Below are 115,343 nucleotides of genomic sequence, written 5' to 3' on the forward strand. Positions count from 1 at the left end.
TGATCCTGACGGAAAAAGTTCGGCTTCACGATCTCATTACGATAGGAGCTGTGGAAAATATGTGTTGTCGCCGGGGATACTGGCGGAATCAGCCACACCCAATCTCCGTTCAGTTCACGCCCAGCCTTCTCTTCCCGCTGTTCAAATAAATCGAACTGCGTTGCCGCCGTGTGGTGATCCACAATGCTCACACCTGCTTTTTTGAACGAATGCAGCACAGCCACATTCAGCTCAACTAACGCACGATCCTTCCACAGCGTCGTTTCACTCGACGTATTCAATCCAAACGCTTCCGCCACCGCAGGCAGCTTGTTATACCGGAACGTATCCGCCAGATTACGGGCGCCGATCTCGGTACCCATATACCAACCATTGAATGGTGCTGCTGGATAAGATATACCGCCAATCTCCAGTCGCATATCAGCAATCATCGGCACACCGTACCAGCGCAAGCCCAGCTCGGCAATTTCCGCTTGCTCCGGATGTTCAATAAGAACTTCCACAATCTCTTCTTCTGGCACAACATACCACTCTGGGGCTTGTCCTTGTGCCTGAATAATGAGCGGTAACACATCATAGGGGCTACCTGCCCCTTGCCAGCCAAGTGACATCGCCGCCTTGGTCAGCTCCACCGAAGCAGGATCTCCGATAATACCTTGCTCTGTCTCATATCCCGCATAACGAATAAGCTGATGATTCCAGAGGCGTACCGGAGTTCCATTCGGCCCATCCGCTGGAAGGATGGTAATCATCGGGATTACTTTGCCAGCGTTGGATGCCACATGGATATGATTCAGCACAGCTTCCGCTGCCGTTCCTGCCGTATCAGCGTGACGGGCGTCCACGATGCGAAGTTTATCCCAGAACAGCCGCCCGATACAGCGGTTGCTGTTCCGCCATGCCATTTTACAACCCTGCTCCAATTCCTCTGTGGTATGCACATAAGTACCAGTTACTTCGATCTCTCCCATAACGGCAACAAGCCGGGCCTCTGCGTCTTCACGCGAATGGCCCAGCTCTTCATAACATGTATATATAAACCGTTCAGCTTCTTCCTGCAATTGTTCCAGGTCTGACCGCATCGTTCATTCCACCATTCTGTACATCTTGAATGCCATCATTATACGGCAAGCGCACCGGATTTGTAAGCGAACGGACACTTTGTTCACGGACTCTACATATCGTTGTCAGGATGTAGGGTGACTTTGCTTATTTGCCCAGAAATGCGTTTAACATCCAGACCTCTTTATCCAGGACAGCGGTGAATCCAATCAGCATATCTTCCGTTGCGTTATCCTCTGCTTCTCCCGCTTCGTGAATGCCTTGATGAATCACTTCCACCATCGTGCGCAGATCAGCAATCACCGACTCTACCATACGCTCAGCAGACAGCTGTCCTTGTGCCTCTTCAATCGGAGACAGACGTAGCTGTTCAGTCATTGTAGCCACCGGACGTCCACCAATAGCAAGCAAACGTTCTGCAACTTCGTCCATATTTGCCGTAGCCAAGTTGTACAGTTCTTCGAATTTGGCGTGCAGTGTGAAGAAATGAGGTCCTTGGACATACCAGTGGAAGTTATGCAGTTTCGTGTACAGTACGGACCAGCCCGCGATCTGACGGTTCAGGACCTCTTGAAGTGCTGTGGCATTGTTAGCAAAAGTGTTGTTTCTAGTTTGGATTGTGCTCATGGAATTTATCCCCTCTCGAATATTAAAATAGAATTTGAATTTTATAATGGATTGCTTTGATTCGCTTCTTTTTTAATTTAGACTTAATCTAAATCTTGTTTTAATTATAACACCGCATATCCTGTTTGGGAAGGCTCTGAACTACTCTTTCAAATGAAGATTTCATGAAGCACAGCTTCATAGAAACATTGGCGCAGGCTAATAAAAAAAGATGATTTTAAGCAAACTCTCCCCAACCTATTGGAGTTATGATAGACTCATCTGATCGGATTATCCATAAATTAGTGAAATAGGATGATACCCATCATAAAGATAGTTACCATTATAGGAAGTTAACTTAGTCACTATTGCGGAGGTAAACATGAGGATATTTCAATTTAAACAAGAGTCAGGGAAAAAGATTACCAAATTCGATTCTAATTTCGTAATGTCACGTATAACGCAGACCAACAAAGCAGCTCATATTGGATGTATGCATTTAGCTGAGGGTGGGGTCATAGGTTATCATCAAGCTGTAGTTCCTCAACTCCTTTTAATAGTAAGTGGAGAGGGTTGGGTTAGAGGGGAAGCAAATGAATACATCAATGTTCGTTGTGGCGAAGCGGTTCTCTGGGATAAACATGAATGGCACGAAACCAAAACAGAAGCTGGACTCATGGCAATTGTAATTGAAAGCGAAGAGTTAGACACCTCATTAATGATGCCTTTATAGAAGGTATAATATAAAAAAGCAGACCTGCACCTAAGACGGTAACAAGACTGCTCCTTTAAACATAAATCTCCTTAAGCTTGAACACACTCAAAAGTCAGAATACGACTGATCTCTTCATAGCTTGATGCTACAAAATGAGGTTGATGATCGGACTCCGGCAGCGCCTCACGATGGTTGAACCAGATGACTGTCCAGCCTGCATCCACTGCACCTACCACATCATTACGCCACGAGTCTCCGATGTAATAGCTGGAACGGGCATCTGTCCCGGACTGCTTACTCACATATTCAAACAACCTGCGATCCGGCTTCGCATAACCAGTCGTTCCGGAGATGAAGACCAGATGCTTGTCCACGAGACTGAGCACATCCAGTGCTTCAAGCTTGCGGCGCTGATGCTCTCCTTCTCCATTGGTGATTAGACCAACGGTATGGCCTTCTGCCTGAAGCCTTCTGATCAGCTCATACGCTCCTTCAAAAGGTACAATCTCAAACTGTCTGCTCAGATACTGTGCTTGTAGTTCTTCAGCCTGTCCCGATTGTAGGGGGAGTCCGAACTCTTCCATCGTCAACTCAAACCTCCGACGGCGCATTCGCTCTACTGCATCCGCTTCTGGTACAGCGGACAGATCTTCTTGTGCAGACAGCCAGTCACTATAATAACGAAAACGATGATAGGCCTCAGCATAAGGGAACTCATCGGGCAGGCCGAGAACGTCCTGCAACGCGCCACGAAGTGGCTGCAAGTGATCATATAACGTATCATCTACGTCGAAAAATATCGTTTTAGCATTATTTATTTCATTCATAATGGTTGTCTATCCTCCTGCTTTTGCGTCCAAACACTCTTTTCTTACTACTATATATGTATTCCTATGCATCGTCCAAAAGGGATTTGTTGCGTGATCATCTCTACTCCAGAACAGTGCCCATAATAACGCTTAGACCAGAATTGATCGGACGGCTTTATATGTTAAAATAAGGATGATTAAATCTGAGGTGATGACGATGTTCAACCCAAAATTCTTCTTCTATTAGTTGTGCTCAAGGCACTGGCTACTCAAGCCAAAATCTAGCCCGGTACAACGGGGATGAAGATGTTCACACAGGAAGAGATTCAATCATGGGAAAATGAAACAGCTTTTGCACAGAGACACAACAAGAAGTTCATTGATCCAAGAAAAGGTAAGCTGAAAGATCACCGTAAAGGAATCAAGAGCACGCATTACAACAAAGAATGTAAACCCAATCGTAAACATGATTATCGTCTGTATAGAACCAAAATGAAGCGTCTCATGCACTATGAGCAATATGATCTTCTGTACAACTATAAACGTACAAGCGGTTGGCTTACCTGGTAGATCAAATATAGAAGAGTAGTTCCTTACATCATCGTGTCCTGCTATTTATGATGAATAGTAGGACACGATGGTGGAGGACTCTTTTCCAATGGATTACATAGCCTTGCTCAAATATTAGCCGTGGACAATCAGTGATTGCCTCATCCCAGTTACTGGAATATAATTTATTAAAGAGCACATCCAAAATGATAAAAAGGTGGAATGAAAATATGAGTACTTCTGTAAAGAAATGCACCGATTGTGGAAGCACGTCTTTCGTACAGGCATCAGACTTCATCAATCTTCGTCCATTGGATAAGAAATTGTCAATTGGTTCGGAAAGAGTATATACCGTTTGTTTGGATTGCGGGGAAGTGGTCTCCATTAAGGTGAAAAATCCAGAGAAATTAAAATAAGCGGGGTTCGGATTATATATAATTACACGAACATGATAATACGAATATGAATCCGTGAAAAAGAAGCCCCGGCTCACCTGAGTGAACTGGGGCTTCTTTTTTTTATAAAACACACAAACGTTATAACAACGAATAATCTAAGGGATCATCGCAAGCAGATCACCAGATGTGTCTATCAAACTTAAACAATTAACGATACAACCTTACCTGCATTCACATCAATCAGGCCATAGTCCGTAATCTTCAGCGCGGGACTTACCGCAAGGGAGTGCGTGCTAATCGACATGATCGGATTGTAATGCACGTACCCAAGAGACAACATCGCTGCTCTCAGTTCCTTCACTTGATGGGATACCACTGCAAGTGGTTCCTCCGTCAAAATTCCACCTACGGGAAGTTCCAGATGGGACAACACCTTGCCGTCTTCCACCACACAGAACCCACCCTGGCTCGAAATCACTGTGTTAGCTGCCAATATCATATCTTCACGATTACGTCCTACAACCAGCAGGTTGTGATTGTCGTGTGAATATGTCGTTGCAATAGCACCACGCTTGATGGTGTCTCCACCGATCAGACCATGTGCATGATTGCCGTTCACACCATAACGTTCAAAGGTCGCGATTTGCGCATATCCGCTTTCTTCCCATAACAATTCGCCATCCGCAGACTGAATCGGTGCAATATGTTCTTCCACAAAAGTAGAACCATCCTTCACCATCATGACACGGCATTGGTATTCACCTTCACCAGCAAGTTCAACACCTGATCCACTGACTTTTGGGTCTGACAACTGAATTGCAAAATCTGTTACGCCCAGCTTCTCCAACTGTACACTCTTATAGAAGTGAGGTGGGAACTGCCCGGTTATGCGTTCCTGCTTATACGGTTCGTAATCGTCATAAGCTTTGCGGCCGTTTTTGTACACCTGATCAATAGCGAGCTCCTCCAGGTTAGATAACAACACATAATCGGCTACTTTGCCCGGGGCCACGCTGCCACGATCGGTCATTTTCATCCGGGAAGCAGGGGTTGATGTTGCTGCATAAATCGCGTCTTCCGGACGCATCCCCATCTGAATAGCTTTACGTACGATATGATCCAGATGACCACGCTCCACCAGTGAATCCGGCATCACATCATCCGTTACAAAGCAGAAATGCTGCGCCACATCATGTTGAATCAGATACTCCATGACTTCCGGGGTCATTGATTTCTCTTGAATTTCAATAAACATACCTGCCGCAATCCGCGCCTGTAATCCCTCAATGCTCTGATGAGTATGATCGGAATCAATACCTGCGTAGATCAGTCGATGCAGATCAAGTCCAAGCAGTTTCGGTGTATGTCCTTCGATCACCAGATCGGGATAGTTTTTGCGAATATGCTGTAAAATCTGGTTTGTCTTGCACTCCGGATCACGGATGACATCGACATAGTTCATGATCTCGCCCAGACAGATGATCTCGCCAGTGGCAAGCAGCACGTCCATATCTTCGATTTCAATCGAACCGCCTGTTGTCTCCATCGGGGTTGCCGGAACGGAACTCGGGATCGCATAGAACATATCTACTGTCGTCTCCCGACTCACAGCCATCATCTCCTGCACACCCTCCAGCCCGAACACATTCGCCATCTCATGCGGTTCTGCGACAATGGACGTTACCCCGCAGCCAATCAGACCATGGGAAAAGGTTTCCGGTGTCACCATCGTACTTTCGATATGCAGATGGATATCGATCAAGCCAGGAATCATGTATCTTCCCCGCGCATCAATGACTTCGTCTGCCTGAATCAACTCAGGTCCACCGGGTCCAACATACAGGAATCTGCCGCCCAACACAGCAACGTTGTTCATTTCAAACCGTTTATAATAACTGTTATACACATGTACATTTACAATTAGTTGATCTGCACGCATGGGGCATAATCTCCTTCTTCACAAGCATTTCACCACGATGCGAACCGGACAATGAACCTGCACTTTAATCTGCTGTACTGCACATGACTGCGCACCGCTGCCATCGTCCGGGAATCATCGCATGAAATGCCTTCTTTGTTGCTCTTATTTCTTAATACTGTTCCTTACATTCACGACTACTCCACCAGTACAAGCTTGTCCTGTGGGAAGATCAGGCTAACACGTTGCCCGCTAAGGTATGGTGTTTCCATCTCCTGATTTGCTGTAAAGTCACCCAGTTCCGTCTCGATTACATACTGATAACTGCGTCCCAGATACGTGCTGACCTTGATAATCCCCGGCAAGGCGTTCACCACATCCGCAGAGGTATCTCCACTGACAATCAAATCATCCGGGCGAATCGCGCCTTTACGTGCACCAGGACGTGCTGTTCCAGGATGTGCGGTTGCTGTAAACGTACGTCCACCTGCGCTCAATGTAATTAATTCACCAGCATCACTACGCTCCGCGAATTCAATGAAATTATGGAACCCGATGAATCGTGCTACAAACTCCGTTGCCGGATATTTGAAAATGGTTTCCGGGCGGTCGAGCTGCTCGACCACGCCTTTGTTCATAATCGCTACCTGATCCGAGATCGAGAAACACTCTTCCTGGTCATGTGAGACATACAGTGTTGTAATGCCCAGCTCTTGCTGAATCCGGCGAATCTCCACCCGCATGTTGAGTCTCAGGTTGGCATCCAGGTTACTTAGTGGTTCGTCGAACAAAAGCAGGTCAGGCTCAATCACCAATGCGCGGGCAATCGCCACACGTTGACGCTGTCCACCGGACAGTTCTTGTGGAAAACGTTTCTCAAATCCATTCAGGTTAACGACTTCCAGGATTCGCATCACACGGGAAGAGATATCCTTGTCTTTCACCTTGCGCATCCGCAGGCCAAAGGCCACGTTGTCATAGACAGATAGATGCGGGAATAACGCATAACTCTGAAATACAAATCCGAAGTTCCGCTTGTTCGCCGGAACCTTCGTATAATCCTTGCCGCCGAACATAAACTTGCCCTGTGATGCTTCCAGAAATCCGGCGATGAGGCGCAGCGTAGTTGTTTTGCCGCAACCGCTCGGTCCGAGCAGGGAGAGCAGTTTACCTTTTTCCAGCTCCAACTGAAAATCCTTCAGGATTGTCTGCTTATCGTATGCCACGGATACGTGGTCTAATGTCAGCAATGCCATAGCGTTCTGCGCCTCCAATTAACGTTTAGTAAAGTATGAAAATCCGCCCATGATCCGTTCGATCACGAACATTAAGAGTCCGGTCAGTACCATCAATAGCACGGAAATCGCTGCAATCGTTGGGTCAAAATAATTCTCCACATACGTCAGCATCTGGATCGGTAATGTGCTTACCCCTGGTCCGGTCATGAACACCGAGATGTCCACGTTGTTGAAGGACTCCAGGAAGGCAATCAGCACGGCAGCGATAATTCCTGAGCGGATGTTAGGAAGCACGATCGTGAAGAACGTTCTTACCCGTCCCGCACCAAGACTCAGCGCAGCTTCTTCCACTGCAAAGTCAAAGCTCGACAAACTCGACGCGATAACCCGAATGATAAATGGAAGCATGATAATCGTATGACCAATCAACAGTCCAAGGTACATCGGCAGATGGTAAATTACGATCAGGTATTTCATCAATGTAAAACCAAGCACGATTCCCGGGATCAGTACCGGGGACAGGAACAGTGCGTTCAGCACGGACTTGCCTTTGAAATCGTAACGACTAAGTGCATACGCAGCCGGTACTCCAAGCACCAGCGCCAACAAGTTTCCCAGTAAGGAAATGATGATGGACGTCTGGAATGTGCGGAGGAATCCGCCTGTGTTGAAAATATTCTCATACCAGCGGAAGGAGAACCCTTCCGGCGGAAATTTGAGTACCGTTCCCGGTTCAAACGAAGTGACCGATATGATCAGAAGCGGGCCCAGCAGAAAGATAAAGACCAGCAGACTGAACAGGCCCAGCCCGATATGTTTCTCCCGCATATGTCTACCCCTTCGGATTTAAAGTTTTGGCCATTTTGTTCATGACACCAACCACGACAAATGTAATCACAATCATAATCGCGGCAACAACCGAGGCCAGATACCAGTCGTTGAGGGTCATGGCGTTTTGATACAGGAACGTAGCAATTACACGTTGCTTGCCTCCAAGGAGGGCAGGTGTGGTATACGCCGTCAGGCTTCCGACAAAGACAAGCACGGCTCCGATCACAAGTCCTGGCACAGCCAGCGGGAACACGACCCGGCGGAATGCCGTAATGCGCGATGCACCCAGACTTTGTGCTGCTTTGAGCAGGTCACCGTCAATGTTCTCCAGCACGCCCACCAGAGAGATAATCATCAGTGGCAGGAACAGATGCGTCAGACCAATCATCATCGCTGCTGGTGTATACAGAATATCCAGCGGCTTGTCCACGATACCCAGACCAACAAGGGTGTTATTGATCAACCCTTTGCGTCCAAGAATGATCATCCAGCTAAACGAACGCACGACCGGGCTCGTCAGCAGTGGGAAGATCGCCAGTGCCAGCAAAATACCTTTGCGGCGCGGCGCTTTCTGCGAGATATAATAAGCTGTCGGGAATCCGAGCACCACACAGACGATGGTAGTGACCACGCTGACTTGCAGCGTCGTAAGCAATATTTTCAAAAAGTATGGGTCTCTGAAAAAATGCATGTATCCTTCAAACGTGAAGGAGTTTTCTTGGAAAAACGTCGACCCGATCGTCAGGACAATCGGAATGATCATAAATGCCGCCAAAAACACGAATCCCGGCAGCAATAGCCAGTAGATTACTGATTTCTTCATCGCGATACTCCTGACTTGTAAAATGGTTTTATTCACACGTTTCACTGGCGCACATTTCAAAAATAAACGTCCATGTTTAGCGCACCAGCCGTTCCGGTTACGAATCGTTCTTACGATCGCTGTTATCCTTGGATTTTCTTGATCTCCTTCTTAATAGAAGGAAAAATCCAAGGATAAAGGCGAACGCTTCGCTTCTTCAGAATCGATTTCGTCCCCTACACTACCAGCTGATTACGTAAGGATTGATTTTAGACTGAACCCCAATGCCGTGAAGATCATAGCTACGCGTTTAACGCGTTGATAAACAGTTCAAGGAAGCTTTCTGCGTCTACGGTTTCGCAGACGAGGGTGTTGGGCTGCTCACCCAAACGGTTTTGGAAGTCACATACCATCTGGCCATCGCACAGGCGGCTGGCGGTTTCGACATCGACGTAATAGGATTTGCGTCCTACCAGTTCAGGGGCAAGAACTACGCCCACGGCTAGTGGATCATGTAAAGCGCAAGCGCGGACCCCGTTCATTTGTTCGTAACGGTTGATGTAAATCTCCGTGCTTTGAGCAACGTATGCGCGCAGTGCAGGATCAGTGAGACGCTCAATCGTTGCTTCATTCAGCAATGTTTGACGCGTCACATCCAATCCGACTTGGGTAAGCTTCTCGATGCCTGCGTGCAGTACGATGCGTGCGGCCTCTGGATCAGCGTATGTGTTGTACTCGGCGGTTGGTGTAATGTTGCCATGTCCACGAACTACGCCACCCATGAAGATGACTTCCTTCAATAAAGAAGGCAATTCAGGACACTTCATCAGCGCGAGTGCCAGGTTAGTTAAGGGTGCGGTCATGATCAGGGTCAGTTCGCCGGGATACAACTTGGCTTGCTCCACGATAAAGTCTGGCGCAAAACCTTCCTCGGCTTTCTTGGACACGGCCGGATCAGGCAGCGCACCGCCCAATCCATCCTGTCCATGTACCCGGTGTTCATAATGAGACTTGCGAGTGAGCGGTCCAGCTGCTCCGGCAAAGACCGGGATCGTTGGTGCACCCGCGAGTTCAAGAATTTTGCACGTATTCTCTGTTGCCTGCTGGAGTGATACGTTCCCACAGACTGTGGTGATGCCGAGAATGTCCAACTTCCGACTTTTGACGGCCAGCAAAATCGCCAGTGCATCGTCAATCCCCGTGTCCACGTCCAGAATGATGCGATTTTGCGCTCCACTCATCCGTTCTCAACTCCTATGCGGTGATATGGTTGCTTGCTGCAAATGATAAGTTGAACATGTTGACCAAAGATAACTATTTAGTCGGTTACTTGTTTATTGTGCAATCTCACGGTTCCAACGATCTGTCCAACCTTTAACTTGTTGATTCACGAATTCCATATCCAGCTTGTTCAGCTTCTCAACAACTTCAGCGCCATATGTTACGCCTTCTGCTTCTTCAGCAGTCAGTTCAACCTTTGTGTTAACAGGGGAATCGACTTTGGCTTTGGCAGATTTTGCTTGTACATCCTGGCTGAGCTGCCAGTTGATGAACTCTTCAGCGAGCTCTTTGTTTTTGCTGCCCTTCACGACATTGATTGTGTTCATCACGGCATATGCACCTTCGCTAGGTGTAACAAACTTTGCATTAGGCACGGCTGCTTTCAGATCTTTGAAATACATTTCCATGATTGGTCCGCCCGCAATTTCTTCTTGGGAGAACATGTTCACAAACTCGGACGTTTGGCTATAGAATTTCACCACATTGCCGCTCAGTTTTTTCAGTTCAGCAAATGCCGCATCTTCATTAAACGTATCGTTACCGGCTACACGGGAAGCTGCATCCACAACCATTGGGCCTGCTGTTGCCGTAATATTCGGGATGGTCAGGTTACCTTCGAACGCCGGGTCCCACAGGTCACTCCATGAAGTCACTTCTTTGGATACGAGATCCGGGTTATAAGCGATACCGAGCTGTCCAACCGTGTAGGCCGGGCCATAATCTTCACCAAGTGGTGCTTTGGCAATATCATAAATGTCATTTACATTTGGAATTTTGGAGCGGTCGATTTTCTCAAACAAACCTTCATCGATACCTTGTTGTGCATAATAATCAGACAGGTAGATAACATCGACATTTGATGTACCTTGACGAATTTTATTCAAACGTTCAGCGTTATTGCCGACTTCGAGCACGATGTCTACATTATGTTCTTTTTCGAATGGACCAAATACTTCTTCATTGAAGAAATCTTCGGAGAAGCCCCAAGTGGAGATAACCAATTTGTTCGCTGCGGTTCCCCCACTGCCTGATCCGCCTGTTGCATCATCCGTGCTGCTGCCACAACCTGCAAGTAATACTGATGTCATTGCCACTGCTGCCAAACCGCTAATCCACTTTTTCATCATGATCCTGATTCCCCCTGATATATGTGTTTTAACAACCCAACCATTAAGTTGAACTAAATTGATAACACATCTTACGTAGAAAACAGAAAGAACCTGGAGAAACGAAGTGTTCGCCTTTATCACAAGATTTCTCCCTTATTTAAAGGAAATAAAAGAAATCTGGGGATAACAGCGATCGAAGGGTCTTCCTGATTTTCGAAGAATATGATGTGTTATACAGGGTTAGTTCGACTTAAAAAACAAAAAGAAAAGTGCTCTTGTATAAACAAGAACACTTTTCTTCGTAAACAAAGGAAAGCGACACCCGCTGCCGGTACATCATCGGTTTCTGCTTCAGAATCAATCCAAAGACAGACGCCATCATATGAAATTTGTACGGAACCTAATCCTGAATCCGGGCCATAACCTCTGCATACATCAACAAGAATCAATCCTGCCGATCCATCCTTAGGCCTGTTCCAGAATCACATTTGTGATTGCCCACTGAGTGGACGCATCATAATCCCGCAATATAGCTTCAATTGGCATACCCATGTGTTGCTCGAGCTTCTCCCGGAATTTCTTCTTATATAAGACAGACATGCGGAAGTCCACTTCCAGCTTTAAGCCGGGGGCCTCCCCTTCCAGGGCGTCAGAGCGCGGTGAACGTCGGTGCTTCGCGTAGAAGGTCACAATATTCTGGTCAATGGTCACTCTCAGGAGAGTGGTGCCAAATCCGAACAGTTCCTTCGAAATTTCGTTATAATACTGGCACATCTTCTTCTTGCTCTCATTGCTGTCCAGTAGTTCCATGAACTCACCCACATCTCTTACTACCGTACATTCGACGTGTTAACACGATTGATTATACATAAATATACGATCATAGGCAACCCAAAAGATATAGTTAACATGATAATAACACATAAAAGCGAACGATGAGACATTAACCGCCAAAAACAATTCGTCTTAAACCACAGTGAATTTACATTAATATGCCTGCATGTCATTCCTATACTATTGTTGCTTCTATACTCCGTTTTCATACACAGGATTCGAGGCCTTTGTTTCAACTTTCCCTAAATGGGTACTAATTCCTGCGAAACATAGACAAACTTCGTCATTAACCGTTAAAATGAGACACAATGTTGACATGTTTTTATTTTCTAGAAATTGGAGGCTCATACCATGAAATGTCCAGTATGTAATCACGAAAATGGAGATGCCCATTTTTGCGAGAGGTGCGGCTCTAATCTAACGCAAACAACCTCATCACCAACTCCTGTACCGAACTCGGAATCTGCTGCTTCCGAACCCGAATATACCCGTTGGTCCAGCACGCAGGCTACCTCTTCCCAGGCATCCGTTCCATCCAACACACCATCCGTCTCCATTCACAAGGAACAGGCGAGAGAATCAACAGGTACCAATGACCATGCTTCTGCAGGAGACAATAGCTCCAATCAGTGGAATAATATTGTGCAGAATGAGAAAGTTCAGCAAGCCAAAGAAGTAAGCAAACAGTATCTATCCTATTTCCTCAGTGTATTGGCCCGTCCTTATCAGACGATGAAAACCGTTGGTGACCAGCATTCCCTAAACGGATGGCTAACGATGGCGCTAATTGCAGTTCTATCTTCTACATACTTCTTAATTACCTTTAGTCGCATAGGCATGGACGGCTTGTTCATTGGTGGATTTTTAAGACCGCTGTTGTTCACCGTCATTATCCTGATTGCCTCTATTGCACTGATGTACGCTATTCTGAAGATTGAAAAAATAACCTTCCGTCCCAAAACACTGGTTGCCCAGTTCGGTACATTGCTTGTTCCTGCTGTCGTATCCCTTGTTCTGGCGAATCTATTTATTATCATCTCGTATTCCATCGCGATCTCATTACTTGCTGTCTCGTATATTATTATCTTTGTTGCGCTGAACGCGGTGCTGTTCCAATATCCACTGAATCGTACCCAAGCAGCCATCGACAGCATGTACAGCGTGCTGATCGCCAATGTGGTCGTATTCTTTATTCTGTATCGATTGTTGGGTGAGATTGTTATTGGGCTGATCCGCTTGATGCTTTCGCCTTTTGGACGTCTGTAAACTATATCAGTTGGAATAAAGCTGTTTACACTCGTTACTTCGATGACAGAACAACCTTCCGATCGCTCTTATCTCATTAGATTTGTATTAAGGCCTTCCTTGCTCATGCCGGGAAGGCCTTTTTTAGGTTTTCTATGGCAGCGTTGCGCCGAGCATGTATCATACACTATAATGTGTAGTGCAACAGGTATGTTCTTATTTACGTAACAAACACAGAACTAGCAACTCCCGTTACGTAATGAGTGGATTCACCACTGCCACCAACACTACATTATGTAGTGTATTAATCACTCATTTTACAAAGAAAGCAGAGGAACTCTCTATGGACATGACTCATATGAATCATATGCAAATGGAGCACGAGGCAGGTACCTCCTACCTGTGGCTCATCGTAGGTGTAATTGTATTGCTGTTCTCCATCGCCACCTATATCTGGGCATCACGCACACAGGGAAAAATCCTGGGCCACATGAAAAAGAAAGAGCGGGCGAACATCCAGAAACAAAGTCGATCCCTTCGGCTGGCTGCACATGTAATGATGGCAGTGTCGATTATTACGTTTGGTCTGTTCTTCATGCAAGGGGCAGGTAAAACATATAATGTAGCCGATCTGAAGTCCAACGCGACAATCGACGTGACGGACGATAAATATTATGGGGCAGACCATACGGAGGACCCCATTCAGTATGAGATGACAATTCCAACATCGGGGCCGCATAATCCGCATGATATCAAGTTTGGATTTTACACCGACTTCCCGGGCTACAATTACCTGGTACACAATCTGGAGCACGGGGATATCATCATCTATTATCGTGAGAACGCAAGCGATGACTTGAAGGAGCATCTGAAATACCTCGCTAAATTCCGCGAAGCCGGAGCAGGTATTCTGGCTGTACCCAACAAGGATATTCCCGAAGGCAGTGAAGTCGTGGTGACCGCATGGACCAAAACGATGAAGCTCGACCAATTCGACGATGCCAAAGTAGGTACTTTTATCAATAAATATATTAATCAGGGACCTGAAAAGATTCCTGCCTCTGTTCGCCAGGGCGGCGGAACGATGTAATGACGTAATCACCCAGTCATGTGAAGCCCCTCTATGTAGTGACAATGAGGTGTGTTCCAATGATGAGCATGGTCAATATAGGATTGAAACAAAACCAGCTCCCGGATCAAATTGACTCGGGAGCTAATTCTTTATGGACCGGATGCCGATATTTCAAGTAGAAAACTGTATATTTGATATACAATACATACGAACCAAAGAAAAACGACAAACACCAAGTAAAGAGACAAAGAGAAGATTGATTCAACAGATCAAGGGGGAACACTTTTACCAATGAACAGTTTGTTTATGAGGATCTTTTTATTTTTTTCCTGTCTGATGCTAGCCGCGGGTGCGGTTCTTGGCATTACCATGTACCGTTCATCGGCCCAACTGGTCGAACAATCCATGGGGATGCAGGCACAGGCTGTGGGTGAACGGGCAGCTGCATTAATTGACACCTCTCTGTATGCACCACTCAGTACCGGACAGGACCAGACAGCGTATTACGGCATATTGCGTGAGCAGCTCAGTCAGCTGCGCGAGGCCAATGGACTCAAGTATCTGTACACCCTTGGTACACGCGAAGAAAATGGAACAAATACATATTTCTACGTTGTGGATGGGGCTGCTGCCGATGTGGCAGAGGATGACTTCTCCCCTTACGGTTCCGCAGAAGAGACCCATTATGAAGGAATGCTGCAAGCTTTTGAACAGAATGAGCCTATTCGGGGCGAACTCACACAGGATGAATATGGCGCTACCATTACAGCATATGTGCCGATCCATGGGGCTGACGGGAAAGTACTAGGATTGGTCGGTGCGGATCTGGATTCCACTGCGGTCTATGAACTGATGTCCCGCAACCGTATGACCATGATCTGGACAGCCTTGGCTATTGTTCTGCTGAGTGTCTTGCTGGTGTATGGATTCGCCCATTACTTGACCCGACCATTGGTGAAGTTGAAGAAGTTAATTACCCAGGTAGGAAAAGGCGATCTGACCGTCAACGTTGAACTTAGTCGCAAGGACGAGGTGGGACAGCTCGCTTCCGAGTTCAAACATCTGGTTACAGGTACCCGTGATGTCATGACGGGCATCCGTCAAAGCTCCGACTCTCTGCTACAAGCTGCAGAAGGAGTATCGAAACATTCACAGTCGACTGCTGAAGCCAGCCAGCGCATTGCCGAGCATACCAATCATACGGCCAGTGGAGCTGCTGAACAGGTGGCTCGTGCTGGCGAAGTTACGGTAGCCATGGAAGAGATCACACGCAGCATGCAGCATATTGCGAATTCTTCTTCTATGGTCGCGGATGTATCACAGGAAACGACCAATAACGCGGTGCAAGGTCAAGCCAACATCAACACGGCAATTGATAGCATGGACAAAATTCATCAAGCAAATGTGCAGATGGTGGCCTCCACCTCTCAGCTGGAGCAGTACTCAGGTAAAATTGAGTCGGTAGCACATCTGATGAAAGGCATCGCTTCACAGACCAATCTGCTCGCACTTAATGCAAGTATTGAAGCAGCTCGTGCAGGAGAGTATGGCAGCGGGTTTGCGGTGGTTGCCTCAGAGGTTCGCAAGCTTGCGGGGGAATCAGAGCAATCGTCCCAGCATGTAACCGAACTGATCGCCGAGATGACACGCCAGACTGCCCTGTTGTCAGAACATATGTCTGCCAGCACATCAGCAGTCCAATCCGGTCTCGCTGTTGTTCAGGAGGCAGGCCGTTCATTCACATCCATTCATACCGGGATTGAGACGATGAATGAACGTCTGCACGAAGTATCCGCAGCATCTGAGCAGCTGTCTGCCAGTGCAGAAGAAGTATCCGCTTCTGTGGAGGATATGGAACATATCTCACGCGAATCCTCTTCGAGCATCCAGAAGGTATCGCACGCTACCGGAAGCCAACTGCAATCCATGGATGAGATGAGTGCATCCGCCGAATCGCTGCGGGTATTGTCCAGTGAGCTGAACGGATTGATTGGTCGATTTAAAATATAGCGGGCAGCTAGATTACTATATAAATCAGCCCAAAACAAAAAGCCGCACGGCAGGGACGGGATCATGGGGTTCAACCCCATACCCAGACCACTGCCTGCGGCTTTATTTTTTGTTGTCCTTTAATGTTGGCAAGCCTTACAGCTGCCTGAATTAGTAGCGCTGCGGAGCAGCTTTTTTACCCAAATCCGTCATATACGTGAAGAACGCTTCCGGATCGGTATCATACACCAGTTGTACTGGACGTCCGTCTGCTTGCTCCACCGTGCGGCCTTGGCTAGGACCATCCGGGATAACAATACAATTTACGGTTTTTTTCTTCACGATGTCCTCGCGTCCAACGGAAGCCGTTGTCAGCACATCCCACAGATAGTATGTGGAATTTGTCTCACTGTACACCAGTGGCGGACAACCTGCGTAACAGTTACCCAGGAAGTCAACGCCTTCGAAGCGACGCTCTGCTGCCCAGCGGTTACGAACGGCTGGAGTCAGAGGTACTTTGTTCGTGCTTTCCAGTGCAACCAGATCGATCTGGATACCGCTCTGCCACACGCGGTAAGCGGCTTCCGGGTCCCAGAATACGTTCCACTCTGCTGTGCCATCATGCTCAGGTTCTTCTACGTTACCACGCTCAAATGTACCGCCCATCCATACCAGCTTGTCGATTTTCTCTTCAATGTCTGGTGCTTCGTCCAGTGCACGCGCAAGGTCTGTCAGTGGGCCTGTGAACAGGAGCAACGTTTTGCCTTCGGTATTGCGCACTTTCTCGATCAGATGCTGGTGTGCCGGAACAGCAGAGAGTGGAGCTTCCATTTTGCCGGACTCGTTCAGTACAGGAAGAGCATCTACATAGAAGGAATGCAGTCTCCACGCCGCAGGAAATGGATTTTTCCCTCTGGAGTTGGATTTGGATACCTCTACGGAATATGTACCGAAACGATCGATAATTTTACGGCTGGCATCTGTTGCTGGCTCCAGATATCCGTCTGCCGGAATAACCGATACGCCGGTTACATGTACATTGTCCATTTGCAGAAGCATGAACAGCGATACGAGGTCATCCACGCCGCCGTCATGGTTAAAATACACATTAAGTTGGTTCGTCATGCTTGCTTTCATCCTTCCCCTGGTTGTCCCATTGATGTTGATCATCCGTCTGCCCAAGGCCGACGCTCTCTCTATTATGTCCCATAAACCTTGGTTACGTAAACCTTCCCCATGCAAAGAAAACAAGGATCACGCCTCATCCTGCGGATATTTTACAGTTCCACCATTCCATCTCAGGAGGACAACTGGTATAGGTCATCAGCGTTCGGAAAACAAAGAAATGGACAGCAGGCTTGAAGCCCCGCCGTCCATCTCACCCATTCCATGCATTACATGGACTGGTTCTGTTTCTCTTCATTCTTCTCTGCAATCGGCACATACTTTCCTGGCCAGAAGGCCCATTTACCCAGCAATGCGGTGATCGCCGGTACCATGAACGGACGAACCAGGAAGGTATCCAACATCACACCAACGGCTGTGATAATACCAAACTGCACCAACACCTGAATTGGTAATGTAGCAAGAACCGCAAACGTTCCTGCCAAGATTAGACCTGCAGATGTAATAACAGAGCTTGTCTCGCCAACACCTTCTCTGATCGCTTGACGAAGTGGCATCGTTTTGCGTTTCTGCCAGATGCTAGAGATCATGAAGATGTTGTAGTCTTCACCCAGTGCCACGAGGAATACGAAGGAATACAGCGGAATCGCTCCCTGAATGGCATCTGCGCCAAGTCCGTAGTGAATGATGATCCAACCCAGACCCAGTGCAGAGAAATACGACAGAACAACCGTTGCAATCAGATACGCTGTAGCTACAACTGAACGCAGGTATAATAGTAATAACAAAGTAATCATGCCGATGACCACGGGAATAATGATCTTGGCATCCCGTTCTCCGGTTACTTCAATGTCATACTGTTCAGCCGTCTGACCATCGATCCAGACCTGACTGTCCACATTAGCTACACCAGCGTCTTGAAGCGCCTGTTCCGCAGTAGCTCGCAGATCTGGAATATGCTGCATTGCCTCCATGGAATATGGATTCAGATTAAATTCCACATCAAAGGCGGTAATGTTGGCATTCTCGGCACCCTGCTGAGCATCGCCTACTTTGCTAATGTAATCCAGCGATTCGAGCCGCTGCTTCAGATCAGTTTCTTTGCCTTCGGCATCAACGATCACTTTGACTGGAGCCAGCTCACCTTGGGAGAATTGTTCACCGATGACGGTGAAACCTTCGCGGGAAGGCACATCCTCCGGGAAGGAAGACAACAGATCATACGTGAATTTAACCTGAGTAGAGAATGCCGCCAGTCCTCCCAGCAATACCAACGTAATTGCAAGAACGGTCCATGGCTTTGTTACTACAACACGGCCAATCCAGCTTTCCTTCACTTTGCGCGGGGCAGGAGCCGGTTTGCCTTTTTTCTTCGCACGATCCACTTCCATCTCATGTGTACGTGGTACGAACGGATAGAATGAACCCCGACCGAAGATCGCCAGAAGCGCCGGAACCAGTGTCAGACTTGCAATAAACATGATAAAGATGGACAGACTGAATGGTACGGCAAAGCGATGATATGCACCGTATTCAGCCAGCAACAGTACCAGTAGTGCTGCAACGACCGTGAATCCACTCATGGCAATGGCGCCAGATGATCCGGTAATTGCCTGGAAAATGGCTTTCTTTTTGTCCGGCTCATGATAGAGAATCTGGCGGTATCTGGAGATCATGAACAGGCAGTAATCCGTTCCTGCTCCAAATAACAACACGGTCATGATCGAAATGGACTGTGCATCCACCGTAATCCAGCCCTGATCCGCCATGAATCCGAGAATGGGGCTTGTCACCATATACGCGAATCCAACGGCAATGATCGGGATAATCGCCAATACCGGCGAGCGGTAGATCAACAGCAACAGTACTAATACCAGTAAAACCGTAGCGATCAGCAAGGATACATCGGCGGAGGAGAATAGCCCGCTCGCATCAATGGATATCCCTACTGGCCCTGTCACACGGGCAATCAGAGTATTGGTATCATCTATGGCTACATCGAACGGATTTGCCCCGAAGATGTCTTGTGTTTTTTGCTCAAGTGCTTCAATAGCTTCCTTCAATTGTTCTGAATCGGCACCTTCATTGAAGAAAAGTGGCATAACCAAAGTACTTCCATCTTCCGAAAGCTGGCCTTTCAATGCCTGTGGTGGCAATTGATAGAGTGGCACAACGGACTGTTGTTGTTCTACCGGATCTTGATCCAGTCGCTCCGTTAATGCCTGAATGTTCTGAATCTGCTCATCCGTCAGACCGCCGGCTTGACGCCATACGATCAGTGCGGGCAATCCCTCACCACCAGGGAATTCCTTCTCAGCAAGTGCAGCTGCCTGAACCGATGGTTTAGATTCACTCAGATCCTGTGCGTTATTGGTTTCACGATCACCTACAGCAGGCCATACCATGCCAAGCACAACGGCGATAATGATCCATACCAACAGCGTAATCCATTTGCTTCGTTTGCCGGCAACCCAGCGGCCGTAACCCGAACCTTCCTGCATTGTCTCTTCATCTCCCTATTCTGTTTCTATGAAGCCCTAATATATATGATGGTGTAGTAATGAACCACGGGTCATAGTATAATCGAGTTAATTATATATACCGGAAGGTTAATTTTGCAATGCCTAATTTTGTGAACACTTCTAACAAGCAATTAAATACGTAAAGAGGTATGTACTTATGAGCAAAAAAACAAACATTCCCCGTTCACCGGGTAGACCCAAAACAGCTGTGGATCAAGCATCTGTTCAAACCAACATATTGATGACCGCGTCACGTCTGTTTATGGAATACGGGTATGAACCCGTCTCTCTCCAGCAGATCGCTTCGTTATGTAATGTGACCAAAGCATCAATCTATTATCATTTCACCAGCAAAGCCGACCTGTTCACCGTTGCCATCACCCGCATGATGGCGATGGGCATGCAGCAGACTTCGCTCCGTCTGGATGAACCTGGTACGTTGCAAGAACGACTGGTTAAGGTTGCCGAAGCCAAGATGCAGCATTCCCATATTGAAACGGAGACCATGATGCGAGAAGCCGAGAAACATCTGGACACGGAGCAGCTCGCTCAGATTCGGGAAGCAGAGCTTCGCATATTTGAAGTACTAGCTACCCATTTTCAGAAGGAGATGGATAATGGTTATTTGCGGGTCGGGAACCCTATGCTGCTTGCCCATGCATTTACGTCACTGCTGATGCTCGCGAACCGCGAAGATGTACGCAACATGAATGGCGGCAGCATCGAGGAACTTGCGCAGGAACTGGTGGCGCTGTTTCTGGATGGAGCGGTTAAACGGAACTGATGCTAGCTCCAGATTCTAGCCAATGCGGCAATACCCGGGTCAATGCGTTCCAGCTCTATTCCGGCAAAACCGATAATGAACTCTCTTTTGCCGTCTGCTGGTCTGCTCCCGTTCGCCCACAAATATTCCGTTGAACTGATCTGTATCCCTGCCTCTATCGCTGCGGTTACCAATTCTGTGGCTGACTGTTTGGTTACCATTCGCAATACCAGATGGAATCCGGAATGTTGACCCCTTATTTCAACCCGATCTCCAAAATGCATCTGAATGGCCTGAACGATCAGGTCATGCTTTCGTTTGTAGACATTACGCATTTTACGGATATGCTTGCCCAGTTCTCCTTCACGCATGAACATCTCCAATGTTCGCTGATGGAGTCGGGAGGCTGATTGCTCGAATAGAACATTCTGATACATTTCGCGAAAATCATCCATTAATTCTCTCGGAAGCACCATGTAATGGATACAAAGAGCAGGTGCGAGCACCTGCGAGAAACCACCCATATAGATTACGCGACTTCTCTCGCGTAGCCCCTGCATTGATGGGATTGGTCTTCCATGATACCGGAACTCTCCATCGTAATCATCCTCGATAATGTATGCCTTTATTCGTTCCGCCCATTCGAGCAACGCCAATCTGCGAGTGATCGGCATGGTCATACCTAGTGGAAATTGGTGAGAGGGTGACACACCCGCCAATTTTACCCCGGACTGTTCCAGCTCCGTTAAGTTTATGCCATCAGGATCCAGAGAGATCGGGACAACCCGATAACCATAATTGTGGAATGTACCAGGTAACAGTCGGTATCCAGGATTCTCTACACCGATGGAATGCGTTGATTCTCCTTTGTGAAGAAGGGTCTGTGCTAATAGAGACATTAGCAGATGCTGTTCAGCACCCACAACAATCTGCTCTGGAGAACAGCTGACTCCCCTGAACTGCGCAAGATAGACAGCAATCTCACATCGTAGTCCCCATTCTCCCTGAGGGTCTCCATAGAACAACAACTCCTTCGCTTCTTCCCGCCAGATTCGATTAACATATTGGTGCCACTTGGCAATTGGAAACAGGCTGAAATCATTGCGTGACATATGAAAATCATATTGAACTGCTCGGGCAGGGCGTATTGCCTGATGGTCTGACCACGTCTTTTGGGCCACGGGAGCTTGTCCGGCTGTCTGTTTATCTGTTTGCCCAATCTGCATGGCATGATCGCTGTCCACCATGGCACGAACATGATAGCCACGACGTGGCTGACTGTATATATATCCTTCGGCGATCAATTGCTGATAGGCCCATTCCACCGGAGTAGTGCTTATTCCAAGCATCTCGGCAAGTTTTCGCACCGAAGGCAATCGGCTATGTTCAGCCCAATCCCCGTGAATGATTTCCCTTTTGATATGATCCGAGAGCTGTACATAGATTGGCGCACTATCGTTCTCGTCTAGCTTCGGTAATGTAATCATCATGATGCACCTCATCTGTCCTGCAAAATTAATTAAAACTGTATATTTGGAAGTATACAGTATTGGGATATACTCATGTCATCATCAATGTGTAACGCCAACTTTAAGAGGCAGGGCCATCTCGATCAGTCCCGCCTTGAACCTATAGGAGGAACAACTAATGTCACATTCAAAACCTTCCCCACGTATCCCACGTCTGCTAGAAACGTCGCGCATATATCTGCGTCCCTTCGAGATTACAGATGTGGATGCATACTTCCCCGGTCTGTTTGACGCCGAGATGCGTAGGCTGACGGGAACACAGAACAGTTTCACACGCGCTCAGGTCGAACGTTATGTTGAGAGCGCTGCACAAGATGACACCAGACTCATGCTACTTATTGCTTTACAGGAAAATGACCAGATCATCGGAGATGTCGTCCTGATGGACATGCATGCCAAGAATCGCAGTGCACATATCCGGGTTGCCATCGATCAGTCGGAACATCAAGGAAAAGGTTACGGTAGCGAGGCGTTGCTACTTATGCTGGACTACGGCTTCGGAATCTGTAACCTGCATCGAATCGAGCTTGAGGTGTACGCCTTCAACGAGCGAGCCATTCGCACGTATGAGAAGCTTGGATTCCAGCGCGAGGGTGTAAAGCGGGATGTCTTGTTCTACAATCATCAATACCATGATGCCATTCAGATGAGTATGCTGGAGGATGAGTTCAGGCAACGTCATATGAGAGATCAGCCAGAGAAAGTTTAAGTTTTCGATCAACTAAAATCAAACTAAAAAACCGGGGGATTTAATAACCCTCCCCGGTTAGAAACTTCAGATGACCCGTCAGCACCGACAGCTCGGCGGGTGTCTTCATATACAATTCGCCGTCCGTGTCAGCTGACATCGGCGCATCCGTCTTCACTTTTAACGTAGATGCCTTGAAGTATGAAATACTCTCACTCTGAGGTTGCCATTCTCCCTCTGGCTTGTGCGACAGAATCTCTCGCAGTAGCGGAATGCCTGTCTCATGAATAATGAGCACGTCCAGTTCGCCATCCTGCAACGCATCCGGTGCAAAGGGCAATGCATTTGTTCCCAGAAAACGGCCATTGGCTGCATAGATCATCACCGCTTCGCCTTCCATCTCTTTCCCATCCGCCTCCAGTTGGTAACGAAACGGCTCTGTATGACTAATTGTCTGTAAAGTGCTGATAAAATAACTGAGCTTCCCCAGCGCGCCTTTCAGATTCTCGTTAATATTCTGCGATGCATCACTGATCAAGCCAATGCCGAAAAAGTTCGTGAACACCCGATCATTAGCTCGTCCAACATCAATAGATACCACCCGACCTGCCAGCATTTCTTGTGCCGCAATCTCTGCATCCGGTGAAATACCGAGCGAACGGGCAAAGTCATTACAGGTGCCTCCAGGCAATATACCAATCAACGGAGGATTTTGCAGATCGGCCAGTCCATTCACGCATTCATGCACCGTGCCATCCCCACCCAGGATAAACACCACATCGAATTGCTCCCCGCGTTCACGACACAGCTTCTCTCCTTCACCAGCTTCATCCGTACGCACAATGACGAGTTCATGGACAGCGGGAGCCAGCACACCAGCCACAAGGCCCACTGTATTCTCACGATTGGCCTTGCCCGAATGATGATGATGAATTAACAACGCTTTGTTAAACTCCATCCCTCTTCCTCCATTCCAATGCTTGTAAACCTTTACCCACAAAGGTTGAAGCCGTAAACAAGCCCTTCGCTACGCACTCATCATGATTCCAAATAGGTTTCCCAATCAGGTATGCATCCTAATCCTCATTCATTCGTAATAGCTAGATGGCCCGTTTATCCATAAACCATTTCCTTGTTTAACCAGATGTATGCATGGAAAAAAGGGTTTCTCCGCACCTTAATGTCATAAGGTTGCAAATTTTGCTGGTGAGAACCCATTCAAATTGAGTCAAAACGGTTATATCTATACCATATACGAATGGAGGGATTCCCTATGATTCCGGCAACGTTGGAACAATTGGAGCAAGTTCGCAAGGAATGCCGTACCATGGTTCGCAAAAGAGCTACCGCTTCTGCCGGTACAACACTCGTTCCGCTGCCCGGTACAGACGTACTGGCTGATGTGGGGATGCTGATGCAGCTGTTGCCTGCCATTAACAATAAATTCGGATTATCACAAAAACAGTTGGACGGCATGGACCCCGAGACCAAATCCATGATCTATGGATTCGTGATGTCCATCGGAAGCAAAGTCATTGGTCGTATGATCACCAAGGAATTGGTTGTCCAGGTTCTGAAAAGAGTCGGTGTACGCGTAGCCACCAAATCGGTCGCCAAATTTGTTCCTTTTGCAGGACAGGGATTGGCTGCCGCACTCAGCTTCACAGCCATGCGCTATGTGGGTAACAAACATGTGGATGACTGTTATGAGGTTGTCAAACGCATGATTGAGCAGCGCGAATTAATCCCGGGTGAACCCGCTCCGTCTGCGCTGGAGGAAGCTAACAGCGACGACGTGAAGGCAGAAGTAAGGTCGGTCTCTAGCAATGACACTGATGAACCTGCGAACGATTCTAAGGATCAGTAAAATGCGGGTCATGCTATGCCCAAACTGAGGCTTACAAAGTATCTCATGACTAATCTGGATGTCCCACTTGGTGAGCTTATGCTCGTATGCTTGTATCTAGATTGATGTACAATGAATTCAGAATATAAATAAACGGGACAAAGCAGTGTAGTTACACCGCTTCGTCCCGTTTTTATTTTTGCACGCATGGCATATGTAAGACAATTATGACTAAGGTTTATTAGAATATTTTAACGAACTCAGCACACTCTAATAGGCACAATTCCACAATACCGGCGTTCTAACGAATCATAGACACTTTATTTCCGCATTCTGCAGTTTATTTTACCGCTTTGTGTTGCTTATCAGAGAAATAACATGTCTCAAGTTCGTTAGAATTGGGAGTGCTTGATAATCCTCCATATAAGGTGTCTACGATTCGTTAGCATGGACGAAGGATGAACCCTCATCCTGTCTGCACCTCACGCAAACAACTGAAAGGCTGACGAGCACCACAACCCAATTACTATGCCAACGTTCCTTCATATCTTATAGATCCATCGTATCCAAACGAACACATGAGAATCGACTCCTCTGGATACACGACAAATAGCCGGGAGCACCCCTAAGAGTGCTCCCGGCTATTCTAGTTAGTTACAGTGTAATCAGATCGCCTGCGGTTGTTGCTCCGCAAACTGACTATTGTACAGATCGGCGTAGAAGCCCTGACTTGCCATCAATTCATCATGATTACCCTGTTCAATCACGTTACCATGATCCATAACCAGGATCAGATCGGCGCCGCGAATGGTTGACAAACGGTGTGCAATGACAAAGCTCGTGCGATCCTTCATCAGATCATTCATTGCTTTCTGGATAAATACTTCGGTCCGTGTATCCACGCTACTCGTCGCTTCATCCAGAATGAGGATGGCCGGGTTCGCCAAAATCGCTCTTGCAATGGTCAGCAACTGTTTCTGCCCTTGAGAGATGTTCGACGCCTCTTCATTCAGCACCGTATCATAACCATCAGGCAGTGTACGGATAAAGTGATCCGCATGTGCCGCAACGGCTGCCTTGATTACATCGTCTTCCGTAGAACCTTCTCGACCATAGGCGATGTTGTCCCGAATCGTTCCGTTGAACAACCAGGTATCCTGAAGCACCATGCCGAACAGACTGCGCAGCTTACCACGCTCCATGTCCTTAATGTCTGAACCGTCAATCGTAATCCGACCATCCTGAATTTCGTAGAAACGCATTAACAGGTTGATCAGGGTGGTTTTACCGGCTCCCGTTGGTCCAACAATGGCTACCGTCTGTCCCGGTTTTACATCAATATTCATGTTATGAATGAGCAGTTCATTTTCTTTATATCCAAAATTAACACCTTGGAATGCAACCGCACCTTTAGGCTGCTGTAGTTGCACGGGTTGTTTGGACTCCGGAACTTCTTCCTCTTCATCCAACAACTCGAATACACGTTCCGCCGAAGCAATCGTCGATTGAATAATATTCGAGATATTTGCAATCTGGTTAATCGGTTGTGTAAATTGACGGGAATATTGTGTAAAGGCCAGAATATCCCCGATGGAGATAGAACCACGTGTAACGAAGATCCCACCGACCACACAGATCAGCACATAACCCAAGTTACCCACAAAACTCATGAGCGGCATAATAATACCGGAGATAAACTGAGCTTTCCAGCCAGATTCATACAGTTCTTCATTGACCTTCTCAAATTGCTGTACGGATTGTTCTTCGCGTCCAAATGCTTTGACGACCTTGTGTCCCGTGTACATCTCTTCGACATGACCATTCAGTTCCCCAAGGGATTTCTGTTGACCCGCAAAGTGTTTTTGCGAACGAGATGCAACCAGCATGACAACAACTACACTGAGTGGCAACGTCAAAATCGTGATCAGCGTCATCCATGGACTAATCGTCAGCATCATGATAATTACGCCGACAATTGTGACGATAGACGTAATGAACTGTGCCAAACTTTGCTGAAGTGTATTACTGATATTGTCCACGTCATTCGTGGCACGGCTAAGTGTCTCCCCAGTTGTGCGGGAGTCAAAATATTTCAAAGGAAGACGTCCAACCTTCGCACTGATCTGCTCACGCATGTCATACACAACACGTTGGGCCACACCGGCCATCAGGTATTGCTGAACATACATAAATGCAGCACTGAATAGATAGAGTCCGCCAAGCAGGTATAACACTTTCATCAATGCAGGAAAATCAATCCCGGCTCCCTGTACACCCTGAAGGATGGCAATGGCGCCTTTACTGAGAATATCCGTTCCTTCGGCCATAACTTTTGGACTGATGATGCTGAATACGGTACTCAAAATGGCTGCAACCAGCACACCTAGCAGACGAGAACTATGGGGCTGGAGATAACGAATCAAGCGACGCAGTGTGCCTTTGAAATCTTTTGCTTTCTCAGCGGGAGGTCGCATGCCCATTCCGGGACCTGGACCCGGTCCACCATGGGGACGAGGCGACTTACGTTCTGTACGTTCACTCATGCGATCTCCTCCTCTGTCAGCTGGGAGGATACAATCTCGCGATACACTTCATTGTGCTCCAGCAGCTCTTTATGTGTTCCTGAACCGACAATTCGGCCCTCATCCATAACTAAAATGCGATCGGCATCCATTACTGTACTTACGCGTTGCGCAACAATCAGCACAGCCGCTTCTGTCGTTTCGGACTTCAGCGCAGCACGAAGTTTAGCATCCGTTTTGAAATCGAGAGCAGAGAAACTGTCATCAAAGATATAAACTTCCGGACGGCGAACAAGTGCGCGAGCGATGGACAGACGTTGCTTTTGTCCACCAGATACGTTGTTACCACCTTGTGCGATAAGGCTGTCATATCCCTCTTTCATCTCAGTAATGAAGTTCTCCGCCTGAGCTGTACGGGCCGCATGAACAACTTCATCCATTGTGGCATCGTCTTTCCCGTGACGGATATTCTCCGTAATCGTACCCGTAAAGAGGACTGCCTTTTGTGGTACAAATCCAATTTTGGCACGCAGATCTTCCTGCCGAATTTCACGCACATCCGTACCATTTACCCGAACACTGCCTTCGGTCACATCATAAAATCGTGGAATAAGACTGAGCAATGTCGATTTCCCAGAACCCGTACCGCCTATGATGGCTGTTGTCTCACCTGAGCGAGCTGTGAAAGATATATTGGACAAAGCTGGATTCTCTGCGCCCGGATAACGGAAAGTTACATTGTCAAACTCAATCATACCCTGCATGGATTTCATACCACGAGGCTGCTCGGGATTGCTAAGATCCGGCTGCATATCAAGCACTTCGTTAATCCGTTCTGCCGATGCTGAAGCTCTTGGAATCATGACAAAGATCATCGAAACCATAATAAGTGAGAACATGATCTGCATTGCATACTGGATGAAGGCAATCAATGCACCGATGTTCATATTACCAGTGTCGATCCGCATTCCACCAAAATAAAGGATGGCAATCATCGAAAAGTTCATAACCAGCATCATCACAGGCATGATGGTCGCCATGAGCACATTAACTTTGATCGATGAATCTCTCAGTTCTGTATTGGCCCCGTTAAAGCGCACTTTCTCATGCTCCCCACGGTTAAAGGAACGAACAACCCGAATCCCTGTTAACTGCTCACGCAGCACCAGATTGAGACGGTCCAGCTTTTTCTGAATGGTTTTGAACAAAGGTAAACCCTTGGCGCCAATCAGCGCAATAGCTCCACCCAGTACCGGAAGCACGACCAGGAAAATCGTAGACAATTTGGCGTCCTGAGATACCGCCATGAAGATACCCCCGATACACATGAGCGGAGCCATAATCATCATTCGCAGCATCATCGTAAGTACATTCTGTACCTGCGTGATGTCATTCGTCGTACGCGTAATCAGTGAAGCAGTCCCCATCTTATCGAACTCCTGGAGCGAGAAATTCTCCACATGGCGAAATACTCTGCTCCGCAGTTGTTTGGCAAATCCACCCGCTGTTCGAGACGAGAGATAACTGGCAATCACCGAACACGCTGTTCCGCCAATCGCGATGACCAACATCCATCCACCAATCTGCCAGATATACGGGATATCCCCTTTAATGATGCCGTCATTCACAATATCTGCCATTAACGTAGGCAGGTACAATTCAGCAAGCGACTGAAACAGTACCAACACCAGAATAAAAATAATCGGAATTTGGTATGGCTTCAGCATGCGAAACAGTTTCATCATGGCTTATCATCTCCTCTTGTCGAATCATCCTTTTGCAAGGAAGTTAATGTATCAAAAAAGGTGTATACCTTTGTCAACAACTCAGCCAGCTGAGTACTGTCTTGCTCACCCAAATGCTCAACTAACTTATTGAATATTTCCATGCGTTCTTGGTGAGCAGCCCGAATAATTTCACGACCTGCTTCAGTAATCGTGATGCGGACAGCACGGCGATCCTCCGGGTCCATCGTCCGTTTGACCAGCCCCTCATCTTCAAGGCCACGAATAACAGGTGTAATGGTCGGTGACTTCACTCGTAGCAATGCGCTGATTTCCGAGACTTTCATCCCGGGATGGTTGGATTCGATCGTGTCATTGAAATCAGGCGGATTGTCCTGCCAGTTCAATTGTTCTCCCGGATGCATCCCGTGGAGTAAACAACCCAGCACCATAATTTCATTGTGATTGCGCCCATGAGGTTTATGTTGCCTCCATTTGCCTTTATTAAACTGCATAATGGAGTACAAAAGCTTCTGAGCGACCGGATCTATACCAGTCATAATGGGTCCCTCCTTCTTTCTTTATCATTCCATAGACATCCAACATCATAGGACATCTATTAAATAGTAATACAATTAAATAGATGCACAATTAATTAGGTTTACTAAGTATATTATCGCAAGAAGCCATTGTCAAACATCTAAAAATAACCAACATAAACCCATAACCAAGAGCATACACGCGCTTGATTATGGGTTTTGTCATATGGCCTCCATTGGAGCCCACTATAGTTAGTATGTACAATTCCATGAATTCAACTTATAAAGAAACTCCCGTTCATAACTCCGGTGGATGATGGCCCGGAGGTAAGGAAGGGGAGCATTTTATTACGATTGAAAAGTAGACACAAAAGAATCTTCTTATTGTATAAATTGCATGATTAGGTGCGTTTGTTACTCATCAGGACTGTGAAGCAGAGACTGTTTTAGGCACTGAGGCAAACGGGAAATACTCTTTTGCATTGTTGTAGGCGATGCCCTGTACGCTCTGACCGAGCAGCTCCATATCCTGCGGTGCCTCCCCTTGTTCGGCCCATTCACCGATGAGGTTGCAGACGAGACGACGGAAATACTCATGCCGGGTGTAGGACAGGAAGCTGCGTGAATCGGTCAGCATGCCAACAAAACGGCTGAGCAGACCAACATTCGCCAGGGCTTTCATCTGAGCGAGCATGCCATCCTTCGTATCATTGAACCACCAGGCGGCACCAAGCTGGATTTTGCCCGGAATACCCCCGCCCTGGAAGCTGCCGATGATCGCCGCGAGCACTTCGTTGTCCCTTGGATTCAGAGAATACAGAATCGTTTTGGGCAGTGCTTGTTGCTGCTCCAACGCGTCGAGCAATCCAATCATCGCTGCGGAAAGCGGCGTATCATTCACGGCATCGTAACCAGTATCCGGCCCAAGTTTGGCAAACATCCGTGTGTTGTTGTTACGGGCTGCATTAATGTGGAACTGCATCACCCAGCCCCGATCTGCATACAGTTTGCCAAGGAACGTCAGCGTTACCGTCTTGTATTTGTCCTCTTCCTCACGAGTTACCTTCTGACCCGCAAGTACCTTTGCAAAGATGGCAGCTGCTTCTTCGCGTGTAGCCACGCCGTAAGGAACATAATCAAGTGCATGGTCAGAGACTCTGCCGCCGACGGAATGGAAAAATTCCACACGTGACTCCAGCGCAGCAAGGAAAGATTCATAATCTGAAATGGCAGTGCCAGATGCCTGCGACAGCTTGCCCACCCATTCCACGAAGGTATCCCGGTTCAATTCCAAGCCTTTATCCGGGCGGAAAGAAGGTAATACCGCCGTATCAAAGCCTTCGATTTCCTGAATTTTCAGATGATACTCCAGAGAATCCGTTGGATCATCGGTTGTGCACACAACAGTGACATTGGATTTGGTAATCAGATCGCGTGCACCGAATCCGTCACTGTTCAGTTTAGCATTTACTTTTTCCCAGATGGCCGGTGCGCTTGTCTCATTCAATACTTCGTAGACGCCGAAATATCGCTGTAATTCCAGATGAGACCAGGCGTACAGTGGATTACCAATCATCATCGGTACCGTTTTGGCATAAGCCATGAAACGATCGTAATCGGTTACTCCCTCGCCGCCGGTCACATATTGCTCTTCAATTCCGTTTGCGCGCATGAGCCGCCACTTATAGTGATCACCGTATAACCAAGCCTCTGTAAGATTGCCAAAGGTTTTGTTCTCGTAGATCTCCTGAGGACTGAGGTGGCAATGATAATCAATAATCGGCATGTCTTTGGCATAATCCTCATATAACTTGATCGCCGTTTCATTGTGCAGCAAAAATTGTTCATCCAGAAAAGATTTCATTCGCCTCGCACGCTCCCTTTAGGTGAGTTTACGTTCATATGGGTTCACTTCCCATCTTTACGCTACACTGTTTATCATCAAAGTTCAATATAAAATGATAGCGTTATCAAAAAAGGTTGATTTAGGCATATATTCGGGAACAAGGTATACTGGATTTAACGCAAGGATGCTGATCTGAAGATCACACAAGGAGATGAAATGAATTGAAAATCACTTTTCTCGGCACTGGAGATATGTTCAGCGTGGAGCAGCACCACAATAGTATGTTGGCTGAATTCGGAGACACGCATCTGGTCATTGATTTTCCAGAATCAAATGCCAAAGCACTTAAGGAATATGGATTCGCCATGACCGATATCCACAACGTGTTCATTACGCATCTACATGAAGATCATATTAATGGTGTACAGATGCTAGGTTATTACGCACAGATCGTAGGCGACCGCAAACCCCGTCTGTTCATCCACGAACAATTGGTAGATCCGCTCTGGAACATTCTATCCCCCGGCATGCGCTACACAACGGATGGTGAACGTACCATGAGCGATTACTACGATGTCGTTCCCCTGCCAGATGGAGGCACATTCGAACTGGGAGGCGTGACGTTTGAGACGTTTCGGACACAGCATGTTCCCGGTATGGTCAGCAATGGGCTACTCGCCAAGCCTTACTTCTATTACAGTGCTGACAGTACACTCGACCAGGAACGGGTGGAGCAAGTTGCCGCTGATGTGCAGCTGATTTTCCATGAATGTCATATGCACGATCTGGTCATCAAGTCACACACTTCACTGAACGATTTGGAACAACTGCCTGCCGAAGTGAGACAGAAAACTGTACTAATGCATTATCATGACGAGTACGCGGATGCGGACAAACGGAAACAATTCAACCGCGAGTATGATCTGCGGATGGTTGGCACGTTGGAATCATTTGAACTGGAGTAGGTAAAACCACAAACCCGAAAAGCCTGGAGCATTTTCAATGGAACGAAGTGAGTTCAATCGAATGTGGGATACGATGAATCAGTATTTTGAAAAGTAATAACCTTACTATCTCAAATAGATAACCGGCAGCGTCTACTCAGATTCCTCATACGGAACTGGTGGATGCTGCCTTTCTATTAATCTAATCTCTCTCCAATGACTTCATATACTCAATCGTCCTTGGAGACGGCTCGGCCTGAGCATGAAAATAATCTTCCGTTCGCTGATCATTTGGGCCATAGGAAATTTTGATATACATATCTGCATAACGCTGGAGGATATTGCTGTCGATCTCCGCCTTTGGTTTCAAGACATAACTTCTGCTCAGACTCAAACCAAGCGGTTCCTTGTCAGACTCTAAACTAATCTCGTGTGTATTGCTCACATTGGAATGAAATAACGCTCCGGCATCTATTCGATTTATCATGTTGGGATCGAGGGTGAAGGACTGAATGACATTAACCATGGGCACCCGAGCCTCATTCACCAAAATCTCATAAGTAATCCGATCAACTCCGGATTCATGACTCACATCCACCGTTGCTGTCAAATTATAATCATCTGGCGAGTTCATCAGAAAAGACTCAAGGTTCTTCGTAACCCGCTCATTCAAATCTCTTCGCTCCGAATTCAACGTATACTCATCGGTTCGCTTCGGTTCACCCGCTGGCCCCTGGTTTGGTCCCAAACTGCAAGCCCCCAGACACACGGCTATTACACATAGGTACATGACTAACGGGAAGAAACGGTTCATCTCTCTTTTGGGACTCATGCCGCCCCTCCTCTTCTCCAATCTTCTGCAAAGAATATCGCTTATTACGTTCTCTCATTTTGTTTTCTAACACTCCATATTTGGATTATTGTACCATGTATTAAGATGTGGGACCGAACTGTTTCTTTCTCATTTCATGTTTTTACTTGTAGCAGTCATTCGTTTGCGTATGGCGGCGACACTTAGCCCACGTTAAGCTAACGAATCTGAGAGACCTTATTCGGCTGAAATCCGAGTTACCAGTATTCTAACGAATCTCAAACGCGTTAATCAGGTGATGTTGCTCCAATTGGCGCTATTTCATTCGTTTTTGAGAGTAATAAGGTTACTGAGATTCGTTAGAATTCCAATAACGCTAATTCAGTGCAAATAAGGTGCCCTCGGTTCGTTAGGATGAAGTCTCACTTGCACCTAGAAAAATGCAAAAAAACCACCTGAACACAGGTATGCCCTCTCTCCTGTTCAGATGGTTTAACGATAACGATCTATCCTATATACTGTTTTCATATCCAATCGGTGTACCTTTTCTTATCCTGCCTGGCACATGCCGTTACTCAGCGTCAGCGCAGTCCTCATTCTGTTCAGGAAGGGCCCATAACGAGACGCCTCCACCGCACACATGGAAGGTGGCCCAGCCGTCTTCCTCAATGGTAATCTGATCATCACAGCTCTTCGTCAGATCCACCCAGACTTCACCAGCACGATGCTCTCCGATGAACATCCTCTTCTCACCGTCATCCCCGTTGGAGATGACCACTGCACAACCGGAACCTTCGATTTCCTCTACGCCACGACGTACCCAGCCAATCGTATTGGCGTGATCGAAGTAATCTTCCTGCTCTCCATACGCTTTGTTGCAACGGGCAGACAGCAGAATGTCCAGAATTTCTTTTTTGCCATCCACAGGTTCAGGACCACCAATGCCATAATAATCCCCGTAAAATACAACCGGATAACCATCGCGACGTAATAGCGTCAACGCATAGGCGCTTGGCTTAAACCAGTCTCCAATCCATGATTCCAACGCTTCATGAGGTTGGGAGTCATGGTTATCTACAAAAGTTACCGCATGGGTAGGATGTGTCTGAACCAAGGTATCATCAAAAATTTTGGAGAGATCAAAGTCTCTGCCTGCAAGCGAAGCCTCATGCAACTTGTAGTGAAGAGACACGTCAAACAGGTCGATCTGATAGTCTACCGTATCGAGGAATTCACGACATGCATCCAGGTTTGAATTCCAGAACTCGCCTACGATGTAGAAATCCTGACCGCGTTTGCGGATCATCTCTGCTGCGAATTCCTTAATGAATTCATGGTTGATATGCTTAATCGCATCCAGCCGGAACCCACCACACTGGAGGGTATCGATCAACCATTTCCCCCAATCGATCATCTCGCGCCGAACATCCGGGTGGTTATAATCTATATTGGCGAACATCAGATAGTCATAGTTACCAAACTCATCATCGACATTCTCATTCCATTTTTTATTCTCTCCTGCGATGCGGAATACACCTGTTCGTTCTCCCTTGGCATCAAAGTCCGTGCCGTTGAAGTGTTCAGAGTTCCATTTAAAAGAGGAGTATTGATCCCCGCGACCCGGGAATGTAAATTTGGTCCAGCCCTCAATCTCAAACGGCTCAGAAATTTCCTTCGTTCGATCATTGGGATCAACCTCGATCACTTTGAACACTTCCGTCTCATCTGCTCCGGCCTTGTGATTCATAACCAGATCCACATAGACGGCAATGCCGTTCTTCTGACACTCAGCAATGGCCTCCACCAGTTCCTGCTTGGTGCCATATTTGGTCCGTACGGTACCCTTTTGATCAAATTCGCCCAGATCGTACAGATCATATACACCATAACCTGTATCTTCTGCTGACACTGCCTTGGTTACGGGTGGCACCCATACCGAGTCAATGCCTTTGGCTTTCAGTTCCGGGGCCATTTCAGCCAGTCGCTTCCAATGATCTCCGTCTGCAGCCAGGTGCCATTCAAAAAACTGCATCATGGTATGATTTCTCTTCATTATAACCGACCTCCTTGATTGCTATCGAAGCGGACCGCGGAACGGATAGGGTAATCGCCGTTGTTCGTTCGTTGCTAACCAAGTTATAACCCTTTCACCCTACCCTTCAATCATATAAAGGAAAGAAAATCAAAAAATATATGCTGTATAAGCTTAACAAAGATTATTTACACTGACACTACGATGACAGAATAACCTTCCAATCGCTGTTATCCCCAGATTTTTTGATTCCCTTTTTCGAAGGGGAAAATCCGAGGATAGCTTAAGCTTCCGATGCAGCTTTCTTTCAGAAAGCTTTTAGGCGAACGCTTCGCTTTTTCAGGTTTTTTCTGTCCTCTCCGTTATCGTGTAAATGATTAGTTCAACTTATATACATGCATCATTTCATTCATAGTTCTTTCATCAAATTCGTTTATAGTCCCGCCACTCCTCGGGCAGCAGGGAACGATACGGTTCTTGGATAAAACGATCATCGACCAGCACCAGCACACCCCTGTCTTCTTCTGTCCGAATCAGCCGTCCACCCGCCTGCAGCACCTTATTCATACCGGGGAAAATATAGGCATAATTGAATCCGTTGCGTCCTGTCCGATCATAGTAATCACGTAATACGTTGTTCTCCAGACCAATCTGCGGCAGCCCCGCACCTACCACAACCACGCCATTCAAGCGGTCTCCCGGCAGATCGACACCCTCCGAGAATACGCCACCCATGACGGCAAATACCAAGCGTGTTCGTTCAGGATTCGGCTGAAATCCATCCAAAAACTGCTCCCGTTCCAGTTCGTTCATGCCTTGCTTTTGTATGACCGTATCCGCTTCACTTGGAAGCTGTGCATAGGTTTCGTATATCTCCCGCATATAAGGATAAGAAGGGAAGAAGACCATTAAATTGCTGCGCGGCCACTCACTTACTAGCTGTTGCAGCATCTCCGCAATGGGGCGCCGGGACTGTTCCCTGTCCTTATAACGCACGGATAAGGGCAGGAGTCTCACATCCAATTGTTCACGCTGAAACGGCGATGGAATCTGCAATGTATAATCCTCTTCCTCTGCACCCAGCATATCCCGATAATAGCGAAGGGGTGACAATGTGGCCGAAAAATGAATGAGGGAGCGGAATCCTTTGGCCGTCTGACGAAGCAGTACCGAAGGATCGAGACAAAATAACTTCACTCTCACTTCACTTCGAACACACTCTGCATACGTAATAAAACGTTCATCATACAGCTTGGCAATACGCAGGAAATTCTGTGCCGTGAAGTAGGCATCCAACAGCAGCTGATCCGTCTCGGCATTCCCTGAACCACCTTCAACAAGACATTGCTCCGCAACCATGACAAAAGGTTCCAGTCGTTCAATCAGTTCCTCCGGTGCTTCCTGCTGGATGATCTTTCCTTCTTCTCCACCGTTTTTCCGAAGGGTAATCAGATACTTATCAATGGCCCCGGTGTAGTCAACAATGGCTTTGGCAGCAGGCACACTGCTGTCCAGCGACTGGAACTCTCTTTTCACATCCAGAAATACTGCCTTCTCCAGCTCAGCGGAAAACATCATTCGGCCACGATCAACCAGATTATGTGCCTCGTCCACCAATAACACCGTCTTGCGTTTCTGCTCCTCCAACATTCTTTTCAGAGAGATCCTCGGATCGAAAATATAGTTATAATCGCAGATCACCGCATCGGCTGCATACGCCGCATCCAGTGAAAACTCAAACGGACACACCCGATGTTTGCGCGCATACCGCTCGATGACCGGACGTGTCATCAACGTCTCATGTTCCAGCATGTCCAGCACGGCCCCGTTAATACGGTCATAATATCCTTCACACATGCCGCATTGCCCCGTATCACAAGCTTCCTCTTCTTTAAAACATATCTTGTCCTTCGCGGTCAGACTAATCACATGCATCTTCAATCCTTCCGATTGCATCCGGGCAAAAGCTTCTTCTGCCGCCACCCGTGTCGTCGTCCTCGCGGTCAGATAGAACAATCGGCTCGCTTCGCCTTCGCCAATCGCTTTGACCGTGGGGAACAGTACGGACATCGTTTTACCAATGCCTGTTGGTGCTTTGGCCATCAATCCCTGACCCTCACGGATTGTTTTGTAAACGGCTCCTGCCAGCTTTCGCTGTCCCTCCCTGTATTTGCGAAAAGGAAACGGCAGCTCTTTCACACTGATATCACGCTTTTCTTCATATGCAGCGATCATCTCTGCATATGGCGCATAACCGGCAATCACTTCTGCCGCAAACTGCTCCAGTTCCTCTCGTTCTGCCATTCGGCGGAATCGTCTTTCTTCATGAGTTACCGAATGCACGTACGTCAGCTGCACTTGCATGCGTGGTTCATCTTGCTGAACGGCGTACATGTAGGCATACATCATGGCCTGCGCCCAATGCACGGGAAGCCCCTCACCCAGATCATCCAGATTGCCCGCAGTTGATTTGATCTCATCCACTGTCAACTGACCCTCCAACCGGATCAGGCCATCACATCGTCCCTCCACCACATAGGTCAGATCCCCATGTTGAATCTCAGCTTCGAGCACAATCTCTTTTAAATCCTCTTCCGTGTACTCCTTCTGTACCCGCTGATGAATTCGAGTTCCCTCCTGCATCGAGGCATTGGTCCTGAACCCTGGACGTATGCTGCCACTGCGGTACACATACTCCACCAAAGGTCTAACCGATATCCGAATTGTTGTTGTCATACGATCACCCGTTCTGTTTGTAGTGACTATACTTTATCATGAAAAGACGTACTCAAACCAGTTGATCCGCCGATTGGACTCGCACAATCCCATATGCTATCTTGAAATAGAATGTACTTAATAAGGAGGCCGCTTCTATGTATATCTATTTGGTTCCTTCACCGATTCCGGATGCACTTGCTGCATACCCGCATCTGACTTTGCGAAGCGAAGAGCACGTGCGTCTGGCTATTGAATCCGCAGAACGCCTGATGAATATTGAGTCTGATGATAAAGTAGCGGCATATGAAGCTTTTGATGCCGCAGGCTCCTGGACTGGCGGTGGTTACGCTGTTCTCAACAATATCCCTGTCACAGAGGATGGTCGGAACGATTTTGAAGAACGGTTTAAGAACCGTGCCCGCAAGGTAGAAGACGAGCCTGGCTTTGTTGGTATTCGTGTGCTTCGTCCTCTGAAGGATGACACATATGTCGTACTTACACTCTGGCAGTCGGAGGAACATTTCAAAGGCTGGCAGGAATCCCAAGCTTATAGTCACGCTCACCGTAACCGCAGTACTAGCGAAGGGCTGACCGCACAGAAGCCTACCATGTTCCCCAGACCTTCTTACGTCACAACGTACACTATAGAATAACGAAATTGGGTCGCATCTGGCTTTTATCGCAGTAGCCCATGTTTTTTCAAACCTCTTCCTGCATGGGAGAGGTTTTTTGCCGTCAATTATAGAAGGCTCTCATTTTTGACACAGCCATGCTGAGATAGGATAATACTTGTTAAATGAAACTTCGGAAGGGAAGGCGGTACCTTGTCACGCAGTTCACTCACCCGATTTCTAAGCGGACCGTTTATATTCTTTACCATTATCATGATGATCAAAAGTTCACTGGCCTGGATTGTTATCTTTGATGACATCCCTGTCTGGAAACCACTGCTGACCGAATTGCCGCTCATCTGGATCGGCTTCTGTCTAATCGAGTGGTTTGCTGCCAAGCGGCGAATGTGGATATACCTTGCCATGAATTTGCTGCTCTCAGGGATTTTCTTTGCAGCCATCATGTACTACAAATACTATGGCGTAATCGTTAACTATCATGCGTTGGCACAGGTGAATCAGGTGACCTCGGTCAAGAGCAGCATGTTTTCTTTGCTTGACCCCTATTATTTGTTTATTTTTGTAGACGTTCTGATTATCGGGGGGATACTCATTCGTCGTCGGATCAAGCTCGGGAGTACAGAACGTCCGAACCGCATTCCGCTTGAACGACGTGCCAGAAGACGGGTTGCCTCGGTCATTCTGACCCTTTCCATGATCCTGTGCATGCTCAACATCTATCCCAATCGGGCCAGCATGAGTGAGCTTACACAAGCAGAACAGATGGGCATCCTCGGTTACGAGGCGTATACCATCCTGGATCGACCTGATAAACCTGTGCCCATTGCTCACATTGATCAGACTGACATCGACCGGCTGAAACAAACGACCGAATTTCCTGCAATTGTGGAGCAGGGTGCCGCGAGCGGACGCAACGTGATTATGCTCCAGTTGGAATCGTTTCAGAACTTTCTGATTGGATTAGAGGTAGATGGACAAGAGATTACGCCTAATCTGAATCAATTGGCTAGACAGAGCCTGTATTTTCCGAACTTCTATCAGCAAGTGGGACAGGGAAATACATCGGATGCAGAATTTGTTGTGAACACATCGTTCTACACCCCGCCGAACGGGGCAGCAACAACTGTATATGCGGATAAAGCTCTGCCGAGTCTACCCAAGCTGATGTCAGCAAACGGATATCAGACAGCTACATTTCATACAAATGATGTTCGTTTCTGGAATCGGGATCAGTTATACAAGGCACTTGGATTTGACCAGTATTATGATATTAATTATTTCGGCACACAGGACTCTATCGCCTTTTCGGCCTCGGATGAAGTACTATATTCCAAAACACTGGATAAGCTGGAATCCATGCAGTCTTCGGGCGATCCCTTCTATGCCCATATCATCTCCATGTCAGCCCACCACCCGTACACTTTGCCTAAAAACAAGGTGAAGCTGACGCTGCCAGAGCGTTACAAGGATACGTTGCCCGGTGATTATCTGATATCACAGCATTATGCGGATGAGGCAGTTGGACAGTTGATTGCTGGAATGAAAGAACGGGGATTATGGGAAAATAGCTTGTTCGTCTTGTACGGGGATCACCTTGGACTTCCCATCTACTCACTGGATCGGGATGACAAAGTCCTTATGAAAGAATTGTATGGTCGGGAATACACATCAGCAGATATGATTAATATTCCACTCATTATCTCGGCCCCGGGTGCTACTCCGGGTGTACAGCTGGAGCAGATCGGAGGCCAGGTGGACATTCTGCCAACGATTGCGGGACTCACCGGAGTATCGCTGAAGGACCAATTACACTTCGGACAGGATTTGTTGCATGAAGGTGGAAATCTCCTACCCGAACGATATTATCTTCCTTCCGGTTCCGTGCTAAACGATGCTTCTCTCTTCATACCGGCGAAAGGATACGGGGACGGAACACATTATTCCCTAGCTGATGCGGGCAGACAAGATGCCGAGCAACAGCAGACGGGTGTTCCTTCAGAAGAGATATCGAAGATTTCGGGAGATGAGGAATCTCCAGCTATAGCCACACCCAATTGGCAGTCTTCTTCACGGTTTATAACGAAGGAACAATATGATCGAGCATTGGATCTTGCACACTTGTCCAACAGTTATTTGAGCCAACTACCGGATCGAAAGGACGCGAACTAATTTTATTTTTCTAATATTCTAAAAAGAGCTTCATAGTGAATCACCAAATACTGAAGTTTCTTCAAGATTACACATCTATAACGTACATGATCAATCCTGCAAGGATGAACATGTGCGTTATTTGAATTACACACAATCGGCATTCAACCCTTTTCCATTTCAGAAGCTACAAGAGCTGATGGATCAATATTCTTTAAAATATTTCAGTAGTTCCGATTGGAAACTTTCAGCAGTAAAACTACGCTCTCGATTTTTATGAACAATCAGACCATGCGTAAAGCTTATTTTAGAAGTAAAAGGAAGAATTTTTAATCTACCCATCTTTAGTTCGTTTTTGATCGCTATTATAGGGACCAAGGCAAAACCTTTTCCACAGCATACAAGTTCCTTGATCATCTCAAGACTTGAAAGCTCTAACGCATCCTTAACCACAATCCCTTCATTCTTTAGAACATCTACAGCAGTCGTATGATACAAACAAGATGTGCCGTTACTGATAAACACCTCGTCATTTAAAATCTGCGCCCCTACACTTTCCACTTTCCGAACCAAATCCTCAGATGCAACAAAAACAATAGTCTCTTCCATAATCGGATAAAAGAGAATGTCATGTCGCTCAGGGTTTTGAGGAACAATGCCAAAATCCAGGGCATAATCCAGCACACTTTTTAGAATATCTTGATGCGCCCCTTGTTCAACACGTAAATTTACGCTTGGAAAGTTTCTCGTATATTCCTGTACAAATGGAAGCATGCGTGTAAGAAAAAAGGATTCCTGTAGTCTAATATTTATTGTTCCGCACGGCTCATTCATATCATTCATACTTTCTTTAAGGGATTCACTTAAGTGGACATACTGATAAGCATATTTGGAAAATACTTTTCCAGCTTCCGTAGGTTCCACCCCTCGTGGAAATCGATGAAACAACTTCTGTCCGCAGATCTTCTCCAGCTGTTGAATATGAGTTGTTACTGTGGACTGGACATAACCTAAGCGCTCCCCAGCTCGGCTGAAACTCTTCTCTTCAAGCAAAGCAATAAATGCCTGAAAAAAACGACCCTCTAAGGAATTTATCATATCTTTCACCCTTTTGTATTTCGATTTAAAATAGCTAGCATTCAATCTATTCGTTATTCAAATGAATAGTTTAATTATACAATAAAAACACGTCATCACCAGTTCTACAAGTAAGTAAGAGAAATAATATTGGACTTCTTAATGAATCCAGAAGGAGATGTAAAAAATGAAGATTAGTTATCAGCACCAGAAAGTTGGAGATGTCGAAGTTTTTTACCGTGAAGCCGGGCCTAAGGATGGCCAAGTTATTTTACTATTACACGGGTTTCCATCCTCTAGTCATATGTTTCGCGACCTTATTCCCAAACTCGCAGAACAATACCGTGTCATTGCCCCTGATCTTGCTGGGTTTGGTCGCACAACAACTCCACCGCGTAGTCAGTTTGACTTCACATTTGACAGCCTGTTTCGAGTTATTGAAGGTTTCACTGAAGCATTAGCTCTTAAGAAATATGTAATGTATGTGTTTGATTATGGGGCGCCTGTCGGTTATCGCTTGGCAGTGGCTCACCCGGAACAAGTTCAAGCCATTATTAGTCAGAATGGCAACGCATATGTCGAAGGGTTTAGTGACGCATGGGGACCTTGGGAGATGTATTGGCACTCTCCAACACCTGAAAATCGTGAAGCATGTCGTGATTCCTTAACCCCTGAAACTATCCGTAACTTTCAGTATCTTCATGGAACTGATGCTAGCCTTGTTTCACCAGACGGATATTCACTGGATATTGCCTACATGTCACGCCCGGAAGCTGAAGAAATCCAACTGGATTTAATCCTCGATTATAGAACAAACGTGGATCTTTATCCTGAATTTCAGACTTATTTCCGCAGTTATCAACCTCCTCTTCTAGCTGTATGGGGTAAAAATGATCCCGCCTTTCTTCCTGCTGGAGCTGTAGCTTATAAGCGTGATATCCCATCTGCAGAAGTGCATTTACTTGATACTGGGCATTTTGCTCTCGAAACACATGTGACAGAGATCCATGAGCTCATTCACCACTTCTTAAAGAAAATATTTTAAAACCAACTTACATTGGCTCAATCTCAACCTTGAACTAAATAGAAAAAACCCGTAGAAAGCAGGTCCAATAATGGCCTGTTCTACGGGCTTTTTGCATCTGTCATCATTCTTCAAGGTACTTGCAACGCCACTATGATTTAATGTTCTATCCCGTCCAGTTTACAACGGCAGTAGCGCAACCGACTTGCGAGCAGTCAATTGCTCTACCATGGCAAGCCATTCTTGTGGTTTGTTAGGAAGCACTGCATAATATCGATTCAGGAAATCAGCCACTAGGCTTGCTGGCAGTTCACCAAGCGACTCATCACCTGGCATGAAGCACAGGTCCAAGCCGCCAACCGCTTCACCGTCACCTTGCCAAGATGGATGAACATATGGGAAGTCCAGACGCTGATATCCTAGATGGGACAGCACTTCGCGACGCACATACGGGTCCATCGGCTTGATGCCGCCAAACTCGTGATCCTGACTCAGATAAGGGTTGTAGATTTCGGCAAACATACCGAACAATTCTTTCCCGTTTGCTGCAGCCAGCTTTTGCAGATCACGCTTGCGGTGATTCGCCAGGAAACTGCCGATCCCCAGACCTTCACGCCCAATAATCGTGAAGTCCGTCATGGCTACGTTCCAGTCCTCGTAATAACGGTACTCCGTCGCTCCAACAACCTGTCCCTCATGTACAGCCACGAACACCCGAATACCCGGATCTTCCAGCGGTTCTTCCCATAGGGAGAAGTCCAGCACTTCTTCCCGCGGGAAAATCTCCTGCATCAACTTGTGCATTTGGGCAAACAATGGATCTTTAATGGATGTAATGCGCGTGAATTCCATGAATAAATACCCCCTCGATTGATAATGTATTTCATTTAACATTTCTTTATCTGAACGGATTCCGCCACTCCATCAGGGCTGCATAGTTGCAGGATTCCTCATCGTCCAGATAGTCTGCGGTCACACCAACAGGCATGCGGCCACAGCGAAGCAGGAACGATATCACCGGGTCACGCCTCTCTCCCGCTGCTACCTGATCCAGATATTCCTGCGCAGACAGTTGGTCTGCAACCAAATGATAACCGGGCATTCTACCAGCACCAAGTAACCGATCCATCCCCTGAGCGATGACAAGGTGGTACATCGCCTGCATCATAAGCTGAGCCAGTCCCCATTTGCGGTACTTTGGACGAACACAGAGATCAACAATATACAGCGTGTTGCCATCCGGCTGGTGGTTACGAATATAACCGTCATCCGTTACTTGGGCCCATGTATGACTTGCTGGATGTGCAGGGTCCCACTGCATCCGTAGCGAGGTCATTGATCCGGCCAACTCTCCATCGACTTCAATACAGATGGCACCCTCCGGGTAATGCTGTACATGACTGGTGAGCTGCTCGTGACTCCAGAGCAGTTCTTCCGGATAAGGAGGAGGGAAACTCTCCGCCTGAATGCCAATGAGTTCCTCAAAGTCGGCAGTAACATAATTGCGAACGACTGCCTTTACCCTTTTACCACTTCGCTCCGGATCGGTGATCAGCATTTCTTTGGTATACATGTTGCCGGTTCACCCCTTTCCACTGACAAAATGAATTCCCTACTCTGTTTCGCTTCGGTTTTAATTATGTGTTCAAAAAGGTCGGTTTTCAGTACCGAGAAGATGGGATGAAGCTAGAAATGGAGTAGCGGAGCGTAGGGAAGACTACGTGAGCAACGGACATTTCGGCTGAATTCCATATTCGATGCTGATGATGCCACTAGGCATCCTTCGTAATCAAAAGCGGGCTTTTTGAACAACCTCTATAAGGTTGCCTACTCCCAATCGGTATACAGATCAGTACGGCGGTCACGCCAGGTCGTTACCGATCCACGTTCACGTACCTCATACAACAAGTCCAGATCCAGATCGGCGGTCACGATCATATCGTTGTTAATCTCACCCTCGGCCAGAATGCCACGTGGCGGGAACGGAATATCATTCGGCGTAATAATTGCAGCCTGTCCATAGTTGGCACGCATGAAATCAACGGTCGGCAGGTTACCCACTGTTCCGGTTAACACAACATACACCTGATTCTCTACCGCGCGGGCATGACTCGTATAACGCACACGGTAGAATCCGTGACGATCGTCCGTACAGGAAGGACAGAAAATTACGTCTGCGCCTTTGGCTTTGGCCATCCGTACAATTTCCGGGAATTCAATATCGTAACAGGTCAGCATCGCAATACGGCCTTTGTCCGTGTCGAACACCTCAAGTCCCTCTCCGGGAGCCATGTTCCATTCCTGGACTTCGGTTGGTGTAATGTGAATCTTGTCCTGCCGCGCGATGCGACCATCCGGGTAGAACATGTGGGCTGTATTATACAGCTTCCCTTCACGGCGAATGACGTGGGTTCCCCCGATGACGTGCATGCCGTACTTGGCAGCGAGTGACGTGAACAGTTGTTCATATTGCTCCGTAAAGTTCGGCAGATCCTCAATTGTCAGTGCATTGCCTTGTTTGTCCCCAATGGACATTAACTGCGTTGTGAAAAATTCCGGGAACAGCACAAATTCGGTTCCGTATTCACTCGCTGTCCGTATGTAATGCTCAGCCTGAGCGGCGAACTGCTCAAACGAGCTGATTGTGTGCAATTGGTATTGTACAGCGGATACCCGCAGTTTCATGTTCGTACACCTCCATCATGATTATGCTTCCATTGTAACAACGATCCGGGGTCAACAAAAGAGTATTTACACTGGGCACTAGAATGGAACAACCTTCCTTTCGCTTCCCTTACTCACCCAGCATCGACTGAGTGAATCCAATCCACTCTCTCGTGGCAAATGAAAGATAACGATCCTTCCGCCAGATCATGCCGAGCTGCCATGGAATCACCGGTTCCACCACGGGTATAATGCGCACGCGCATATGGTCTACCTCACGACAGATCGTCTCCGGCAGTAAGGCTACCCCCAAATTGGCAGCAACCATCGCGCTGAGCAGATCCCACTGGGAGCTCTCATATACCACACGGGGCTGGAAGCCAGCATGCTGACAGGCCACAATAATCCGGTCATGCAATGCAAAATCCTCCCTAAACAGCACAAAGGCGTCGTTTTCCAGTTCATGCAGCGCGACCGATTCTTTTCCAGCAAGTGGATGTGAAGGGTGTACGAGCAGGTTCAGCTTCTCTTTCACAAACACAAAATGATCCAACAGCTCATCCACGGTTGGCAGTACGGCAACGCCAATATCCAGTGCACCACTGATCACATCGGCCTCTACTTTTTTGGCACCATCCTCAAACAGCTGAATGGTCACCTGCGGGTAGGCTTTGTGAAATTCACCAATGATCATGGGGAAAAAGCTTGATCCTACCATCGGCGGCAAACCAATCCGCAGATGGCCTTTCTTCAAGTTCATCAGATCGTCCAATTCGGACGACAGACTGCGGAATGATTTTTCAATCTCAAGTGCCTGCCGAAAAAACACATGGCCTGCATCGGTTAGTTCAACTTTCTTCCCATAACGGTCCAACAACGTGATACCCAGTTCCTCTTCAAGACTCTTGACCGTCTTGCTGATCGTGGGCTGAGTGATATACAGAACTTCGGCGGCTTTTGTGAAGCTCTGCTGCCGGGCAACTTCCAGAAAATATTGCAAATGGCGGATATCCATCGGTTGATACTCACCTCTCATAGACAAATGGAATAGTAAACATTCTTAATATGCATTTTACTCATGAAAGGAAGCCATGTAAAATTTGTGATATCAAATGAATCATTTTCATTTTCATAATAACTTAAACGATTACGTTGATTATACAAGGAGGGATTGAAGTGAAAAAATGGGGCCTTGGTATTGCACAAGTTGCGCTCTTAATGGTTTTTTCACTGCTCATGGACCTGCTGGCCCGTACTCTCCATCTTCCTGTACCAGGTTCAATACTCGGTATGGTTGTGTTATTCATTCTGCTTCAGACTCGTGTCGTGAAGTTGCGCTGGATTGAAGTTGGAGCTGCCTGGCTGCTCGGTGAACTATTGTTATTTTTTATCCCGTCAGCCGTTGGCATTATGAACTATATGCCCATGCTGGAGCATGACGGATTGCAAATTTTATTCATCGTACTACTTAGTACATTCCTGGTCATGTCCTGCACAGGCCTGGTGGCTACACGAATTGCCAAACGAAAGGAGCGTCACACCGGATGATTGGATTCCTCTGCCTGTTGTTAACCGTCGGTATCTATTGGGTTACCAAACGAATGTATCGCAATCTGCCTAAAGTATATCTGTCTCCGTTGCTCATTACACCGCTTCTTGTTGTTGGCATATTGCTTGCAACCGGAACGGATTATGCCACGTATAGCAGTGGTGGCAAATGGCTGAGTCTGCTTCTTCAACCGGCCACGGTGGCTTTTGCCGTACCGCTCTATACCTTTTTCCATGTACTCAAAAAACATATTTCCGAGATTGTCTTCAGTGTCATGACCGGTTCGGTCGTTGCCGTACTTTCTTCTGCCCTGCTCGCCAAATGGTTGCGCCTGGATTCCGGTCTCATTCATAGTCTGATCCCAAGATCGATCACCACCCCAATTGCCATGAACGTATCCGCCACTATCGGTGGCATACCCGCAGTGACAGCTGTTTTTGTTATTATGACTGGTCTGCTCGGAGTAATTATGGGCCCTTCCATCGTCAAAATGCTGCGCATCGATGGGGAGATTGCACGAGGCACACTGTTTGGAACCGGTGCCCATGGCACAGGGACATCCAAGGCGTTTGAACTGAGTTCCCTGACCGGTACCATCTCCAGCATCTCCATGGTGCTCGCTGCATTGTTCACTTTAGCGGTTGCACCCGTGCTTTCTAAACTTATTTTCCCATAATGGATGGAATTATCCACTTTTTTGAAATATTATTGTTGTATTAAAGCCCTTTCTTCCTTACAATAAGGACAGGTTTTTAATTGTGAATATTGCGGGGGAGATGCGATGAAAAGAACCGGAATGAAGAGATCTCTGGACCGTCTTGGACGAATTGTCCTTCCCAAAGAAATGCGGGATACGATGGAAATCCATATCGGCGATCCGCTTGAGTTTTTCATTGAAGGAAAAGAGTTGATTTTAAGAAAGTACAAATCAACATTATGTATTTTTTGCGGTGATGTAGATACGGAAATGTATTTCAAAGAACAATTCATCTGCCGGACTTGTGCAATTCAATTAAAACACCCGGATGACTCTCCCAACTGGTTCGTACCTCAGAACAAACAGGCTCCTGCACCCGTGGAGCGTCCTGCTTCCAAATCCGCCCCAGTCTCATCTCCCGCTAGGGAAGAAGGGACCACAGCTGACAACCAAGAATACCCGGACCTGCGGCCAAAGACGGCACGTATGCTGCAACAGATGAAAGAAATTGTTGAACAGAATCCCGGTTTGGCTCAACAGCAAATTGCGGAAAAGCTTGGCATCAGCCAAGGACGCGTCTCTCAATTAAAAAAGTTACTATAATCAAAATGGCATTTGATCATTTATAGTCAGAAGACCTTCCGATCAGGAAGTCCCGCTGCAAGAGAACCCGTTGTTTTTCGTGGGTTCTTCTTTTTTTTATATTCATATTGTAATGGAAAGGAGTTCTATGGATAAAATTCTGTATTTATCACAATTCGACCTCATGTCCTCCTTATCCGAGGCAGACCTGATTGAAATGGATGGGATGACTTCTATTACGACCATACCTAAAAACAGACAGATCCAGACACCCGATACGTTTACAGAAGGTTTCTATTTTGTAAAACGGGGAAAGGTCCGTTTATATACATTAAATCCGGAGGGCAAGCAGTTCACTCTCGATATTTTGACGGAAGGTAACGTGTTTGGAGAAATGAACGGAATCTCACTCGGAACACGCGCCGTTTATATCGAAACGATGGAGGAGTGTGATATTTGCCTGATGAACAAACAACGTTTTGAACAGTTTCTGATTGAACATCCAGAATTTATGATGAGACTGATGAACGTACTAAGCGAGCGGATCAAACGAATGAGCGAGTTGACACAGACGCTCGCACTCGGAAACCTGCATGAAAAGGTGATACATAATCTCTTCCGGCTGGCTGAACAGATGGGATGCATCGAAGAAGATGAGTACTGCCGGATTCAACTCGGGCTTACCCATCAGGAGATTGCCTGGATGGCAGGAGCCACACGGGAATCGGTTACGATTGTCATGCAAGACTTGGCAAAATCTGGACGTATTCGTACCGGATTCAAATCAGTCTCCCTTCATCGTGACGAAATCGCTACCCTTGGGAAAATCACGGCCAACTTGTAAGATGCCTTACATCCCTGTTCTCCAGCAAGTTGTACTGTATAACTCATGATGTTATACAACCAAGGAGGAGTATACCGTTGGATGCTAAACCAGATCTATTTATCCCTGAAGACATTTTTCTTCGCAAAGGTGCCCGTAAAGCAACGGAAATTCCTGAGCATATCCGCAATTGGCTACAAGCAGGACATATCGAATCGGTCAATCTGACCGAATGGCTGGCTGTAGATCATGTTTCTCTTTTTCAGAAGGTTACCCATGAATGGGGAATGGATGCCGAAACCAGAGCAATTACAGAGCAGTTAACACAGATGGATGAGCAGCGGATCATGAAAATCATCCCGGCCATAGCCATGCAATGGCTTGATCTGTTGAAACGTCCATCAGTCAATGAAAAAACGAATCTCTTTTGTTCCATTGCAGAGCATCGTGCAGACAGTGTTCGCTGCTGGGCGGCTTATATCATTGGGCTGGATTCCGGTCTGAACCTGACTGAAAAGTTGGAGCATATTCGGCCCTTTGCAGCAGATCATCACTTTGGTGTAAGAGAAATCGCCTGGATGGCTGTACGGGAGTCCATCTCTGCCGAATTATCCTTAGCCTTGCAGCAGTTAATCCCATGGAGCGTTGACCCTGATCCACTGATCCGTCGCTTTGCCATAGAATCAATCAGACCTCGTGGCGTCTGGGCCAAGCATATTCAGGAGTTAAAAGAAAATCCGGCCATAGCCCTTCCCTTGCTTGACGCGGTGAAATCCGATGCCCATAAGTATGTGCAGGATTCGGTAAGTAACTGGCTGAACGACGCCAGCAAGACCAATCCAGAGTGGGTGCGACAGGTCTGTGCCACTTGGACTCAGCAGTCGGATACCCAACATACACAGCGAATCGTTACACGTGCCACGCGAAGTCTTACATAAAAAAAGATGACCACCGCTCTCTGGCAGTGGTCATCTTCTGTATAGCATCCGCGTTTACATTCCTTTTGACAGGAATACCTTTTCCTCGGTAAATAGCCCAATAACGTTCCCTCTTATCTTTAACTTACGCCTGAATCGCGTCCATCTGGCCTTCTTCTTCCGCTTCCAATCTGCGCATACCCACAACCAGGACAATGATGTTAGCTACCAACAACACAGCCGGGAACGGAACAGCAGCGTATTGTGCATAGATCAGATGACTTCCCACGGCCCCAATCAGAATGAAGGTCAGTATGCCAGAAGCCAGGATGCGAGTCCGTGGAATCAGCAGTCCTACAGCACTAAGCAACTCCGCAGCGCCCAGCAGATACATCGTCCATGTAGGATAAGAGAAACTTTCGAAGGTCTGAATCATCATATCTGCCCCACTAATCTTGTTAAACCCCGTCATGACGAAGACACCTGCTAACACAACCAGAAAAACGTAACCCAAAATCTTGTTCATATGTAGATCCTCCTGTAACAAATTATATGTTCCTACTATGTAATGATTATTTTTGCTGCACATTGTAAAAAAAGAATCTATGTAAAAGTTCCCAAAGGTCACTCTGTTTTCAACCGTTCAGCCCAGTTCAATTTTCAGAATAGTACGCGTTCATATTATACGTATTATTTATCACCAACTTACTTTTGTGAAGTTAGTATATAATAATAATATAATTTCTTCAAGTAATTTTTCACTGTATGATGTATAATACATACAAAAGGTATGTTACAGTATATTTTGTAGTAACCCTCATTTACTTGGATGTCCTATATTCTTAAAGCGGCAGAAATCATGTCCTTTCATATACAACTTTGAAGAAAATCATTATGAATCGAGGTGAACACGTTGAAGCTGAAAAAAGTAAAATCACCAAGTCCCTGTATGATCACTCAAGCCATAGACATCATAGGCAAGAAGTGGGTACTGTTAATCATGTACCAACTGTTGTCCGGACCCAAGCGGTTTACGGAGCTTGAAGCAGAGATGGCGATCAGTGGACGACTTTTATCGGAGAGATTGAAGGAAATGGAGACGGAAGGTATCGTAACCCGACACATGTTTCCCGAGATACCTCCCCGTGTAGAGTATGAATTGACACCGAAAGGCAGAGCCATTGAACCTGTCATTGATCAGATCTACAGTTGGTCATCCGACTGGTTGAAACAGCAGAAATCCGAGTAGTTGAATTGCTACTTAATAATCTCTACTCAACACAAATACGCCTGAATCAGGCTGATCTGCGGATCATTCCCTGATTCAGGCGTATTTATATTACCTTCAACCTTTTAATGAGAAAGATGTTTTGAAGGCTGAAGCTGTACCGGCAGACCGGAATCTGCCGATGCCAGCGCCGCCGTCGTAATCTCCTGTGTACGGCAGGCATCCGCATAATCGGACAGAATTCGTGAACGGTCTCCCGTACGCAGGGCGTGAATGAACGCTTCATTCTCACGCTCGTATGGGTTATGTCCTGCCGGAATCTCCAGACCTGCCATCGCATGTGTTGCGGCACTTGGCAGAAGCAAACGTTCTGGCGTCCAATCCCACACACCTGCATCCGTGTAGAACTGGAGTCCTGCGCCGCCCTCTCCGTCTGGCAACAGACATGTATTGGCGATACTGGCAATCGCTCCACTTTCCAGCTTGAGCGTCACATTTGCCACATCGGCTACGGTCACATGTTCATGCTTCTCATGCATGCTTCGCTGAGCTGCTACAGCATATACCTCCGTAACTTCTCCTGCACAATACCGAAGCAAGTCTACAATATGTGTAGTCTGCTCTACGAATTGCCCTCCTGAACCGTCCTGACGCCGCCACCAGGCGACCCCTGGCATTCCGCCCATCCAGCGGCCAAGAGCCATGCCGACCGTCTGTTCTTTCATCGCTTGCCGCAGGACCTGCGCAGCCTCCTGATAACGGAAATGGTATCCTACAGAGGTTAACAATCCACTCTTTTGCACCTGATCCAACACCTGACGTGGAACGTCCATTCCAGTACTCAGCGGTTTCTCCACCAGGAATGGAATACCGCGGCGGATTAATTCGGACTCAATTGATCCGTGAGACATCGGAGGCACACAGATATACACCGCATCCAGCTTCTCACCATCCAGCATATGTTCAAGTTCCCCGTAACCAACAGCATCATAAACGAAGGCCATAGCCTCTGCCTTTTCGAGCGAAGTTCCACAGACACTCGCAACACGAACACCTTCCATCCGTGCGAGAATATCCGCGTGTACCTTACTGAACCAGCCTGTTCCAATGATTCCGATCTGTAATGTCATGGATGTAATCCCCTCTCTATGTTACACGCTTACATGTTCCATTCGACTCTCGATCTTGAAATCCTGCCTTAGATTTTGCCGGATGCTTCCAGCAACAGCTGATCCAGTTCCTGTGTATGTTTAACCACTTCCTCTTCTGACCAGTCCAAACGACCTGCCATATACGAGATAACTGCTGCTTTATAGCGACGAACTTCATCAATCCGGAAGAATAAATCACCTGTTCTTCGTACCAAAAAGTCAGATGGAGTTGCAGCCATCTCTTCATCAATCGCGTAATGTAGCATAAGCAATAACTCCTGTGGCATGCCATGAAGATCGGACTTGGTGCGTGGATCGGGCATTCGCTCATACAGTGCCTCCACATTGGAACCATACGTGCGAACCAGCCGCTCCGCAGCAGGTCGGGCAAGCCCGAGAGCAACACCGTCCTTGATCTTGCGCTCCGCATACGATACAAATCCAGCCGATCCCCCTACATCACCGCCGGAGATGGGCATCTTCTTCGTTACACAAGGGCCTATGGAATGTCCACTCTCCTGCTCCATCTGGCGTGCGACCAGATCAACAACCATCTCGGCCATTTTACGGTATCCAGTTAACTTGCCCCCGGCAATCGTAATCAGATTGGATTCGGATACCCAGACTTCATCTTTACGTGATATTTCGGAAGGATTCTTGCCTTCCTCATGAATTAGTGGACGTACACCCGCCCATCCGGATTCCACGTCCTCGGTACCAATGTGTACATCTGGAAACATGCCATTAACTGCATCAATCACATAATCGCGATCCGCGTCGGAAATTTGCGGGTGTGCGGGATCATCCTGATATACGGTATCGGTTGTACCTACATAGGTTTTGCCATCACGTGGGACAGCAAACACCATTCGACCATCTGGTGTATCAAAATAGACGGCCTGTCTTAATGGGAATCGTTCACCATCAAAGACCAAATGAATGCCTTTGGTCATCTGCAGCGTTTTCCCCTGGCGCGAACCGTCCAATTCCCGCAGACCGTCCACCCATGGACCGGAAGCGTTGATCACCTTGCTTGCTTTTAGCGTATAGATCTGCCCATCGATCTGATCCACGGCTTCAATACCTGTAATCTTGCCATTCTCCTTCAGGAAACCTTTCGCCTTAACGTAGTTCACTGCCTGTGCCCCACGTTTGACGGCTTCTTTCATAACTTCTATGGTGAGCCTGGCATCGTCAGTCCGGTACTCCACATAGAGTCCACCACCCAACAACCCCTGTTTGCGTAATAAAGGTTCACTATCTGACACCGCTCCAGCATTCAACATTTGGCGCCGTTCACTGCGCTTCACCCCGGCGAGCCGGTCATACACCATCAGTCCAATGGATGTGCTGAAGCGGCCGAACGTGCCAGCCGTATAGATCGGTAACAACATCGGTTCCGGTGTGGTCACATGTGGCCCATTTTCATAAACTACAGCCCGCTCCCGTCCTACCTCAGCAACCATCTTCACTTCATATTGCTTCAAATAACGCAATCCGCCATGGACAAGTTTGGTCGAACGACTGGATGTACCTGCTGCAAAATCCTGCATTTCTACAAGCCCCGTCTTCAACCCACGCGAAGCCGCATCCAATGCAATCCCTGCGCCTGTAATCCCGCCGCCAATAATCAATACGTCAAAATGTGCATTCGCCATATTTTGCAAATATTCGGTCCGTTGTGCTGACGAGAACGTTTCTGTCATTCTTGAACCTCCCATTGATTTCCTTAATATTTCCGTAAAAAAACAAAAAAAGGACCACGTCATTCGCTCAGCAATTGCTGAGCGGCACGTGGTCCCTCCCGATCTCCAGACATCATTTTTTTAACTTGTGCCTTTATCCTATCACAGATTTTTGACGGCGTGAAGTCCTGAAATGACACATTATTCAAAAAAAATTCAAAAAGTTGTTCTGCCAAAGGATGGAATTTCAAATGAATCCACTAACCTTGTTTTTTTCCTTATAGTGGATATATATTTTACCTTCTCCAGGAAGAATAACCCTGTAAATCATGCATCATTTTCCACCAGTAAATATCATTTATAACATATGTTTAGTTAAAAAGTACAAATACCCACACCAAGAAATATTCATTTCATTTCTTTTATTTAAAAGCCATTGCTGCATTCACTGCACGCTTCCAGCCTGTATACAGTTCTGTTCGTTGTTGCTCAGCCATAACAGGCTGGAAGACACGCTCCGTATTTTCATGATCCGTCAATTCATCCGCACTCGTCCAATATCCTACTGCCAATCCTGCCAGATAAGCCGCACCCAATGCAGTCGTTTCATTCACCGTTGGGCGTTCGACAGGAATGCCCAGAATATCACTCTGGAACTGCATGAGGAAATCATTGGCCGCCGCTCCTCCATCCACACGCAGAGCATGCACGGGAATACCCGAGTCGGATTCCATTGCCTCCAGTACATCTTTGGTCTGATACGCCAATGCCTCAAGCGTAGCACGGATAAAGTGTTCCTTTGTCGTGCCTCGGGTCAGGCCAAACACTGCACCCTTCACCTCACTATCCCAATACGGACTGCCCAGTCCCACAAATGCAGGTACCATATAAACGCCGTCTGTCGAAGGCACACGTAAGGCGTAATCCTCGCTATCTTTTGAAGAGCGAAGCATTCTTAATCCATCACGCAGCCACTGAACCGCTGAACCTGCAACAAAAATGCTGCCTTCGAGCGCATATTCAACCTTGCCATTCATCCCCCAGGCAATCGTTGTAATCAGTCCGTGATTGGATTGTACCGGGTTCTCTCCCGTGTTCATAAGCATGAAACAACCGGTACCATATGTATTTTTCATACTACCCTTGGTGTAACAGCCCTGACCAAACATCGCTGCCTGTTGATCTCCTGCCGCTCCCGCGATCGGAATCCGATGACCGAAGAAATGATAGTCTGTTGTGTGTGCATACACCTCGGATGAACCTCGCACTTCTGGTAGCATAGCCTTGGGAATGTCGAGGATATCCAACAATTCGTCATCCCATTGCAGATCATAGATGTTATAGATCAGAGTACGTGAGGCATTGGATATATCCGTGACATGTGTACCCCCGCTCAGTTTCCAGATCAGCCAGCTATCAATCGTACCAAACAGCAGTTCACCCTTCTCTGCCCGCTCCCTGGCACCAGGGACATGATCCAGAATCCACTTCACCTTTGTTCCCGAGAAGTAGGGATCGATCAGTAACCCTGTTTTACGGCGGAAAAGGTCCCCGAGACCCTGCGTCTTCAATTCTTCACAGATGTCTGCGGTCTGTCTGGATTGCCATACCACTGCATTATAGATGGGTCTGCCTGTTTCTTTGTCCCATACCACAACGGTCTCACGTTGATTCGTAATTCCAATTCCGGCAATCTGAACAGGTTTGATTCCGCTTTCTGCCAGACATGAAGCCATCACGGCAAGAATGGAACTCCAGATTTCATTGGCATTCTGCTCTACCCAGCCCGGTTTGGGGAAATATTGAGGGAATTCCTGCTGTGCAATGTGCACAATCTCCCCGCCACGGTTAAATAGAATAGCTCGGGAGCTTGTTGTTCCCTGATCCAGAGCCAATATATATTTTTCCATACAGCCAACCTCCTGTTGTGGGTTCTTTTTAAGGTGTAAGCGATTTCTCGAAGTGTCGGATCAGATCTGCGTTGGATGTGGTCACTGCCGTAGCCCCGACGCCAAGCGCAAGTTCAACCTCTTCCGGTGAACGGATCAATCCCCCTGCAATAATGGGTATCCCTGTACGCACAGACACTTCCGCAATAATATGCGGAATGACGCCAGGTAATACTTCAATATAATCCGGTTGGGTTTTGGCCAGCAGCAGATAACTTTTCTCCAGTGCATGGGTATCGAGCAGAAAAATACGTTGAATCGCTGTAATGCCTTTCTGCTTTGCCTTCTGAATGACACTCGCTCGCGTAGAGATCAGTCCTGCCGGGCGAATGTGCTGACACAGATACTCTGCCGCATACTCATCATTCTTCAATCCTTGGACCAGATCTGCATGCAAAAGTATCTTTTTGTCGTACCGCCGAGCCTCGTCCATTACACTCTGAAGCTGTGCAATATGCGTTTCCAGCATCACCCCATAGGTATAAGGGCCTTCAATCATCGCTTCAAACTGCTTCATGCTCTTTGCAGCCGGCAATATACGTTGTCCCTCAAATGGCACCTTGGTTCCTCCCGCATTCATCAGATGACTATATTGTATAATCCGCACTGCGGGAACGGCAAGCCATTCCGTGAATCAGGAAAACCTGATCGCTACCCTATCATCCATAGCAAAAAGCCGCTGTTGTACTTCTCCATAACAGAGAGTACATCAACGGCTAGCCATCTATTCGTATACGTCTATAAATAATGATTAACCCTGCGCATGCGGAAGCAGCGTCTCTGCCCCAGCCCAACCATCACTTTCTGCCAAATGACCGGAACGGTTCACTTTCGTTTGCAGATATTTCTCGTTGAAAGCAGAGCGATCTCCCCATAGTGGCACACGTCCGCCCACATTTAATCCCGCTTCCTGCAAAGCAGCCAGCTTCCGTGGATTGTTGGTGATCAATGTAACCGGTGCGGAGCGAAGTGTACGCAGCACAGCAATCGCATCGTCATAATTACGAGCATCGTCTGTGAATCCGAGTTGCAAGTTTGCATCTACCGTATCCAGACCTTCTTCTTGCAAAATGTACGCCATGGCTTTGCTGAACAGACCAATGCCACGTCCCTCATGGTTCGCAAGATAGAACAGTGCACCCGCTCCGTGAGCGGCGATCATTTTCATGGATTGCTCCAATTGGAAGCCGCAATCACAGCGTTTGCTGCCAAAGATGTCGCCTGTATGACAGATGCTATGCATCCGGATCAGCGCTTCTTGTGCTTCAGCAAAGTCACCATACACCAGAACACTGGATTGTTGACGCTCTGCCAGTTCAGCCTCAGCAAGGGATTCGATTAACTCGCCGCTCTCCATCGCTTTGTCTGACTTCATCCAGCTATACCACTGGAATGTCTTGGTCTCCCCATCAAGGTTTACCGGGAGCTTAATCGGTCCCACGAGGTATATGAACTCTTTTCCACTCGGAAAAGTCTGAATTTTGGGGGCAAGCAGTTGAATAATATGTGAATTGATCATTGTCGTTCCTCCTGTTTAGGCCAACTTGTCTGTTGATTGATTCGCATCCAAAGCGAAAATGGATCACTTGGACGTTATATAGTACGTATCTATATTATTCTCATCATCATTAGTTACTTTATGTAAGTTAGTTTAGAATAAAAATTATAATGTGTCAAGTAACTTTTATTTTTAAAGTAACTACCCAATTTATGTTACGCAATTGACACAAATATGTGTTTCATTTTAGGAATATTGGGTATGAGTTTATAAACTGCTCATACACTAATGTTGTAGTCCAAAGCACTTCATGCCTCGAACTTAATGATGAGGGGGTAATACACATGATCCGCCGGAAAAGAACATGCTGGACAGCCATACTGATGGTCTGCGTCCTGCTCATAAGCGGATGCTCCATCTGGCCCGGACAGGACGATTCAGCGAACAACAAAAAGGTAGCGCTTACATTATGGTACTGGAATCGTTCCATCGATGATAAGTTGATTGCCAGGGCTAAGGAAAAGTTCCCCAATATCGAACTGACAGCTCAGAAAATCGGCGGTGATTTCAAAGCAAAACTCAAAACAACACTCGCTGCACGCTCAGGTGAACCAGACATTGTAGCATTGAACGACTGGATCATGGAGCTATTCCCCAGTGAGGACCGTTTCTATAATCTGTATGATCTCGGTGCAGGAGATATTGAAGACCAATATCTACCGTGGAAATGGAAGCAAGGCGTTACGCCAAGCGGACAGATGATTGGTTTTCCGATGGATACGGGCCCAACAGCCCTCTTCTACCGAGAAGATCTGTTCAAGGAGGCCGGATTGCCATCTGATCCCGAGGACGTTACACGCCAGATCAACAGTTGGGATGCATATGCTGCTGCCGGAGAACAGCTCAAGGAAAAATTCGGAGGCAAGGTTTTTCTAACCGACAATATTGCAACCGTTTACAACCAAGTCATATCGCAGTCTGCGGAGCGTTATTTCCGGCCGGACGGGTCCTTTATCGGCATGGATTCCCCTATTGTGGGCAAGAGCTGGGATACAGCCGTTGCTTTCAAAGAGAAGGGACTGCTAGCCAATGCAGATGGCTGGACTCCAAGCTGGAACGCCGCGATGAATAATGGCGAAATCGCCTCTTTCGTGGGCGCTGTCTGGATGAAACAAGTTCTTCAGGAAGCCGCTCCGGATACATCCGGGAAGTGGCGGGTCGCTCGGGCACCAGGGGGAGATGGCAACAACGGAGGATCATTCCTGTCCATCCTGAAGTCGAGTGAACATCCTCAGGAAGCCTTTGAACTGGTTCGCTGGTTGCAAAGTCCCGAAAATCAACTGGAGCAATATCAGACATTGAATCTGTTCCCTTCTGCACCAGGTGTGTTTGATGATCCTGCCATGAAAGAAAAAGAACCTTTCTTCGGTGGACAGGCGACAGGACCTGTATTTGCCGAATCGGCACAGGATGTGCCGGATGCTTTCTTTGGCGAAAGATATCCATCCGTACACAACATTATCACCCGGCGGCTGAATGATGTCGCGAAGCAAAATGCCGATCCACAGCAGGTCTGGACAGATACGGTACACCGCGTCGAGCGGGAATTGCAGCGTTAACCTGAAGAACGTGTGGTTTCGTTATCCGCAAAGGAGGAATTCATATGGCTGTAACTGAACCTCGTCTTACTCCCGATCCCGGAAATGCAAGACCTGATCTGGATCGGCAGAAGTCACTATGGGCGAGAATGTGGGAGCATCGTGCACTCTATGTTGCGATATCGCCGTTTTATATTCTGTTTGCGGTATTTGGGCTGTTCCCAATCGGGTTCTCACTCTATCTGGCTTTTCATAAATGGGATGGCATCGGTGTCATGACGTTTAACGGACTCAACAATTTCAAATACATGCTGACCGATGCCGAGTTCTGGCAAGCCGTGGGCAACACGTTCATGATCTGGATCTATTCGACGATTCCGATGCTCTTCTTTGCCCTGATTATTGCCTTTTTGCTGCATGCACCATTTGTGAAGTTCCGTACCCTGTTTCGGGTCGGTTATTTTCTGCCAAACGTCACATCCATCGTGGCGGTAGCCATTATCTTCGGTGCTTTATTTGCCAACAATTATGGCTTTCTCAATTATCTGTTGCAGTCGGTCGGGCTACCGGTTGTGGAGTGGCTTAATGCACCATGGGGCATTAAAGTCGCAATCTCCTCCATGGTGGTCTGGCGCTGGACCGGATATAACGCCGTCATCTATCTGGCCGGACTTCAGAGTATCCCGCAGACATTATACGAAGCGGCCAAGATTGACGGCGCCTCAGCGATACAGTCCTTTTTCCGAATTACAATTCCGATGTTGCGTCCTGTGATCCTGTTTACGGTCATTACATCAACGATTGGCGGTATGCAACTGTTCACCGAGCCACAAGTATTGGTAGGCAATGACGGTGGCGCAGGTGCAGCAGGCATGACGATTGTACTGTACCTCTACCGTGAATCCTTCATTAACAATTACTTCGGATATGGCGCTGCCGTTGGTTGGGGCATGTTCCTCATTATCGCCCTGTTCTCGATTGTGAACTGGAAGCTTGTTCAAGGCAAATCATCCTGATGTGATAAGGGGGAGCGCACATGGCGACCAAACACCTCAAATCGCTGGTGTTGTATATCGGTCTTATCGGGGGCATGCTCATATCCATGTTCCCGTTCTATTGGCTGATTGTAATGTCTACCCGGACAACGTCCGATATCTACAAGTTTCCACCCCAGCTCTGGTTCGGGGGCGAATTGTGGAATAATATTACGCGGGTGTTACAGCAGATTGACTTCTGGGGAGCTTTTCTTAATACGTTGTTTGTGTCAGGCCTCGTGACCATTCTGGTGCTGTTTTTTGACTCACTGGCGGGGTTTGCGTTTGCGAAGTTTGAATTTCCCGGCAAAAAGTGGCTCTTCATCTTGCTGCTCGCAACCATGATGGTACCTTCCCAGCTGTCGCTGGTGCCTTCCTTCGTACTCATGGCTACGTTCGGTTGGGTCGGTTCCTTCAAAGCTCTCATTATTCCGGGCATGGTGAACGCCTTCGGCATCTTCTGGATTCGCCAGTATGCCACAGAGTCCATTCCCAACGATCTGCTGGATGCGGGCCGCATCGACGGCTGTAATTTCTTCCGACTATATTGGAACGTGGCGCTGCCAATCCTGCGACCTGCCTTTGCTTTCCTCGGCGCGTTCACCTTTATCGGCGTATGGAATGATTATCTGTGGCCTTTGATCGTCCTGACGGATGAACGCAAATACACGTTGCAGATTGCGTTGTCTCAATTAAACGGGTTGTATAACACAGACTATGCCATGGTTATCGCTGGTACGTTGCTTGCCGTCATTCCACTCATCGTTATGTTCCTGTTCATCAGCCGTCAGTTTATTTCGGATATTGCCGCAGGAGCAGTGAAGGACTAAGATTATGGCATTTTGATCCATCCCTTAAGTCTGATATTCTTATCTATAGATGAAATAACAGATGCCATATAAGTTGGATGAATAGCACCACGTGCACGAAGGGGACAGAAAGAGCCTGAAGAAATGGAGTTAAAAGCTTTCCAGAGGAAAGCTACTTCGAAAGCATATGCTTCGCATTTACGCGATCGGAAGGCTTTCTGTACCCAAAGTGTTAACGTGTAAAAGCATTCATTCACTTATATATTTAAGAAAGAGGGATGACAAAATGGCTTCTTCACTCTATATGATCGGCGTAGATATCGGCACGACCTCCACCAAGGCCGTCTTGTTCGAACAGAACGGAACCATTGTGGCTCAAGGCAGTGCCGACTATCCGCTATACACCCCCACACCTGCGATTGCGGAGCAGGATGCGGAAGATATTTTCAAAGCAGTCATCGAGTCCGTTAAACAGGCCACTTCCAAAGCGGGAGTGAAGCCAGAGGACATCCTGTTTGTATCGTTCAGCTCAGCCATGCACAGTATTCTGCCTGTCGATCAACACGGCAAACCGCTGATGCGAGCCATGACTTGGGCAGATAATCGCAGTGCCGAGTGGACCGAAGCACTCAAATCCGAGATGAATGGTCACGAAATCTATCTGAGAACAGGTACGCCGATTCATCCGATGTCCCCTCTCACCAAGATCATGTGGCTCACCCGGGATCAGCCTGAATTGTTCAGACAGACGCACAAATTCATATCCATGAAAGAATATGTTTTCTATAAATTATTTTCTGAATACGTCATTGATCACTCCATGGCCTCCGCAACCGGACTCATGAATCTGGAGAAACTCGACTGGGATGCTGAAGCGCTGCATGTAGCGGGCATTACGCCGGAACACTTGTCCCGATTGGTCCCAACCACACATGTGCTGAAACATGGGTTGCACCCGGAGTACGCCAAGGAGATGGGCATTGCGGTCACCACACCATTTGTCATCGGTGCAAGTGATGGTGTGCTCTCCAATCTGGGCGTGAACGCCATTGATCCGGGCGTCGTGGCCGTGACCATTGGTACCAGTGGAGCGATTCGTACAGTCGTAGATAAACCGGTGACCGATCCCAAAGGACGCTTCTTCTGTTATGCGCTCACGGAGGATGCCTGGGTCATTGGCGGACCGGTGAACAATGGCGGTGTTATTTTCCGCTGGATTCGGGACGAGTTTGCAGCTTCCGAGGTGGAGACTGCGAAACGACTTGGCATCGATCCATATGAAGTGCTCACTCGTGTCGCAGAAAACGTACCTCCGGGTTCGGAAGGTCTCTTGTTCCATCCGTATATGACGGGTGAGCGGGCTCCGCTCTGGAATCCCAATGCACGGGGTTCGTTCTTCGGCCTGACGCTGCATCATAAGAAAGAACATATGATTCGCGCCGCGCTCGAAGGTGTGTTGTTTAACCTGTACACGGTCATGCTGGCAATCGAAGAAAAGATTGGCCGTCCGAAAAAAATTCAGGCGACAGGCGGCTTCGCCCGCTCTGAGTTGTGGCGCCAGATGATGGCCGATATTTTCGATCAGGATGTCATCATCCCCGAAAGTATTGAAAGCTCCTGTCTCGGCGCAGCCGTACTGGGCTTGTACGCTCTTGGCCGCATCGATTCCCTGAGTGCCGTCTCCGGCATGATCGGATCAACACATCGGCACCAACCAGACCCGGACAGTGTCCGTGTTTATCGGGAGTTGCTGCCCATCTTCATCCGCATCTCCCGCAAATTCGAAGAAGAGTATGCGGATATCGCTGCCTTTCAGAATAAGACGATGCAGGGATAAGGGCGGCAGTAGATTGCATGTAGGATGACCGGAGAACGGGACGGTGTGAGGGCTAGAAGGTTAAAAGCCTAGGATGTTGCAACACGTTGGACGGTCAAAAGTTGAGATGGAATAGCTAACGAATCGTAGACATCTTATATGAGGTTTATAGCATGTTTTCAAAATCTAACGAACCTGAGCCACCTTATATCGGCTTACATGGGCACAAAACTGCTCTAGAACCTAATATGTAGCCAATTAACGTGTCTGTGGTTCGTTAGAAATTTATTTTCTCCAAATATCCTCCAATAGCGCGTCACAGGTTCGTTAGAATTAATACGAGATATCGTAAGTTAAAGAGACCCACCCCGCCATGGTTATGTCCATATGGGAATGGGCTTTTTTTCATGCACAGACTATATAAACTCTATTTAGATTGGATCAAATTTATCTCTCATCATACTTGGAGCTTCCCTTTATGTTCTATTAAAGTATCCAGGGGTCGCCACAGCAACCGTCCTAAAATAGAAAAACCTCTTTTCCAGTTCCTGATTCTCTGGCGTAAACTCGGTCAGAAACTCAACTGAATTCATCATTTCTTCGGTCATCACGCTAGGTCTCCACAAAGCCAATTGGATGTCTTTGAAAATAAAAGAAAATCCCAACTCCGCATCGATGTCTCGAGTATATGGTGTCTTACTATCTATTAGCTTAACGAGATCATCAGCCTTTGTTCGAAAAACATCAATATTATCATATGTAAGGACAACATCAGATTCATCAGGTGGATAATCGTGTGGATTAGTTACTTCAATGAAATAGAGTTTATGTTCCGAATCATACTCCATTTGGTTGTAGAGCTGACTAATCTCCGGGGTGATGCACTCAATGATCTCTTCTACCTCTGATTTACTCATTCCCAACTTAAATGGTCCAATACCGACCATCGGTATGACCTCTAAAGGTTCCATGACGTTTCGGTTCCCAACTTCGTTCATGTAGTTCACTCCTCTTTATTCCAACAAATAAGAATTATAACGTTCATCCCTTTATTCTAATCCTACCCTAAAAAGAATGATTGAGCATGTTGGGTATAACAAAACCCCACAGCATGAAAAAGCGGTGGAGTTAAGGTTTCCTATCTTTTATTGATTCAGATTTCTAACAACTATAGAACTGAAATCCTAGATTTTAATTACTGATTATACTTGCTGAACGCATTCTGATCGGCCTGTACATTCTCCAGATACACAATCTGCCCCGCATCATTTACACGTGCGATATCGATGCCTGCTTTGGCATATACCGTTCCGTCTGCCGCTTGTCCGCATACCGCCCAGTTCGTTTGGTAACTGCCGTCGGGCTGTTGCACCCACGCATCCCACATATGTTTTACATCCTTATTGTATTCGTAGAAAGCTTTCATAAAACCATCGAATCCTGTTCGGCTGGTGCCGTTAAGCACAATCTCTGCGTCAGGTGTAAACAGAGACAATAAGTCCTGCATGGCGCGCTCGTCTGTACGTGAAGCATCAAATAAACGGAAATAGTTGTTCAACAGTGTAGTGGTACTCATTTATATTCCTCCTGAAATAAAAAGCCGTTTTCCAATCTTTCAATTCGAATTTTTTCGAACTAACTGAAAAGAAATGTAACATACTTCTTATACTGCCTGCAAGAGATAGTTCGAAATATTTCAAACATTGAAAGAGAAAGCCGAATATGCTAACGTCATAGATATGAGAACTCCAACGATACCTATGGCTTCGGAATTGAAGCTGACCACGGTCTGCAATGCATTGGGCGATCCGATCCGCATGAAAATTGCACACTGTCTGGCCAGTTCTGGCGAGAAAAACTGCTCCGCCTTCGAAGTTGACCATATTTCCAAATCCACGTTGTCCCATCACATCAAAATTTTACGTGAAGCTGGCGTGATCCAGCCACGCATTGAAGGTAAACAGCACTTTTATTCCCTACGAAAGGAAGAATTAAACGTACGTTTTCCAGGCCTCGTCGACATGATTCTGAATACAACCGAGGAATACGTAACATAGGCCCCAGATAAATTGAATTAACCCTTTAGACAAGAACGTAGAGGGGAGAAATAACCTGAAGAAGCGGAGCTAAAAGCTTTCTGCAAGAAAGCTGCATCGTAAGCATACGCTATCACCAGAATTTCACCTTTTAAAAGTAAATCGAAAATTCGGGGGATAACAGCGATCGGAAGATTGTTCTGTCATCGAAGTGGCAAGGATAAAAACTCTTTAGTTCAATCTTATAGATCAAAGAATCACAATGATCATAATCGCAATTCCCATAAAGGAGGCTAACCAATGGACAAAAAGGCAGCAAAGATACTGCTGAGCACCTTCTGGGGAGGTGGCGGCTGGAAAACAACCTCTCTACCCTTCTCTGGAGATGAATTTGAATATGCCAAAAGCAAAGGTGTTATGTTCGATCCACTCACGATCACGCATGACGAGATTGTCCAGCGTCTGTACGACATGCATCAGGAGGACTCGTTTAAGGAACGGGTGATTTCGGCCTTTCTACACAGTCTGTCCACCAAAAAAATCTATCTGCGCAGCGCATTATCCAGCTGGGCTTTAACATCGAACATGCCTTTACACACCTATGCAGAGCGCCCTGCCCTTCACCCTAACACCAGTGCCTGTGGAGATTGTAACTTCCTGCGTTTGCAGTCAGACAAGGAATATTCCAATGTCGACTTAAACGTCCTTAATTTTGAACGGATCAAGTGGGGCGGCGTGCGTCACGGCTGGCTTATCTATTGCCTGATGGATCTGGAATTACTGCTTCAGGACAACGATGCAAACTATGAAGTAACCCCTGAAGACCAAGCCATCCTGGTCAACCTGCTTGAAGCAGCTCAGACGGAAGACCCCAAAGACAGTGCTCGCTCACTTGAGAAAAAGTGGAAGGATCTCTTTCCTTCCAGCAAACAGGAGCGCGATGCCCTGCTGGAAATCTGGGCGGCAGCCGGCGTACTGGCTCCTGGAGATAAACCGAGAAAACGTAAAGGTGGTTCCAGCGATTTTGTCTTTGCAGCAACCTGGCAAGGTGATGATGGATATCACACAGAAGCCGTAAAACATTATTTCGGCTCCTATCTTCCTCACATGCAATAAAACCTGAACTTTTGCTCACCTTTGCGTACGTCTGGTTACAATAATGACATCGACAGATTTCCTGTTTAACTCGTATAATAAGGGGAAATTGGTAGATGGGAGTGAAACAAGCGAGTTTATGGTATACATACTGGCTTTTATAGTGTCTTTTGCTGTCGTGGTTCTGCTTATTCCGCCGCTTGGTCGACTGGCTCACCGCCTCGATTTTGTGGACAAGCCTCGGGAAGATGTGGAGCGTAAGCTACACAGGCAACCTATCCCGCTCACGGCGAGTTACGCGATATTTACTGGATTTTTCCTGACATACATTGCTCTGACGAAAGAAATCACATGGGAAACAGCGGCTCTGGTCGCTGGTGGTATGCTTCTGCTAACGATTGGTACCGTCGACGACTGGTACAAAACAAAAGGCAAAGATTTTCCTGCCCTGCCCAAAATGCTCGTACAAGTCTCTGCGGCAGTACTCGTATTTGCTTCTGGCATTGCGTTCACCGGATTTGTGAATCCCTTCAACGCGGAATATGTCATGCTTCCGATCTGGCTGCAATTCATTCTCACGATCCTGTGGATCTTCGGGGTGACAACAGTCATCAACTTCTCGGACGGCATGGACGGACTGGCTGGCGGATTATCGGCCATCTCGGCAATTACCCTGTTCATCGTGGCGCTTGCCAAAGGTCAAAGTGATTCCGCACTCATGTCGATCATTCTGGTCGGTGTAACGATTGGTTATCTGAAGTACAACAAAGCTCCTGCCAAAGTGTTCATGGGTGATGCAGGCGCTACGTTCCTTGGCTTCATTCTGGCGGTTATCGCTCTGGATGGTGCATTCAAACAAGCAACCATGCTGTCCATCTTCATTCCGATTCTGGCGCTGGGTGTACCGATCTTCGACAACATCTTTGTCGTTATCAAACGTTTCATTCAAGGTAAAGCGATCTATCAGGCCGACGCAAGTCAAGCTCATTATCGGTTGCTGCGTGCCGGATTGAATCAAAATCAGGTGGTGGGTGTGCTGTATCTAGTCAGCACATGTCTGTGTCTATCCTCCATTATTCTGATGTTAGTGGAGTTATAAAACCAAAATAACGATGAAAATAATAGAAGCCACCTTCATTGCGTTGAGGGTGGCTTTCTTATGATGTTTTTTTGGGTCGCTTGCCTTTTTTTCGTTTCAGTTAAAGCGGAGTGATTCTGAACTTACGATTTAACAGCCCCTGCCATAGCACCTCCAACAATGAAACGTTGCAAAGCAACGTACAGGACAACCAGTGGCAAGGTAACAATCAGAATGCCACAGGCGAGCAGCGGCCAGTTGTTCATGTACTGTCCATAAAATGTAAAGAGTCCTTTGGTTACCGGCTGATAATTCGGATCAGATAAATAAATGGTCGGACCGATAATATCGTTCCATACACCAATCGCGGTAAGAATAATACCTGTTGCCAGGATAGGTTTCATTAACGGAACAAGGATGGTGAACAGATACCTTGTATACCCACACCCGTCCATGGCAGAGGCCTCATCCAGTTCACGCGATATTGATTTGATATAACCCACAAACATGAGAAAGGCAATGCCCGTACCTGTCGTCTTCAATAAGATGTACCCGATTTGGGTGTTGTAAAGACCCAGATTATTGATCAGGGAAAACTGCGGAATGAGCGGGTTGGGAAGGTACATGGAAATCAGAAAGAAAATATAAATGAGTGTGCTGAATTTAACATATCTGCGTGCGAGCGGGAATGCAGCAAATATAGATAAAATCAACGTCAGCAGGGTGGACATCCCTGTATAGAGCACACTGTTCCACATATACTGAGAGAAGTTCCCTTTGTTCCATGCTTCGGAAAAGTTCTCAAGCCGGATCCCTTCAGTAAGAGCTACAGGATTGAGCAGATACTCTGTCTGTGTCTTCATGGATACATTGAACAGATAGAATAGAGGGAAAACGTACAACGCAAGCATGAGCAGAACGATAACGTAGCTGACCATTCTGGACGTTTGACTCTGTTTCATTACGCTTCCACCTCTCTTCTGCGGAGATAAAATAAAGCAACCATCGATATGGTAAATACAAAGAGGAACTGAATCATCGCCACAGCAGAAGCCAAACCGTAATCAGCCGTTCCTGTGCCAAATGCCGTAGCATAAACATCAAACGCAAGCGTCGTTGTATTGAACTTGCCGCCTGTAAGTACATAGATAATATCAAAGGTTTGCAATGCCCCTATGATAGACAAGAGCATGTTAACGGTGAATGCAGGAGCAATCATGGGGAATGTAATGTTCGTAAATGCTTTCCATCCCGAAGCACCATCCATGTAACCCGCCTCATACAGATCACTCGGAATGGACTGCAGACCTGCAAGAAAAATCGTCATGGAGTAACCCATGTACATCCAGATTTGAACAAAAATAATCAGTTCGAAGGCAATATTATAATCGCCAAAAAAGTTGGAACTGGTACCCAAGAAATTCAGAAAGGACTGGGCTGGTCCGCCCAGCGGATTTGCAACGAGTTGCCAAATGAGTCCAGACACAGTAACCCCCAGCACCACTGGCAAAAAGAATACCGCGCGATATAATTTATCGCCTCTAAGCTTTTTATTGATCAAAATCGCTATAAACAAACCCACTGCATTTTGTATGATCACAACAGCAAACGCAAAGTATAAGGATCGCCCAATAGCATCCATTCGGTCTCCAGCATTGGATGCACCAAAAAATGTTTTATAGTTTTCAAAGCCGATAAAGCTCCATTCCTGGCCCCGAACACCAGTAGCATCTGTAAACGAAAACAGTATCGTCACAAGTGATGGACCGAAGCCAAACACGACGTAAAGTAACAACGGAATGCTCAAATACAGATAAGGAATAAGTCTTGCCTTACCTTTCCCAAACGGATACATCGTCCTCACACCTTTCATGGGGTAAAACTAAGACATAAGAAAACCGGAATAACAGCCTTGTCTGGCCTGAAGGCTCAGACCCGAGCGCTATTCCGGCGCATGCGGCCAACTTGTGCCATGAATATGAATGATTATGAATTACTTTGGAGCAGCAGCATCCCAGTCCGCTTGGGATTTACCTGCAAGCTCTTCCGGTGTTGCAATCGGTCCGGCTGGCTTGAGCATCTCTGCGTGAACGCTGGCCTCCGAAATGTACTGTCCTACATTCTGACGGTTAATGAACAACTGATCCCAAGAAAGTTTAAAGTCCTCCAGGTAAGGCTGAATGCCTTGGATAAACTCACTTGTCATCTCCACATCAGGCTGTGTTGGCAGGAATCCGGCTGCATTCACAAATTCCGTGTAGTTCTCTTTCTCCGATAACATATCAAGCCATTTCATTGCGTAATCCTTGTTCGGTGAGTTATCCACCACCATCCAGGTCATATCGTATTTACCCGCCAGATTTTTGTTCTTGGCTGCATCATTGCTACCTGGAATTGGGAAATATCCAAACTTCAGATCAGGGTTGGCCGTTTGAATTGTTGTTGCATCCCAAGTGCCGTCAGCAATCATAGCCACCTTGCCTGTAGCGAACAAACTGGGCAATGTTCCGTAGTCAATACCCATGAAACCAGGCATTGCATTGTTCATCAGATCCTGAGATTTCTGCAAGACTTCAAGTTGAACCGGATCAGTCAGCTTGGTTTCACCAGTCCATAGACCTTTGATATAAGCAAGCTGATCTTCATGAATAGAGGCCTGAAGCCCTTGCACCGCAAGACCTATTGGCCATACATCTTTACCCGCCAGACCCAGCGCTTCGACACCATTGTCTTTGAACACTTTGATAACATGTTGCAATTCATCCCAGGTTGTAGGGATTTCCAGATTATATTTTGCGAAGAGTTCCTTATTGTAGAACAGTCCTGTGAATGCCACCTTGCCCATGTTTACACCGTACACCTTATCGTTATATGTCATTGCGTTCTGTACATCCGATTCATTGTAGTTTTTGATAAAAGATTGATCAGACAGATCACTGATTAACCCGGCATCGATCCATTGCTTCCACATCGGATCAGCAGCACCACTTGACCATTCCTGCGGAGCGCCTACAAAGCTTGATTTGAGTGGAATGATATCCACATCCCCATTACTTCCGGCGTTCATCCGTGTTTGCATCAACTGATCGTAAGTCGCGTCTGCCGGAACGGTAGTATACTCCACCTTTACGTCCGGATATTTCGCTTCAAATTTCGTATTAAACTCTTTGATGTAGTTGTTAATATTCTCTTGCTGCCAGTGAATGATCTTCAAGGTAACTTTTTTGCTGCTGTCTGTAGCCTGAGTTCCTTCTGATTCCGAAGAGCTGCTACTACAAGCGGCGAGCACACATAATAAAGCGGTTACAAGTACAATGGCTAAAGTCATTTTCTTCATTTTCGTTGTCCCCCATATTTTTGAATTAAATCTACGAAATCAGTTTCGTTAATTTCACCCTTATTATGACTTCAGATCTTTATTTTGTAAATAGTCATTTTGTTTTTTTGATTCCCATGCTCCAAACCGCTTGATAAAAGCTTTATTTATTGCTGTATACGTTGAAATCAAGGTAACCTTTACGATAGTTACGAAAGTTACGAAACACAGCACATGACATAATTTCATATACAGCCCCAGATAGCCTGGTATTCCTTTAAATGGACTAAAAATCTGTAAAACAATTAAGATTACGAGCTAAAATTAGTCTTTATTTTCGCAACAAACCTCCTTGATCACTTCAAACCTATGGATGCATATTATTTCAAGTGTGAAACCCTCTCTCTGCTGTTGACTCTCCGGTCTATGTAGCATAGAATACTTGCAAGAAAGCGAAAAAACCGATACAGCCCCAGTTTACGAAACCAGTTTAGGAATCCGAGGGATGTTTATGAATATCAAAACGATAGCGAGTTTAGCCGGCGTATCTGTAGCCACGGTGTCCAAGATTATCAATAACTATCCAGATATTAGCGAGGAAACGCGCCAGCGTGTGCTTAAAATTATGGAAGAGACAGGCTATCGTCCATCTTCTTCAGCCAAAACACTGGCAACCAAAAAATCCAGCCTCGTTGGCGTTGTGTTTGCAGGGAAGCTGAACGTGGATTTCAGCCACCCTTTCTTCGTACAGGTTATCAATGCGTTTAAGAAACAAATTGGCTTGCTTGGATACGATCTACTCTTCTTCTCGAATGAGAAGTTTCTGGATCAGGGTGAGGACTACTTGGCGAGATCCAAGTATTTTCAAGTGGATGGCTGTATTATTATTGCGGGGGATGAGGTCGAGAGCAGCATATTCGACCTGGATGCCAGCCCGATTCCTTGTATCGGAATAGATATCGAGCTAACAGGACAAAGCTCCTGTTACATCATGTCCGATAACGATAAGATCTCAACCAAAGTTGTAGAACAATTTTATATGAACGGTTATCGAGATGTTGGTTTTATCGGGCTGGAGCGCGCCTCTCTTGTGATGCAACAGAGAGAGATGGCTTTCAAACGTTCACTAAATCAGTTTAGTCTTGATGAAAAGCCCGAGTGGGTTGTATACAGCAAAGATTATGCCGCAGCGGATGGATACGAAGCGGCCAAGAAAATGCTTGCCTGCAAGACTCTGCCACGTGCCGTGTTTGCAGCCACAGATCTACTTGCCTTTGGAGCTATTCGTGCCTTTAAGGAAGTGGGGTTACGCATTCCAGAAGATATAGCTGTGGCAGGTTGTGACGACATCGAAGCCTGCCGTTATACCGATCCACCGCTAACAACCGTCAAGCAGGATACCGACAAAATTGGACGCCTTGCTGCCATGATTCTGTTTGATCTGATGAACAAACAAATGGATAATCGTTGCATTAAAGTTGAGCCGGAACTGGTTGTGCGTCAATCCTGTGGCACAGCCATGCTGCTGGCACAGGAAATCTGAGCGTTAAGTCCTTAGGACTGGCTGCTGCAGATCAATTCACATCCTGGGCATAGCGAATTTTTCATACTATATAAATTGAACTAAACATTTACACGAGAACGTAGAGGACAGAAATAACCTGAAGAAGCGGAGCTAAAAGCTTTCTGAAAAGAAAGCTGCATCGGAAGCATACGCTTCACCTTTATCACCAGATTTTCTCCTTTGTAAAGCCGAATATAAAAAATCTGGGGATAACAGCGATCAGAAGGTTGTTCTGTCAACGGAGTGGCAAGTGTAAATATTCTTTAGTTCAATTTATATAGTCCACACCAAGAAGCAAAAAGGGGATGTCCCATAAGTCATGAATATGACAGGGGACATCCCTTGTTCGTGTTATTTTGTTTTAATGAACCTGAGACACGCTATTCGCTTCCATTTGCCGAGAAAGTTCCTGCTATCTGGAAGCGGCAGTAGGCAGCTTGCCCTCTACTGTCTGCAAGTCAGACCATCCGGGTCGATCAAGTTCAATGAGACGGCGGTATCGCTCTTCCCCAGCCAGCAATTGTTCGTGAGAACCCTGCATGGCAATCTTTCCATTTTCCATAAAAATAAGTTCATCCATCTGTTCCGCACCAATCAGGTGATGGGTCACCCAGATCATCGTCTTGCCTTGCAAGCTATCCAGAATGGTCCGCATCAACTCTCGTTCCGTCACTGGATCAAGCCCTACTGTCGGTTCATCAAATATCACAACAGGTGTCTCCCGGAGCAGGACCCGGGCCAGAGCGATCCGTTGCCTTTCCCCACCGGAGAAACGCAGACCCGTCTCCAGCATTGGCGTATCATATCCCTGCGGTAAAGATTCGATCAGACCGGATAGACCTACTTGGGCGGCCACCTGCCTGATTTCCTCATCTGTTGCATGCGGGCGCCCGATCCGTAAATTATTTGCTACCGTGGTGTCGAACAAGTGTGGACTCTGATTCAGCACCGCGATGACATCAGTGACACTCTCACCCAGGGTCTGCACAGGCATATTATTAATTAGAACTTTCCCCGTAGACGGAAGCAAAGCCCCCTGAATGAGTTTCAACAAAGTCGACTTGCCACCGCCGCTTCGTCCAAGAATGGCTAATCGTTTGCCTTGTGGCAGATGAAGAGATACGTCCTGTACGGCGTAGGAATCATCCGCTGCATAACGATAACTTACGAGATTAATCTCGATGTCTGCTCTGAGTTTGGGTGGAATGCGAAGACGAATTCGTCTGTCCGGGATAACCTTCGCAGCTGGCAAGGACTCGGATGGCTGTCCAGCCATCACGTTGCCGTTTTTTACTACAGAGATCGATTCGCCCGTTCCATCCGCATCACCGGCTCCATTCTGCAACGGAAGATAATCTTTCCCTTCGAGCTGCTTCAAGCGATCCAGTGATTCTCGGTACTGTGGAAGATGCTCCACCGCATCCCCTACAGGCAGAAGTGTTTCCGTGAGCGGGAATAACACCAATACAAAAGCAGCAATCATCACGGCAGGTAATTGCCCGATAGAAGCGGCATTTCCGGCCCATAACGTAACCGATACCACCATCAGGCCAATGACGCACTGAGCCATCAGATCACGCCAGCGTATCCAACGCCGCAACTTGCGACGAACTGCGTCGACCTGTTCTTCTGCCTCTTCCTGTTGCTGAACAAACTCTGCGGCTCGTCCACTTGCAAGCCAATCTCCCAGTCCAAGCACACCGTCAGTCAGACGGGTATACAACCTGCTGTTTTCCTTTTTCAGCCGTACACGCCATTTCCACGTCACTTTCAGGGAGATCGCAGGTAACACGGCAACGAGAAATAACATATACAAGCCCATCCACACCGCAAATCCCAGATCAACACTGCCAAAAGCAATCACAGCCCCACCGTACATCACGAGCGCCGTAACGGCAGGGAAGACTGTACGCAGATAGATATCCTGCAGCCGCTCCACATCATCGGCGAGTGCTCCAAGCACATCTCCGGTCTGCATACGAGAACGCAGGAACAGAACCTGTGGCTCCAGAATGCGATATAATTTCACCCGTTGATCGGCCAACACACGCAGTACGGCATCATGTCCTGCCAATCGCTCGATATATCGAAACACGGCGCGGAATATCCCAAATGCACGTACACCAACAATGGGTACATACACCATCAAAATATTTTCAGGACGCAGCGCAGACTTGGAGATCAGAAATCCGGAGGTAAACAGCAGCAGTACCGCACACAGTGCAGCGCATGTACCCAGCGCAATAACTGCCATGAATCTCCAGCGGTACTGTGCCACATACGGAGCAATCCAGCTATTTTTTTCTTTTCCGTTACGGACGGTCTCCATATGCTCATATCCGGACTTCATTTTATATCGCCTCCATCTGGGCCTGAATCATCTGATAATATACGCCTTGTCTTGCCAGCAATTCCTGATGTGTTCCCGTCTCTGCCACTGTGCCGCCATCCATGACAATAATCCGATCCATATGCGGCATCCAATGCAGACGATGGGTAGCCAAAAATACAAGTTTTCCTTCAAACAGCGGCAGCATCGTCTGTTTCAGTTCATACTCTGTCTCTACATCCAGATGAGCTGTCGGTTCATCAAGCAGCAGGATGTTTCGTTTACTAAGCAAGGCCCTTGCCAGCGCCACGCGTTGCTCCTGCCCACCACTGAGCTGTCTGCCGCCAGCCCCAATAGGCTCATGTAGCCCACCGGATAATGAAGACAGTAGTTTGGTTAATCCAGCTGCGCTAATGGCCTTCGCCACTTCCGCATCCGATGCCTCCGGCATGTAGAAACGAACGTTATCGGCCAGGCTTCCACTAAAGATATACGGATGCTGCGGGATAGCTGCCGTCTGTCTTCGCCAGGATTCAAGCATATCCTGTGTCACAGGCTGTCCGTTGGCTAATACTTGGCCTGAAGTAGGAAGCTGAAATCCAGCCAATACGTCAATCAACGTGGACTTTCCTGCTCCGCTGGCGCCAATAACACCGATTTTGCCAAGACCCGTGATCTGAAATGTGACATCCTTTAGCGAATAAGGACCTTCATCATCATGCCGTACCTGTACATCCGTTAGTGCTAGTCTACTATTCTCATTCCAAGAGAACACTAAGGAAGAGGAAGAAACAAGCTCAGGAGTAGTAGAAACAGAAGCAGGATCAGGAGCTAAATGTCCCTCAGCCGTTTTATCATTCAACATGACACGTATGGTCGAAGTAGCGGTTTTCCTTTTACCCGAAGATAATGATGGTGTAGGTCCAGCTTCGTCCTCTGCCGTAACCGGATGTGCAACAACATTTGTATAGGCTTCTTTTTGTTTCTGTTCGGCAGCTTTCCCCCGTTCAATCACCTGATTAATGGCCGCTCCGGCTTCCTTACCGTCCAATGTGGCATGATAATCAGCGCCGAGCATACGTACAGGCAGGAAATATTCGGGTGCCAGAATCAGTACCGTCAACGCAGGGCCAAGTAGCATATGCCCTTCTGTCAGACGTAATCCCAGACCAACCGCTACGGAAGCAACGGACAACATCGTAAAGAAATCGAGTGCAAACGAAGAAAGAAAAGCCATGCGCAGCGTAGACATCGTTGCTTTCCGATACCGCTGACTGACCCGCAAAATGGACCCTTCATGTGTTTTGCTCTGTCCCAATGTTTTTAGCGTTTCCAGCCCCCGCAGGGTATCGACAAAATGGTTAGCGAGTGCTTTGTAAGATCTGAATTGTCCGTCTATCTTACGCTGAGCTGCGAGGCCAATCAGAATCATGAATACGATCAGGATTGGGAGTGTCAGCATCAGAATAACCCCGGACATCAGATCCAGCTTGAACACATACAGCAGAATGACGATGGGTGTGAATCCTATGCCCAGCATGCGAGGAATAAATAGTTCCAGATACGTCTTGTATTGAGCTGTTCCCTCACGTGCCAGTGTAACCAGATGGCCTGTGCCCTCTGTCTTGGCATAACGCGGCCCGAGCCTGAACCACTGCTCCACCATCTGTCTGCGCAGATCAGTCCCTGTCCTCTCCGCATATCGTGAAGTCAAGAGTTGTAACCAGAAGGATAGGGCGTAACGGGTGGCAAAAGCAGCCAGGAACAGCAGCAGTACAGGGTACTGCTCCGTTACGGATGAACCTTCAAATAATGCCGTTATGGCCTGTGCTAGCCATTTAGCCTGCATAATGATCGTCATCGCCTGTAGCATCACCAGCGCTGAGGCCAGCGCAAGTACCGGCCGGATGCCCGGCAGCTTCATCAGCCCCCGTCCCATATCAGTACTCCAGGTGGTGCTGCTCGTTCAGACGTTTGCGGAAGATATAATAACTCCAGATCTGATAACCAAGAACAAACGGCAGCAATGTGCAAGCTACAATGGTCATTACTTTCAATGAATACGCACCCGATGCGGCATTGTATACAGTCAGGTCATACGCCGCCCCAAAGGAACTCACCATCACTCTTGGGAAAAGTCCGATAAAGACCGAGGCAAAGGCAATGGCAATCACTGCCCCAGTCATACCAAAAGCCCAGCCTTCACGCTTCTGACGAACAAAGTATGCGGCAAGTGCAAGCGAAACTGCGCCAAGTACAACCATGATCCAAAGAGCCCAGCCTCGTACGGCGAACACATCCGTCATGAAATACGTCATTAACGCGTAAACAGCGAGTAGTGCAGCCAGCGGCAGCATCAACTTTTGCGCTGTCTTCAAGGCACGCTCTCTGAGATCACCTACTGTTCGTAGTGATGCAAACAGCAATCCATGAACCAGACACAGCAGGGTTACACTCAAGCCACCAATCACGGTGTACGGATTAACAATATCGAGGAATCCTGCACGCAACTGCATCTCCCCATCAATGGGCAGACCTTTCATCAATGTGGCAAAGACCACGCCGAACAGGAAAGGCAAGAGCGCGCTGGAGACAACAATGATGATGTCCCATGTTTTGCGCCAGCGCTGCTGTTTCATTTTACTGCGGAATTCGAAAGCAACACCGCGACCAATCAAGGCGAGTAACACCACTACAAGTGGCAGGTAAAAACCACTGAACAACGTGGCATACCAGTGTGGGAAGGCAGCAAACATCGCTCCCCCTGCTGTAATCAGCCATACTTCATTACCGTCCCAGAACGGACCAATCGAGTTGATCAGAGTCCGACGTTCGCGGTCCGTTTTGGCAATAATGCCTGTAGACATCCCCACACCAAAATCAAAACCTTCCAAAAAGAAAAAACCGACAAACAATACGGCAATCAGCAAAAACCACAACTCACTTAGTGACAACGGAATAACCTCCATCCACGCCGAACGGATCGGCCGATTCATCGTGATCTTCTGGCTTCTCGACCGCAAACGGTCCTGCTTTGATCTCACGTACGAACAGGTATACCATCACGATTCCGAGAACCGTATACGCAGCGGTAAAAGCGATGGTCGAGAACAGGATCGTTCCTGCGGATACGTTCGGCGAGACCCCGGCTTCGGTTGTCATATAGCCAAATACTGTCCATGGCTGTCTTCCTACCTCGGTCATAATCCAACCTGACGTATTGGCGATAAACGGCAGGGAGATGGCGAACACCATCAGACGCATAAACCACTTTCCAGCGACCTCCAGCTTCTTACGCATGGCTAGGAACGTACCGTATAGCGCCAATGCAATCATTAAACCACCCGCTGCGATCATAATGCGGAAACTCCAGAATGTTGTCCGTACCGGCGGGATGTAGTCCCCCGGTCCATACGTCTGTTCATACTCAGCTTGAAGCTCCTTCATACCTTTGACACTACCGGAGAACTTGCTGTAGGACAGATAACTGAGCAATCCAGGGATTTTGATCTCACCCGTACTCTCCTGTTTATCCGGGTCAATAAAAGCGACCACCGTCCAAGGCGCCGGATCTTCTGTCGTTGTCCATGTGCCCTCACTGGCTGCCATCTTCATCGGCTGTGTCTCCACCAGATATTGCGCCTGGAAGTGACCCGAGAATGCGACGCCGAATGAAGAAACAAGAGCGATAGTGATCGCAATATTAAACGATTTGCGGAAGATCTCCACATCCTGCTTTTTCATCAATTTGTAGGCACTGATCCCGGTTACGACGAAGGCCCCTGTCATCAATGCCCCAAAGACTGTATGTGGGAACTCAACGAGAAGCTGACCATTTGTGATGAGTGCAAAAAAATCATTCATCTCGGCTCGGCCGTTGTTAATCTCAAACCCAACAGGATGTTGCATAAATGAATTGGCTGCCAGAATCCACAGCGCGGACAGGAATGTGCCGACAAACACCAGCCAGATGCAGGCCAGATGCACTTTTTTGGACAAACGATCCCATCCAAATATCCACAATCCAATAAATGTAGACTCCATAAAAAACGCCAGTAGCGCTTCAATAGCCAGTGGCGCACCGAATACGTCCCCGACAAATCGGGAGTACTCGGACCAGTTCATACCAAACTGGAACTCTTGCAAAATACCTGTGACTACCCCGACGGCAAAGTTAATCAGGAACAGCTTGCCCCAGAACTTGGCCATCGTTTTGTAGATCTCCTTACCCTTAACAACGTACAACGTCTCCATGATTGCAACCAACAGTACAAGACCGATGGATAGCGGGACAAAAAAGAAATGGAAAATCGTTGTAAGTGCATATTGGATACGCGATAACATAATCGGATCCATACCGTTACCCCTTCTTTCTGTTCACTTCGCAGTATGCGTATTTGGCATTGAAGCTGCACCTTCGCTGTCTGTCCGCCAAATACGTTGATGAACGTATTGTGCCAGATTACCTATTTTATACATGTGAGAATTATCACAATCTTCCTCTCTAGAGCAAAAAAAAAGTGATCCTGGTCACACAAAAGATAAAATTCAGCCTTTTATCACAGCTTGCCAACTTCATCTATTCATGGAAGATACTCATGTTTGGGACGGAATGCCCATATGTTAGTCTCAGGCATATCATGCGAAGTACCGGAGGGCTTTACATATGAATTGAAAGCATGAAGCACATGCAGAGCGTAGACGCTCCATATTACAGTCAAGGTGAGGTGAACTATTCATGGAAAAACCTGCACCACTACCAGGTGAAGACGCCGAAGCCAGCCTGGATAAGGCCAGTACAACACAGCCCCCTGTCCGGTATGTTCTCTTCCCTCGCAAAGGAGGCTGGTCATCCTTTCCCTATCCCGATATTGCTGCACTGCTGTCGATCGAGGGAGAGGTCTACTATGTCAGCAGCCTGACGCAAACAGAAGATGTACCTCCGGTCATTACCGTCATCTCCCTCCCTGAGGCTGAGCAGCTATTGCTGGAACCTCGCACCGTAGCCGTGGTCGCCCATCCCTACTGGCTAATAGCTACGGCTTCGCTGGAGCCTGAGCTATGTATTGCCCTGCTCCCTGAGCCTGCTGGAAACGAAGCAGAATCTCCGCTATGGGAGAGCAGTATTTCCAAACTGGTCGGCATCGCCGATCTGGTAGGCACATCCTCCGAAACACGTTATATGAAGCTGTTATTCCAAGGCGTACGTGCTATCTGGCTGGGCGGAGAAGACCCTGCACCTGCGGGTACGATGCAAAAGGATGATCTCGAAGTCCCTCTCCGGGACTACGAACTGCTCTTCTTGCATGCGCTACGGCAGATCCTGTCAGGCACTCCAGATAGCGTCACCCTGCTTCAATGCAGTGTACGTGCCGACTTCTACCGTCAGCTCCGTGCCAAAGCAGGTGCACATGAGACGATATCCTTTTTGCTGGCAGCCTATGAGTACTTGCTTGAAGATCCGCGGGCCGTCCATTCGTTGCAAGAGGCCTTCACCCATGCGGTCATGAATGGTCGCAGTGATTGTGTGGTCTCCCATTATCGATTCCTGTCTGCCATCCATGCCCGGGCTGGACAGTTGGAGGACGCCCTGCGGGTGTATGGAATTAGTGCAGCAGATGAACAAGAACGGCATCATTATGAACAGTTATGTCGCTGGTTTGAGGCAGGAGAAGATCAACTTGTACGAGCGGAACTATTGCGTATGAATGATGATTACGGAAATGCCCTGCGTATCCTGGACGAACTTGGCGGAGAAACGGCGAGACATTGGAAATTCCGCATCTACCAGGAGACTGGACGTGTGGAAGAAGCACTAGCTCTGGTGCATGCAGTCGATATTCAGGATGATGCTAGTCGCCGGGATTATCAGCAATTATCCGGCAGTGCGCTGGCACTACGAGGGGAACGACACGGGGCAGTCCGACATTTCCTTGAGACAGCACTGGAGGATGAAGATGCGCTGGCCCGGATTGTCGAGCTGGAGCTGTTGGATCATGCTGTACAGCAATTGCTTGGGGAGGTGCCATGATGCTGGACCCGAAGAGGCGTAGACAACAGTTGAATGGACCAATGGTGCACAGGGATATCCGAACCGAAACCACTTACACGCCAACCGAAACAGTCGATCGAACACATACAGACGCATTGGAAAATGGAGATCACACCCCGGATCATGCACAACCAACGCAGGACATCCGAAGCCAAGTGCATCACTGGAATGATTCACAAGGTCAGGCAGAACAGAATGCTGCTGTAACACATGAGGAAACAAGTATATTCAAAGAACCCTTCTCCATTCGTCGGGTTCGCAAAAGCAAAGGCAACAAGCTGACCGCCATGCTCCAGGTTCGCAATGAACGTGGCCGATACCTTGAAGAAGTATTGCATGATCTGAGTGAGTTCGTGGATGAGATCGTCATTGTGGACGATGCCAGCACAGACGGAACACCGGACATATGCAAAGCCTATCCAAAGGTGGTCCGTCTGGAGGTATTGGAGAAACCACTGTTCGCCGAGGAATGGCGACTTCGCAACACCTTGTGGCAAGCGGCTGCAGGAACATGTCCCGACTGGTTGCTCTCAGTTGATGCGGATGAGCTGTACAGCTCAGAGGCCAAGAAAGCCATACGCACTCTGATTAATCAGGAGTATGCGGACTGGTTTGCATTTCGTTTCTACGATATGTGGGGTGGCCGGACCCACTACCGGGAAGATGATCTCTGGTCTCTTCACAAGCGGCATACGGCTTCACTTGTACGGTATATGCCTGGATATCCCTATTTTTATCCACAACAGAATCATCATGTTCCCCGTCTTCCCTTGTCCTGCACCGTATTGCCCGGGGTCAGCACGGAGCTGAAGGTTCAGCATCTCGGATGGGCAGGCAGTCTCGAGGACCGGGTTCGTAAATATTTGCGTTACAAGCGCATTGATCCTAGCGGTGAGTGGGGCAATCTTGCACATTACGAGTCTATTCTCGATCCGGAACCTCGGCTGATTCCCTGGAAGGAGGGACCGTGAGATGGGCGTGGTGAGTATTCTGACGCATAGTTTCACCGACGGGTACAACCGGGAATTCGGTCGTGTATTTGGTGGTGGACTGGAGCGATATATTCTGGATCTGTGCAGTGTCATCCGAGGACTCGGGCATATTCCCGAGGTTCATCAGCTCTCTTATTTTGAAGCATTCCAGACTCGGACGGAGCAGATTGACGTATTTGGTTATTCGTACGACATGGATAATGTACCGGAAGCCTTTGACCGGATGGCAGCCGCAGCGCGCGGCCCAGTGATCTATGCCAGCTGTCTGTGGCAACCCATCACCTACAAACCCGGCAGTCTTGGCATCTGTCACGGCATTAACTGGGATCGTCCCGGACTGCCACTGGAGACCAAACAACAAGTCGCGGAACATATTCAACTGGCTCTGGATGGACTCGTGCGCATTGTATCCGTGGATTCCCATTTCCAGACCTTTTGCCGGGCTGCGTGCACCTATACCGATCCAAGGCAGGTTGTCCTGATTCACAATGCAGTGGATACGTCCTATTTCACACCTGCCCCACCAACGCGAACCTTTGAGCAAGAACAGGAAGACGAATGGCTTGTCGCATGGAGGAATGATCTGGCAAGTCATGTAGACAGTGCTGGTGCAGTTATATCAGGAGTGCAAGCTGTAGAAGGCAAGGGTGGAACGAGTCGTGATGAAGCAGACAGTGGTAAGGCTAACGGAGATGGAGGTGGGGATACAGATAGCGATCAAGAACGAGAGGAGAAAGGAACGGTAGATCTCCATTTGCAGTTATCAAAACTGGAAGAAGCTGAGGTAGATGGCGAAACGTATAGGTTTGCTCATAATCACCGGAATTCAAAGGATTGGGCTACGGAGATTCTGGTAGAAGCAGATGCTGAGTATCAGGTTAATGGTCCGATTCAGGGACAGGTTGAAAAGGAAACTGTGGATGCCCGTATAACCTCTCCCCGCCCAATTCGCATTATCTATCCACGCCGCATCAGCATGGAACGGGGTATTATTCCAATGATGCTGGCAGCGGATAAACTACTTGGAGCCTTTCCAGATCTGGAGATTGAATTTGCCGGGGAACTGGTCGAAGGCAGCACGGTCGGGAGAGTCTTTCGTTACTGGCATCGTACTCATCCACATGCGGAGCGAATCATTCAACGCACGTATGATTTCCGGGATATTCGGGAGGCCTACCATCAGGCAGATATCGCCGTAATTCCAACTGTGTTCTCGGAAGGCACCTCCTATGCCTGTCTGGAAGCGATGAGCTGTGGACTTCCGGTAATTGCCTCCAATGTTGGTGGGTTGAATGATCTGATTCAGGATGGTTTTAATGGACTGCTGGTACCTCCTGGTGAGCAGGAACTAACCGCCGCACTGGTACGCCTTGTACAGGATCGGGCCGAGCGAGAACGACTGGGAATCTATGCGCGCGAGACTGCACTGTCCTATGATCTTGCCAGGTGGCGGAGCCGGTGGAGCACGGTGTTGGAATCTTTTTTGGCAGAGACAGGATTGAAGGAGGGAATTCGGGGATGATGGATACGCCCAAGGCAACGGAATTCATGGAATCAAGATACATTCGGCAAAGTGACCCTAAAACGGACACATTGGTCTTCCCGCTGCATCCGGCATGGTGGAGCCGTCCCTACGAATATGAATGGGCCCGGCGGTTTGCACGTCCGGACGATGTGGTCCTTGATGCAGCCTGCGGCATCTCCCATCCGTTCAAATTCTGGCTTGCCGAACACTGCCGCGAGGTTCACGCCTGTGACTGGGATGAACGTATTTTGTCTGAAGAGGCGATAAGACTGGATATCGTTTCTGATTTTGGCGAGCAAACGGCTCAGGATCTGCCGGAATCAACTCTCGACCGATTGCATCGTGCAAAGGCCAATCTGGCCCAGCTTCCGTACGAGTCGGGTAAGTTTGATCGGGTGTTCTGTATCTCTGTACTGGAGCATCTGGATACGGGCACGATGCTACGGGCGTTTCGGGAATTCGCTCGGGTGCTAAAACCAAACGGACAGTTAATTGCTACCTTCGATGTGCCCGAAATGCGACCGGATCTGCTGGAGACGATCATGGCTGTCACCGGATTAACCATTGAAGATAAACTGAATGTGGATGAGCCGGACGATGCCATCTGGTCTGACATGTACGGCACGCCGATCCGCTGTTTTCGAGCGGTGATATGCAAAGGTTGAGACGAATTGGGTTACGTTGAGTTAAGTGCAGAGTGGAAAATTGAGGCTTAAGGGCTCGACCCATTAGCAACGGAACAATACACGGTTCGGGCAATGCTCCGATTACCGGTAGCTCCGTTGCTTTTGCAATTTCAATCGGATGGGCTAGTGCGGGAATATGTGGGGATGTACAGGGGTTGGAGGTTCGGGACTAGAAACAGAGATTAGTGATTAAAGATTAAAGATTAAAGATTAAAGATTAAAGATTAAAGATTAAAGATTAAAGATTAAAGATTAAAGATTAAAGATTAAAGATTAAAGGAAATTATAGGTGTACCAGTAACATGTTGCACTGGTTGGTGTACTCTTTGGCATAGGCTGCGCCGGGTGCTGTCAGGCGCAACAGGGTTTGCAGGCCCGGCGGGATTGTCGTCGCCGGGCGACCTGTAGCGGCAGGTTGCCGCGCACTGAGTTGGGCCGATTCGGCCCATTCACGCGCCAGGTTCTGCCGCCCGGCGAGCAGCGCGAGCGTGCCCGCGAGGAGCGCGTGCGCGGTGCTCTCCGAGGCGGGCACTTCGTCCGCGTGGGGCTGCTGCGCGCCGTCAGGCGTGCCGCATAGCGCAAGCAGCCCTTCGCGGACGCTCGCGGGTGCGCGTAGCAGCCCGCAGCGTGCCGCAGGCGGAAGCGCTGCAAGCAACGCCAGCGCGCCGCGAGGCGGCAGGGCTTGCAGCAGGCGCAGCCATGCGGCCCAGGCGCCTACGCCGGCGAGCGCTTGCGCAGCCGGGAGCATGCCGCTAGGCGCGGGCGCGGCTGGGCCTGCTGGCGTTGCGCCGCGGGACGGGCCGCCTGGCGCTGCGCCGCGGCGCGGGCTGCACGCCAGGCCGCTGCTGCTGCGCGCCAAGGCCCCGCGCAGCAGCAGCGCCTCGGCGGCGTGGGCCTCGGCAGGCAGCGCTGCCTGCTGGCGAGCCGCCGCTCGGGCGTTGCGCCCGCCGGGCTGCTTGTGGCCCAGCGCCCACAGCGCCAGGGCCGCCTCTGGCCCGTGCTGCGCATGCGCCGCCCAGGGCTGCAAAGCCGCCCGAGCCGCGGCGTCCTCACCCAGCTGGGCCAGCGCAAGCCCGGCGGCCAGCGGCTGTGCCCGCAGCGGGCCAGCCAGCGCCGCCGCATGGCGCAGCAGCCACTCCGGCCGATGCGCGGCAAGCGCGGCCGGGATCAACGCTTGCCATGCCGCAGGTGGCAAGCTTACCCGAGCGGCAACGCTGGCGATGGCATGCGGCCGCCCTGTGGCTGCGGCCAGCAACAACAGCCGCTGCCATGCAGGCAAGCTGCTGGGTTGCATGCTCAGCGCCGCCGTGTACGCGGTTTCTGCCTCTGCCCAACGGCCAGCCCGCTCATATGCCATGCCTTCCAGCGTCAGGCTACGATAGGTCCCAGCACCAGAGACTGATGTATACCTGCTGGCCGTGGAAGCAGCTGATTTAGCCTGTTTTAACCAATTCAAGGCCACGTCCTCTCTCCCTTGATCCAGTTCAAGTACAGCACCAAACTCCAACAAATCCGGAAAATCCTCATACAGGGGCGCCCATGCTTCCACTACAGCAAGCGCCCGTTCCGGGCTGCCAATCTCTCGCCAGGCGTAAGCCGTTTTCAGCACCAGATCCGAGTGATATCCACACTCCGGCTTAAGCTGTGCCAATAATGGCTGTAACAAACGGAGTGCTTCATCATACTTCGCTTGCTGAAACCATTCGGCGGCCAGAGCATATAACAACTCCGGTTGATCTCCCTCCTGATTCAACGCGGAACGAATCAACTGCATGTTCCGTGCGCCTTTATTTTTGGCGGTAATCACCTGCTCCAGATATCCGTAATGAATGACTTCAAGTCCAGAATGAAGCACACCTTGCGGAGCCAGAGCCATGATGGAAGAAGCAATCTCTTCATGAATTCTGCCCTGAAAGGCAATTCGGGGATCATTTCGGAACAAACGACACACCGCATCTGTCACACGCTCTTCACCAGACATACCCAACAGACTCGTGACCTGTATCCAGTACCCCCATAAGTTGTCCTTGCTTGCCGCTAACAACTGCACGAGTTCAGTCTTCATCTGAGGGGTCTGTACCCATACCTCATCCGCATCAAGCACCAGAATCCACGGTTTCGTAGCAGCGGTCAGCGACAGATTACGGGCTTCACTGAAATCTCCGTTCCATTCCGTTCGGATTACAACGGCACCATGAAGGCGGGCAATTTCAGTTGTATCATCTACCGATCCTGTGTCTACAACGATGATCTCATCCACAACATCCCTGACTGCATTCAAACACCGCTGGAGTGAACCGGCTTCATCCTTCACGATCATACACAAACTAATCCCTATACCCATATTCATCACCACCCCTCACCAACGGAGTTCAGCCCCACCCATTAGCCCGCTGAATTAAGTTTAACCCCCGGACCTGCCTGATCCCCTCTCAGCTCTCAAACCCGTCCGCTCCCGGTAACTCCAGCCGAATATGCTGAACGACAGGCCAACAACGGTGCCTCTGTCCATCTGTATGCTGAGCGAACACCTCCAGATGATGGTCCGCAGCACTGACCAATCCTTTCACCAGCCAGCTTGTTCCCGTCAGGGTATCCGAAGCCCCAGGGAACGACTCAATGTCACTCACCTTCCCGTTTTCCTTTTTCCCTTCCATCTCTTTCTCCTTCTCTCCCACTCGAACGCTCTGTTCCACCGATAACCCTTCTCCAGCCAATTGCTGTCGACACATCTGAATCAGGCTATGCAGCTCTTTCCATCTCCCTGACTGTACACATCCTTCCATCATCAGTCCAAGGGCCTGCCAGCCATCATACTCTGTTCCTGCAACCGTTCCGTCTATGCTGGAGTCCATGTCCTTCTTCTTTGTCGCTCTCAGACCAACCGTTCTCCCTGTCTGCACAGCAGGTTCCTCATTCGTTACTGCCCCAGCCTGCGAACTACGCTTTAACCACAAGGTCAATGGATCATCTCCGTTGGCTTTCTTCCCCTCGATCCACTCCAAACGTTCGAGCCATCGTGCAGACGAGATCGCGAGTAGCCCTTTTTTCCGCTGCACAGGTTCCAATTTCAGACGCGCCTTGTTCCATCTTCCCTGTTGGATTTGGAGCATCGCCTCCGCCACAGATAAACGCTCCCTCATCTCTGCGGAAGGTTGTGAGGATATAACCAATAACAATTGCAGAGCCGCATCATAACAACGAGATTGCTCCAGAATGCCCAATACTTTGTGTGTAGCCTCTTCCGAACTGAGTGCAAAACGCTCCCTCACCAGCGCTGGAATCTGATGTTCCTGCCCGGAGACTCGCATAATTCGGAATATCCGATAGAGCGGCGGTAACAGACTCGATTTGGCACGTACCGCTTCCACGTAAGCATCCACCGCACCCTCCAGATCCGCCCTTCCTTCCAGTAAACGCCCTAACGTATACCACGTCTGATAGGTGCCGATGCCTTCCTCCGTATGATATATGGGTGGAGGTGGTCCCATACGGACAGCTTCACGCAGCGAATATTCTGCCCGATCTGCATCACCCAAGGCGTCTGCACATACCCCGCGATGGTGCATCAGATCCGTGTACTCTGGAAAGAGTTCAAGCGCAGCATCGATGCGATCTAATGCCTCCTGCCAGCGATTCAGATGCTGGAGACAACGAACTTCATATTTGAACAGCAAATGCGCGTAACTGGTCACCGCAGGATCAATCCCCATCCGAGCCACACCAAACGTCTCCAATGCCCGCTCCGCTTCCCCCACACGCAGATACTCGACACCCAGATTATAATGATGGAACGGTTGATCCGGTTCTTCCTCCACTGCCTGTTGCAGCAGGCGAACATTACGGTTCACCTTATCTTTGCGCTCCACAATCGCCGTCTGATACCCATAATGATGGATGACCATGTCCGTCACATGAAAAGCCGCCTCTGGATTCCTACGGCAAATCGCCGCCGCAATCTGCTCATGAATCCGACCTTCGAACCGATGCTCCGGGGCATTACGGAAGAGACGCAAAACCGGATTCACGGTAACCCCCTGCTGACCCGTACCTGTATAGTTATGAATGTTTAAAAACAATCCGTCACATCCGCTGACCGACGTCCAGCTCCTGATCTGCTCCCGCGCAGCCCTATCGAGCGCCTCGTCCGCATCAAGAAAGAGAATCCAGTCGCCGGAAGCGCGCTCCAGGCCAGCATTCCGTGCTGCGGCAAAATCTTCGCACCACTCAAATCGCACAACCAACGCGCCATATTGCTGCGCAATCTCCGCGCTGCGATCCGATGAACCGGTGTCCACCACAATAATTTCGTCCACCGCTCCCTGGACACTGGCAAGACAATGAGGCAGCAACTCTTCCTCATCCTTCACGATCATGCATAGGGAAATTCGTTCCGCTCGCAAGCTGATTCCTCCTTTCCTTTGCATGGAAAAGCGTACGCCACGGCATACCCTCTGTCGTTCGCAGCCTTTGTTCCAGTGCATTATGTTGTGCAGCGAGTACGCCTGAAGAAGGAGATCGAACCAATTCCTTCCGAATCGCCTCTATTGCCAATCGCAAGTAACATACAGCAGCTCCAGCTCGGGCCTGCCACATATCAGGCTCCCGCTCCAATGCCTGCTCGAACAGAGAGAGCGCTTGATCATTGTGGCCTTTGGCATACAGCGTTTCACCTAGCCAGAACAAACCTTCAGCATCCAGCTCACTCTCGGTCATGCACTGAATCAGGATGTTCGCGGCTACCATGGTATACCCCTGACGATACAGCAGACTTGCAAACTTTCGCCTTCGAGTTAAAGTCGTTCCCCAATGATCACACATCATCATAGCCCGCAACTCATGCAGTTGCTCAGCAAGTGTAAGCTGTCCTGTCTTTACGGCTTGCTGCACAACCTTCTCTGCTACCATCTCTGCCTGCGGACCCCATTGCATAAGCTTTTGTTCTTGTGAAGCAGGTTTCATGCTTCGCGGCTCTTTGATCAACTGATCCAGCAGTCGATCCATGACCTTCCAAACGTTCTTTTCTTGTGGAAGCGTAGTTGCGAGGAATGCCTCGGATAATCGTAATCCGTTGGTCCAACAAGCCAGTGCCCAATCCATTCTGTGCTCAGCCGGCAGATTAACTTCATGCACACACCCCACGCTCCAGTGTTCTTCTGCCAGTTGCAGCGCTTCGGAAACCCTATTCGCACATAACATCCAATGTATTTGATCCGCTACATGGATACGATCAGTACACGCATCTGTATCCAGCATTTTCAATGCCTGTTCATATGCTCCACAGCCTGTTAGAACATAAATCACCTTCACCAGATGATCCTCATTTGTCACTGCATATGAATGGGGCATTTCACCACAAATCGAATCACCGTGACCCGATTTCTCGATTCCTCTGCATCTGGCGAGCAATGTTTCTGCTATGTTCTCATCCGTTTTACCGGATTGTTGCAGCACATCTGCCAACCCGGCCCATGCCGGAGCATATGTGAACATGCTATCCAGAGCCAGCCCATACAGATGTGCAGACTCTTTAAAGAATCCCCGTTTCTGTGCAAGTCTTGCCATGGCGGTATAGGCTCTGTAACTGTTAGAACCCGCTTCCATTACATATGACGCTTCTAACGCGATGCTGCCATCACTCTGTCCAACACGTGCTGTTCCCTCCCGGCAGTCCGTTGCTCGGGCATACGATTGATATGCACGCTCCTCCAAACCTTGCAGCTCCAACGTCTCCCCATACAACAGGTGCAGATCAGCATAGGATGGATAACGCTGTCTTTCCACAGCCAGAATTGCATGCGCCTCGTCGTAATGTTCCGATTCCACAAGGGTCTTTGCATAATCCCTAACCAGTGTAGGTCGATATGGTGCGAGCAGCTCTGTCAGGTGTAATGATTCACGGAACGCTTCAATTGCCTTTTCGACCTCACCAAGCTGGCAATACGTTACTCCCAGATTGTACAGGTGAAAAGGCTGTGCAGGCTCATCTGCGAGTTCCCGCTCAATCAGTTTCAAATTACGTCTTGGCTTATACTCTTGCGCAATCGTTGAAGCCAGATATCCATCATGAATCAGACATAATGGAGCAAGCGGTTCAGTTTCGATCAATTGGCTTTGTTCTCCTGTACAGGTCTCGCTCTTATCCATATCACCAGCCACTTCTTGGACAAGCTCGCTTGGGCCACTACGAACCAATTGCTCATGAATACGCCCCTTGTATCGATATCCTTGATGAGCACGGAATAGTCTCACCGGCTGGGAGATTACCCTCTCTTCCACCCCTTCACCGTATCGATTCTCTATGGTAATACGTAATCTTGAAATGCTTTTATGGACTTTAGGTAAATAATTCAGCAGTTCTTCCAATCCCTGCGTAACGTACTCATCCGCATCCAAACACAGGACCCATTCCGTGCTCGCCAGAGGCAGACTGATATTTCGTGCATGGGCAAAGTCATCTTGCCAGCAGGCGTGCAACACCGTTGCTCCGTACGTTCTGGCGATCTCAGGTGTGCGGTCAGATGAGCCAGTATCGGTGATAAAACATTCCGTGCTTATATGCTTCAAGCTGTCGAGACAGCGGGGCAGGTGACGTTCTTCATTTTGCACGATCATATGGATTCCAAGTAAACGGTTCTTCAAATGCAACCCCCTCCAATACAAAAAAGTACATGAAGCCCACCAAAGGAACTCCATGTACCTATATGACAAATAAATGGGTTATGTGCCTTGTCCATTGAAGAACACATCAATCGTGCTTGGTGCGCCGATTAGGCTGGAGCGGTAGGAAAGACGCGTGTACTTGAGAAAACGCTGCGGTACCAATACATCGACTGACCCGGACAAAATGCCCGTTACCGTCGTCACATCCGTGTACCAGTTCGTTCCGTTGGCGCTGATCTCAACAAGAGCATCTACCCGGTTTACACCCGGCCCCCGGTTATATACAAAGAAAGAATACGTGCCAAATACACTGGTCGTAACCGCCGGGAGCGCTGTGAAGGTGTTGGCGGTCGGGGTGCTTATGAGTTGGGACTCCTGAAAACTCTTCTGTGAAATGGACGTCACACTGCTAAGTGTTCCCGCGGTAATTGTAGCACCGAGCACGCTGGTGATTGTACCATTTAGCAGATTTGTCAACGTCCCTGCAGTTACCGTTGCGCCAAGTACGCTTGTAATGGTTCCGTTCAATAAGTTTGTCAGTGTTCCTGCGGTAATCGTTGCTCCCAATACACTCGTGATCGTACCATTCAGCAAGTTCGTCAACGTTCCTGCGGTCACCGTGGCCCCGAGCACACTGGTAATGGTTCCGTTCAACAGGTTCGTCAGTGTTCCTGCTGTAATTGTCGCTCCGAGTATACCTGTGATGGTACCTGCTGTAATCGTGGCTCCAAGCACACTTGTGATCGTTCCGGCGGTAATCGTCGCTCCCAATACACTTGTAATCGTACCATTCAGCAAGTTTGTCAATGTTCCGGCGGTCACCGTGGCTCCGAGCACACTCGTGATCGTTCCGGCGGTAATCGTTGCTCCCAATACACTTGTGATCGTACCATTCAGTAAGTTTGTGAGTGTTCCGGCGGTCACCGTGGCCCCGAGCACACTCGTGATCGTTCCGGCGGTAATCGTTGCTCCCAATACACTTGTGATCGTACCATTCAGCAAGTTCGTCAGCGTTCCGGCGGTCACCGTGGCTCCGAGCACACTCGTGATTGTACCATTCAGCAAATTCGTCAATGTACCTGCTGTTACTGTGGCTCCAAGCACACTGTTGATCGTACCTGCCGTGATCGTCGCTCCAAGTACACTCGTGATCGTTCCGTTCAGAATGTTGGTAATGGTTCCGGCGTTAATTGTAACCGTGGTCAGACCTGAGATGTTACTGATGGTTCCGTCCAAAATAATGCCAACCACGTTCCCGCTTGTATCCGTTCTGACAGGCTGGGCTGTGCCTGTACTATCCTGGCCAAAAATCAACGTTCTCAGATTATCCGGATTCGTATTAAACGTTGTAAAGTTAGGCATGTGCCTCGTCCTCCTCCCTGGTCAAATCTGTGAGATCATACTCCCTTATGGCATACGCTGCGCCTGAAAGTAAACATCGAGCCGGGTCGACTGATCCGGTTCAACGGATCGAATTGCAAGCCGGGTATAGTGCAAAAATCGCAATGGTACCAGCGCTTTGGTCTGGCCTCCCGCGACCACCTCCTGGCTGTCCACAGCATAATCCACGGCATTTGGGCTGATCTGGATCTGTACAAGAGCCGGATGTTTGCCCCGATTCACAACGCCATAGGTATACATGCTGAGTGATGAGGTGTCTTGTGCCGGGAGTGAATCCATGCTGCTACTGGTTTCGGCTCCGACATACGTATGCTCTGTAAAACAATGAATAGCACCAGGGAGTTTCGTACGTGAGGAAGCACCCTGCTTGAACCGGGGACGAGTAATCCGGGAACAAGGGGGTTTCAGCAATTTAGCGCGGCAGGAATGACGGGAGCGGCGGCGACTGACATATTTAGTTGGTTGCTTCGTTCTCTTCTTGCTTTGCTTCGCTGTTCGACTCATCTCGATTTCCCCTTAAAAAATGTGCTTACGCATCGTATGCCCGGATTGGATATACGGGCACGGCAACCGCCGTTATTTCCAGATATACGGCTCAGTCCCCAATCCATTTGCTTCTTTTCACATACACTGCAAGTACAATGAAATGCGAATCAAGAGGCACCCTTCGTAATCAAAAGCGGACTTTTTGAACAACCTCTATAAGTTAATCTGGTCTATGGGAGGTGGATGAGATGACCAACTATAATGTATTCAACCAATCTAATCGTCCCCTGTTTACTCAACTGACCAATACCTTCTCAGCCCCGGGCATTGAAGCGTCACCAGACAGCGGTGCAGCTGCTGCAGGCAGTTTTTTTGCCCTGACGACCAACAATACCTTAATTCCTTCCAACCAGAGTCTTCTTCTACAGATCCTGAATGCGGCTGGCAGCGGCCGAACAATACGTATATCCAGCCTCACAGGAGGCACAACAGCGGCAGCTACTCTTGTTATCTATTCAGGAGGAACCGTGACTGTTGGTAGCACACCAGTGCCCGTCAATACGTTACTTGGAAATACCAACGCCAGTGTAGTTACCACAAGACAAAATACAGGTACTCTGGGGGGAACCTTCACGAGCATCGCAAGTATTCCGCTCACCGCAGGAATGTATTCACTGGATCTGAATGGCTCCATTATTGTTCCACCGGGACAAACATTATCCATTAGCGTAGGCACGGGGAATCAGACCGCATCCATTAATCTGTTCTGGTGGGAATTCTGAGTTCGACCCTGATGAAAGGAGGTGCACACTGTGCCAAACAATAATGTATTTAACCCGTTAAGCCAGCCCGTCTATACGTCCAACACCAACACGTATATTTCTCCCGGCATTGTTGCACCTCCGGAGAATAATGCTGGCAGTACAGGCAATCTGTACAATGCAGGTTCCACCAACTCCACAACACTGGGGTTGCTGGGAGGAACGGTTATCGCCACCGTACAATTGGCCAATCCCGCAGGGAGCGGGAAAACCTTATACGTATCGCGGCTCTCTGGTGGAATTACGGTCTCACTCAATCTGTTATCTTCCTTCAGCGGTTCCATGAGTCTGAGCGCTAATGGAACACTGACATCGCCCACCACACTAACATCGGTAAACAGCAATCTTTCCAGCAGCAATACCAGCGTAGCCACGGTACGGTTCTCTGCTGCTACACCTTCAGGAGCGACGCCATTGATGGCTATTCCCCTTCAAGCAGGGCCGTTTCTGTCCAATGAATTTGGCCGTTACGTGGTTCCTCCGGGTCAGGCCATTAACCTCTCTGTCAGCGGATCACTTTCGGTTGGCGGACTGATGGCCTCCACTGCTTATTTTGCTTGGTGGGAAGTATGATTCGTTCAACGATGTATAACAAAGCAACGTGCAAACAGCCGCCTTCGGATGAGTACCGAAAGCGGCTGTTCTTTATATTGTAGATGCAATGATGATAAAAAATGTTGTCCGATTCCCGCACCCACGAACAAGTGTTCCCTCGTCTTAACCCAGCACGACACGATCATCTGCCATTTTTTTGCCGCTAATCCGTTCGAATTCACCAAGCAACTCAGGTACAGTTAACGTACGCTTGCGCTCTTCGCTGACATCCAGAATAATTCGGCCTTTGTCCATCATGATCAGACGGTTACCCAGACGAATGGCCTGCTCCATATTGTGCGTCACCATCAATGTAGTCAGTCTCATCTCACGCACAAGTGTCTCCGTCAGTTCCGTGATCAGTTCGGCACGTGATGGGTCAAGGGCTGCCGTATGCTCATCCAATAGCAAAATTTGCGGCTGGGTAAAGGTCGCCATCAACAGGCTGAGTGCCTGGCGCTCCCCGCCAGACAAGAGACCCACTTTTGCATTCGGACGCTTCTCCAGTCCAATTCCCAGCTTCTCCAGTTGCGTGTTAAAAATCTCCCGTCTGGCACGGGTAACTCCGAAGCCTAGTCCGCGTCCTTTGCCACGTTTGTATGCCATCGCCATATTCTCTTCAATGGACATATGTGGTGCTGTTCCTGCCATCGGGTCCTGAAATACCCTGCCAATCCAGCTGCTACGTTTATGCTCCGGCAGGTTTTTAATGGAGCGGTCATTGATCAGCACATCACCCATGTCCGGCTTCATCACACCCGAAATGATGTTCATCAGCGTGGATTTACCCGCTCCGTTACTGCCAATCACCGTCACAAAGTCTCCCGGATTCATTGTCAGATTCACACCGACTAGCGCGGTCTTCTCATCCGCTGTGCCTGGGTTGAACAGCTTGGTTACTTGCGTAATCTCCAGCATGATCACATACCTCCCTTCGCCTGATGACCCCCGGATCGCATCAACTCTTCCGTTCGTTTGCGAGCCAGACTACGCTGCTTCATGGAGCGCTGCATAGTAGGGAATACAAGGGCAATAATGACGATCACCGCGGTGATCAACTTCAGATCAGATGTATCAAACCATTCCACTTGAAGGGCAAGCGCGACCACAATCCGGTATATAATTGAACCAACGATCGCTGCAAGTGTAGCCCAGAAGACCGTTCTTGCTCCAAGAATGGCCTCACCGATAATGACGGAGGCCAGTCCAATAACGATCATACCGATGCCCATCGTAATGTCTGCAAAACCTGATTGCTGTGCAATGAATGCACCAGACAGGGCAACCAATCCATTGGATAAGCTGACACCTACAATAGTAGTCACATCCGTATTTGCACCAAAGCTGCGAATCATACGTTTGTTATCACCTGTCGCGCGGAGTGCCAGTCCAACATCTGTTTTCATGAACAGATCGAGCATAATTTTAAACACCAGCACCACGATGATAATTAGTACCATGACATGTTCACCCGAGAATGGATTGTCCATGCCCATAATGGATTTATTCGGTGCGCCAAGAATACGCATATTAATGGAGTAGAGCGCGATCATCATCAAAATCCCGGATAATAATCCGTTGATTTTGCCTTTGGTATGAAGCAGACCTGTACAAGCCCCAGCTACCATGCCGCCAGCCATTGCCGCCAAACAGGCAAGCCAAGGAGAGAAGTCATTGGAGATCATAACCGCCGCGATTGCGCCTCCTGTTGTAAAACTTCCGTCTACGGTAAGGTCAGGAAAATCGAGTATGCGGAACGTAATATATACACCCAGTGCCATCAGTGCATATAAAAGCCCCAGCTCGATTGCTCCTTCAATTGAATTCCAGCTTATACTCACGCTACTTCCTCCCTGTCTATCGAAAAGAATGAGGCGAACCCGTTGCACGTTCGCCTCGCATCCATACTGCCGGATTATTGTCCGGTCAGATTATTGAATCAATCTCATAACTCATTAAATTTATGAATTGATTCTATTGAATAATGTTGTTTTCCTGATCTTTTACTTCCGCTTTCATCTCATCCGTAACCGTGATACCTTGGGCTTCAGCCGCTTTCAGGTTCAGGATCAGATCCAGTTTGTCCGGAACGGTGACTTTCATATCACCCGGTTTTGTACCATTTTTCAGAATGTCCGCGGCCATCTCACCCACCTGATATCCATGGTCATAATATTTGAAGCCTACCGTTGCGAAAGCTCCTTTTTCAACGGTATCCCGATCACTGGAGAAGAACGGAATTTTATTACTGTTCGCCGTTTGGATGATCGTATCAACCGCACTCACGACGGAATTATCGAGTGTGATGTAGAAGGCATCTACTTTCCCAACCAGAGAATCCGTTGCCTGTTTTACTTCAGATGTATTCGTAACTGGTGCTTTCACCAGCTTGATATTATGTGTTGCCAGCGCTTTTTCTGCGTTATCTGCCATAACCACCGCATTTGGTTCACCTTCGTTAATGACCAAGCCAACCGTTTTCACATCCGGCAGATTTTTAGCGATAAAGTCAGCCAATTGTACAATAGCCTCCGGATTCGTGTCGGATGCACCTGTAACATTGCCGCCCGGCTTATCCATATCGGTCACCAGTTTGGCACCCAGTGGGTCCGTTACCGCTGCGAACAGCAATGGCTTGTCCTTCACTTGTTGAGCCAGAGCCAGCGCAGATGGTGTTGCAATTCCGAGTACGAGATCATTTTTAGAATCACCTGAGATTTTCTGTGCAATGGACAAGTTGTTCGTCGAATCACCTTGTGCGTTATTGTAATCGATTTTGAGGTTCTTGTTCTCTTCAATGCCCGCTTCCTTCAGGGCTGCGATGAAACCTTCACGTGTAGCATCCAGAGATGGATGTTCAACAATCTGCGAGATGGAAATCTGATATGATTTTTCCTCACTGCCTCCACCTGTTGTAGTCCCTGATCCTTCGGATTCCGAGCCTGTACCGCTGTTATTTCCGCAACCTGCCGCAACGATCATTGAAGCAACCATCATCAGTGACATCCAAAATTTCTTTTTCATGTGTGAGAACCCCTCTCCATCTTATAAAATGTGGTTACCCTTATCGAATTCCATTGACACGATAGGGCGGGACAAAGCAAACGCTTCAACGCATTGTTGCTTTGATCGACAAAAGCAGACAAATATAGACTTTTCTCATGCGACTGAAGTCCATGACCCGTGTTGGTGTTTTATTGTTCCCCTAATATTAAGGGGCGTCCCGATATCCGTCAATGGTTGAACCGCTTCCAATTTACTTTCATCGTATGGTTGTGATAGAAAACATTACATAAAACTTAAAAACCACCCACATTGTTCTGTAGATGGTCGCCATGGGTACAGCAAAATAAGGTCCTACTCATGAAAATGGAGTATGAAGTCTTCTTCTAATCTCGTCCACAAGCATTGTTTTCTCCGCTTCCGATACGGCATCCGCGATCAATTTGCGTGCCGCAACAGGCGCAATCCAGGGTTCGATATCTGCATAGCCAATACCGGACAACTTCTCATACTCCTCCATAAAGAGGCGAATGCTGGCCTCTCTGGTAACATCAAGAGCAATCGTCGCTTCATGTGGCAGATGCGGGGGCAGTATGGCGCATCGAATCATAATGATGTATTCGGCCCCAAGTCGGCTTCCGGATTTCCGGTAGAAGCATTGTTCCAGTCAATAATAACGGTATCATGATCTCGAAGGAGTATGTTACCCGGGTTGGGATCACCGTGACATAGTTGCTGCTTCATCATGAGATTTTTCATATTTAAAATTTTCAAAAAAAAGAGGCATCCCTCCCAATGTACTTTGGGTATGGTCACCTTATATCGATCAATGGATAGCTCCAGAGTGCTTTATTCCTTTTCTTTTTGCAGTTCTTCTAATTCAGATGGTGTTAGCCCGGTAGCTTTAATAATAGTAGCCTGATCAAGACCTAAAGTGAGCATATTCATTGCGATTTTCCGCTTGCTCTCAGCTTCACCTTCTTTGATTCCTTCTTTGATTCCCTCTTTGATCCCTTTTTCGATTCCTTTTTGAATTCCTTCCTCCATGCCTTTCTTGAGACCCTCTTCTCGTGCGCCCTCAATCATGGAAGCTTCGTCCCATAGAAATTTCTGACGGTCGATATATCGTTGACGTGCTTGCTCATCCTGGCTCAGAAACTCCAATACACTCATGGCTTTTTTCAAAGCCGGTTCGGGTTCGTGCATCATTAACGCCTCCCAGCTTGATTTAGTCATTCCTTTCAGAAATAACAGCCAACGCACCAATCCATCCTTTATTTGAATATTTTCATCATTCAGCTTTGGTATTTCCATAAAATGAATCTCTATAACATCCGTCAACGGAATATCAGTATGGTCTTCTCTTAAATGAAATACGTTGTGGTACTGATCATTAGCGAGCATTTTGAAATTAACAATGTTGATCGCTACGCATTTTTTGAGTTGACTATATCTCTGTCCTTCAAGTAATTGTCCGGAATATTGTTTACCCCAATAGAACAAAGTCCTCTTCTCTAAATCATACTGATTAAACAACTGCATTTCAACATTGATTAGCTCACCTTGATCTGTTTTGGCCCGTATGTCCAGTATGGACTGTTTATCTCTCGGTGTATCCTTGTCCAGATAAGGGTTGATTAACACAATCTCGGTCAGTAAAGATTCACCTGCATTTTTGAAGGTATGATTCAGAAAAGCCAGAAGAACATCCTTATTCTCTTCACTTCCAAAGATTCGTTTGAACACATAATCGTTCTTGGGATCAAGCAACTCTGTCATTATTATTCACTCCTACGCGCAAAATGAACAGAATATATCTGCTGAAGTATCAGCAAATATAAGGATGCGAACATGCACTGGATGTTAGCTCCATTATAACACGCATCGCCATACGTAAATAGCGTTTATACGTAATTTATTTATCAAAAAAAGAGACTATTTCGATGATTCGAAACAATCTCTTTGTATAAACCAGTTAATTTCCCGACGCTTCGCGAATCTCATACTTGCACCTTTTACCGCCATCGGCGTAACATTCGGTACGCTCCACCTCAGCTTGAAGTAGCGAGCGAAACAGTTCCAGTTCACAGCGGCAAGCCTGCTTGTAGACACTCGCGACTTGCACAATCGGGCAGTTCATTTCCGTAATGACGTAGGTTCCATCTGCATCTCTAGACGCATCCGCCATATATCCGTTGGCATTCTGGATTCGAGCGAGTTCCTCCACCCGTCCAGCCAGATCCTGGCCCTCCATCTGTGGCAATCCGCTGCGAAGCAGCTTGTCCCGGCGACTCTCGAACAATGCATCTACCACACCGCTCCCGGCTGAGTCAGACAATTCTTCAAGAAGTTCCAGCGTAAGGGACGAATATGATTTTGGAAAAAAGCTGTCCCCGCGTACCGTCAATTGGTACACCGAGGACGGACGTCCGGCCGTAGCCCGGGCCTCCCGAACCTCGATCCAGCCGTCCTGCTCCAGTGCCGTCAGATGACGGCGAATAGCCATGCCAGTCAGACCCAGATCAGCTGTCATTTCCCTTGTGGTCAATGTACCTTGCTGCTTCAGCATGAACAAAATCCGTTCACGCGTCGTTCGTTCCTCTTCGCGCTTCACGATCAGCACCTGCTCTCCTGCTTATGCGTGTACCGGTGCTGCCTCCCGGCAGGCATCCGAGCAAAAGCGGTTATGCGTCTCTTCGCAATCCTCACAGCTTACATGCTGCAGGTTGCAGGTTGGACAATTAATATATCGGTCATGTGTCGTTCCACAGTGATAACAGCTGGCAATGACGATATCTTCTTCTGTCCGGTTAATCGGTACAGAGATCCGCTCGTCAAACACGTAACACTTGCCATCGAACAGATGGCCTTGTACTTCCGGATCTTTACCGTACGTGACAATACCGCCGTCCAATTGAGCCACATCCTGGAATCCTTCATTGATCATGAACCCAGTCAGCTTCTCGCAGCGAATGCCGCCAGTGCAATAGGTAATAATCGTTTTGTCCTTCATGTCACCCAGGTTCTCCCGAATCCACTCCGGAAACTCACGGAACGACTCCACATCTGGACGGATGGCCCCGCGGAAATGACCAATTTCGTATTCATAATCATTGCGACCATCGATAACGATAACGTCATCACGTTGTAGATGTTCATGGAACTCTTTCGGCGAAAGGCGTTTGCCGCTAGTCACATTTGGGTCAAGTTCATCTTCCACACGGAAGGTTACCAGCTCTGCTTTGTGACGAACAAAGATTTTTTTGAACGCATGCTCCTCGACATCATCAATCTTGAACACCATGTCGCTGAATAGCGGATTAGCCAGCATATCTTTCATGTACTGTTCCGTCTGTTCAGGCGTACCGGATACGGTACCGTTGATGCCTTCGGATGCGATCAGAATACGGCCTTTCACACCCAGGTCCTTACAGTATTGCAGATGCTCTTGTGTAAACGTCTCGGGGTCTTCAATCTTCACGAACTTATAATATAAAAGCACGCGGTACGCGCTGTTACACATGTATATCACCTGTTCCTATTCCATGTTGTTATTAGCCGGATCATCCGGCAAGACGACTACGTTGCACCCTTACTGTTAAAAAGAAAATAAACAGCCGCCCGAAACATCGTCTCGAACTGCTGCCTGACATTCGATTTTTATTCCTGCATTCTAGTTTATCGGAAGCGGAACAGCTTAGTCAATATAAATGTATAGAAAGGCATGAAAGATATGGAACATATCTTTCTGCACCATTCACCCTATTCCGAGATCGTAATGACCGAGGTTACAAAGTGATACGATTCATTCTCCAATACCGCCTGCGATAACAGGATTTTATTTCCTTTCGGGCTCCAGGCGAGTGGGTCAGAAGCGTTGTCCATATCAGCCGAGATCTGGAACTGTTCTGCCGACTCCGTGTTGGAGACAAATAGCCCTTTCTCATTATCATTCTCAGAATTGATGGTGTATGCAATCTTGGAATCATCACCCGACCAGCTTGTGCCGAAAACCTGTGTACCTCTGGCGAGAGTGGCCTTCTCATTGCCTTCCAGATCGGTGAGCACCAGCGCCCGTTTGGTATCCGCTGTTCTTTTCACAATCGCAAGCCTTGTTCCATCATTAGATGGGATGACCCACTCCACACTCTTCAGCACCTGTTTTACGTCACCCGTCTTCGCATCGTATGCATTCAACTGGCCGTCCTCGCCCGTAATATAATAGAGCATATCGCCTGACACCTTGATACTCCGTACATTGAAATTACCTGTTTCCACCAGTACCTTTGTTGTACCGTCCACACTTGCCGAGATCAGATCACCCTTCATATTAGGGAAAACGACATGTTCATTATCCAGCCACGCGCCCTCTTGGATAAATCCATCCTCCTTGCCAGCAGGGGTTGTCTCCCCGTTATGCAGATTCAGGAAGTAGCCTTTGCCCGTATTTTCCTCCGGCTCGCGGTAGAACAGGTACTGACCATCCGGTGATACCAGCGGTGCACCCAGACTGGCTTCACTTTCTTTGAGCGGCGTGTCTGTACCTTTCGTCAGATCATACATATATAAGTTATGCGGGTATCTTTCCTGGCCTTCAACCGTGACGGGTTTCAAGGACTTGTTCTCTTTGTCGGATACAATCCAATCATCACTTAGCCATGCGATCCCGCGCATATTCGGCAATTTATCAATTTTCTCCAGCTTGAAGCTCTGATACACGGACGTGTTGGTATTATCTTTTACCGTAATATCCGTGCCCGTTTTCCCGCCTTGTGCGTTGCCCCCCGGCTCCGTTGTTCCCCCGCATGCCGCTGTCGTTAACAGGGCAATGGCTCCGAACGTGCCCATAGCTGCTTGTTTCCAATTCATGATGGTCCCCCCTGGTTTCTCTTGCTATAGACCAAGCATATACATCGCATACTTCCAAAGTTATTCAGACTTGTTTCGAACTTGTAAACTTGAATCAGCCAAAGGGAACATGAGCTGGAACGTCACACCTTCCCCATCTTCTGGATCACTCGACAGCAGGGTGATTGTACCGCCCTGTTTTTCAACAAACTGCTTCACGAGAGATAGCCCCAGTCCGGTTCCACCGGTTTTTCTGGCTCTGTCTTTGTTCACGGTGTAAAAGGGTTCAAAAATCTTCTCCCGCGCCTCTGCCGGAATTGGCGTACCCGAGTTATAGATGCGAATGATCGCTTGACGCTCCTGCATCCGCAGTTCACTCTTCACCCGGATCACACCATCCGGAACGTTATATTTGATGGCATTATCCAGCATGTTGATGAAAATATGCATAAGACTCTCCCGATCGCTGCGGATCACCGCCGGTTCAAGATCCAGTTCCATGTTCAGCCCAAATTTCTCGGCTTTCCCCCGCATCCGGCCACAGGCATCCTTCAGCAGAGCGCTGACCTCTACATCTTCGGCCTGGTTCTCGAAGTCATACTTCTCCAGAGCAGATAAATGTAGTACTTTCTCGACCATCTCGTACAGCCGCTCCGTTTCTTTGCCAATGTTACTCGTGGCATCATCAAGCAGTTGCGGATCATCCTTATACATGTCGAGCAGCTCCACATAAGCTTTGATCGATGTCAGCGGTGTCTTGAACTCATGACTGATGTTACCGATATATTGTTTCTGCTGCTGTTCCAGCGCCTGAAGTTTCTCAATCGCCAGTTGCAGCTTCTGCTGCTCTGCATGCATGGCTGTGATATTTTGCTGAATGGATGTACTCATATAATAGATGCCCTGCCCCAGCTCCCCCAACTCATCCTTGCGCTTTAAAGGAGACTCCGTAATGTAATTCCCTTCGCGAATGGAATCTGCGGACTTTTTCAGCCGAGTAATCGCAACGGCAAACCGATTGTAGAACAGATAACCTAATATGAAGCTCAGCGCAACAACTGTAATTCCTGCCCATATGAACAATTGAAGGATGCGAGTATAGAATTCATGATAGCTTTGGACCGGATATTGCATCCATACAGCACCCATCTGTCCATCCGGACCGTCCAGTGGTGCGGCGTAGAGCAAGGTATCCCCTTGTTCATGATAGGCAATTTTATTTTGCAGTGCATAGTTGAGCGTATCCTGAACAATCGCACTCTCCCCGGAACTGATCGATGAGCCAACTTGCTGGCCCTTCATATTATAGAGAGCAATTGGCAATCCGGTAGAGTTGGCCAGTTCCTGTGCAAGCCTGCGGCCGTTTTGTTGTAAAAAGACTTCCTGTTCAAGATGAACGGACTCCGTGTAGTAGGACTGTCGCACATTCAGATTCACCAGCCGTGTCTGCTGTGATAAAATACCTTCAATCTGTGACTGCTGATTGCGTTCAATACCGCGCAGGACCAGTGAACTAAGCACCACCACGGTAAGGATAAGTAATGCTGCCAGAAAAACACTGAACTTCAGCTTGATGCTGACTCTCATATGGCCCCGCCTGTTTCAGGTGCAGATGCTTTGTAGCCAATCCCGTATACGGTCTGCAATTTTTGCTGATCCGTATCTCCAATTTTCTTGCGCAAACGCTGGATGTGAATGTCTACGGTCCGTGTCCCACCCGCATACTCCATGCCCCAGACCCGGTCCAGCAGATCGTCTCGTGTGTACACGCGCTCAGGATTGGACATGAGAATGGTCAGCAAGTCGAACTCTTTTGGTGTCAGATCCAGCTTATCCTCATTCACGGTCACCGTGCGGTGAGCAACATGAATACGCAGTGTGCCATTCACGATGGCCTGATTCTTCGAATCGTCAGGTGGTGGACTACTTTTCTCGACACGGCGCATGAGCGCTTTCACCCTTGCAAGCAGTTCACGGATCTCGAACGGTTTGGTCATGTAATCATCGGCGCCCATTTCCAGGCCAACGATTTTGTCCACGATATCATTTTTGACGGTCAGCAAAATAATGCCGATATCCTCGCGGTCCTCCAGCCTGCGGCATACGCCGTATCCATCAAGCCTTGGCATCATCACGTCCAGAATCATGACCTGTGGGTGAAACGATGCGACCTTGACCAAGGCCTCTTCGCCGTCACTCGCAGTATCTACTTCATATCCTTCCCGCTGCAGCGCGTAAGCAATGGCACTGACGATGCTTGATTCGTCATCTACCACGAGCACTTTTTTATTCATGGGATTCATCCTTTGCTGTAATGTCATCAAACGCTTTCTGCATCTATGTTAACAAGGAGTCACGGATTCGCCAACACTATCAATCGTTACTGCTAAAAAACTCACTATTGACTAGATTTCCAGAATTAAATTATGTAAAATATTTGATTATAAGAATATATATTTATTATAATTCCAATATTGTATTAAATGTATAATAAGTGCACATATCCCCTATTTAGTTTTATGATAATCATCCTTAATTTGATATAAATTCAATATTTGGAATTATATTCTTTACTTTATTATTTCCTCATGTTACATTGTTTTATGTTAATACTTTTTTATGGAATATATAGAAAGATGACGATCTTTTTATATTTTTTCATACATCACCTAGGATATTACATAATTCGATTTTTCAAAAAAATTAGAGGAGTGTAACGAAAATGGAAAAAGGAATCTTTGATCTTGATGTACAAATTAAAAAATCAGAAGGTACAGTTCAGCCACAAGCTTTAAGTATTTGGAACTGTACTGGTGGTTGCGGAGAGCAAACAAGAACTGCCAATACTTGCGCTCCTACTGCAGGAGTAAAATGTTTCTCTAATATTGGAGCACTTTGTTAATTTTTTCACAATCATATTTTTTCGTTCAACTACTTGAAGAGACTGAATAAGTCTCTTCTTGTTATTTTGAACAACATTTTTTTACTAGAGCGTGTCTTCAAGTTTAAGCAAGCTGCACCATAATGGACACCAAAGCTAAAAAGAGACTTGAATGTACACGTTAATTTATCATAACGATTCTCCAAACGAAGATAACTCTTTACTTTAATAAAGAAGCATTCCACCCAATGACTCTTTGTAGATATCACAATCATATTTTAGGATCAATTGGCGATTTTTTATTTTGGGAATGACTGGTATGGCTGCGAGACGTCCTCCTTGTGGTTTTCGTTCAGGTGGACAAATCTTGAATTAGACACAATTTTCTCTAGTGAATTTCGTATCTTGTACGCATTTAACATAATTATCTCATGTATTACCATTTAATCCATTTGAAGAAACGCTCTAGAAGGAGGGTCATAATGCCTGATATTGTTATGGAAGTCAACAATCTAACTAAAGTGATAGGCAAACGTGAAATCATTCAAGATACTTCGTTCAACTTGGAAAAAGGAAAAATTTATGGTTTTATTGGCCCGAATGGTGCAGGCAAAACTACGATGATGCGCATGATGACAGGATTGATGCATCCAAGTAATGGCCATGTAAAGATAGATTCATACGAAATAAACAAAAACCGAAAAAATGCATTGGCACAGGTGGGAGCAATTATAGAATCGCCCATTTTTTTCGAGTATATGACAGGTAGGCAAGTATTGCGCAATTTGGCACGACTTCATCCTGATCTGCCTAAATCTGATAGGGAAAATCATATTCAAGAGTTGCTTGAAAGGGTTGGGTTGGGAGATAGAGCGAATGATCGAGTTAAGGGGTACTCGCTTGGAATGAAGCAACGTTTGGGAATTGCTCAGGCACTGCTAGGAAACCCGAAACTTCTACTTCTAGATGAACCCTCTAACGGTCTTGATCCCATGGGGATGAGAGCATTAAGAGATATCATCCTTAGTTTGAGAAACGAATTTAACTACGCTTTTTTTATCTCAAGCCATTTACTGGATGAGCTCCAGCAGATGTGTGATGAATTAATAATCATAAAAAGTGGAAAAGTTATTTGGAAAGGTCCTACTGCCGAGTTGATCCGTGATGGCGAAAGGTTAGAAGATGCTTTCGTGGAGTTAATGAGAGCATGATTACGTTATTCAATAGTGAGTGGGAACGACTTTGGTCCAAACGTTGGACATGGCTATTGGTTTTGGCTATCCCTGGTCTTGCTTATATGACAGCTAGTTTTTTTGAAACGCTTCAAGTTGATCATGATACTCTATCTCAGCTATTTGTTCTTACAGGTTTACGAAATAACTTGTATTTTCCCGTTGATATCATTATGGCTGTATTTGCAGCTTCTATATTCACCGAGGAATATAGAGGCGGTCAGTTGAGGTATGTTTTTCTTCGTCAATTTACCCGCAGGCAAATCTTTTTCAGCAAACTATTATTGATTTGTGTTTGTATTGTTCTGATGCTCATCTTGTTTGCAGTTTGTCTGATAGTTACTGGTTATTTTTTTCAGTTCAATGAAAATGGTTTGCTGAATTATTCTCTTGAGGCTCTTAGCTACACTTTTGTATATTACGGGTTTGCATTTGTTTCACTCTTGGGGATATCCAGTTTGTTTATTTGTATTTCGATGTACAGCAAAAATGTCACATATGCTATCGGAGGCTGTATGCTTTACATTTTAGCATCATTGTTACTGGACGGTGCAGTTATTCAACTTGCGGCATTATTCAGTGACATTCCTCTATTAGAACTCTGCATTACCTATTCCTTGATACCTTTTCTGCAACATACTGGTTTGAACGAAGTTATAGACGGAAATATGAGTGTAATTGTGGCTATATTATCCGTTGTCGTTGTACATCTTATTGTTTTCCTGTGGGGAGCCTACCATCGCTTTGTGAGAAGTGACTACTTATATTAGGGGGTAAACATGTTAGGCATATGGATTAGTGAATTGGAACGAGACTGGAAAAAAAAGTCTAAAATTGTACTATTCTCCTCTTTTTTAATTGTAATTATTTTCAATATTTGGGGTTTAAGCTCATCACAAAAGGGAGTATTTCGTTTTGGAGAAGGCAGTATTATGCTAAACAATCTTAACGCTCCCTGGTTTATGATGGATGGAATGTCATTATTAATGATGGCCGCAATGCTGCCTATTTTTTATATTGATCAGTTAAGTGGCGAATTGAATTCTGGCGCATACAGATTGTATGCACTTCGTCCATACCGACGGTTCGAACTTTGGCTGGGAAAACTATTGGCGTTGGCTGCAACGACTGTTGTTGGGATCGGAATTGTTTACATTATTTCTATGATTGGATCAAAAGCCTTTTTTTCCAGCAGCGATACAGCAGCACTTTACGGTTTTAAGAATGAAGTAGGAAGGTTACCAGCAGAATGGTATACGATCAAATTTTATGGTATTTTTCTACTTACCTGTCTTGCTAAGTTACTATTCTGTAGTGCTATCTGTGTGTTTATCTCAAGACCAATCATAGCCTTTCTCGTGATTTTTGGATTATCTATTGTACTTTATCATTATATAGCAACAGAATTGGTTTTTTTATTTGACCCTTTTCGTCCAATTTTGCTTTCTCTTCAATCAGGAGGTTCAATCAGTTTTTGGCTATATTTAACTGGATCCAGCATTCTTTTTGGGACAATCAGTTTTTGGGGTTGGCAAAGGAAAGTAATATGAGAAGGTTCTCATGTCTGGTATCTAGTGGGAGGAGAATATGATGAAACGTTATTCGTATAAAACTCTGGATTTTTTCATGTTGAGAACTCCAGTTTTACCCTTAAATGAATTTTTTTCTTGTTTCCCCGAGCAACATTCTCTTATTGAGAATGTTGCTAGTTATTCTTTGGAAAATTTGATAAAACTATCTCGTAAACCTGAGATCAGGGAAGCGATCCTTGTTGCAAGCCCTAGCCTATACAGATCACTTTCTAAAATTGATGAATTCAACAATAAGCCTAATGTGACTGAAGCGCAAGTTGTATCAAGCGTAATGAAGTATGTAATCCGGATGATGAGTAGACCTACCCCTTTTGGATTATTCTCAGGCATTACTGTTGGAAGGTTCTCAGCCGAATCTCAACTTGATATTAAGGAGATATCTCATTATCGTAAACGAGCACGACCTGATATGGGATGGATTCTCAAACTAATAGAACAACTCGAAAACGATCCACAGATATTGGAACAACTAACTATTTACCCAAATGCATTAATATATAAACAAGGTAATAGGGCTAAGCTACCCTTCTTAACGAGATATGGGAAAATGAAGAGTGGAGCAAATGATAGCATTTCTGTTAAGGCGACCATTGTATTTGACTGGATTATGAATTATTTGTCTACACCCCAAAAGTTTTCCAAGGTATTAAACCAAATGGAGCTGGAGTTTCCGGGAACAGACCGCGAAATTATCAATAATTACCTGCAACAACTCATAAAAGAAGAGTTCCTCCTTACTGAACTGCGACCATCCACTGTAGATAAAGATCCATTCCACCATGTTTTCAGCCTTGTGGATGGGCTGCAGGGAGTAAATGATATCGGAAAAAAATTGTATGAGATTCACGAAACAATAATGTTTTATAACGAGACTGCTGTTGGAAAAGGGGTAGAGACTTTCGAACAACTTAGTAGACTGACGAATGATCTAATTCCGATGGAGACACCCACTATGCAAGTTGATTTGTCACTTGCAGATCAGTCTATCAGACTCAATGAGCATATTCGCAAGGACGTGGAAGAGGCAGCATACATACTTAATATGCTTTCACACTATTCAGAAGAGCACCTGAAAAAGTATGTAGAAGATTTTTTAGAAAAGTATGGCGATCATAAAGAAGTCCCCGTTTTAGAATTGATTGATGATGAGCTTGGATTGGGTGCTCCAGCGACGTACCGTTATCCTGAAAATCGTAAGAACTCATATGCGTTAAAGCGCAGGGATTCTCAGGGTAAAATGAAACAGGAACAATTATTTATGGAACTGTTGGTATCTGCAATACATAAAGGCCAACATACAGTGGAGTTGGATGAAAACGTTATACAACAACTGGAAGAATTCAATGATGCCCAATTGCCACCGTTACCATCTATGGAATTGTATTTTTCCCTTCACACGATGGATCAAAACAGTCTTGATCGTGGGGAGTACAAACTGGTGTTGGCGCCCAATCCTGGTTCAAACGGAGCGGGGAAAACTTTTGGTCGTTTTTTAGATATCCTTGAACCCAATCTCCAAAAAGATTTAACACTGATTTCAAAAAAGGAAAAGGACTTGTACCCTGATGTAATGTGGGCGGAAACATCTTTTCTTCCCACTTCGGGTAAATCTGCGAATGTAATGCTTACGAAGAACTACCGTGACCATGAACTTTCGCTTAGTCATGGTTCGATAACTCCAAACGAACAAATCATAGCTATGTCTGATCTTGTCGTAGGTGCGAGAGAAGGAAGGTTATATATTAGGTCCGTATCCCAAAACAAAGAAGTAATTCCAATCGCAGGTCATATGTTCAATTATCATCATGCGCCGAACATCTATAGATTCCTGATGGAGGTTGGCTTGATGAGATTTGATCAATGGTCCGCCCCAGACTTTGGGTATTTGATGCATGCTCCATTTATGCCACGAATTCAATACAAAAAAATTGTGTTGTCTCCCGCAAAATGGAGTCTTCGTTACCCAATTAGTAATCTAAAAGAAAGTATTAATGCAGATAAATTAAAAAATTGGGTTTTAATATTCTTGAGTGAATGGAATGTTCCAAGATATGTTTATTTAATTGATTCAGATTATCGCATTTTGCTGGATTTGGACCATCCGCTACATCTAAATGAATTATTAAAAAATTTAAAAACAACACGACATATCAATTTAATCGAACACGTCGGTGGATTTGAAAATTCGCCTATCAATCGTAGTGATGGTTGTTTAGCTGCTGAATTTGTGTTTCCACTCATTATAGATGATGCTATGCCGAAAGGCAGTTCATTCCTTTTCCCTTTCAAAACGCTATCGGACAGAGGGGGTTTAGAGAAAGATATCTATCTTCCTGGCAATGAGTGGTTTTATGCTAAATTATATGGATTGGATAGCAGACAAAATGAATTCCTTGCTCTTTATTGGGAGGAATGTGTGAACGAAGCTAAAGATACTGGTTTAATAGAACAAGCTTATTTTATACGCTACGCCGATCCTGATCCGCATGTTAGGGTAAGGTTCAAGTTTAAATCCAATGATAAATCTCAGCTATTCGCTCAATTATTTCAAAAATGGAGTGACGAGTGGTTTAAGGATGGTTATATAACAAAATTCACCTTAGAAACTTATGAACCTGAAATAGAAAGATATGGCGGAATTGAGTTAATGAAGTTAGCAGAATCTCTGTTCTCCGAAGATAGTTATGTGGTGGCTGGATTAATTCGTCTAAACCGTTTCGAGAGACGTGAGCTTGAGATTGAACAAATAGGTGTACTTAGTGTAATTCATCTTCTTACTCATTTAGGGTACAACAAAAGTGAATGTTTCGAAACTTTAAATGAAAAGTTTGATGTTAAAGATTACCTTCAAGATTTTCGTAAGATACGCATCACATATATGGATATGCTTAATACTTTTTTTTGTTTGAATGCTTCCCAAACCTCTGCTTCAGGAAACTTTTCACAAGAATTATTGCCAGTTTTCGAAGCAAGAGCAAACAGCTGTTTAACATACTATCAAAAGCTGGAGCAACATCGTTCAGAAGTTTCATTGACAAATAGCAAAGATGACATCGTGTTTAGCATTATTCACATGCACTTGAATCGACTAGTTGGAACTGATCGAAAGCTGGAACAGAAAATAATGATATTGACACGCCATGCGATGAACAGCTTGATACAATACCATAAAAGAAAAAGAACAGAAAATTTGAGCAGGATATGATTTTTTTTTTTGTAAACAAAAAATTTATAAACGGAAAATGGAGTCATTATGTGGAATTCAGCGAAAAGCAGCATGAAGTTATTTTCACTAATTTTTCAGACTAATAAAGTATTGTTCATAATTAGTGCAATATTGCATATCCTGCAAGGTTTGATTCCCTTTTTTAGTTTGGTTGTAATGCAGAATATGTTGAATGGGATTTCATATTCTTTGATGCATGGAGCGGATCTAGTACGCTTACCTTTTATCTTGTTTGTTATTGTGTACGCAGTAAAATTAATCATTAATTCAGGACAAACCTATGTGGAGGGGAATTTAGAAGCATCATTAGCGAAGTCTTTGAATATCATGATCGGGAAAAAATCAACACAACTTGGACTTGCTGACTTCGAAAATTCGTCTATCAACGATCAATTAAAACGTGCAACTCAGGAAGCAGCATTTCGGCCATATCAGCTATATAGCCAATTAGCAGGTATTATCTCTGGTCTTATCACTGTAATTTCATCTTCAACTTGGTTGTTTCTATGGAAATGGTGGACTGTACCGATCATTCTCGTAGTCTCTTTGACATCACTGTATTCTTTATTCAAATTAAACAAACAACAATTCGATATCTATATGAAAAGGACCCCTTTATATCGTCAATCATGGTATCTGACGCATTTGCTTACAAATGATCGAGCAGTTAAGGAAGTTAAGGTTTTTCAATTGAGCAGTCATTTACTCAACCGTTACTCTGAATTGCTCGAAAGCTTTTATAAAGTAGACAAGAGAATGTTAGGAAAGCTAACTAAACACACATTTATTTACAATTTTTTCGAGCTTGCAGTAATGCTTTGGTTGGTTTGGTTTGTCATTCAAGAAACTTTGTTAAGTACCTTGATGATTGGCAGTTTGTACGGGTATATTCAGGCAATAGTACTTACACAAAGTCAGATACAATCCATAATGAGGAGTTTATTGCAATTTTCCCAAAATCATCTCTATATGGAGCAATTGTTCCTGTTCTTTGAGTTACCAACATCTGACCCTGTTGCTCGATCTTCTCTGCAAAACAAAAAATCTGATTTTAGCTTAGAACACCTAGAACTCAAGAATGTTTCTTTTCAGTACACTGGGAATGACAAGATAGCGTTGAAGAACATTTCCTTATCGTTACGAAGGGGGCAGACCATAGCAATAGTTGGGAAAAACGGATCGGGAAAAACAACGTTAATGAAAGTATTAATGCAACTTTATGACAATTACGAAGGTGAAATTATCATAAACGGAAAAAACATAACCGATTATGATCTGAATATGTATCAAAAAAAAATCGGTACTGTTTTTCAAGATTTCGTTCATTATGAAATGTCCGCCAGAAGCAACATAGGTTTTGGTTCATTGGATCAGTTGGACCAAGACGAAATGATACTAAATGCAGCCAAGTACGCATCTATTGATGATGTAATCCATTCTTTGCCCCAAGGCCTTGATACGCAGTTGGGTAAATGGTTTGAAGAAGGTCAGCAATTATCTGGTGGTCAATGGCAGAGGTTAGCCATAGCCAGAGCTTTCATGCGTAATGCCGATTTATACATTTTAGATGAACCTAGCGCGTTTTTGGACCCGGTTGCAGAACGAGATTTGTTGGAGTTATTTCTTGATTTAATGAAAGATAAGATCGGTGTATTCATTACGCATCGGCTATCTTCTGCACGCCTTGCTCATCAAATAATTGTCATGGAGAACGGTGAGATTATCGAACAGGGAACACACGAGAAATTGCTTAATGATAATGGTACGTATGCAGAGATGTATCGTATACAAGCTAAGACCTTTCAGGAAAACAACATTGAGGAGGTATATCAGCATTGAGTATTGTAATAAACCCTAATCTGGATAGATGGTTGGGCTTAGAAGGCGACTTAAGAAACAACGTTGCAAGCACTTTGGCGTCTGTTGCAAACAGATATAAAACTCCAAGCGAAATTTCAATGAAATCTCAAAATTCTATATTAGCAGTTGATGGATTCGAAGTAGAACGGTGGACGGAAGAAAGTCTAAGTAACGGACATTCCGGAATTTGTCTATTAATGGGTGAATTGGATTATCTCCAACCGGATGCTGGTTGGGATTATGTAGGGCATCAGTATTTAAAGGAATTGCAGAATAAGCTTGAACAAACGGGGTTGCATGATTTGTCATTATACGGCGGATTGCCTGGTGTTCTAATGGCCATACGTTCCCTATCCCGGAGAGGCACCCGTTACCAGTCAATGACAGAAGGTATTGCAACTTGGATGGAAGAACTAGCAATTAAAAAAGTTGATGAACTAGTTGAAAATTGGGGAAGTACTGATTTAAAAATAGGAGATTATGATACGATTCTTGGTCTAAGTGGGCTTGGAAGAGTTATTTTATCATATTATGATCGCCCGGGAATGAAAAAGGTATGGGAACAGATTGTAAATTGGTTCAAATTATATTGTGCAAAAAAGGAAATAGGAGAAGAAACCGTCCCAGGATGGCATATTTCTGCTCGGAGCCAATTTCATGCTAGTGAGACAAATCAGTATCCTTCTGGAAACTTCAATTTAGGACTTTCCCATGGAATAGCAGGGCCCATTGCACTTATGAGCATTGCGATCCTTAAAGGACTACCTGCCGAACCCTTTAAGGATCAATTAAGTAAACTAACTGATTGGCTTGTTCAGTGGAAGGTCAATGGTGAAGATGGAATATACTGGCCTGGCAGGGTTTCTTATGAAGAATGGAAATTAGGTCATCTGCATGTTGAAAATAAAATGCATCCAAGAGATTCGTGGTGCTACGGAACTCCTGGAATTGCACGTGCAATATGGTTGGCAGGCAATGCTTTGGAAAATAAAGAATTATCTAATCTTGCACTTGAATCATATCTGGATATGGAAAAACGCATAGAGATGGACGGAGGGCTAATCTCACCAACCGTTTGTCATGGCCTTTCAGGTTGGCTTCTACTCATCCAACGGATGTACTCTGAAACCGGAGAAGAACGTTTAAGAATGATGCGTGACCGCCTTGTAGAAAAGACTCTAGATTTCTACAAGCCGGACTCTATATTTGGATATTGCGACATAAACTGGATTGATAATAAACTTCAATATATTGATGAAGCAGGCCTTTTAAACGGAGCAGCTGGGGTCTCTCTGGTCTTGGCATCATTATTATCGGATAAAAGTCCTGAATGGGATCAAGTATTATTGATAAAATAAATTAAAAAAAACGATCATTTACTGACCCTAGACGCATCCACGATTCATTATCATCAAGCTCTGCAATACAATTAGTTACCGCTACTATCCAAGCAACGTAGCGGCCTTTATTCGGTTACCTCGGGACCGGCTCTCCGTTGTTCGGATAGGAAGTAACACTGCGCGTTTTGGTCATTATTTTGGAAATTGAAGCTTGATCCTTGGCTCAACAAAAAAACGAGCAAAGGATCGTTGCTCCCTTTCTCAGTGATGATTGATCGATAATTTTAGTGTTCGCTGTCCTAAACGGCAGGAACAGTCTGAGGAACGGTCTCTTCATCATCATGCTCCACCAGTTCATGTTTCTCCCAAGCTCTACTCTTCCAGCGGAAGTACATAATGACCGCGCGGGTCCACTCATCCGCCGCAATGGCAAGCCACACACCAGCGAGCCCCAGATGAAGCTTGAATATGAGCAGGTACCCCAATGGCAGACTCATGCAGACCATGGAGATCAGACCCATGTACACCGGGAACTTTGCATCCCCTGCCGCACGCAGGGAACCAATGATCACTATATTGCAGGTACGCCCGGTTTCGAGCAAAAGACTGAGTAAAATCACTTGAGCCCCCAGCTTGATAATTTCCGGATTATCCGTAAATATGCTCATCAGCGGCACACGGAAAAAAATGATGATTACATCAATGATAACCGTGGCCAGAAGGGCCCATTTTACACTGTCAAAAACACGTTTGTACGCATCGTCTTTGCGCCGCGCACCCACAAGCCGACCTACAATGATCGATGTCCCCATACCAATTGCCATACTGAACAAGTAGATATAGCTGGAGATATTACCCGCATACTGCTTGGTTGCCATAGCTTCTGCGCCCAGATAGGTCACATACAGCGTGAACACGAGCTGGCAGGAATGATATACCATCGATTCCATCGCAGACGGAATGCCAATCCGCAGAATTTTGCCAATGAATTTCTTGGACAACTTAATGTAGTATTCAAAATCCACCCGCACCTCGCTCACACGATACAACAACCAGAAGAAGATCAGCAGGCAGATAAACCGGCTTCCCACCGTGGAGATCGCTGCCCCTTCCACCCCAAGCTTCGGCAGGCCGAAGTGTCCAAAGATCAATGCATAGTTACCAACAACGTGAATCACGTTCATGAATACAGCAACATACATCGTTTCTTTGGTGTAACCATGTGTACGAATCGTCGCAGCCAGCGCATTAATGAGCGCCTGGAGGAAGATACCGCCACCGACGATATTTATATACGAACGGGCAAAATCATAAATTTCGCCTTGAATGTTCAGGAGTGATAACAAATGTCCTCCGAACAGAAGGAAGATTCCACTCAGGACCAGACCTACGATAAGATTCAGTGTGATCGCATTACCCGTAACTTGTGCTGCTTCACTTAACTTTTTGGATCCGATATATTGTGCGACTACAATCGCAGCACCATGTCCAATGACTTCCAATACAAGGATAGCGATAGAAATAATCTGATTGGCTGCTCCAACGCCGGAGACCGCATTATCGGATACCGAGCTGAGCATGAGCGTATCCACGCTCCCCATCAACATAAATAAGAAGAGTTCCAAGAAAATAGGCCATGTAAGTCGAATCAGATTCAGATCCTTGGCATCAGAACGAAGGGACTCTTTGGTTGAGGATATTGCTGTCATTTTCTCACCTTTCCCATGTGGGCTTTAATTCTTAGGGTATGTTAGCACAGGTGGTTTGAAAATGCA

The 115,343-nt window shown here is 47.0% G+C and carries 98 protein-coding genes (1 of these 98 running past the window's edge); 40 read left to right on the top strand and 58 right to left on the bottom strand.

What is annotated here, in order from left to right; genetic code table 11:
* Both MHI55_RS29110 and MHI55_RS29115 read right to left on the bottom strand, forming a co-directional pair.
* On the bottom strand, window positions 1-1,082 hold the 5' portion of the coding sequence (locus MHI55_RS29110; protein ID WP_340387907.1) for a nitric oxide synthase oxygenase. The gene continues 130 nt to the left of window position 1, outside the view; 1,082 of the gene's 1,212 nt are visible here — the first part of the coding sequence; it begins with the start codon at window positions 1,080-1,082; the stop codon falls past the left edge of the window.
* A gap of 127 nt (window positions 1,083-1,209) precedes the next feature.
* Window positions 1,210-1,689: a Dps family protein gene (locus MHI55_RS29115; protein ID WP_340387909.1), complete on the bottom strand. Its 480-nt coding sequence runs from the start codon at window positions 1,687-1,689 to the stop codon at window positions 1,210-1,212.
* Window positions 1,690-2,050: 361 nt separating this feature from the next.
* On the opposite strand from MHI55_RS29115, the gene MHI55_RS29120 reads away from it, so the two are divergent.
* Window positions 2,051-2,401, top strand: coding sequence for a cupin (locus MHI55_RS29120; protein WP_076253700.1), 351 nt, complete (start codon window positions 2,051-2,053; stop codon window positions 2,399-2,401).
* Between the two features lie 71 nt (window positions 2,402-2,472).
* Here the strand turns inward: MHI55_RS29120 and MHI55_RS29125 are convergent, their stop codons facing one another.
* Window positions 2,473-3,210, bottom strand: coding sequence for an HAD family hydrolase (locus tag MHI55_RS29125; RefSeq protein WP_076253701.1), 738 nt, complete (start codon window positions 3,208-3,210; stop codon window positions 2,473-2,475).
* Window positions 3,211-3,498: 288 nt separating this feature from the next.
* Here MHI55_RS29125 and MHI55_RS29130 point away from each other — a divergent pair, with 288 nt between their 5' ends.
* On the top strand, window positions 3,499-3,762 hold the full coding sequence (locus MHI55_RS29130) for a hypothetical protein (RefSeq protein WP_076253702.1): 264 nt from the start codon (window positions 3,499-3,501) through the stop codon (window positions 3,760-3,762).
* 209 nt (window positions 3,763-3,971) lie between these two features.
* Window positions 3,972-4,157 (top strand): hypothetical protein, encoded by a 186-nt coding sequence (locus tag MHI55_RS29135; protein ID WP_076332428.1) that lies wholly within the window; start codon window positions 3,972-3,974, stop codon window positions 4,155-4,157.
* A gap of 181 nt (window positions 4,158-4,338) precedes the next feature.
* On the opposite strand, the gene MHI55_RS29140 is transcribed toward MHI55_RS29135, so the two are convergent.
* The 7 genes from MHI55_RS29140 to MHI55_RS29170 all read right to left on the bottom strand — a co-directional run bounded on the left by MHI55_RS29140 (window position 4,339) and on the right by MHI55_RS29170 (window position 12,128).
* Complete coding sequence (locus MHI55_RS29140) at window positions 4,339-6,078, bottom strand: adenine deaminase C-terminal domain-containing protein (protein ID WP_340387912.1); 1,740 nt, start codon at window positions 6,076-6,078, stop codon at window positions 4,339-4,341.
* 176 nt (window positions 6,079-6,254) lie between these two features.
* Window positions 6,255-7,313, bottom strand: coding sequence for an ABC transporter ATP-binding protein (locus tag MHI55_RS29145; protein ID WP_036612866.1), 1,059 nt, complete (start codon window positions 7,311-7,313; stop codon window positions 6,255-6,257).
* An 18-nt stretch (window positions 7,314-7,331) separates the two neighbouring features.
* Window positions 7,332-8,123 carry an ABC transporter permease gene (locus tag MHI55_RS29150; protein WP_017691790.1) on the bottom strand — a complete coding sequence of 264 codons (792 nt, stop codon included), beginning with the start codon at window positions 8,121-8,123 and terminating at the stop codon, window positions 7,332-7,334.
* A gap of 4 nt (window positions 8,124-8,127) precedes the next feature.
* Window positions 8,128-8,949 (bottom strand): ABC transporter permease, encoded by an 822-nt coding sequence (locus tag MHI55_RS29155; protein WP_036612869.1) that lies wholly within the window; start codon window positions 8,947-8,949, stop codon window positions 8,128-8,130.
* A gap of 281 nt (window positions 8,950-9,230) precedes the next feature.
* On the bottom strand, window positions 9,231-10,169 hold the full coding sequence (locus tag MHI55_RS29160; protein ID WP_340387914.1) for a nucleoside hydrolase: 939 nt from the start codon (window positions 10,167-10,169) through the stop codon (window positions 9,231-9,233).
* 93 nt (window positions 10,170-10,262) lie between these two features.
* The gene (locus MHI55_RS29165; protein ID WP_036613093.1) at window positions 10,263-11,333 is read right to left on the bottom strand and encodes an ABC transporter substrate-binding protein; all 1,071 of its coding nucleotides are present in this window, start codon (window positions 11,331-11,333) and stop codon (window positions 10,263-10,265) included.
* Window positions 11,334-11,783: 450 nt separating this feature from the next.
* Complete coding sequence (locus MHI55_RS29170) at window positions 11,784-12,128, bottom strand: Na-translocating system protein MpsC family protein (protein WP_036612876.1); 345 nt, start codon at window positions 12,126-12,128, stop codon at window positions 11,784-11,786.
* Between the two features lie 375 nt (window positions 12,129-12,503).
* On the opposite strand from MHI55_RS29170, the gene MHI55_RS29175 reads away from it, so the two are divergent.
* From MHI55_RS29175 to MHI55_RS29185, 3 genes are all read left to right on the top strand, one after another.
* Window positions 12,504-13,418, top strand: coding sequence for a hypothetical protein (locus tag MHI55_RS29175; protein ID WP_253503917.1), 915 nt, complete (start codon window positions 12,504-12,506; stop codon window positions 13,416-13,418).
* 337 nt (window positions 13,419-13,755) lie between these two features.
* The gene (locus tag MHI55_RS29180; protein WP_340387916.1) at window positions 13,756-14,487 is read left to right on the top strand and encodes a DUF3105 domain-containing protein; all 732 of its coding nucleotides are present in this window, start codon (window positions 13,756-13,758) and stop codon (window positions 14,485-14,487) included.
* 273 nt (window positions 14,488-14,760) lie between these two features.
* Window positions 14,761-16,479: a methyl-accepting chemotaxis protein gene (locus MHI55_RS29185; RefSeq protein WP_340387918.1), complete on the top strand. Its 1,719-nt coding sequence runs from the start codon at window positions 14,761-14,763 to the stop codon at window positions 16,477-16,479.
* A 150-nt stretch (window positions 16,480-16,629) separates the two neighbouring features.
* Here MHI55_RS29185 and MHI55_RS29190 read toward each other — a convergent pair whose 3' ends face one another.
* Window positions 16,630-17,583, bottom strand: coding sequence for a nucleoside hydrolase (locus MHI55_RS29190; protein WP_017691781.1), 954 nt, complete (start codon window positions 17,581-17,583; stop codon window positions 16,630-16,632).
* A 269-nt stretch (window positions 17,584-17,852) separates the two neighbouring features.
* Window positions 17,853-20,084 carry an MMPL family transporter gene (locus MHI55_RS29195; RefSeq protein ID WP_340387920.1) on the bottom strand — a complete coding sequence of 744 codons (2,232 nt, stop codon included), beginning with the start codon at window positions 20,082-20,084 and terminating at the stop codon, window positions 17,853-17,855.
* A gap of 178 nt (window positions 20,085-20,262) precedes the next feature.
* Here MHI55_RS29195 and MHI55_RS29200 point away from each other — a divergent pair, with 178 nt between their 5' ends.
* Window positions 20,263-20,889, top strand: a complete 627-nt coding sequence (locus tag MHI55_RS29200) for a TetR/AcrR family transcriptional regulator (RefSeq protein ID WP_076253712.1) — start codon at window positions 20,263-20,265, stop codon at window positions 20,887-20,889.
* A gap of 2 nt (window positions 20,890-20,891) precedes the next feature.
* Here MHI55_RS29200 and MHI55_RS29205 read toward each other — a convergent pair whose 3' ends face one another.
* On the bottom strand, window positions 20,892-22,358 hold the full coding sequence (locus MHI55_RS29205) for a PLP-dependent aminotransferase family protein (protein WP_340387922.1): 1,467 nt from the start codon (window positions 22,356-22,358) through the stop codon (window positions 20,892-20,894).
* A gap of 157 nt (window positions 22,359-22,515) precedes the next feature.
* Between MHI55_RS29205 and MHI55_RS29210 the strand changes: the two genes are divergently transcribed.
* Complete coding sequence (locus MHI55_RS29210; RefSeq protein ID WP_340387923.1) at window positions 22,516-23,106, top strand: GNAT family protein; 591 nt, start codon at window positions 22,516-22,518, stop codon at window positions 23,104-23,106.
* Window positions 23,107-23,146: 40 nt separating this feature from the next.
* Here the strand turns inward: MHI55_RS29210 and MHI55_RS29215 are convergent, their stop codons facing one another.
* Window positions 23,147-24,043, bottom strand: coding sequence for a diacylglycerol kinase family protein (locus MHI55_RS29215; protein ID WP_340387924.1), 897 nt, complete (start codon window positions 24,041-24,043; stop codon window positions 23,147-23,149).
* Window positions 24,044-24,358: 315 nt separating this feature from the next.
* Between MHI55_RS29215 and MHI55_RS29220 the strand changes: the two genes are divergently transcribed.
* Window positions 24,359-24,952, top strand: coding sequence for a hypothetical protein (locus MHI55_RS29220; protein ID WP_036612896.1), 594 nt, complete (start codon window positions 24,359-24,361; stop codon window positions 24,950-24,952).
* Window positions 24,953-25,596: 644 nt separating this feature from the next.
* On the opposite strand, the gene MHI55_RS29225 is transcribed toward MHI55_RS29220, so the two are convergent.
* From MHI55_RS29225 to uxaC, 4 genes are all read right to left on the bottom strand, one after another.
* Window positions 25,597-27,474: an ABC transporter ATP-binding protein gene (locus tag MHI55_RS29225; protein ID WP_253503938.1), complete on the bottom strand. Its 1,878-nt coding sequence runs from the start codon at window positions 27,472-27,474 to the stop codon at window positions 25,597-25,599.
* Window positions 27,471-29,198: an ABC transporter ATP-binding protein gene (locus tag MHI55_RS29230; protein ID WP_036667885.1), complete on the bottom strand. Its 1,728-nt coding sequence runs from the start codon at window positions 29,196-29,198 to the stop codon at window positions 27,471-27,473. Before MHI55_RS29230 ends, MHI55_RS29225 begins: the two co-directional genes overlap by 4 nt.
* Entirely contained in the window at window positions 29,195-29,737 is a 543-nt protein-coding gene (locus tag MHI55_RS29235; RefSeq protein ID WP_036612904.1) for a MarR family transcriptional regulator, read from the bottom strand. The genes MHI55_RS29230 and MHI55_RS29235 overlap by 4 nt, the downstream gene beginning before the upstream one ends.
* Window positions 29,738-30,137: 400 nt before the next feature.
* Entirely contained in the window at window positions 30,138-31,580 is a 1,443-nt protein-coding gene (gene uxaC, locus MHI55_RS29240; RefSeq protein WP_340387925.1) for a glucuronate isomerase, read from the bottom strand.
* Between the two features lie 203 nt (window positions 31,581-31,783).
* Here uxaC and MHI55_RS29245 point away from each other — a divergent pair, with 203 nt between their 5' ends.
* A complete protein-coding gene (locus tag MHI55_RS29245; protein WP_076253718.1) occupies window positions 31,784-32,527 on the top strand; it encodes an MBL fold metallo-hydrolase in 744 nt (247 codons plus the stop codon).
* A gap of 181 nt (window positions 32,528-32,708) precedes the next feature.
* On the opposite strand, the gene MHI55_RS29250 is transcribed toward MHI55_RS29245, so the two are convergent.
* The 3 genes from MHI55_RS29250 to MHI55_RS29260 form a co-directional block, all read right to left on the bottom strand.
* On the bottom strand, window positions 32,709-33,338 hold the full coding sequence (locus tag MHI55_RS29250) for a hypothetical protein (protein WP_143781307.1): 630 nt from the start codon (window positions 33,336-33,338) through the stop codon (window positions 32,709-32,711).
* A gap of 550 nt (window positions 33,339-33,888) precedes the next feature.
* Entirely contained in the window at window positions 33,889-35,370 is a 1,482-nt protein-coding gene (locus tag MHI55_RS29255; RefSeq protein WP_340387926.1) for an alpha-amylase, read from the bottom strand.
* A 402-nt stretch (window positions 35,371-35,772) separates the two neighbouring features.
* Window positions 35,773-38,085, bottom strand: a complete 2,313-nt coding sequence (locus tag MHI55_RS29260) for an ATP-dependent DNA helicase (protein ID WP_340387927.1) — start codon at window positions 38,083-38,085, stop codon at window positions 35,773-35,775.
* Between the two features lie 137 nt (window positions 38,086-38,222).
* Between MHI55_RS29260 and MHI55_RS29265 the strand changes: the two genes are divergently transcribed.
* Together MHI55_RS29265 and MHI55_RS29270 are read left to right on the top strand one after the other, a co-directional pair.
* A complete protein-coding gene (locus MHI55_RS29265) occupies window positions 38,223-38,720 on the top strand; it encodes an antibiotic biosynthesis monooxygenase (RefSeq protein ID WP_036612926.1) in 498 nt (165 codons plus the stop codon).
* A 171-nt stretch (window positions 38,721-38,891) separates the two neighbouring features.
* Window positions 38,892-40,868, top strand: a complete 1,977-nt coding sequence (locus MHI55_RS29270) for an LTA synthase family protein (RefSeq protein ID WP_340387929.1) — start codon at window positions 38,892-38,894, stop codon at window positions 40,866-40,868.
* A 183-nt stretch (window positions 40,869-41,051) separates the two neighbouring features.
* Here the strand turns inward: MHI55_RS29270 and MHI55_RS29275 are convergent, their stop codons facing one another.
* Complete coding sequence (locus tag MHI55_RS29275; protein ID WP_339190819.1) at window positions 41,052-41,945, bottom strand: LysR family transcriptional regulator; 894 nt, start codon at window positions 41,943-41,945, stop codon at window positions 41,052-41,054.
* 166 nt (window positions 41,946-42,111) lie between these two features.
* On the opposite strand from MHI55_RS29275, the gene MHI55_RS29280 reads away from it, so the two are divergent.
* Entirely contained in the window at window positions 42,112-42,969 is an 858-nt protein-coding gene (locus tag MHI55_RS29280; RefSeq protein ID WP_339190817.1) for an alpha/beta hydrolase, read from the top strand.
* Window positions 42,970-43,128: 159 nt separating this feature from the next.
* On the opposite strand, the gene MHI55_RS29285 is transcribed toward MHI55_RS29280, so the two are convergent.
* The 4 genes from MHI55_RS29285 to MHI55_RS29300 all read right to left on the bottom strand — a co-directional run bounded on the left by MHI55_RS29285 (window position 43,129) and on the right by MHI55_RS29300 (window position 46,627).
* The gene (locus tag MHI55_RS29285; RefSeq protein WP_149846850.1) at window positions 43,129-43,800 is read right to left on the bottom strand and encodes a GNAT family N-acetyltransferase; all 672 of its coding nucleotides are present in this window, start codon (window positions 43,798-43,800) and stop codon (window positions 43,129-43,131) included.
* A 46-nt stretch (window positions 43,801-43,846) separates the two neighbouring features.
* Window positions 43,847-44,521 (bottom strand): GNAT family N-acetyltransferase, encoded by a 675-nt coding sequence (locus tag MHI55_RS29290; RefSeq protein ID WP_339190813.1) that lies wholly within the window; start codon window positions 44,519-44,521, stop codon window positions 43,847-43,849.
* Between the two features lie 254 nt (window positions 44,522-44,775).
* On the bottom strand, window positions 44,776-45,633 hold the full coding sequence (locus MHI55_RS29295) for a carbon-nitrogen hydrolase family protein (RefSeq protein ID WP_036612939.1): 858 nt from the start codon (window positions 45,631-45,633) through the stop codon (window positions 44,776-44,778).
* Window positions 45,634-45,742: 109 nt separating this feature from the next.
* Window positions 45,743-46,627 (bottom strand): LysR family transcriptional regulator, encoded by an 885-nt coding sequence (locus tag MHI55_RS29300; RefSeq protein ID WP_047840818.1) that lies wholly within the window; start codon window positions 46,625-46,627, stop codon window positions 45,743-45,745.
* 161 nt (window positions 46,628-46,788) lie between these two features.
* On the opposite strand from MHI55_RS29300, the gene MHI55_RS29305 reads away from it, so the two are divergent.
* The 5 genes from MHI55_RS29305 to MHI55_RS29325 all read left to right on the top strand — a co-directional run bounded on the left by MHI55_RS29305 (window position 46,789) and on the right by MHI55_RS29325 (window position 50,201).
* Complete coding sequence (locus tag MHI55_RS29305) at window positions 46,789-47,160, top strand: CidA/LrgA family holin-like protein (RefSeq protein WP_017691758.1); 372 nt, start codon at window positions 46,789-46,791, stop codon at window positions 47,158-47,160.
* Window positions 47,157-47,837 (top strand): CidB/LrgB family autolysis modulator, encoded by a 681-nt coding sequence (locus MHI55_RS29310; RefSeq protein ID WP_076251772.1) that lies wholly within the window; start codon window positions 47,157-47,159, stop codon window positions 47,835-47,837. Before MHI55_RS29305 ends, MHI55_RS29310 begins: the two co-directional genes overlap by 4 nt.
* Before the next feature lie 105 nt (window positions 47,838-47,942).
* Window positions 47,943-48,461: an AbrB/MazE/SpoVT family DNA-binding domain-containing protein gene (locus tag MHI55_RS29315; RefSeq protein ID WP_036612972.1), complete on the top strand. Its 519-nt coding sequence runs from the start codon at window positions 47,943-47,945 to the stop codon at window positions 48,459-48,461.
* A gap of 127 nt (window positions 48,462-48,588) precedes the next feature.
* Window positions 48,589-49,284, top strand: a complete 696-nt coding sequence (locus tag MHI55_RS29320; protein WP_101313514.1) for a Crp/Fnr family transcriptional regulator — start codon at window positions 48,589-48,591, stop codon at window positions 49,282-49,284.
* Window positions 49,285-49,361: 77 nt separating this feature from the next.
* Window positions 49,362-50,201, top strand: coding sequence for a DNA alkylation repair protein (locus MHI55_RS29325; RefSeq protein ID WP_257467778.1), 840 nt, complete (start codon window positions 49,362-49,364; stop codon window positions 50,199-50,201).
* A gap of 124 nt (window positions 50,202-50,325) precedes the next feature.
* Here MHI55_RS29325 and MHI55_RS29330 read toward each other — a convergent pair whose 3' ends face one another.
* Window positions 50,326-50,706, bottom strand: coding sequence for a DoxX family protein (locus tag MHI55_RS29330; protein ID WP_051447288.1), 381 nt, complete (start codon window positions 50,704-50,706; stop codon window positions 50,326-50,328).
* 423 nt (window positions 50,707-51,129) lie between these two features.
* Between MHI55_RS29330 and MHI55_RS29335 the strand changes: the two genes are divergently transcribed.
* A complete protein-coding gene (locus tag MHI55_RS29335) occupies window positions 51,130-51,429 on the top strand; it encodes a helix-turn-helix domain-containing protein (RefSeq protein WP_026081419.1) in 300 nt (99 codons plus the stop codon).
* A gap of 104 nt (window positions 51,430-51,533) precedes the next feature.
* On the opposite strand, the gene MHI55_RS29340 is transcribed toward MHI55_RS29335, so the two are convergent.
* The 5 genes from MHI55_RS29340 to MHI55_RS29360 all read right to left on the bottom strand — a co-directional run bounded on the left by MHI55_RS29340 (window position 51,534) and on the right by MHI55_RS29360 (window position 57,712).
* A complete protein-coding gene (locus MHI55_RS29340) occupies window positions 51,534-52,538 on the bottom strand; it encodes a Gfo/Idh/MocA family oxidoreductase (RefSeq protein ID WP_339190809.1) in 1,005 nt (334 codons plus the stop codon).
* A 68-nt stretch (window positions 52,539-52,606) separates the two neighbouring features.
* On the bottom strand, window positions 52,607-54,265 hold the full coding sequence (locus MHI55_RS29345; RefSeq protein WP_340387931.1) for an FAD-dependent oxidoreductase: 1,659 nt from the start codon (window positions 54,263-54,265) through the stop codon (window positions 52,607-52,609).
* 401 nt (window positions 54,266-54,666) lie between these two features.
* Window positions 54,667-56,154: a glycerol kinase GlpK gene (glpK, locus tag MHI55_RS29350; RefSeq protein ID WP_076251780.1), complete on the bottom strand. Its 1,488-nt coding sequence runs from the start codon at window positions 56,152-56,154 to the stop codon at window positions 54,667-54,669.
* A 28-nt stretch (window positions 56,155-56,182) separates the two neighbouring features.
* Complete coding sequence (locus tag MHI55_RS29355) at window positions 56,183-56,752, bottom strand: glycerol-3-phosphate responsive antiterminator (RefSeq protein ID WP_026081418.1); 570 nt, start codon at window positions 56,750-56,752, stop codon at window positions 56,183-56,185.
* A 192-nt stretch (window positions 56,753-56,944) separates the two neighbouring features.
* The gene (locus MHI55_RS29360) at window positions 56,945-57,712 is read right to left on the bottom strand and encodes a GTP cyclohydrolase II (protein WP_315372491.1); all 768 of its coding nucleotides are present in this window, start codon (window positions 57,710-57,712) and stop codon (window positions 56,945-56,947) included.
* Between the two features lie 362 nt (window positions 57,713-58,074).
* Here MHI55_RS29360 and MHI55_RS29365 point away from each other — a divergent pair, with 362 nt between their 5' ends.
* The 4 genes from MHI55_RS29365 (at window position 58,075) to gntK (ending at window position 62,969) form a co-directional block, all read left to right on the top strand.
* Window positions 58,075-59,310, top strand: coding sequence for an ABC transporter substrate-binding protein (locus MHI55_RS29365; RefSeq protein WP_047841063.1), 1,236 nt, complete (start codon window positions 58,075-58,077; stop codon window positions 59,308-59,310).
* Window positions 59,311-59,438: 128 nt separating this feature from the next.
* Entirely contained in the window at window positions 59,439-60,305 is an 867-nt protein-coding gene (locus MHI55_RS29370) for a sugar ABC transporter permease (protein ID WP_036613110.1), read from the top strand.
* 20 nt (window positions 60,306-60,325) lie between these two features.
* Window positions 60,326-61,153: a carbohydrate ABC transporter permease gene (locus MHI55_RS29375; RefSeq protein ID WP_339190802.1), complete on the top strand. Its 828-nt coding sequence runs from the start codon at window positions 60,326-60,328 to the stop codon at window positions 61,151-61,153.
* A gap of 265 nt (window positions 61,154-61,418) precedes the next feature.
* Complete coding sequence (gntK, locus tag MHI55_RS29380) at window positions 61,419-62,969, top strand: gluconokinase (protein WP_339190800.1); 1,551 nt, start codon at window positions 61,419-61,421, stop codon at window positions 62,967-62,969.
* Between the two features lie 455 nt (window positions 62,970-63,424).
* On the opposite strand, the gene MHI55_RS29385 is transcribed toward gntK, so the two are convergent.
* Together MHI55_RS29385 and MHI55_RS29390 are read right to left on the bottom strand one after the other, a co-directional pair.
* Window positions 63,425-63,946 (bottom strand): hypothetical protein, encoded by a 522-nt coding sequence (locus MHI55_RS29385; protein ID WP_339190799.1) that lies wholly within the window; start codon window positions 63,944-63,946, stop codon window positions 63,425-63,427.
* A 197-nt stretch (window positions 63,947-64,143) separates the two neighbouring features.
* On the bottom strand, window positions 64,144-64,524 hold the full coding sequence (locus tag MHI55_RS29390; protein WP_076209652.1) for a nuclear transport factor 2 family protein: 381 nt from the start codon (window positions 64,522-64,524) through the stop codon (window positions 64,144-64,146).
* A gap of 163 nt (window positions 64,525-64,687) precedes the next feature.
* Here MHI55_RS29390 and MHI55_RS29395 point away from each other — a divergent pair, with 163 nt between their 5' ends.
* The 3 genes from MHI55_RS29395 (at window position 64,688) to MHI55_RS29405 (ending at window position 67,178) form a co-directional block, all read left to right on the top strand.
* Window positions 64,688-65,005, top strand: a complete 318-nt coding sequence (locus MHI55_RS29395; RefSeq protein WP_339190796.1) for a metalloregulator ArsR/SmtB family transcription factor — start codon at window positions 64,688-64,690, stop codon at window positions 65,003-65,005.
* Between the two features lie 279 nt (window positions 65,006-65,284).
* Window positions 65,285-66,100, top strand: a complete 816-nt coding sequence (locus MHI55_RS29400; protein ID WP_340387933.1) for a hypothetical protein — start codon at window positions 65,285-65,287, stop codon at window positions 66,098-66,100.
* Between the two features lie 118 nt (window positions 66,101-66,218).
* Window positions 66,219-67,178, top strand: a complete 960-nt coding sequence (locus tag MHI55_RS29405) for an MraY family glycosyltransferase (protein ID WP_036613004.1) — start codon at window positions 66,219-66,221, stop codon at window positions 67,176-67,178.
* A gap of 122 nt (window positions 67,179-67,300) precedes the next feature.
* Here the strand turns inward: MHI55_RS29405 and MHI55_RS29410 are convergent, their stop codons facing one another.
* The 3 genes from MHI55_RS29410 to MHI55_RS29420 form a co-directional block, all read right to left on the bottom strand.
* A complete protein-coding gene (locus MHI55_RS29410) occupies window positions 67,301-68,119 on the bottom strand; it encodes a carbohydrate ABC transporter permease (RefSeq protein ID WP_340387935.1) in 819 nt (272 codons plus the stop codon).
* On the bottom strand, window positions 68,119-69,012 hold the full coding sequence (locus tag MHI55_RS29415; protein ID WP_036613007.1) for a sugar ABC transporter permease: 894 nt from the start codon (window positions 69,010-69,012) through the stop codon (window positions 68,119-68,121). The genes MHI55_RS29410 and MHI55_RS29415 overlap by 1 nt, the downstream gene beginning before the upstream one ends.
* Before the next feature lie 138 nt (window positions 69,013-69,150).
* On the bottom strand, window positions 69,151-70,494 hold the full coding sequence (locus MHI55_RS29420; protein ID WP_127551443.1) for an extracellular solute-binding protein: 1,344 nt from the start codon (window positions 70,492-70,494) through the stop codon (window positions 69,151-69,153).
* A gap of 490 nt (window positions 70,495-70,984) precedes the next feature.
* Between MHI55_RS29420 and MHI55_RS29425 the strand changes: the two genes are divergently transcribed.
* Window positions 70,985-72,016 (top strand): LacI family DNA-binding transcriptional regulator, encoded by a 1,032-nt coding sequence (locus MHI55_RS29425; protein ID WP_036667984.1) that lies wholly within the window; start codon window positions 70,985-70,987, stop codon window positions 72,014-72,016.
* A 433-nt stretch (window positions 72,017-72,449) separates the two neighbouring features.
* Here the strand turns inward: MHI55_RS29425 and cydC are convergent, their stop codons facing one another.
* From cydC to MHI55_RS29445, 4 genes are read right to left on the bottom strand one after another with little or no spacing between them, the layout of a single operon-like run.
* Entirely contained in the window at window positions 72,450-74,387 is a 1,938-nt protein-coding gene (gene cydC / locus MHI55_RS29430; protein ID WP_340387937.1) for a thiol reductant ABC exporter subunit CydC, read from the bottom strand.
* A gap of 1 nt (window position 74,388) precedes the next feature.
* On the bottom strand, window positions 74,389-76,305 hold the full coding sequence (gene cydD / locus MHI55_RS29435) for a thiol reductant ABC exporter subunit CydD (protein WP_340387939.1): 1,917 nt from the start codon (window positions 76,303-76,305) through the stop codon (window positions 74,389-74,391).
* 1 nt (window position 76,306) lies between these two features.
* A complete protein-coding gene (cydB, locus tag MHI55_RS29440; RefSeq protein ID WP_244898245.1) occupies window positions 76,307-77,362 on the bottom strand; it encodes a cytochrome d ubiquinol oxidase subunit II in 1,056 nt (351 codons plus the stop codon).
* Window positions 77,307-78,722, bottom strand: coding sequence for a cytochrome ubiquinol oxidase subunit I (locus tag MHI55_RS29445; protein ID WP_340387941.1), 1,416 nt, complete (start codon window positions 78,720-78,722; stop codon window positions 77,307-77,309). The genes cydB and MHI55_RS29445 overlap by 56 nt, the downstream gene beginning before the upstream one ends.
* A gap of 382 nt (window positions 78,723-79,104) precedes the next feature.
* Here MHI55_RS29445 and MHI55_RS29450 point away from each other — a divergent pair, with 382 nt between their 5' ends.
* From MHI55_RS29450 to MHI55_RS29465, 4 genes are read left to right on the top strand one after another with little or no spacing between them, the layout of a single operon-like run.
* Window positions 79,105-80,397 (top strand): hypothetical protein, encoded by a 1,293-nt coding sequence (locus tag MHI55_RS29450; RefSeq protein ID WP_340387943.1) that lies wholly within the window; start codon window positions 79,105-79,107, stop codon window positions 80,395-80,397.
* Window positions 80,394-81,389: a glycosyltransferase gene (locus tag MHI55_RS29455; protein ID WP_340387945.1), complete on the top strand. Its 996-nt coding sequence runs from the start codon at window positions 80,394-80,396 to the stop codon at window positions 81,387-81,389. Before MHI55_RS29450 ends, MHI55_RS29455 begins: the two co-directional genes overlap by 4 nt.
* Before the next feature lies 1 nt (window position 81,390).
* Entirely contained in the window at window positions 81,391-82,932 is a 1,542-nt protein-coding gene (locus MHI55_RS29460) for a glycosyltransferase family 4 protein (protein WP_340387947.1), read from the top strand.
* Window positions 82,929-83,600: a class I SAM-dependent methyltransferase gene (locus MHI55_RS29465; RefSeq protein WP_340387949.1), complete on the top strand. Its 672-nt coding sequence runs from the start codon at window positions 82,929-82,931 to the stop codon at window positions 83,598-83,600. The genes MHI55_RS29460 and MHI55_RS29465 overlap by 4 nt, the downstream gene beginning before the upstream one ends.
* 304 nt (window positions 83,601-83,904) lie before the next feature.
* On the opposite strand, the gene MHI55_RS29470 is transcribed toward MHI55_RS29465, so the two are convergent.
* The 5 genes from MHI55_RS29470 to MHI55_RS29490 form a co-directional block, all read right to left on the bottom strand.
* Window positions 83,905-85,941 (bottom strand): glycosyltransferase, encoded by a 2,037-nt coding sequence (locus MHI55_RS29470; protein ID WP_340387951.1) that lies wholly within the window; start codon window positions 85,939-85,941, stop codon window positions 83,905-83,907.
* Window positions 85,942-86,053: 112 nt separating this feature from the next.
* The gene (locus MHI55_RS29475; RefSeq protein ID WP_340387953.1) at window positions 86,054-88,024 is read right to left on the bottom strand and encodes a glycosyltransferase; all 1,971 of its coding nucleotides are present in this window, start codon (window positions 88,022-88,024) and stop codon (window positions 86,054-86,056) included.
* Complete coding sequence (locus MHI55_RS29480; RefSeq protein WP_340387955.1) at window positions 87,981-90,263, bottom strand: glycosyltransferase; 2,283 nt, start codon at window positions 90,261-90,263, stop codon at window positions 87,981-87,983. Before MHI55_RS29480 ends, MHI55_RS29475 begins: the two co-directional genes overlap by 44 nt.
* 78 nt (window positions 90,264-90,341) lie before the next feature.
* Window positions 90,342-91,646, bottom strand: coding sequence for a DUF6385 domain-containing protein (locus MHI55_RS29485; RefSeq protein ID WP_256720050.1), 1,305 nt, complete (start codon window positions 91,644-91,646; stop codon window positions 90,342-90,344).
* Between the two features lie 45 nt (window positions 91,647-91,691).
* Window positions 91,692-92,189, bottom strand: coding sequence for a DUF6385 domain-containing protein (locus MHI55_RS29490; RefSeq protein WP_339190764.1), 498 nt, complete (start codon window positions 92,187-92,189; stop codon window positions 91,692-91,694).
* A 230-nt stretch (window positions 92,190-92,419) separates the two neighbouring features.
* On the opposite strand from MHI55_RS29490, the gene MHI55_RS29495 reads away from it, so the two are divergent.
* Together MHI55_RS29495 and MHI55_RS29500 are read left to right on the top strand one after the other, a co-directional pair.
* The gene (locus MHI55_RS29495) at window positions 92,420-92,953 is read left to right on the top strand and encodes a hypothetical protein (protein WP_076251808.1); all 534 of its coding nucleotides are present in this window, start codon (window positions 92,420-92,422) and stop codon (window positions 92,951-92,953) included.
* A gap of 30 nt (window positions 92,954-92,983) precedes the next feature.
* Window positions 92,984-93,565, top strand: a complete 582-nt coding sequence (locus MHI55_RS29500) for a hypothetical protein (RefSeq protein WP_339190759.1) — start codon at window positions 92,984-92,986, stop codon at window positions 93,563-93,565.
* Between the two features lie 144 nt (window positions 93,566-93,709).
* Here the strand turns inward: MHI55_RS29500 and MHI55_RS29505 are convergent, their stop codons facing one another.
* The 11 genes from MHI55_RS29505 to MHI55_RS29555 all read right to left on the bottom strand — a co-directional run bounded on the left by MHI55_RS29505 (window position 93,710) and on the right by MHI55_RS29555 (window position 103,731).
* Window positions 93,710-94,504, bottom strand: coding sequence for an ABC transporter ATP-binding protein (locus MHI55_RS29505; RefSeq protein ID WP_076251812.1), 795 nt, complete (start codon window positions 94,502-94,504; stop codon window positions 93,710-93,712).
* A 2-nt stretch (window positions 94,505-94,506) separates the two neighbouring features.
* Complete coding sequence (locus MHI55_RS29510; RefSeq protein WP_017691724.1) at window positions 94,507-95,427, bottom strand: ABC transporter permease; 921 nt, start codon at window positions 95,425-95,427, stop codon at window positions 94,507-94,509.
* A gap of 133 nt (window positions 95,428-95,560) precedes the next feature.
* Entirely contained in the window at window positions 95,561-96,610 is a 1,050-nt protein-coding gene (locus MHI55_RS29515; protein ID WP_076251814.1) for an ABC transporter substrate-binding protein, read from the bottom strand.
* 337 nt (window positions 96,611-96,947) lie between these two features.
* Window positions 96,948-97,199: a hypothetical protein gene (locus MHI55_RS29520; protein ID WP_076251816.1), complete on the bottom strand. Its 252-nt coding sequence runs from the start codon at window positions 97,197-97,199 to the stop codon at window positions 96,948-96,950.
* A complete protein-coding gene (locus MHI55_RS29525; protein WP_083684538.1) occupies window positions 97,196-97,348 on the bottom strand; it encodes a phosphotransferase in 153 nt (50 codons plus the stop codon). The genes MHI55_RS29520 and MHI55_RS29525 overlap by 4 nt, the downstream gene beginning before the upstream one ends.
* Before the next feature lie 90 nt (window positions 97,349-97,438).
* Window positions 97,439-98,368 (bottom strand): Rpn family recombination-promoting nuclease/putative transposase, encoded by a 930-nt coding sequence (locus MHI55_RS29530; protein WP_076251818.1) that lies wholly within the window; start codon window positions 98,366-98,368, stop codon window positions 97,439-97,441.
* Between the two features lie 196 nt (window positions 98,369-98,564).
* A complete protein-coding gene (locus MHI55_RS29535; RefSeq protein WP_339190752.1) occupies window positions 98,565-99,212 on the bottom strand; it encodes a winged helix-turn-helix transcriptional regulator in 648 nt (215 codons plus the stop codon).
* A 12-nt stretch (window positions 99,213-99,224) separates the two neighbouring features.
* Window positions 99,225-100,112, bottom strand: a complete 888-nt coding sequence (locus MHI55_RS29540) for a rhodanese-related sulfurtransferase (protein ID WP_036606654.1) — start codon at window positions 100,110-100,112, stop codon at window positions 99,225-99,227.
* Between the two features lie 239 nt (window positions 100,113-100,351).
* Window positions 100,352-101,458: a hypothetical protein gene (locus tag MHI55_RS29545; protein WP_076251820.1), complete on the bottom strand. Its 1,107-nt coding sequence runs from the start codon at window positions 101,456-101,458 to the stop codon at window positions 100,352-100,354.
* A gap of 60 nt (window positions 101,459-101,518) precedes the next feature.
* Window positions 101,519-103,024 carry a HAMP domain-containing sensor histidine kinase gene (locus MHI55_RS29550; RefSeq protein ID WP_339190748.1) on the bottom strand — a complete coding sequence of 502 codons (1,506 nt, stop codon included), beginning with the start codon at window positions 103,022-103,024 and terminating at the stop codon, window positions 101,519-101,521.
* Window positions 103,021-103,731, bottom strand: a complete 711-nt coding sequence (locus MHI55_RS29555; RefSeq protein WP_339190745.1) for a response regulator transcription factor — start codon at window positions 103,729-103,731, stop codon at window positions 103,021-103,023. Before MHI55_RS29555 ends, MHI55_RS29550 begins: the two co-directional genes overlap by 4 nt.
* Window positions 103,732-104,159: 428 nt before the next feature.
* On the opposite strand from MHI55_RS29555, the gene MHI55_RS29560 reads away from it, so the two are divergent.
* The 7 genes from MHI55_RS29560 to MHI55_RS29590 all read left to right on the top strand — a co-directional run bounded on the left by MHI55_RS29560 (window position 104,160) and on the right by MHI55_RS29590 (window position 113,586).
* Window positions 104,160-104,339 (top strand): FDLD family class I lanthipeptide, encoded by a 180-nt coding sequence (locus MHI55_RS29560; protein ID WP_064641713.1) that lies wholly within the window; start codon window positions 104,160-104,162, stop codon window positions 104,337-104,339.
* 461 nt (window positions 104,340-104,800) lie between these two features.
* Complete coding sequence (locus tag MHI55_RS29565; protein ID WP_076251826.1) at window positions 104,801-105,529, top strand: ATP-binding cassette domain-containing protein; 729 nt, start codon at window positions 104,801-104,803, stop codon at window positions 105,527-105,529.
* The gene (locus tag MHI55_RS29570; RefSeq protein ID WP_076251829.1) at window positions 105,526-106,320 is read left to right on the top strand and encodes an ABC transporter permease; all 795 of its coding nucleotides are present in this window, start codon (window positions 105,526-105,528) and stop codon (window positions 106,318-106,320) included. The genes MHI55_RS29565 and MHI55_RS29570 overlap by 4 nt, the downstream gene beginning before the upstream one ends.
* A gap of 9 nt (window positions 106,321-106,329) precedes the next feature.
* Window positions 106,330-107,100: an ABC transporter permease gene (locus tag MHI55_RS29575; RefSeq protein WP_076251831.1), complete on the top strand. Its 771-nt coding sequence runs from the start codon at window positions 106,330-106,332 to the stop codon at window positions 107,098-107,100.
* Window positions 107,101-107,137: 37 nt separating this feature from the next.
* Window positions 107,138-110,347, top strand: a complete 3,210-nt coding sequence (locus tag MHI55_RS29580) for a lantibiotic dehydratase (protein WP_083684541.1) — start codon at window positions 107,138-107,140, stop codon at window positions 110,345-110,347.
* 249 nt (window positions 110,348-110,596) lie between these two features.
* The gene (locus MHI55_RS29585; RefSeq protein WP_340387957.1) at window positions 110,597-112,207 is read left to right on the top strand and encodes an ABC transporter ATP-binding protein; all 1,611 of its coding nucleotides are present in this window, start codon (window positions 110,597-110,599) and stop codon (window positions 112,205-112,207) included.
* The gene (locus MHI55_RS29590) at window positions 112,204-113,586 is read left to right on the top strand and encodes a lanthionine synthetase C family protein (RefSeq protein WP_076251837.1); all 1,383 of its coding nucleotides are present in this window, start codon (window positions 112,204-112,206) and stop codon (window positions 113,584-113,586) included. The genes MHI55_RS29585 and MHI55_RS29590 overlap by 4 nt, the downstream gene beginning before the upstream one ends.
* 281 nt (window positions 113,587-113,867) lie before the next feature.
* Here the strand turns inward: MHI55_RS29590 and MHI55_RS29595 are convergent, their stop codons facing one another.
* Window positions 113,868-115,277, bottom strand: coding sequence for an MATE family efflux transporter (locus MHI55_RS29595; RefSeq protein WP_076251839.1), 1,410 nt, complete (start codon window positions 115,275-115,277; stop codon window positions 113,868-113,870).
* Window positions 115,278-115,343 lie beyond the last annotated feature (66 nt).

Origin of the sequence: Paenibacillus sp. FSL E2-0151 (assembly GCF_037993015.1) — a bacterium.
GTDB classification, from domain to species: domain Bacteria; phylum Bacillota; class Bacilli; order Paenibacillales; family Paenibacillaceae; genus Paenibacillus; species Paenibacillus amylolyticus.

Bases quoted from the DNA above. Each gene is read 5' to 3' on its own strand.
- cydD (WP_340387939.1), bottom strand. From the start codon at position 76,305: ATGGGACGGGGGCTGATGAAGCTGCCGGGCATCCGGCCGGTACTTGCG.
- MHI55_RS29300 (WP_047840818.1), bottom strand. From the start codon at position 46,627: ATGGATATCCGCCATTTGCAATATTTTCTGGAAGTTGCCCGGCAGCAG.
- MHI55_RS29445 (WP_340387941.1), bottom strand. From the start codon at position 78,722: ATGGATCCGATTATGTTATCGCGTATCCAATATGCACTTACAACGATT.
- MHI55_RS29150 (WP_017691790.1), bottom strand. From the start codon at position 8,123: ATGCGGGAGAAACATATCGGGCTGGGCCTGTTCAGTCTGCTGGTCTTT.
- cydC (WP_340387937.1), bottom strand. From the start codon at position 74,387: ATGAAGTCCGGATATGAGCATATGGAGACCGTCCGTAACGGAAAAGAA.
- MHI55_RS29235 (WP_036612904.1), bottom strand. From the start codon at position 29,737: ATGACTGGTATAGATCCGGTCGCTCAGAAGCTTTTGTACTCCATTATG.
- MHI55_RS29490 (WP_339190764.1), bottom strand. From the start codon at position 92,189: ATGAGTCGAACAGCGAAGCAAAGCAAGAAGAGAACGAAGCAACCAACT.
- MHI55_RS29140 (WP_340387912.1), bottom strand. From the start codon at position 6,078: ATGCGTGCAGATCAACTAATTGTAAATGTACATGTGTATAACAGTTAT.
- MHI55_RS29310 (WP_076251772.1), top strand. From the start codon at position 47,157: ATGATTGGATTCCTCTGCCTGTTGTTAACCGTCGGTATCTATTGGGTT.
- MHI55_RS29360 (WP_315372491.1), bottom strand. From the start codon at position 57,712: ATGATCAATTCACATATTATTCAACTGCTTGCCCCCAAAATTCAGACT.
- MHI55_RS29120 (WP_076253700.1), top strand. From the start codon at position 2,051: ATGAGGATATTTCAATTTAAACAAGAGTCAGGGAAAAAGATTACCAAA.
- MHI55_RS29225 (WP_253503938.1), bottom strand. From the start codon at position 27,474: ATGAGTGAACGTACAGAACGTAAGTCGCCTCGTCCCCATGGTGGACCG.
- MHI55_RS29560 (WP_064641713.1), top strand. From the start codon at position 104,160: ATGGAAAAAGGAATCTTTGATCTTGATGTACAAATTAAAAAATCAGAA.
- MHI55_RS29425 (WP_036667984.1), top strand. From the start codon at position 70,985: ATGAATATCAAAACGATAGCGAGTTTAGCCGGCGTATCTGTAGCCACG.
- MHI55_RS29185 (WP_340387918.1), top strand. From the start codon at position 14,761: ATGAACAGTTTGTTTATGAGGATCTTTTTATTTTTTTCCTGTCTGATG.
- MHI55_RS29595 (WP_076251839.1), bottom strand. From the start codon at position 115,277: ATGACAGCAATATCCTCAACCAAAGAGTCCCTTCGTTCTGATGCCAAG.
- uxaC (WP_340387925.1), bottom strand. From the start codon at position 31,580: ATGAAATCTTTTCTGGATGAACAATTTTTGCTGCACAATGAAACGGCG.
- MHI55_RS29370 (WP_036613110.1), top strand. From the start codon at position 59,439: ATGTGGGAGCATCGTGCACTCTATGTTGCGATATCGCCGTTTTATATT.
- MHI55_RS29385 (WP_339190799.1), bottom strand. From the start codon at position 63,946: ATGAACGAAGTTGGGAACCGAAACGTCATGGAACCTTTAGAGGTCATA.
- MHI55_RS29290 (WP_339190813.1), bottom strand. From the start codon at position 44,521: ATGTATACCAAAGAAATGCTGATCACCGATCCGGAGCGAAGTGGTAAA.
- MHI55_RS29280 (WP_339190817.1), top strand. From the start codon at position 42,112: ATGAAGATTAGTTATCAGCACCAGAAAGTTGGAGATGTCGAAGTTTTT.
- MHI55_RS29505 (WP_076251812.1), bottom strand. From the start codon at position 94,504: ATGCTGGAGATTACGCAAGTAACCAAGCTGTTCAACCCAGGCACAGCG.
- MHI55_RS29135 (WP_076332428.1), top strand. From the start codon at position 3,972: ATGAGTACTTCTGTAAAGAAATGCACCGATTGTGGAAGCACGTCTTTC.
- MHI55_RS29410 (WP_340387935.1), bottom strand. From the start codon at position 68,119: ATGAAACAGAGTCAAACGTCCAGAATGGTCAGCTACGTTATCGTTCTG.
- MHI55_RS29470 (WP_340387951.1), bottom strand. From the start codon at position 85,941: ATGATCGTGAAGGATGAAGCCGGTTCACTCCAGCGGTGTTTGAATGCA.
- MHI55_RS29320 (WP_101313514.1), top strand. From the start codon at position 48,589: ATGGATAAAATTCTGTATTTATCACAATTCGACCTCATGTCCTCCTTA.
- MHI55_RS29160 (WP_340387914.1), bottom strand. From the start codon at position 10,169: ATGAGTGGAGCGCAAAATCGCATCATTCTGGACGTGGACACGGGGATT.
- MHI55_RS29130 (WP_076253702.1), top strand. From the start codon at position 3,499: ATGTTCACACAGGAAGAGATTCAATCATGGGAAAATGAAACAGCTTTT.
- MHI55_RS29145 (WP_036612866.1), bottom strand. From the start codon at position 7,313: ATGGCATTGCTGACATTAGACCACGTATCCGTGGCATACGATAAGCAG.
- MHI55_RS29250 (WP_143781307.1), bottom strand. From the start codon at position 33,338: ATGAGTCCCAAAAGAGAGATGAACCGTTTCTTCCCGTTAGTCATGTAC.
- MHI55_RS29125 (WP_076253701.1), bottom strand. From the start codon at position 3,210: ATGAATGAAATAAATAATGCTAAAACGATATTTTTCGACGTAGATGAT.
- MHI55_RS29485 (WP_256720050.1), bottom strand. From the start codon at position 91,646: ATGCCTAACTTTACAACGTTTAATACGAATCCGGATAATCTGAGAACG.
- MHI55_RS29345 (WP_340387931.1), bottom strand. From the start codon at position 54,265: ATGACAGAAACGTTCTCGTCAGCACAACGGACCGAATATTTGCAAAAT.
- MHI55_RS29375 (WP_339190802.1), top strand. From the start codon at position 60,326: ATGGCGACCAAACACCTCAAATCGCTGGTGTTGTATATCGGTCTTATC.
- MHI55_RS29395 (WP_339190796.1), top strand. From the start codon at position 64,688: ATGAGAACTCCAACGATACCTATGGCTTCGGAATTGAAGCTGACCACG.
- MHI55_RS29330 (WP_051447288.1), bottom strand. From the start codon at position 50,706: ATGAACAAGATTTTGGGTTACGTTTTTCTGGTTGTGTTAGCAGGTGTC.
- MHI55_RS29455 (WP_340387945.1), top strand. From the start codon at position 80,394: ATGATGCTGGACCCGAAGAGGCGTAGACAACAGTTGAATGGACCAATG.
- MHI55_RS29575 (WP_076251831.1), top strand. From the start codon at position 106,330: ATGTTAGGCATATGGATTAGTGAATTGGAACGAGACTGGAAAAAAAAG.
- MHI55_RS29165 (WP_036613093.1), bottom strand. From the start codon at position 11,333: ATGAAAAAGTGGATTAGCGGTTTGGCAGCAGTGGCAATGACATCAGTA.
- MHI55_RS29195 (WP_340387920.1), bottom strand. From the start codon at position 20,084: ATGCAGGAAGGTTCGGGTTACGGCCGCTGGGTTGCCGGCAAACGAAGC.
- MHI55_RS29465 (WP_340387949.1), top strand. From the start codon at position 82,929: ATGATGGATACGCCCAAGGCAACGGAATTCATGGAATCAAGATACATT.
- MHI55_RS29335 (WP_026081419.1), top strand. From the start codon at position 51,130: ATGATCACTCAAGCCATAGACATCATAGGCAAGAAGTGGGTACTGTTA.
- MHI55_RS29255 (WP_340387926.1), bottom strand. From the start codon at position 35,370: ATGAAGAGAAATCATACCATGATGCAGTTTTTTGAATGGCACCTGGCT.
- MHI55_RS29420 (WP_127551443.1), bottom strand. From the start codon at position 70,494: ATGAAGAAAATGACTTTAGCCATTGTACTTGTAACCGCTTTATTATGT.
- MHI55_RS29170 (WP_036612876.1), bottom strand. From the start codon at position 12,128: ATGGAACTACTGGACAGCAATGAGAGCAAGAAGAAGATGTGCCAGTAT.
- MHI55_RS29400 (WP_340387933.1), top strand. From the start codon at position 65,285: ATGGACAAAAAGGCAGCAAAGATACTGCTGAGCACCTTCTGGGGAGGT.
- MHI55_RS29555 (WP_339190745.1), bottom strand. From the start codon at position 103,731: ATGAATAAAAAAGTGCTCGTGGTAGATGACGAATCAAGCATCGTCAGT.
- MHI55_RS29405 (WP_036613004.1), top strand. From the start codon at position 66,219: ATGGTATACATACTGGCTTTTATAGTGTCTTTTGCTGTCGTGGTTCTG.
- MHI55_RS29580 (WP_083684541.1), top strand. From the start codon at position 107,138: ATGATGAAACGTTATTCGTATAAAACTCTGGATTTTTTCATGTTGAGA.
- MHI55_RS29175 (WP_253503917.1), top strand. From the start codon at position 12,504: ATGAAATGTCCAGTATGTAATCACGAAAATGGAGATGCCCATTTTTGC.
- MHI55_RS29530 (WP_076251818.1), bottom strand. From the start codon at position 98,368: ATGACAGAGTTGCTTGATCCCAAGAACGATTATGTGTTCAAACGAATC.
- MHI55_RS29460 (WP_340387947.1), top strand. From the start codon at position 81,391: ATGGGCGTGGTGAGTATTCTGACGCATAGTTTCACCGACGGGTACAAC.
- MHI55_RS29495 (WP_076251808.1), top strand. From the start codon at position 92,420: ATGACCAACTATAATGTATTCAACCAATCTAATCGTCCCCTGTTTACT.
- MHI55_RS29230 (WP_036667885.1), bottom strand. From the start codon at position 29,198: ATGATGAAACTGTTTCGCATGCTGAAGCCATACCAAATTCCGATTATT.
- MHI55_RS29525 (WP_083684538.1), bottom strand. From the start codon at position 97,348: ATGAAAAATCTCATGATGAAGCAGCAACTATGTCACGGTGATCCCAAC.
- MHI55_RS29200 (WP_076253712.1), top strand. From the start codon at position 20,263: ATGAGCAAAAAAACAAACATTCCCCGTTCACCGGGTAGACCCAAAACA.
- MHI55_RS29540 (WP_036606654.1), bottom strand. From the start codon at position 100,112: ATGTGTAACAGCGCGTACCGCGTGCTTTTATATTATAAGTTCGTGAAG.
- MHI55_RS29115 (WP_340387909.1), bottom strand. From the start codon at position 1,689: ATGAGCACAATCCAAACTAGAAACAACACTTTTGCTAACAATGCCACA.
- MHI55_RS29315 (WP_036612972.1), top strand. From the start codon at position 47,943: ATGAAAAGAACCGGAATGAAGAGATCTCTGGACCGTCTTGGACGAATT.
- MHI55_RS29545 (WP_076251820.1), bottom strand. From the start codon at position 101,458: ATGAATTGGAAACAAGCAGCTATGGGCACGTTCGGAGCCATTGCCCTG.
- gntK (WP_339190800.1), top strand. From the start codon at position 61,419: ATGGCTTCTTCACTCTATATGATCGGCGTAGATATCGGCACGACCTCC.
- cydB (WP_244898245.1), bottom strand. From the start codon at position 77,362: ATGAATCGGCCGATCCGTTCGGCGTGGATGGAGGTTATTCCGTTGTCA.
- MHI55_RS29565 (WP_076251826.1), top strand. From the start codon at position 104,801: ATGCCTGATATTGTTATGGAAGTCAACAATCTAACTAAAGTGATAGGC.
- MHI55_RS29515 (WP_076251814.1), bottom strand. From the start codon at position 96,610: ATGAAAAAGAAATTTTGGATGTCACTGATGATGGTTGCTTCAATGATC.
- MHI55_RS29450 (WP_340387943.1), top strand. From the start codon at position 79,105: ATGGAAAAACCTGCACCACTACCAGGTGAAGACGCCGAAGCCAGCCTG.
- MHI55_RS29365 (WP_047841063.1), top strand. From the start codon at position 58,075: ATGGTCTGCGTCCTGCTCATAAGCGGATGCTCCATCTGGCCCGGACAG.
- MHI55_RS29285 (WP_149846850.1), bottom strand. From the start codon at position 43,800: ATGGAATTCACGCGCATTACATCCATTAAAGATCCATTGTTTGCCCAA.
- MHI55_RS29275 (WP_339190819.1), bottom strand. From the start codon at position 41,945: ATGATAAATTCCTTAGAGGGTCGTTTTTTTCAGGCATTTATTGCTTTG.
- glpK (WP_076251780.1), bottom strand. From the start codon at position 56,154: ATGGAAAAATATATATTGGCTCTGGATCAGGGAACAACAAGCTCCCGA.
- MHI55_RS29415 (WP_036613007.1), bottom strand. From the start codon at position 69,012: ATGTATCCGTTTGGGAAAGGTAAGGCAAGACTTATTCCTTATCTGTAT.
- MHI55_RS29295 (WP_036612939.1), bottom strand. From the start codon at position 45,633: ATGAAACTGCGGGTATCCGCTGTACAATACCAATTGCACACAATCAGC.
- MHI55_RS29180 (WP_340387916.1), top strand. From the start codon at position 13,756: ATGAATCATATGCAAATGGAGCACGAGGCAGGTACCTCCTACCTGTGG.
- MHI55_RS29215 (WP_340387924.1), bottom strand. From the start codon at position 24,043: ATGGAGTTTAACAAAGCGTTGTTAATTCATCATCATCATTCGGGCAAG.
- MHI55_RS29260 (WP_340387927.1), bottom strand. From the start codon at position 38,085: ATGACAACAACAATTCGGATATCGGTTAGACCTTTGGTGGAGTATGTG.
- MHI55_RS29210 (WP_340387923.1), top strand. From the start codon at position 22,516: ATGTCACATTCAAAACCTTCCCCACGTATCCCACGTCTGCTAGAAACG.
- MHI55_RS29340 (WP_339190809.1), bottom strand. From the start codon at position 52,538: ATGACATTACAGATCGGAATCATTGGAACAGGCTGGTTCAGTAAGGTA.
- MHI55_RS29550 (WP_339190748.1), bottom strand. From the start codon at position 103,024: ATGAGAGTCAGCATCAAGCTGAAGTTCAGTGTTTTTCTGGCAGCATTA.
- MHI55_RS29220 (WP_036612896.1), top strand. From the start codon at position 24,359: ATGATTCCGGCAACGTTGGAACAATTGGAGCAAGTTCGCAAGGAATGC.
- MHI55_RS29155 (WP_036612869.1), bottom strand. From the start codon at position 8,949: ATGAAGAAATCAGTAATCTACTGGCTATTGCTGCCGGGATTCGTGTTT.
- MHI55_RS29190 (WP_017691781.1), bottom strand. From the start codon at position 17,583: ATGACGAACCAACTTAATGTGTATTTTAACCATGACGGCGGCGTGGAT.
- MHI55_RS29520 (WP_076251816.1), bottom strand. From the start codon at position 97,199: ATGATTCGATGCGCCATACTGCCCCCGCATCTGCCACATGAAGCGACG.
- MHI55_RS29205 (WP_340387922.1), bottom strand. From the start codon at position 22,358: ATGATGATTACATTACCGAAGCTAGACGAGAACGATAGTGCGCCAATC.
- MHI55_RS29390 (WP_076209652.1), bottom strand. From the start codon at position 64,524: ATGAGTACCACTACACTGTTGAACAACTATTTCCGTTTATTTGATGCT.
- MHI55_RS29570 (WP_076251829.1), top strand. From the start codon at position 105,526: ATGATTACGTTATTCAATAGTGAGTGGGAACGACTTTGGTCCAAACGT.
- MHI55_RS29265 (WP_036612926.1), top strand. From the start codon at position 38,223: ATGTATATCTATTTGGTTCCTTCACCGATTCCGGATGCACTTGCTGCA.